This is a genomic window from Nocardioides ginsengisoli (genome assembly GCF_039537225.1).
In the GTDB taxonomy this organism is placed as follows: domain Bacteria; phylum Actinomycetota; class Actinomycetes; order Propionibacteriales; family Nocardioidaceae; genus Nocardioides; species Nocardioides ginsengisoli.
Window position 1 is genome coordinate 1 of the sequence record NZ_BAABAC010000042.1, and the last position, 113,558, is coordinate 113,558.

Genomic DNA, 113,558 nt, shown 5'->3' on the forward strand with positions numbered 1-113,558 from the left:
TCGGCGTCGCGATGGACGACGACGCCGTGCTCGGTGGCCTTGCGGACGGCGGTCCAGCGGCGCGGGATCGCCATCGGCAGGCCGGCCTGGGAGCCGTGCTCGAGGACGGTGACGTTCTTGCGGCGCTCGGCGAGGAACTCCGCGAGCTCGAGGCCGACGAGCGAGCCGCCGATGACGACGACGTCCTTGCCGATGGGCAGCACCTTGCGGGTCAGCTCGCGGATCCGCTCGGGGTCGCGGGTCAGGCCGCTCATCCGTCCGGCGGCGCCGAGCAGGCGCAGGGTCCGGCTGCCGGAGCCGCCCTCGCCGGTGATCAGACCGCGCAGGGTGTCGCCGGTGTGGACGTGGGGGAGGTCGGCGCCGGGGACGGGCGGCAGGCCGCGGTGGGCGCCGGTGGCGAGGACGACGGCGTCGGGCGCGAGCGCCGCGACCGCGTCGGCGTCGACCGCCTCGCCGAGACGTACGTCGACCCCGAGCCGCTCGACCTCGTGCTGGAGCCAGTCCAGCAGCGGACCGTTGGCGGGCGTGGTCAGCTGGGAGAACCAGGCAGAGCCGCCCAGCCGGTCGCCCTTCTCGACGAGGGTGACCCGGTGGCCGCGCTCGGCGGCCACCCGCGCGGCCTCCATGCCGCCGGGGCCGCCGCCCACGACGACGACGTGGCGCCGGGTGGCGACAATGGGGAAGGGGAGCAGCGTCTCGTTGCCGAGGGCCGGGTTCACCGCGCACACGGGTACGCCGTCCCAGAAGTTCTGCTCGACGCACACGTAGCAGTTGATGCAGGGGCGCACCGATGCCGCGCGTCCCTCGCGCAGCTTGCCGACCAGCTCGGGATCGGCCAGCAGCTGGCGTCCCATCGCCACGAAGTCCGCGCCCCCACTGGCGATCAGCTCCTCGCCGAGCGCGGGCAGCACCCGGCCCACGGCGATCACCGGGATCGACACGGCGTCCTTCACGGCACGTGCCAGGTCGGCGTAGGCGCCCACCTGGTTCGGCAGCGGGCCGTCGGTGAAGTCCCGGAACGGGTTGCGCGCCCAGCCGGTGACGTGGATGGCGTCGGCGCCGGCGGCCTCGAACAGCCGGGACGCCGTCACCGCCTCCTCGGTCGTGAGGGAGCCCTCCTCGCCGTACTCCTTGCCGGCGACGCGGACCAGGATCGCCAGGCTGTCGCCGACCTCGGCACGCACCGCCCGGATGACGTCGCATGCCAGCCGGGCGCGGTTCTCGAGCGACCCGCCCCAGGCGTCGGTACGGCGGTTGTCGGCGCGGCTCAGGAAGGTCCCGAGCACGTAGCCGTGGGCGCAGTGGATCTCGATCGCGTCGGCGCCGGCTTGCTGCACGCGCCGGGCGGCGGCGGCGAACTTCCCGACCAGCCAGGCGATGTCCTCCTCGGTGGCCTCGCGGAAGGTGGGGGTCTTGCCCTCGGAGACGGCGGTCGCCATGGCGCCCAGCTCGGTGGGGGTGTTGTCGCGCAGGGCGGACATGTCCCGCTCGCCGACGGGCAGGGAGGGCACGAAGAGCGGCCGTCCGTCGGCGGTGTCGACCTTCGACATCTTGCCGTGGTGCGTCGCCTGCACGCAGAGCTTCGCGCCGGCGGCGTGGACGGCGTCGGCGAGCGCGCGCAGCCCGGGCAGGAAGCGGTCGTCGGAGAGGCCGGGCTCCTTGCGGCTGGTGGCGCCGACCGGGTAGGCGACGGCGGCGGCCGAGGTGATGACCAGACCGGTGCCACCGGCGGCGCGGGCCGCATAGTGTGCGACGTCCTGCTCCTCGATGGCGCCCTCGTCGCACAGGTTCATGTCCATGGCGGGCATGACGACGCGGTTGGCGAGGCGCATCGGGCCGATCGTCCCGGGGCTCAGCAGATGCTCGTAGGTGGCGGTTCGCGAGGTGTGCACGCGCGCAGCCTGCCGCGGTCGGCGGCTCGGAGCGTGGTGCTCTCCCGACCACCGGAAAGGTCGCCGAGGCAGCGCCGCGGACGTGGTTTCGTGAAGGTCTTCATTAACCAAGCAAGTGCTTGCTAAAGTGCCCGAACTCGAGCAGGAGGTGGCGATGAGCACGTCGGGCGGAGTCCTCGAGCGGGCGGACCGGGGCGGGGCCGAGGAGCGCCCGCCGTCGATGGTCGAGCGGATGACCACGATCATGGTCGCCTTCCGCAGCTCGTCCTCGCGGCTCTCGCTGGAGGACGTGCAGGACGCGACCGGCCTGCCGCGCTCGACCGCGCACCGCATCCTCAACCAGCTGATCGCGCTCGACTGGGTGCGGCACACGCCGGCGGGCTATGCGCTCGGCAGCCGCGCGCTCGGCCTCGGCGGCGGCGACGTCCCGGAGATGGACCTGCGGGCCTCGGCGGCCGAGATCCTGCGCAGCCTGCACCTGGAGACCGGCCTGGTGGTCCACCTCGGCGTGCTCGAGGGCGCGGACGTGCGGATCCTGGACAAGGTCGGCGGGGCCTTCGCCGCGCGCGTCCCGACCCGGGTCGGCATCCGGCTGCCGGCGGCACGTGCCCTCGTCGGCAAGGCCCAGCTGGCGTTCCTGCCGCCCGAGGACGTCGACGCGCTCGTCGCCCTGCAGCCGCCGGACCCCGAGCGGCCGCGGATCGACCTGGCCGCCCTCCACCTCGAGCTGGTGCGGGTCCGGGCCCGGTCGGGCGTCGTCCTGGAGCGCGGGCGCAACCATCTGCGGCTGGGCTGCGTCGCGGCGCCGATCATCGGTCGCGACGGCCCGTGCGGCGGGATCTCGGTCGTCGGCGGGCCGCAGATCGACGTCGAGACGCTCGCGCCGAAGGTGGTGCGCGCGACGCGGGTGGTCGCCAACCGGCTGGCCTCCTTCCGCTGATCGGGAAGCGGTCCGACGTCGTCGCGAGGACGACGCCAGGGTGGTCCGGACCGTTCCGCGACGCAGGAGGCCCGATGACCACGCAGTACGACGAGACCTACGACGTGGTCGTGGTCGGCTCCGGCGCCGGCGCGATGGCCGCCGCCGTCACCGCGGCCCGCAACGGGCTGAGCACCGTCGTGCTGGAGAAGACCGCGCTGCTGGGCGGTACGTCGGCCTACTCCGGCGCCGCGGCCTGGCTGCCCGGCAGCGATGTCACCCGCCGCGCGGGCTCGGCCGACTCGACCGAGTCGGGCCGCACCTATCTGCGCGCACTGCTCGGTGACGCCGAGGTCGAGCGCCGGGAGGCCTTCCTCGAAGGCGCGCCGGCCGTGGTCGCCGAGCTCGAGGCCGAGCCGGCGATCGAGCTGGTGGCGCAGGCGTTCCCCGACTACTTCGACGCGCCCGGCCGGGTGCCGGGCGGCCGCTCGATCGTCCCTGTCCCGGTGCCCGCCGACGCGCTGCCGGCCGGGCTCGCGGACCTGGTGCGTCCCGTCGTCGATCGCGACCGTGCCGGTCTCGGCCACCACCCGGACCAGCCGCTCGTCGGTGGCCGGGCGCTGATCGGGCGCCTGCTGCACGCCTTCCACGACAACGGCGGCACGGTCCGCGTCGGCACCGAGATGACCGAGCTGCTCGCCGCCGACGGCCGTGTCGTCGGCGTCCTCGTCGCCACGGCCGACGGACCGCGCCGGATCGCCGCGCGCCGCGGCGTGCTCCTGGGGAGCGGCGGCTTCGAGCGCAACCAGGACCTCCGCACCAAGTACGGCGTCCCCGGCGCCGCCGCGTGGGCGATGGCCCCGGCTGCGACCAACATCGGCGAGCCGATCGCGGCCGCCGTCGCGATCGGCGCGACGACCGAGATGATGGACGAGGGCTGGTGGTGCCCGGGCCTGGTCACGCCGGACGGCCAGGCGGCCTTCACGCTCGGCTTCCGGGGCGGCGTCATCGTCGACCAGCAGGGGCGCCGGTTCGCGAACGAGTCGCTGCCCTACGACCAGATGGGCCGCAGGCTGTCCGCGGAGCCGGGACGGATCCCTTCGTGGTTCGTCTTCGACTCCCGCTCGGACGGGGTCGCGCCAGCGATCACGATGCCGGCCGCGCCCGCCGAGGAGCACCTCGCCGCCGGCACGTGGGTCCGCGCGGACACCGTCGCCGAGCTCGCCGTCGCGGCCGGGCTCCCGGCCGAGGAGCTGGAGGCAACGCTCACGCGGTTCAACGGCTTCGCCGCGTCGGGCGCTGACGAGGACTTCGGGCGCGGCGCCGACGAGTACGACCGGTTCTTCGCGGTGGGCGACGGGCCCAACCCGGCGCTGGTGCCGCTCGACCGGCCGCCGTACTACGCCGCGAGGCTGGTGCTCGCCGACCTCGGCACCAAGGGCGGGCTGCGCACCGACGTCGACGCGCGCGTGCTCGGCGCCGACGACCGACCGCTGCCCGGGCTCTATGCGACCGGCAACGCCGGCGCGTCGCTGTCGGGCGCCTGCTACCCGGGCCCGGGTGTGCCGATCGGCACCGCGATGGTCTTCGGCTGGCGTGCGGTGCAGGACATGCTGCGCTGACCCGGGAGGGTCAGACGAGCGTGTCCTCGACGTCGAGACCGAAGGCGTGGCGCCCGTACATCGTCAGCGCGCGCTCCACGTCGTTGGCGACGTGGACGCCGCCGGCGTGGGCGTCACGCCAGGCCCGCTCGATCGGGTTGCCGCGGCGCAGCGACGAGCCGCCGGCCGTCCGGAACAGCGCGTCGACGGCGGCCAGGGCCCGCTCGGTGGCGGTGACCTGGTCGCGCCGGGCCCGGAACCGCCAGTCCATGGGGATCTCCTCGCCCCGCACCGCGCTCTGGTAGACGTCGCGGACGCTGCGCTCGGTCTGCAGGATCGCGGCGTCGATGTCGGAGGCGGCACGGGCGATCGTGACGTGCGCGTGCGGGTCGTCGGCGAACCGGCCACCGCCCAGGCTGAGCCGGACCCGGTCGCGCATCGTGCCCAGGTAGCGGTCGTGAGCACCGGCGACGATGCCGATCACCGGCGCGGTGATGGCCATGGGGAAGACGGTGCCGAACGGCATCGCGTAGAGCGGGCCGGTGTTGACGGCGCGACCGGGCGCCTGCAGCTGGTGCTGCTCGTAGTTGCGCAGCGCCCGGTGCTCGGGGACGAAGGTGTCGTCGACGACGATGTCGTTGCTGCCCGAGCCGCGCAGGCCCATCGCGTCCCACACGTCGACGATCGTGTAGTCCGCCCGCGGCAGCAGCATCGTCATGAAGTCCTGCGGCCGGCCCTCGGCGTCGACCAGCAGGCCGCCCAGCGTCGCCCAGGCCGCGTGGTCGCAGCCGGACGAGAAGCTCCATCGTCCGCTCAGCCGGAAGCCGCCCTTGACCCGGGTGATCGTCCCGACGGGCGCGTACGACGACGCGACGAGCGTGTCGGGATCGGCGCCCCAGACCTCCGCCTGGGCGGCGTCCGGGTACTGCGCGACCTGCCACGGGTGGCAGCCGACGACGCCGGCGACCCAGCCCGTCGAGCCGCACGCGCCGGCGATGGCCCGCACCACCTCGTAGAACTCCAGCGGGTCGCCCTCGCGGCCGCCGTACCGGCTCGGCTGGAGCATGCGGAACACGCCCGCGCCGACCAGCTCGGCCATCGTCTCGTCGGGGATGCGCCGCGCGTCCTCGGCTGCCGGCGCCCGCTCGGCGATCCCGGGGAGGAGCTCTTCGACGGCGCTGAGGACCTCGTTGCTCACTCCGGGATGCTACTGCCGGGCGGCGCCCGGCGGAGTCGTGGCTCCCGGCCAGCAGGAGGCGCCTTCCCACGGCGGCCCGGACTCGGCCAGAGTGCGGGCATGCATGCCCAGGAACCCGTCACCGACCGCCTGGCCCGGCTCGAGGCCGTCGCGGCGATCAAGGCCCTCAAGCACCGCTACCTGCGCGCCTGCGACGCCAAGGACCCGGTCGGGTTCCGCGCCGCCTTCGTCGCCGACGGCGCGGTGCTCGACTACGGCGACCGGATCGGCCGGTTCGAGGGCGCCGACGCGCTGGTCGGGGTCTTCGAGGCGATCGCGCTGCGCCGGGTGGACGGCCGGTACGCCGTCCTCGACATGCATCACGCCCTGCACGCCGACATCGAGGTGGTCGGCGCGACCGAGGCCACCGGCCGCTGGACGCTGCGGTTCCGCCAGGTCGACCTGGTCGCGCAGGTCGAACGGGTCAGCGCCATCGAGTACGACGACGGGTATCTCGTCGAGGACGGCGAGTGGCGCATCGCCCGCTCCGCCGTCACCACGCTGTGGACGCTCGAGCAGCCGCTCGCCGAGGGCTTCGCCGTGAGCGGGTCGCTGCTGTGAGCGGCGAGCGGGTCGCCCTCGTGACCGGCGGCAGCAAGGGCGTCGGCCAGGGCATCGCGGTCGGCCTCGCCGAGGCCGGCTGGACCGTCGTCGTCTCGGGTCGCGACGAGGACCGGCTGGCCGCGACGGTCGCCCGGATCGACGCGGCCGGCGGACACGGCAGCGCCCGCACCTGTCGCCACGAGGACGACGCCGAGGTGGCCGCTCTGGTCGGGGGCGTCGCCGCCGAGCACGGTCGGCTGGACCTGCTGGTCAACAACGTCTGGGCCGGCCCGCCGATGAACCACGTGCGCCCCGATCGGTTCTGGGAGCGCCCGCTGTCCGACTGGGACAGCCTGGTCGGGCTCGGCCTGCGCGCGCACTTCGTCGCCGCCCATGCCGCCGCGCCGGTGCTCGTCGCGCAGGGGAGCGGGCTGGTCGTCAACGTCTCGTCGGTCGGCGCCCGCGCCTACCTCCACTCCACCCTGTACGGGGTGGCGAAGGCCGGCCTCGACAAGATGACCGAGGACCTGGCGCACGAGCTGAGCTCCGACGGCGTCACCGTGCTCTCGCTGTGGCCCGGCCTGGTGCGCACCGAGCAGCTGCTCGCCAGCGGCGTGGAGTCCATCGCCGGAGTGCCGGTCGCCGACGCCGAGACGCCCGAGCTGCAGGGCCGCGTGGTCGCCGCGCTGGCCGCGGATCCCGCCGTCCACGAGCGCACCGGGACGGTCGTCGTCACCGCCGAGCTCGCCGCCGAGTACGGCATCGCCGAGCCGGACGGGGGAGTGCCGGTGTCACCGCGGGTGATGTTCGGCCTGGCCTAGTGTTCGGGGCGCTGTTCCGCCAACCAGGAGGTGTCCACAACCCCGTTTTCTAGCGGGTTTCGTGCACACGTTGCCGGTTCCGGGTTGGCAGGTTCGGAGGGGCATGTTGGGATGGAGTCATGGCTCAGGCGACCGCTCCCGACACGGGCATCAGCGCGATGCTGGCATCGGTGCGTGCGGGGGTCGAGGTGCGTGAGGCGTCGCTGATCCAGGAGTGGGCGACGATCGCGGCGTGGGCCGAGGCCAACACGGTCGAGGGCGTCGAGGGCGCCGCGACCATCAGCGACGGCTACATCGACACCGGCCTCCCCATCGCCGGCGACGGTGCGCCGCTGGTCTCGGAGTTCGCGCTCATGGAGCTCGTCGCGGTCCTCGGCCGCACGCCCGACGGTGGCCGCGACTACGTCGGCCACGTCCTCGGTTGCGCCTGGCGTCTTCCGAACGTCTGGGCCGCGGTCATGGCCGGCCGGTTGGCGCCGTGGCGTGCCCAGCGGATGGCCGAGGAGACCCACTCGCTGTCCGCGGAGGCCGCGGCGTTCGTGGACCGCCAGCTCTTCAACGCCTCTGGCGTGGGTTGGGCCCAGCTGGAGCGGCTGATCGCCGAGGCGATCCTCCGGTTCGACCCCGACCGAGCCGAAGCCGAGCGCGAAGCCGCCGCCGACCAGCGCTACGTCGACATCGACCCCGGCAGCAACGGTCTCGCCTCTATCTCCGGCCTGCTGGACGCCGCAGACGCGCACGACCTCGACGACGCCATCGCTCGCCGCGCCACGCTCCTCGGCAAGCTCGGGAGCGAGGCGCCGCTCGACGTGCGCCGCTCCCAGGCCGTCGGCGAGCTGGCGCGGGCGGACCTGATGCTCGACCTCGACGGCGCACCCGCGAAGCGCGCGACTCTCAACATCCACATCACCGACACCACGCTCTCGGGCGACAACCCGGTCGCTCGATGGAACGACCGCCCCATCTCCGCCGAGCAAGTCCGCGAATGGCTCGGCTCGGCCACGTCAGTGGTCGTGCGGCCGGTCATCGACCTCGCCGAGCACATCCCGGTCACGTCGTACGAGATCCCCGACCGCCACCGCGTCAGCGTCGAGCTCCGCGACCACACCTGCCGCTTCCCCCACTGCGCCAAGAAGGCGTCCCGCTGCGACGTGGACCATGCGCAACCGCACGGCAAGGGCGGACCCACCTGCCCCTGCAACCTCGTCCCCCTCTGCAGGCGCCACCACCGGGCCAAGACCCACTCGAAGTGGCGCTACGAGGTGACGAAGCCGGGCACCTATCGGTGGACCAGCCCCCACGGCTTCACCTGGCAGGTCGACCACCGCGGCACCCACGCCCATCCACTCCGAACATGAGCCGCTGAGCAGGACATCACTTCACCCACCGCTGGACAGGGGTTGACCGGCAGCGACCGCAAAGCAACAGGCGACCGCAACCCACCACCTCGACCACTGCGGCGCGCCACCACGCCATCGATAAAAAAGAACCTGGCACCGCGCAAACGTCGCAGCCGGCTAACGCGGGCCCCGGAACCCGCCCAGGAACATCGACGCCATCAGCTCGGCGAACTCCTCGGTCGACCACGACGCCCGGTCCGGCCAGTGCATGGTGGCCCACAGGGTGTCGCGCACCGTGCGGTAGAACACGTCGCCGGGCACGTCGGCGCGGAAGTCGCCGGCCGCGATCCCGGCCTCGATCGCGGTCCGCCAGTGCCGCCGTACGGCGCGGGACTTGGTGTCGATCGCGTCGAGCAGGCCGTGCTTGCGGAGATAGGCGCGGTCGCGCTGGTAGATCCGGGTCGCGTGCGGGTAGCGGTCGATGCACTCCAAGGTGGCGCGGACCAGGCCGCGCACGGTCTGCTCGGGGGACGTCGAGGCGGCCGCGACGGCGGAGAAGGCGCGCTCGATCTGGTCCATGAAGTCGGCGAGCACCTCCCGCACGATCTCGTCCTTCGACGAGAAGTGGTGGTAGAGGCTGCCGGAGAGCACGCCCGCCGACTCGCCGATCTCGCGGACCGTGGTCGCGCCGATGCCGCGCTCGGCGAACATCGCCGCCGCGACCTCCATGATCTCGGTACGCCGTCCGGTCATCGTGCGCATGGTGCGGTTCCTCCTGGTGGGTCGCCCCGGATCATCTCGCATGCCGCGCCGGGCCGTGGGGGAGTCGTGCCCGCTCACCGGGAGTGCGGCTCGCGCGCAACGGCCCGGGACGGACATCGTGAGCGCCGTCAGGGGGCCGACTCGCGGCCTATAACCAAGCGCTTGCTCAAGACGGGGAGAAAGTCGATGGAGGAGCTCGAGTCCCGGTTCGGGGAGTTCGTCGGCGAGGTGGCCGAGCCGCCCCGCGTGGCGCGGTACGCCGTCAACGAGGCGATGATCCGCAACTGGGTCGAGGCCCACGACGACCTCAACCCCGTGTACGTCGACCCGGAGGCCGCCCGCGCCACCGGACGGGACGACATCGTCTGCCCGCCCGCGATGGTCACCACCTGGGTGATGCAGGGCTACCGCCGCTGGCGGCAGGTCCAGGCGCTGCGCGCCGAGGGCGTCCAGGAGGAGCACGCCTACTCGCGGCTGCTCGCCCTGCTCGACGAGCACGGCTTCACCTCCGTGGTGGCGACCGCGCAGGAGCAGGAGTACGTCCGCGAGCTGACGCCCGGCACCCGGGTCACCTGCCACTTCACGATCGAGGGCATCTCCCCGGTCAAGCGGACCGGCCTCGGCGACGGCTGCTTCATCACCCTGCGCAAGCGGTACGTCGACCAGGCCCACCAGCTCCTCGTCGACGAGAAGTTCGTGATCCTCCGCTTCGACCCCACCACCAAGGACGCACCCAAGGAGCCCGCGGCATGAGCGATGCCACCCCGGAGCGGCGGACCGCCGTCCCCGGCCTCACGGTCACCCAGGACAACGAGTTCTTCTTCACCGCCGCCCGCGAGGGCCGGCTGGAGATCCAGCGCTGCACCGACTGCGAGACGCTCCGGCACCCGCCCGGCCCGGCCTGCCCGTCGTGCCGCTCGTTCACGTGGGACACGGTGGTCGCCAGCGGCCGCTGCACCCTGCACAGCTGGACCGTGGTGCACCACCCCCAGGACCCTGCGTTCACCTACCCGCTCGCCGTCGGCCTGGTCGACCTCGAGGAGGGCACTCGGCTGGTCGCCGACATCAGCGGCGTCGACCACGCCGATCTGCGCCGCGGCCTCGAGCTGGAGGTCGGCTTCGCCGAGCACGCCCACGGCGAGCTGCTGCCGCAGCTGCGCCCGGTGGGAGGCGCCCGGTGAGCGTGCAGACCGTCGCCCTCGTCGTCGGCGAGGCGCTGCCCGAGCTGGCGCTGCCGCTCGACCGGACCACCATCGTCGCCACCGCGATCGCCAGCCAGGACTTCGAGGACGTGCACCACGACCCGGGCAAGGCCAACGAGCGCGGCACCCCCGACATCTTCATGTCGATCAACTCCACCAACGGCTTCCTGGACCGTTACGTCACCGACCTGTTCGGCCCGGCGACCCGGATCCGCAAGGTGGCGCTGCGCCTCGGCGTACCGAACTTCCCCGGCGACACGATGACCTTCTCCGGCGAGGTCGCCGAGGTCACCGACGCGGCCGTCACCCTGCGGGTCGCCGGCCGCAACGCCCGCGGCGCGCACGTCACCGCGACCGTCACCCTCGACAACCCCAGCGGAGGAAACCAGTGAGCAGGACGTTCTCCGGCGGCGCCGCCATCGCCGGCATCGGCGCGACCGAGTTCTCCAAGAACTCCGGCCGCAGCGAGTGGCAGCTGGCCTGCGAGGCCGTGCTCGCCGCCCTCGACGACGCGCAGATCGACGTCGAGGAGGTCGACGGCTTCGCGCTGTTCACGATGGAGACCAACCCGGAGATCGCGGTCGCCCGTGCGCTCGGCATCCCGGAGCTCACGTTCTTCAGCCGGATCCCGCACGGCGGCGGCGGTGCCTGCGCGCCCGTGCAGCAGGCCGCGCTGGCGGTGACGTCCGGCGTCGCCGACGTCGTCGTGGTCTACCGCGCGTTCAACGAGCGCTCCGGCCATCGCTTCGGCCAGGGGCCGCCGCCGTTCGCCTACAACCAGAACACCGACCAGGAGTACCGCAACTGGATCAACCCCTACGGCCTGCTCACGCCGGCCCAGCAGGAGGCCTTCCTCGCGCGGCTCTACATGGAGCGGTACGGCGCCACGAGCGCCGACTTCGGCCGGATCTCGGTGCTCTCCCGCAAGCACGCGGCGACCAACCCGAAGGCCTGGTTCTACGAGCGCCCGATCACGATCGAGGAGCACCAGGCCTCGCGGATGATCGCCGACCCGCTGCGCCTGCTCGACTGCTGTCAGGAGAGCGACGGCGGCCAGGCGCTGGTCATCGTCAGCACGGAGCGGGCCCGCGACCTGCCGCACCCGCCGGCCGTGATCACCGGCGCCGCGCAGGGCGTCGGCCCCCAGCAGATCTCGATGAGCAGCTACTACCGCGACGACATCGACGCGATGCCCGAGGTGGAGCTGGTCGCGCAGCAGCTGTGGCGCCAGGCCGGGATCGGCCCGGACGACATCGACGCCGCGATCCTGTACGACGCCTTCACGCCGATGGTGCTGCTGCAGCTGGAGGAGTACGGCTTCTGCGGTCGCGGCGAGGCCCGGCACTTCATCGCCGACGGCAACCTCGAGGTCGACGGCCGGCTGCCCGTCAACACCCACGGCGGCCAGCTCGGCGAGGGCTACATCCACGGCGTCAACGGCATCGCCGAGGGCGTGCGGCTGATCCGCGGCACGTCGGTCAACCAGCCCGCCAAGGCGCTCGACATCGTGCTGGTCACCGGCGGCTCCCCGGTCCCGCACTCCGCGCTCGTCCTGGCCGCGGACCGCTGAGCGGGGGACCACGATGACCGAGCCCCAGCGACTCGCGGGCCGCCGCGCCCTGGTGACCGGCGCCAGCCGCGGCATCGGCGCCGGTGTCGCCGAGCGACTGGCGGCCGAGGGCGCGGATGTCGTCCTCGTGGCCCGCACCGCCGAGCGCGGCGCCGCCCGCCTCGGCCGCAGCCTCGCCGAGACGGCCGAGCGGGTCGCGCCGTACGGCACCCGGGTGGCGTCGTACGTCGCCGACCTGGCCGACGAGAAGAGCCGGCCCGGCATCGTGCCGGCCGCGGAGGAGCTTCTCGGCGGCACCGTCGACATCCTGGTCAACAACGCCGCGGCCGCGATCTACCAGCCGCTGGGCGACTTCCCGCTGCGGCGCCGGCGGCTCACCTTCGAGGTCAACGTGCACGCGCCGCTCGACCTGGCGCAGGCCGTGCTCCCGGGTATGCGCGCGGCGGGGGAGGGCTGGATCGTCAATGTCTCCAGCGCGTCGGCGCGGCACTTCGGCGGCCCGCCGTTCGAGCTGGTCGCCCCCGGCACCGACCTCGCGGTGTACGCCGCCTCCAAGGCCGCGCTCAACCGGATCACCAACGGGCTCGGCGCCGAGCTGTACGGCACCGGCGTCCGGGTCAACACCGTGCAGCCGCGGGCCGCCGTCCTCAGCGAGGGCGCGTCCCGGCTGGTCGGCGACACCATCCGCCCCGACCAGGTCGAGTCGCTGGAGGAGATGGTCGAGGCGGTGCTCGCTCTGTGCGACTGCCCGGCCGACGTCACCGGCCGCACCACCGTCAGCCTCGACCTGATCCGCGACTGGGGCCTCACCGTCCACCCTCTCGAAGGAGCCTCCGCATGACCCCCGTGATCGTCGACGCCGCCCGCACGCCGTTCGGCAAGCGCGACGGCTGGCTGTCCGGCGTCCACGCCGCGGAGCTGCTCGGGCACGCGCAGCGCGGCGTCCTCGACCGCACCGGCATCGACCCCGCGCTCGTCGAGCAGGCCATCGGCGGCTGCGTGACGCCGATCGGCGAGCAGTTCGGCAATGTCACCCGGACGGCCTGGGTGCACGCCGGACTGCCCACCGCGACCGGTACGACGACCATCGACGCCCAGTGCGGCACCGCGGCCCAGGCGGTCAACCTGGTCGCCGGCCAGATCGCGATCGGCTCGCTCGAGGTCGGCCTGGCCTGCGGTGTCGAGCTGATGTCGCGGGTCCCGCTGACCTACAAGGTCGGCACCGGCCTCGGCACGCCGCGTCCGGAGAGCTGGTCGGTCGACAGCCCCGACCAGTACACCGCCGCCGACCGGATCGCCGTACGTCGGGGCTTCTCGCGCGAGGACCTCGACGCCTTCGGCCTGCGCTCCCAGCAGCGCGCCGCGGCCGCCTGGGACGCCGGCCTCCTCGACGACCAGATCATCCCGGTCGCCGGCGTGACCCGCGACCAGGGCCTGCGCGAGTCCTCGATGGAGGGACTGGCGCGTCTGCAGCCGGTCAAGGACGGCGGCCTGCACACCGCCGGCTCCTCCTCCCAGATCTCCGACGGCGCCAGCGCGGCGCTGCTGATGTCGGCCGCCAGGGCCGAGGAGCTGGGGCTGAAGCCGAAGGCGCGGCTGCTCAACCAGTGCGTGATGGGCGGTGACCTGGCGTTCATGCTCGACGCCCCGATCGAGGCCGCCGGCCGGGTGCTCGCCCGCGCCGGCATGACGATCGCCGACGTCGACGTGTTCGAGGTCAACGAGGCCTTCGCCTCGGTGCCGATGTCCTTCGCACAGGTCCACGGCGTCGAGGACGACCGGCTCAACCCCAACGGCGGCGCCATCGCCGTCGGCCACCCGGCCGGCGCCACGGGCATCCGGCTGATCGCGACCGCCCTCGCCGAGCTCGAGCGCCGCGACGCGCAGGTCGCCCTGGTCGCGATCTGCGCCTCCGCCGCCACCACCTGCCTCCTGATCGAACGGCTCTGACATGCCTCTCGCCCTCACCGACGACCACCGCGACCTGGCCGACTCCGTCGCCGCCTGGACGCGCCGCGCCGCCCCGATCGAGGCGACCCGTGCCCAGCTCGACGACCTCGCGGCGGGCAAGCGCCCCGAGGCCTGGGACGCCCTGGTCCAACAGGGGCTGCACGCCGTCCACCTCCCCGAGGAGGACGGCGGCGCCGGCGCCGGGCTGATGGAGCTGGCCGTCGTCGCCGAGCAGCTCGGCCGGGCCCTCCACCCCGGGCCCTTCCTCAGCACCGTCCTCGCCAGCGCGGTCGTCGCGGCGGCGCCGGCGGGCCCGCTTCGCAGCGCGCTGCTGGAGCGCTTCGTCGAGGGAGCCACCGGTGCCCTGTCCGACGGCGACGGCATCACCGCGACGCCGGACGACGACGGCTGGCTGCTGCACGGCAGCAGCCGTCCGGTGCTGGGCCTGCCCGGCGCCGAGCTGGTCGTGCTCCGCGCGCGAGCGGCGACTGGCGAGCCCGTGTGGTGTGCCCTGACACCCGCTGCCGGCGAGGTCGTGGGCGAGCCGGCCACGGATCTCTCCCGTTCCGCCGGCCGGCTCGTCCTCGACGGCCGGGCGGTGACCGCCGCCGAGGTGCTGCCGGCGCCCGCCGCCGAGCAGGTCGAGCTGGCCGCCGCGGCCCTGTTCGCCGCCGACGCCGCGGGCGTCGCCCGTTGGTTCGTGGACGCGGTCGTCGCGTACGTCTCGACCCGGGAGCAGTTCGGCGTCCCGGTCGGCAGCTTCCAGGCGGTGCAGCACAAGGCCGCGCTGCTGCTGGTGAAGGCCGAGATGATCGGCGCCGCCGCGTGGGACGCCGCCCGTGCCGGGGACGACGCTCCCGACCAGCAGCGGCTCGCGGCCGCGCAGGTCGGCCTCACCGCGCTGCCCGCGGCGGTCGACGTCGCGGCCGAGGCGGTGCTGCTGTTCGGCGGCATCGGCTTCACCTGGGAGCACGACGCCCACCTCTACTGGCGCCGCGCGATCAGCCTCTCCGCCGCGTTCGGCGAGGAGGCGTCGTGGGCGGCCCGCCTCGGCGCAGCGGCCCTCGACGCCGTGCGGCACTTCGGCTTCGTCGCCGACGACGCCCTTCCCGAGCTCCGGGCCGAGCTGGCGACGGTCCTCGACGCCGCCCTCGATCTCCCCGAGGACGGCGTGCCGGCCTCCGGATGGGCGCCCTCCCGGGGCGGCCGCCGCCAGGAGCACCTCGCCGAAGCGCGACTGGTCGCGCCGCACTACCCGGAGCCGTGGGGGCGCGCGGCCGGACCGCAGGAGCAGGCGGTGATCGCCCAGGAGTTCGCCCGCCGCGCGCTCGCGCAGCCGTCGACCGTGATCGGCGAGTGGGTGCTGCCCACGCTCCTGCTGCACGGAACGCCCGCCCAGCAGCAGCGGTTCGTCGACCCGACCCTGCGCGGCGAGCTGTTCTGGTGCCAGCTGTTCTCCGAGCCGGGCGCCGGCTCCGACCTCGCCGGGCTGTCCACCCGGGGCCGCAAGGTCGACGGCGGCTGGGTGCTCAACGGCCAGAAGGTCTGGAACTCGATGGCGGCGGAGGCCGACTGGGGCGTCTGCCTGGCCCGCACCGCCCCGGACGCCCCCAAGCACGCGGGGATCTCCTACTTCCTCGTCGACATGCGCAGCGAGGGCGTCGACGTGCGCCCGCTGCGCCAGGCGACCGGGCTCTCGGAGTTCAACGAGGTCTTCCTCGACGACGTCTTCGTGCCCGACGACTGCCTCGTCGCCGAGCCCGGCGCGGGCTGGCGGCTCGCGGTCACCACGCTCGCCAACGAGCGGCTCAGCATGGGCGCCCGCCTGAGCCACGGATCCAGCGACCTGGTGCGCACGGTGCTCGCCTCCGGCGCCCACGAGGCGTCGAAGGACGCCGTCGTCGAGGTGCTCGGCCGGTGCGTCGGGCGTGAGATGGCACTCGCCGCACTCAACCTGCGCTCCGTCCTCGCCCGGATCGACGGTCTCGATCTGGGCGCCGAGATCAGTGTGCAGAAGGTCTGCAACGCCCTCGCCCAGCGCGACAACTCCCGCGACCTGCTGCGGGTCCTCGGCCGCGACGCGCTGGTCGCCGTACCCCCGACCGGCAAGCACACCGCCGATCCCGTCATCGACCACCTCGGCCTGCCGGCCGTGCTCGTCGGCGGCGGAACCATCGAGATCCAGCTCAACGTGATCGCGCGCCGGGTGCTCCGGCTCCCGCGCTGACCACCCCACCACCAAGGAAGCAGCACCATGTATCCAGAGCTCTCCGACGACTCGCTGGCACTGCGCGCCGAGCTGCGCGCCTACTTCGCCGCCACCATCAGCGACGAGGACCGCGCGGCGCTGGCCGAGCAGACCGAGGGCGGGCCGGTGTTCGACCGGATCCTGCGCCAGATGGGCAGGGACGGCTGGCTCGGCCTCGGCTTCCCGGAGGAGTACGGCGGCCGCGGCGAGAACCCCGAGGCCCTCTACGTCTTCTACGACGAGGCGCTGCGTGCCGGCGCCCCGCTGTCGCTGGTCACCCTCAACACCGTCGCCCCGACGCTGATGAAGCACGGCTCGCAGGAGCAGAAGGACAACTTCTTGCCGAAGATCCTGCTCGGCGAGCTGATGTTCGCCATCGGCTACACCGAGCCCGGCGCCGGCACCGACCTCGCCAGCCTGCAGACCCGCGCGCGGATCGAGGGCGACGAGCTGGTCATCAACGGCAACAAGATCTTCACCAGCGCCGGCGTCTTCGCCGACTGGGTCTGGCTCGCGGTCCGCACCGACCCCGACGCGCCTCGCCACCAGGGCATCTCGGTCGTGCTCGTCCCGACCTCCAGCCCGGGCTTCTCGGTCACCGAGATCCACACCGTCGGCGGGATCAGCACGTCGGCCACCTACTACGAGGACGTCCGGGTTCCGCTGAGCAATGTCGTCGGCGAGCTCAACCAGGGCTGGAGGCTGATGACCAGCCAGCTCAACCACGAGCGGGTCGCGCTCGCCGCCCGCGGCGGCATCGCCAACCAGATGTACGACGAGGTGCTGGCCTGGGCGCAGGCCGAGAAGCTCGGCCCCGACAGCGCCACGACCCTGTACGACGTCCCGTGGGTGCGCAGCGCCCTCGCCGAGACCTACGCCCTGCTGAGCGCGGCCGACCTGATGAACCTGCGGCTCGTCTCCGACGTCGCCGCCAACACCCTCGGCGGCGGCGACTCGGCGGCCGCCAAGATCTTCGGCACCGAGGCGGTCGTGACCGCCTACGGCCGGCTGCAGCAGGTGCTCGGCGCCGCCGGCCTGCTCCGGCCGGGCTCGCCCGGCGCCGCGATCGAGGGCCGGGTCGAGTCGCTCGGACGCCGCGCCCAGAACAACACCTTCGGCGGCGGCACCAACGAGGTGATGCGCGAGATCGTCGCGGCCAAGACCCTCGGCATGACGCTCGGCGCCCGCCGCAAGGACAACCAGACCGAGAAGAAGGACGGGAATTGAGATGGACTTCGACCTCACCGAGGACCACGCCGAGGTCCGCGACCTCGCCGCGCAGATCCTGGGCGACCTCGCCCAGGTCGAGCGCGTCGTCGACGTCGAGCGCAACCACGGCGGCTTCGACGCGAAGCTGTGGGAGGTGCTCGCCTCCTCGGGCCTGATCGGCATCGCCGTGCCCGAGGACAAGGGTGGCGCCGGGCTCGGCATGGGCGGCCTGGTCGCCGTCCTGCAGCAGCAGGGCCGGCGGGTCGCACCGGTGCCGCTGTGGTCGGTCGTCGCGGGCGCGGCGCTGCCGCTCGCCGAGTTCGGCTCGGCCGAGCAGGTCACGCGGTGGCTCGGGCCGGTGCTCGAGGGCGAGCAGATCGTGACCGGCGCCTTCGACGCCGCTCCCGGCCAGGTCGCCCGGCTGACCGGCCTGACGACCGACGGCGGACTGCGGGTCAGCGGTGAGCTGCCGCAGGTGCCGGCCGCACCGGTCGCCACGGCGCTCGTCGTACCGGTGGCGGTCGAGGACGGCGGCCTGCGGGTCGCGGTCGTCCCTGTCGACCGGGCCGGCGTCACCGTCACCCCGGTCGCGACCACCAGCAACGAGAGCGCGGGCGCCGTCGCCTTCGAGGACGTCGTGCTCACCGACGCCGACCTGCTCCCCGCCGACGGTGCGACGGTCGTCGCCTGGACCCGGCGCCGGCTGCGGATCGCGCTCGCCGCGGTCGCGCTCGGCGTCTGCGAGGAGGACCTGCGGATCACCGCCGCCTACACCTCCGAGCGGCTGCAGTTCGGCCGGCCGCTGTCGACCAACCAGGCCGTCGCCGTCCGGGCCACCGACGCCTACCTCGACACCGAGGCGATCCGGCTGACCACGCTCAAGGCCGCGTGGCTGCTCGACCGCGGCGACGAGGACGCGGCGGAGTCGGCAAGCCTGGTCGCCAAGTGGTGGGCCTCGGTGGGCGGCCTGCGCGTCGTCCTTGCCGGGCAGCACCTGCACGGCGGCATCGGCGCCGACATCGACTACCCGATCCACCGCTATTTCCTGTGGGGCCGTCAGGTCGCCTTCTCGCTCGGCAGCGGCGACGCGATCGCCGCCGAGCTCGGCGACGTGCTGCCCACCGCCCCGCGCATCGGCGCGCCGGCCTGACCCCCGACCGACCAGGAGATCCCATGTCCCGTCCCGTCATCGTCGACGCGATCCGCACGCCGTACGGCCGCCGCGGCGGCGCGCTGTCCGACCTGCACGCCGTCGACCTGCTCGGCCGCGCCCAGCGCGGGATCCTCGAGCGCACCGGCGTCGACCCGGCCACCGTCGGCGAGGTCATCGGCGGCTGCGTCACCCAGGCGGGGGAGCAGTCCGGCAATGTCGTGCGCTTCGCGTGGCTGCATGCCGGCCTCCCCGAGGAGATCGGCTCGACCACGCTCGACGCCCAGTGCGGCTCGGCCCAGCAGGCCGTCCACCTGGTCGCGGCCCAGATCGCCGCCGGGTACGTCGACGCGGGCATCGCCTGCGGCGTCGAGGCCATGTCGCGGGTGCCCCTGCTCGCCAACCTCGGCGACGGCACCGTGGGCCGGCCGCGGCCCGACGACTGGACCGTCGACCTGCCGGCGCAGTACGAGGCGGCCGACCGGATCGCCGAGCGCCGCGGCCTGACCCGCGCCGACCTCGACGCCTTCGGCCTGCGCTCGCAGCAGCGGGCGCGGGCGGCCTGGGACGGGGGTCGGCTCGACCGGCAGGTGATCGAGGTCAAGCTGCCCGACGGCCGCGTCGTGCAGCGGGACGAGGGCCTGCGTGAGACGAGTCTCGAGGCGCTCGCCGGGCTGCGGACGATCCGCGAGGGCGGCCTGCACACCGCGGGCACCGCCTCCCAGATCTCCGACGGCGCGACCGCCGCGCTGCTGATGTCGGAGGAGCGCGCGCGGGCCGAGGGCCTGCGCCCGCGCGGGCGGATCGTGGCCCAGACCCTGCTCGGCGCCGAGCCGCAGTACCTGCTCGACGGGCCGGTGCGGGCGGGGCAGCGGCTGCTCGAGCGCACCGGCATGGCGATCGGCGACATCGACCTGTTCGAGGTCAACGAGGCCTTCGCGTCGGTGCCGCTCTCGTTCGCCCGCGTCCACGGCGTCGACGAGGACCGCCTCAACGTCAACGGCGGCGCGATCGCGCTCGGCCACCCGGTCGGCTCGACCGGCGTCCGGCTGATCGCCGCCGCGCTGGACGAGCTCGAGCGTCGCGACCAGCAGCTCGCGATGGTGGCCATCTGCGCCGGCGGCGCTCAGGTCACCGGCGCGATCATCGAGCGGGTCTGACGTGGTCGCCGAGGAGATCGCCGAGCTCGCCGCCGCCACCCGGCGGCTGATGCTGGCCGCGGCGACCACGGACGTCGAGCTCGACGAGATCCGCGCCGCCCGCGCCCGCATGGACGAGCTGACCGCGACGCTGGGCCGCCGTACGCGGGCCCGTGCGCTGCGCGCCTCCTTCGACGAGCCCGGCCGGGCCCGGGAGATCGGGCCCGAGCTGGCCTGGCCGGTCTTCCGGTTCAACCCGCAGGCGCTGCCGCTGGCCATCCGGTTCGACGGCGACGCGGCCCACGCGACCACGGTGCCGAACGCGCTCTACGAGGGACCGCCCGAGTCGGTGCACGGGGGCTACCTCGCGCACCTGATGGACTGCATGCTCGGCACCCTGGTCCAGGCGACCGGACGGCGCTCGGTCACCGGCACCCTCGACCTGCGCTACCTGGCCCGCACCCCGCTCGACGTACCGCTCGAGCTCGGCGCCCGGATCCTCGCGACCGCGGGGCGCAAGACCACGGCCGAGGCGTGGGTCGAGGTCGACGGCGCACGCACGGTCGAGGCGCGCGGACTGTTCATCGAGCTGCGGGAGGTCGCATGGGCAGCGCCGGCTACCAGCTGACCGGACTGACCGGCAAGGTCGCCGTCGTCACCGGAGCCGGGCGGATGCGCTCGATCGGCCGATCCCTGGCCGTCGAGCTCGCTCGGGCCGGCTGCGACGTCGTCGTCACCGGCACCGGACGCCGTCCCGAGGACCGTCCGGCCGACGAGACCGCCGCCGGCTGGCGCGACATCGAGTCGGTCGCCGACGAGGTCCGGGCCCTGGGACGGCGGGCGCTGCCCGTGGTCTGCGACGTCGCCGATCCCGACGACGTACGGCGGCTGCTGAGCCTCGTCCTCGCCGAGCTCGGGCGCGTCGACGTCGTCGTGAACAACGCCGCCGCGTCGCGCGGGGAGGACCGCGTCCCGCTGACCGAGCTGTCCGTCGAGGCGTTCGACCGGGTGATCGCGGTCAACCTGCGCGGCACCTTCTTGATGACCCAGGTCTTCGGCCGCCAGCTGGTCGCCCAGGGCGACGGCGGCAGCATCATCAACATTTCGTCGATCGGCGGGAAGCTCGGCGGCGCCGGCACCGGCGCCTACTCCGCCTCCAAGGCGGGCGTGCAGTCGCTGACGTCGTCGGCCGCCAAGGAGCTCGGCCGCCACGGGATCCGCGTCAACGCCCTGTGTCCCGGCGTGACCGAGACCGGCCGGATCAGTGACCGGGACCCGGAGTCGTGGCAGGCCTACGTCAGTGCCAACCTTCCGCTCGGCAGGACCGGAGAGCCGGGGGAGGTCGCGGCCGCTGCGGTGTTCCTCGCCAGCGACCAGGCGGCCTGGGTCACCGGGCAGGCGTGGAATGTCGACGGCGGGCAGCTGACCGTCCGGTGAATGGGACGGGTGCAGTGAGCCCAGGAGAAGAGGAGAAGCAGAGGATGACCACGCGTGAGGAGGCCGTCGCGCGCCTGACCGCGCCCGGCGCGCCGTACGAGATCCGGGTCGAGGACGTGCGGGGCGTCGACCTCGAGGTCTACGCCCACCGGCAGCGCTCGCTGCGCGAGCTGCTCGAGGCGTCGCGGTCGTTCGGCGACGCGGAGTATCTCGTGACCCGCGAGCGCCGGGTCAGCTTCACGCAGCACTACGACGAGGTCGCCGCGCTGGCCCGGGTGCTGCGCACCGAGTACGGCGTCGGCAAGGGCGACCGGGTGGCGCTGTGCGCGGCCAACTGCCCGGAGTGGATCGTGGGCTTTTGGGCCGCGGTCTCGCTCGGCGCGGTCGCCGTCGGCATGAACTCGATGTGGGCGCGGCCCGAGCTGGTCCACGGCATGGAGCTGACCACGCCGAAGGTGCTCATCGCCGACGCGGCCCGCGCCCGGATGGCCGAGGGCCTGGGCGTCCCGGTGCTCACCGTCGAGGAGGACCTGCCGCGGATCGCCGCCGAGCACTGCGGTGTCGCGCTGCCCGAGCCGGACGGCGAGATCGCCGAGGACGACCCGGCCGTCATCCTGTTCACCAGCGGGACCACCGGCCGGGCCAAGGGCGCGACCCACTCGCACCGCAACGTGATCGCGGCCGTGTGGTTCCACTTGCTCAACGACGCGATCGCCGCGGAGATCGGCTTCCCGCAGGTCGACCGCCGGTTCCTGCTGGTGACGCCGCTGTTCCACATCGCGGCGCTGCACAACCTCGCGGTGGTCCGGATGGTCGTGGGCGACGCGGCCGTGCTGCACCTCGGCAAGTTCGACATCGAGGAGGTGCTGCGGCTGATCGAGACCGAGCGGATCACCAACTGGGGCGCGATGCCGACCATGCTCAGCCGGATCGTCGAGCTCGGCGACCGGCTCGCCGAGTTCGACCTCTCGTCGTTGCGCAGCATCTCCGTCGGCAGCGCTCCGTCGTCGCCGGAGCTCAAGGCGGCGCTGCGGCAGGCGCTTCCGGCGGCCGGGCGGTCGCTCGGCACGACGTACGGGCTCACCGAGTCGAGCACCGCGGCGACGCTCGCGCTGGCCGCCGAGCTCGCCGCCGACCCGTCGACGGTGGGGCGCACGGTGCCGACCATGCAGGTCGAGATCCGCGACACCGCGGGTCGTCCCGTGCCCGACGGCGTCGAGGGGGAGATCTACCTGCGTGGCGCCCAGATGATGCTCGGCTACTGGGACAACCCCGAGGCGACGGCCGCGTCGACCGCGCCCCACGGCTGGTTCCGCACCGGCGACCTCGGCCACGTCGCCGACGGTCAGCTGCACATCGCCAGCCGGCGCTCCGACCTGATCCTGCGCGGGGGAGAGAACATCTACCCCGCCGAGGTGGAGGACCGGATCGTCGCCCACCCGGCCGTCCGCGAGTGCATCGTGATGGGGGTCCCCGACCCCGACTACGGCCAGGGTGTCGCCGCCGTGGTGGTCCTGCACCCGGGGGCGCAGATCTCCGAGGAGGAGCTGTGCGCCCACACCGAGGCAGGTCTCGCGCGCTACAAGGTGCCCACGCGCTGGCAGATCACTCTCGACGAGCTGCCCCGCAACGCGACCGGCAAGGTCAACCGCCGCGACGTCCGCCTGGTCTGAGGCGGATGTCCTCCGAGAGCGGCGACCGCGAGGCCCGCGGGGTGCTTCCGGGCATCCTGCTGGTCACCACGGTCACCGGAGTCGTCGGCAGTCTCGGCACGCCGCTGGTCACCGGCATCGCCCGGACCGAGGGCGTCTCCCTGGTCACCGCCCAGTGGGCGATCACCGCGACCCTCGTCACCGCGGCCGTCGTCAGCCCCGTCGTGGGGCGGCTCGGCGCCGGACGCCGCCGCCGGCCGGCGCTGCTCGGCTGCCTGGCGCTCGTCGTCATCGGCACCGCGCTCGGCGCCCTCCCGCTCGGGTTCGGTCCGCTCCTGGTCGGCCGGATCCTGCAGGGCCTTGCGTTCGCGATCGTGCCGCTCGCGTTCTCGATCGCCCGCACCGAGCTGCCCGCGGAGCGGATCCGTGGCGCGGTCGCGGCGATCTCGGTCGCCAACGTGACCGCCGCCGGGCTGGGGTTCCCGGTGACCGCCCTCGTCGCGACCCTCGCGGGCACGAAGGGCGCCTTCGGCTGGGCGTGCGCGCTGGCCGCTTCCGCACTGGTGGTCGCTGTCTTCGTCGTGCCGGACAGCGACGAGGAGGCGCCGCACGGCGTCGACTGGCTCGGCGCGGTGCTGCTCAGCAGCGCCACCACGGCGGTCCTGTTCGCCGTCACCCAGGCGAAGTCCTGGGGGACGACGAGCCCGCTGACCCTCGGCCTGCTGGCCGGCGGCGTGCTGGCCTATGTCGCCTGCGGCTGGTGGCTGCTGCGTGCCGAGCGACCGCTCGTCGACCTGCGGGTGGCGGTGCGCCCCGGTGTGCTGGTCGCCAACGTGTGCGGGCTGCTCGCCGCGCTCGGCATGTTCGTGCTGCTGTCGCTGTCGATGATCCTCGTGCAGACCACGAGCGAGCACGGCTACGGACTCGGGCGCTCCGTCGCCGTGGCCGGCCTGATGCTCACGCCGTACGCCGTCACGAGCGTCCTCGGCTCGCGGATCGCCCTGTGGTGGGGGCGGTTCGTGGCGCCCGACCTGCTGCTCGCCTGCGGCTGCCTGCTGTTCGCGGTCGCCAACCTCGCGCTCGCGCTCGGCCACGACGCGCTGTGGAAGGTGACCCTCGCGGTCGTCATCGGGGGCTTCGGCAGCGGGATGACCTTCAACTCCATGCCGTGGCTGATGGTGCGCTTCGTGCCGCCCGCGGAGACCGGGAGCGCCTTGAGCTTCAACCTGGTCCTGCGCTTCCTCGGCATGTCGACCGGCAGCGCACTGGCGCTGGCGGTGCTGGCCGCGTTCGCCGAGAGCGGGCGCCAGACGAGCGAGTCCGGCTTCACCGCCGGAGGCCTGGCGGGAGCGGCGCTCTCGCTGCTCGCCGCCGTCACGTGCCTGGTCCTGGGACGGACCCGGCACACCGAACCCGAGAGAATCGAGACGCCGACGCGTGCGTCGGCCGAGGAGAGAGTGTGATGGAGACCTTCGCGCAGATCGTGGCGAGCCGGAGCGGTGACGACAAGCCGGGCCTGCTCTTCGAGGGCCGGCGGTGGACCTGGGACGAGGTGGTCCGCGAGGGTGCCGCGCGCGCCGCCGCGCTCCGCGCCGCCGTACCGGCGCCCGAGGGACGCCAGGTCCACGTCGGTGTGCTGCTCGAGAACGTCCCCGACTACGTCTTCTGGATCGCCGCGGCGTCGCTCGCCGACGCCGTCGTGGTCGGCCTCAACGCCAGCCGCAGCGGCCCGGAGATCGCCCTGGACGCCCGTCACGCCGACGTCGACCTGGTGGTCACCGAAGGCAGGCTGCGCCACCTCGCCGCCGACCTCGCCGCCGACCTCACCGCCGACCTCGCCGCGACGCCCGCCGGCCCGCGGGTCCTCGACGTCGACGACAGCGGGTACGACGCGTGGCTGGCGCCGTACCGCGACGCACCGGTGCCCGCGGCCGCCGCACTGCCCGGCCCGGAGCGGCTGGCGATGCTCCTGTTCAGCTCCGGCTCGACCGGCGCGCCGAAGGCGGTCGTGGTCGGCCAGGGCCGGCTCGGCCGGCTCACCGAGGCCATCGTCGGCCGGGTCCGGATGCGCCGCGACTCGGTCACCTACCTGTGCATGCCGCTCTTCCACGGCAACGCCGTGATGATGAACCTGGCGCCGGCGATGGCGACCGGAGCCACCGTGACGATGACCCGCAAGTTCTCGGCGAGCGCGTTCGCCGACGACATCCACCGTCATGGCGCGACCTACGTCAACTACGTCGGCCGGGCGCTGTCGTACGTGCTCACCCGTCCCGAGGACCCGCGCGACCGCACCGGCACCCTCGAGCTGGCGTTCGGCACCGAGGCCTCCGAGGCCGACGTCGCCCGGTTCACCGAGCGGTTCGGCTGCGAGGTGATGGAGGGCTACGGCCTCAGCGAGGGCGTGTTCCGCATCAACCGGACCCCCGACACCCCGGTCGGCTCGCTCGGCCGGCCCGCCGGCGACGTCGACGTCCGCATCCTCGACGAGGCGACGGGGGAGGAGTGCCCCCGGGCCGGGTTCGACGAGCAGGGCCGGCTGGTCGACGGCGCCGCCGTCGGGCAGATGGTCGCCGTCGGCATGGCCGGCGCGTTCGAGGGCTACTACAAGAACCCGGGCGCGATGGCCGACCGGGTGCGGGGCGACGACTTCTGGTCCGGTGACCTCGCCTACCGCGACGAGGCCGGCTTCTTCTACTTCGCCGGCCGCTCCTCCGACTGGCTGCGCGTCGACAGCGAGAACTTCTCCGCGGCGCCGGTCGAGCGCGTCATCCAGCGCCTCCCGTGGGTCGCGGCCGCGCCCGTGTTCGCCGTACCGGACCCGCGCACGGGCGACAACGTCATGGTCGCCCTCGACCTCGAGCCCGGCGTCGCGTTCGACCCCGTGGCCTTCGGCGAGCACCTGGCCTCCCAGCCGGACTTCGGCGCCAAGTGGTGGCCGACGTACGTCCGCGTGATCGACCGGATGCCACTCACCGGGAGCGGCAAGATCGACAAGGCTCCGCTGCGGCGCGCGGCGTGGAACACCACCGATCCGGTGTGGGTGCGCGTGGGCCGGACGGCGCAGTTCCGGCTCCTCGACGACGCCGCCCGCGACGCCATCGAGAAGGAATTCGTCGAGCAGGGACGCCAGGCCCATCTGCCTGCCCGCTGAGTGGGAATCGCCCCGACTCGCCGGGCCGGCGTCTTCCTAGTGTGACGCCACGCACAGGCCACCGGGGGCCTGCAGGCGTCCGACAGCCCCAGTACGAGACCCACCTGGAGTGAACAGTGAAGACACGCATTTCCGTGCGCACGCGGATGGCTGCGGCCCTGTGTGCGACCGCGCTCGCCGCCACGGCCTGCGCCAGCAGCGACAACGGGGACAGCCCGTCGTCGGGCGCCAAGACGTCGCCGCAGGACCTCTACAAGGACGGGATCGTCAACCCGGAGAAGGACCCGGGATCGCCGGTCGACGGGGGCACCCTGCGGATGGCGGAGTACTCCGAGGCCGTCGTCCTCGACCCGACGAAGACCTACCCGACGGGCTCGACCGGGCTCAACGTGATGGCGTCGATCTACGACACCCTGATGCGCTACAACCCCGAGACCAAGGGCTACGACCCGCAGCTGGCCGAGTCGCTCTCGACCGACGACGACGTCACCTGGACCCTCAAGCTGCGCGACGGCGTGAAGTTCTCCGACGGCACGCCCCTCGACGCCGACGCCGTCGTGGCCAGCATCCAGCACTTCATCACCAACCGGGGCCTGCACGGCCAGATCCTGGGCGCCAACCTGAAGTCGATGGCCGCGACCGACACGTCGACCGTCACCTTCACGTTCAAGGGCGCGTGGGCTCGCTTCCCCAGCCTGCTCGCGGCCGGTCCCGGCCTGATCCTGGCCCCGGCGGCGTACGCCGACCCGGCGAACTTCAAGCCGATCGGCGCCGGCCCCTTCGTGCTCGAGAGCCAGTCGCCCGGCGAGAAGACCGTGGTGAAGGCCAACGAGAACTACTTCGCCGGCCGCCCGCACCTCGACAAGATCGAGTTCCTGCAGCTCGGCCCGGACCAGACCAAGGTCGAGTCGCTCGAGGCCGGTGAGGTCGACGCGGTCTACGTGGGCAGCGAGAAGGCCGTCAACGCCCTCGTCGACAAGGGCTACACCGGCAACATGAGCGCCGTCAGCGGCGCGCCGATCCTCAACTTCAACCACCGTCCGGGAACGGCGACCGCCGACGTCCGCGTGCGTCAGGCGATCGAGCTGGCCTTCGACGCCAACACCTTCCTCAAGCGCACCACCGACAGCGACGTGCTCGCCGACCGGGGCCTGATGGGCCCGAACTCGATCTGGAAGACCGGTGTCGCGCCGGTCAAGACCGACCCGGCGGCCGCGAAGAAGCTGGTCGCGGAGGCCAAGGCCGACGGCTTCGACGGCAAGCTCCACTACGTCGGCCTCAGCGACGCCACCTCCAAGTCGGGCGCCGTCGCGGTCAAGGCGATGCTCGACGCGGTCGGCTTCGACGTGCAGCTCGACCTGGTGTCCGCCGTGGGCGACGTCGTCAAGAAGGTCTACGTCGACGGCGACTTCGACCTGGCCCGCGCGTCCAACAGCATCCCCGACTCCGACCCGTACGCCGCTCTCGACACGGCGATGGACAGCACGTCGGGCGCCAACCCGGGCCGCTACGCCAGCCCCGAGATGGACGGCCTGCTCGCCGAGCTGCGCGCCGCCAAGGGCCCGGAGGACGGCGACGCCACCCTGGCGAAGATCGAGGAGCTCTGGAAGAAGGACGCCGTCTACCTCAACGTCGGCTTCGGCGGCTTCCTCGAGGCGTGGAACAAGAACGTGCACGGCATCAAGCCGACGACGCAGACGGCGGTGCTGTTCGACCAGGCGTGGATCGGCAAGTGAGCTGACCCGCTCGACCCTGCCTGACCCAGCCGGTGCCCCGGCCGCTCGCGCGACCGGGGCACCGGCATCTGTTCCACCCCTTCGAAGGAGCCCTTGCATGACCGACCGCGACCACCTCGTCCAGCGCCTCGCCGAGATCGCCGCCGCCATCGACGGACGCGACTGGGAGACCATCGCGGACGCGTTCACCCCGGACGCCCACGGCTACGGCCGGGACGGCGGCCCCGCCGCGATCGTCGCGCAGATGCGGGCCCACCTCGACGGCGTCGGACCGACCCAGCACCTGCTCGGCAACCACCGGGTCGAGGTCGACGGCGACCGTGCCCGCACGCTCACCTACGCGCGCGTCCACCACGTCGGCGCCGGCCCGATGGAGGGCTCGTTCTACGAGTGCATGGGGGAGTACGACGACCGCTGGGTCCGCGACGGCGACACCTGGCTGCTCGCCCGGCGCAGCTTCGAGATCCGGATCGGGCTGGGCGACTTCGCGGTGCTCCGCGGCGCCGACTGAGCTCCTACTCGTCGAACGCCGCCAGCACCGCCCGGACCGCCGGCGACTCAGCCATGGTCCGCCGGTGCAGCGCGTCGACGAGCCGGACCGGCTCCGGGTCCGCCACCGGTATGGCGACCAGGTCGTCGCCCAGCGCCGCCCGCCCCATCCGCGGCACCAGCGCCACGCCCAGCCCGGCGCGGACCAGCGCCAGGTGCGACTCGAACTCCGCCGACACGTGCGCGATCCGCGGCGGGCGGCCGGTGCCGTCGTACATGCGCGAGAGCCACTGGCGGCAGATCGTGCCCTCCGGCGTGGCGATCCAGCCGACGTCGAGCAGGTCGCGCGGCGTCACCCGGTCGCGTACGGCGAGCGGGTCGTCGCAGTGCACGATCAGGTCGGCGACGTCGCCGCGCAGCGGGGTGGCGACGACGTGGTCCGGCACGGCGAGGGGGACGCCGCCCCAGCGGTGCACGATCCCGAGCTCGACCTGACCGCTCGCGACCAGGTCGACGACGTCCCACGGCTCGCCCTCGCGCAGGGTGAGCGTGAGATCGGGGTGGGCGTCGCGCAGGTCGCGCGCGATCGGGGCGACCAGGCCGCGCATCGCGGTCGAGAACGCCGCGAGCCGGACCCGGCCGGCCACGACGCCGGCGCGCTGCTGCAGCCGGGCCTCCAGCTGCTCCAAGTCGTTGAGAACCTGCTCGCCGGCGTCGACGAGGTGCTGGCCGTGGCTGGTCAGCATCACCCCGCGGCCGACCCGCTCGAGCAGGGGGACGCCGGTCTGCCGCTCCAGGCGCTTCACCTGCTGCGAGATGGCGCTGGGGGTGAACCCGGTCGCGCCGGCGGCGGCGACCACCGACCCGTGGGTCGCGACGGCGCGTAGCCCGGCGAGGGCGTCGAGATCGATCATGCAGCAACGCTACATCCAAAGGTGCACGATCATTCGCTGGTGCTTCATGATCGTCGCGAGGACGATGGACCTGTGAGCCGTCGCGACCAGTCCCTCGCCGCCCTCGTCGCCGTGATCTGGGGCTTCAACTTCGTCGTCATCGACTGGGGGATGGGCGACGTGCCGCCGCTGCTGTTCGTCGCCGTCCGCTTCCTCGCGGTCGTCGTCCCCGCGGTCTTCCTGCTCGACCCGCCGCCCGTGCCGTGGCGGACCGTCGCCGCGGTCGGGCTGTTCATGTCGCTCGGCCAGTTCGCCTTCCTGTACGTCGCGATGGACGCCGGCATGCCGCCCGGACTGGCGGGCCTGGTGCTCCAGGCACAGGTCGTGCTCACCATCGTGATCGCCGCCGTCGCCCTGCGCGAGCGCCCGACCGGGCCACAGGTCGGGGGCGTGGTGCTCGGCGTGATCGGCCTGGTCGTCGTCGGCGTGGGCCGCGGCGGGCACGTCCCGGCGGTCGCGCTCGGGCTGTGCCTCACGGCCGCGCTGATGTGGGCGATCGGCAATGTCGTGTCGCGGGCGTCGGGGGCGACGGGCGGGCTGTCGCTGACCGTGTGGTCGGCGCTCGTCGTACCGGTGCCGCTGATCGCGCTCGAGGCGCTCCTCGACGGGCCCGGCGCGCTCGCCGAGGGGTTCGCCGCCTTCGGCTGGCAGGCCGGTGTCTCGACGCTCTACACCGCCGGGCTGGCGTCGCTGGTCGGCTACGGCATCTTCAACGGGCTGCTCTCGCGCAACCCGTCGGCGGCGGTCGTGCCGTGGATCCTGCTCGTCCCGCCGGTCGCGATCGGCTCGGCATGGGCGCTGCTCGACGAGATCCCGTCGCCGGCCGAGCTGCTCGGCGGCGCGATCCTGGTCGCCGGCGTGCTGGTCGCGCAGCGCCGGGCGCGGGCGGTGGCGCCGGAGGTCAGCGACCCGACTCGGTGTACGCCGGACCCGTCCCGGCCACGCTCGCCAGCGCGGCCCGAACCCGCCGGGCGGTGAAGTCGGCCGCCCGCTCGTCGACCTCGGCCAGCGTCAGGAACTCGGCCGTCTTGATCTCGCGGGCTTGCGGCACGACCTGCTGCACGATCGACGCCGACTGCACGCCGCCGTCGAACACCAGGCACAGCGCGTCGTCCCAGCCGCCCCACGGCGGCAGCCAGTCGGTGAGCACGAGGGCGCCGGCCTCCAGGGTGAGGCTGAGCTCCTCCTCGACCTCGCGGGCCACCGCGATCCGGGGTGACTCGCCGACCTCGACCACGCCGCCGGGCAGGTCCCAGTCGGCCTTGTAGGTGAGCTGGCACATCAGCACCCGCGGCTCGGGGCCGTCGCTGTCGCGGATCAGCATCTGGCCGATCCCACGCTTGCGGGGGAGGAACGAGTTGAGCAGCGCCCGGAAGCCGCCGGGCTCGTGCACGGGCGTGTCGTCGGCGAGCCGCGCGTAGACCACGACGTCGCCGGCCCGGTGCCGCTGGACCCCCTCGCGCCGCAGCCCCGACCAGGTCGCGATCCGCTGCGCCTCGGCGTCGTCGACCGCGACCTTGACCTCGACCCGGTCGTGGTCGAGGAGCGCGGCCGCGACCTGGCGTCGTACGACGTCGACGGCGGCCTGCCAGCCCCGCTCGGTGAGATCCGAGGTCCAGGTCAGCCGGGCGACACCGTCGTCGACGGTCGCATGACTGATCTCGGGGGGCTGGGACACGCAGGTCAGCCTAGGGGTGCGCGCAACCACAACGTGGAGAGAGGGGGCAGGACGAGGTTCGCGTACGCCGGGCTGCCGCCGGGCGCCCCGGACTCCATCGGCGCGGCCGGCAGGGCATGGACCGTGCCGAGATTGCCGACCCCGCTGCCGCCGTAGGCGACGGCATCGGTGTTGAGCAGCTCGTCCCACTCGCCGGCGACCGGCAGCCCGATCCGGTAGTCGTGGGGGACCGCGGCGAAGTTGGTGACGCACACCAGGTCGGGCGTGCCCTCGTCGCCGGAGCGCCGCACGAACGAGAAGGCGTTGTGCCCGGCGTCCTGCGCGTCGATCCACGCGAACCCGGCCGGATCGTTGTCGCGCCGCCACAGCGCCGGCTCCTCGCGGTAGCGGGCGTTGAGGTCGCGGACGAAGTCGTGGAAGCCGCGGTGGTCGGGCTTGGCCAGCAGCCACCAGTCGAGCTCGCGCGCCTCGGCCCACTCGGACTCCTGGGCGAACTCGGTGCCCATCATCACCAGCTGCTTGCCGGGATGGGCCCACATGTAGGCGAGGTACGCGCGCAGGTTGGCGAGCTGCTGCCACCGGTCGCCGGGCATCTTGCGCACCAGCGAGCCCTTGCCGTGGACGACCTCGTCGTGGCTGAGCGGCAGCACGTAGTTCTCGGAGAAGGCGTAGACGAGCGAGAACGACATCTCGCCGTGGTGGTAGGAGCGGTGCACCGGGTCGTGCTGCAGATAGCGCAGGCTGTCGTGCATCCAGCCCATGTTCCACTTGAACCCGAACCCGAGCCCGCCGCCCGACGTCGCGCCGGTGACGCCCGGCCAGGCGGTCGACTCCTCGGCGATGGTGACGATGCCGGGGACCCGCTTGTAGGCGGTCGCGTTGAGCTCCTGCAGAAACTGGACGGCCTCGAGGTGCTCGTGGCCGCCGTACTTGTTGGGGGTCCACTCGCCGTGGTTGCGGCCGTAGTCGAGGTAGAGCATCGACGCGACGCCGTCGACGCGCAGCCCGTCGACGTGGAACTCCTCGAGCCAGTAGAGCGCGTTGGCGAAGAGGAAGTTGCGGACCTCGGGGCGGCCGAAGTCGAAGATGTGCGAGCCCCACTCGGGGTGCCAGCCGCGCTGCGGGTCGGGGTGCTCGTAGAGCGGCGTGCCGTCGAAGCGGACCAGCGCCCACTCGTCGGTCGCGAAGTGGCCGGGGACCCAGTCGAGGATGACCGCGATCCCGGCCCGGTGCAGCGCGTCGACGAGGCGGCGGAAGCCGTCGGGGTCGCCGAAGCGCGCGTCCGGGGCGAAGTACGACGTCACGTGATAGCCCCACGAGCCGCCGAACGGGTGCTGCATGACGGGCATCAGCTCGACGTGCGTGAACCCGAGGTCGGCGAGATAGCCGGGCAGGTCGGCGGCCAGCTCGTCGTAGGACCAGAAGGAGCCGTCGGGATGCCGCTTCCACGACCCGAGGTGCATCTCGTAGGTCGCCATCGGCTCCTGGACCGGCTGCCGCTCGAGGCGCGCGGCGACCCACGCGTCGTCGTCCCAGACATGGGTGCTGGTGAACACGCGGGACGCCGTCTTGGGCGGCTCCTCGGCGTGGAAGGCCATCGGGTCGGCCTTGTGGCGCCACACGCCGTCGGCGCCCTCGAGGAGGTACTGGTAGGTCGCGCCCGAGCCGACGCCCGGCACGAAGGCCTCCCACAGCCCGGACCCGATCCGTCTCATCCGGTGGGCATTGCCGTCCCAGCCGTTGAAGTCGCCGGCGACGCTCACCTGGCGCGCGTTGGGGGCCCAGACGACGAAGCTGGTGCCTGGCTCCGGCTTCTCGTGGACGTGGGCGCCGAGGACGTGCCAGAGGAGCTCGTGCCGGCCTTCACCGACGAGGTGGAGGTCGATCTCCCCGAGCGTGGACTGAGGTGTGCTGCTCTCTGCGGGCGGCATCTCTCCGAGTCTAGTAGGTACGGAATGATGCGGGGGTGACAGAACGCATCGGCTGGCGGTTCACCGTCCTCGTTCCCGCGATTCTCGCCGCCTTGTCGATGATCGGACCGTTCAGCGTCGATACCCCGTTCCCGGCGTTCCCGGAGATGGGCCGGGCGTTCGACGTCGGCACCGAGCAGCTGCAGCTGGTCGTGACGGTCTACCTCGCGTCGTTCGCGCTGATGAGCGTCTTCCACGGGCCGCTCTCCGACGCCGTCGGCCGCCGTCCCGTGATGGCCGTGTCGATCGCCGTGTACGTCGTCGCGTCGATCGGTGCCGCGCTCTGCAGCAGCTTCGTCGTGCTGCTCGTCTTCCGCGCCCTCCAGGGCCTGAGCGCCGGCGGCTCGACGATCGTCAGCCGGACCGTCATCCGCGACCTCTTCGACGGCCCGCAGGCGCAGCGGCTGATGAGCCGGGTCGCCATCATCTTCGGCATCGCGCCCGCGATCGGCCCGATCATGGGCGGCCTGCTGCTCCAGGTCGGCTCGTGGCGGGGCATCTTCGTCTTCCAGGCCACCCTCGGGGTGGTCCTGATCCTGCTCGTCGTCCTGCTGCTGCCCGAGTCGCACCCCGCCGAGCGCCGGGTGCCGCTCAACGTCTCCGAGGTGCTGCGCGGCCTCGTCGACGTCGGCCGCGAGGGCGCCTTCCAGCGGCTCGGCTGGGCGATCGCGCTGCTCTTCGGCGCACAGTTCCTCTACATCGGCGGCGCGGCCGTCTTCGTCGTCGACGTCCTCGGCCAGGGCGAGCTCGACTTCTGGAAGCTGTTCGTCCCGATGATCGGCTGCATGATGATCGGCTCCTGGCTCTGCGGCCGGGCCGCCGGCCGGATCTCCGCCCGCCGCCTCGTCTCGCTGGGGTGCACCACCGCCTTCGCCGGCGGTGTCATCGGCGTCCTGGTCGCCGCCACGCCGTACGCCGCCGAGCTGCCGTGGGCCGTCGTCGGCGTCTCCCTCGTCGCGCTCGGCAACGGCATCACCTACCCGACGATGCAGCTCATGCTGCTCGACCGCTTCCCCCACCGCCGCGGCGCGGTCGTCTCGCTCGCCTCCTTCGTCGCGCTCGTGCTCAACGCGATCACCGCGGTCGCCGTCGTACCGGCGCTGGCCGGCTCGGCACTCGGCTTCGCCACGACGGCGCTAGTCAGCGTGGGCGCGGGGCAGCTGCTGTGGGCGTGGCACTGCGCGGTCGAGGACCGTGACTGCGCGGTCTCCAAGGACGCGGCGGAACTGGAGCCCACCGAGATGCTGTGATCGTGCACGCTGGACGTCCCGGCGAGCCTGCGGGTCTGCGGGGTGCGAGGTTCTCGTTACTGAGAGCGTGGGGGCGCGCCGCGGTGATCGACTTGCCAGGTGAAGGCGTGGGAGCTGCTCCAGCGGTAACGCAGAGCGGGATGAGGTTGCAGGGGCAGGTCGATCCGCCCCGGCCATGCGGTCGAGCGTGTTCGAAGCGAGCGGGCTCGGCCGGAATTGCGTCGGCGCCCTCTCGGCATTGCGGTCTGCTCGGTGCGGGTTCTCGTTACCGAGAGCGTGGGGGGCGCGCGCCGCGGTGGTCGAGCTGGCTGGCCGAGCGTCGCCGGCGGCGGGTCCTTGCCCAGTGGCGGTGCTCGTCGCGCAGGTAGGCCGTCTTCGGCGTCGGCGCGAGTCGGCGCGGGTCGGCTGCGCGGTTTGCGCGGTGCCAGGTTTTCGTTACTGAGAGCGTGGGGGCGCGCCGCGGTGGTTGAGGTGGTCGGTTGCGGTTCGCTGTCGGCCGGCCGTTGCTGCCGGTACACCCCTGACCAGGGGTGGTTTCGTTGATGCGCTTCTTAGCGCCTCACGTTCGGAGCGGGTGGGTGCCGCGGTGGTCGACCTGCCACCGGAAGCCGTTCGGGCTGGTCCAGGCGTAGGTGCCGGGCGTCAGCACTTCGTAGCGCCACTCCGAATGGGTCTTGGCGCGGTGATGGCGGCGGCACAGCGGGACGAGGTTGCACGGGCAGGTGGGTCCGCCTCGGCCGTGGGGTCGGGCGTGGTCGATATCGCAGCGTGAGGCACGGCGGCCGCAGTGCGGGAAGCGACAGGTGTGGTCGCGTAGCTCGACTTGGACGCGATGCCGGTCGGGGATCTCGTACGAGGTGACCGGGATGTGCTCGGCGAGGTCGATGACCGGTCGCACCACGACGGTGCTGACGGTGCCGAGCCACTCGCGCACCTGCTCCGCGGAGATCGGGCGGTCGTTCCACCGGGCCACCGGGTTCTCGCCCGAAAGCGTGGTGTCGGTGATGTGGATGTTGATGGTGGCCTTGCGGCCGGGACTGCCCTCGAGGTCGAGCATCAGGTCGGCCCGGGCGAGCTCGCCGACCGCCTGGGAGCGCCGGACGTCGAGGGACGCCTCGCTGCCCAGCGCGCCCAGCAAGGTCGCCCGGCGGGCCACGGCCTCGTCGAGGTCCTGCGCGTCGGCGGCGTCCAGCACGCCGTAGACGTGGGCCAGGCCGTTGCTGTCGGGGTCGTCGATGTCGAAGTGGCGGTGGTCGGCGGCGGCTTCCCGTTCGGCTTCGGCGCGCTCGGGGTCGAACCGGAGGATCGCCTCCGCGATCAGCCGCTCGAGCTGGACCCAGCCGACGCCGGAGGCGTGGAAGAGCCCGCGGTCGACGAACGCGGCCGCCTCCGCCGACAGCGACCGCGTGGCGTCCGCAATCCGCTCCGCCCGCCACGGCGCGAGTCGTCCGGCCATGACCGCCGCCCACACGTTGGGGAGCCGCCACGCACACCCGAGCACCCGGCCGATGTAGTCGCGGCCGCCGTCGGGCGACCGGCCCAGCACGGCGACCAGCTCCATGAGCGCGAATTCCGAGACCAGCGGCGCACCGTCGCCGGCGATCGGCAGGCCGGTGTCGACGTACCCGTCGCGGATGGTGGCCGCGCCCTCCGGCGCCTCGACCAGGTTAGCCTCGGCCCACGCTGCAATGCGCGTCCACTCCCGGATCAGCGAAGCCTGGCGGCCCTCGGCCTCGGCGCGCAGCTCCTCCAGCACCGCGACGGTGCTGGATTCAGAAGCGTTCCCGAGAGCCATACGGACATTCCAACACAACCCTCCGACACAAACCCCCCGTGGCGGCAGGGCCCGAGAACCCCCATGGAACCAGGGGATTCTCGCCACCCGACGCGCTCAGTCCGCGGTCAGCCGCGCCACCCCCGCCAACGGGATCGGCAGCCAGGTCGGCCGGTTGCGCGCCTCGTAGACGCACTCGTAGACCGCCTTGTCGATGACGTACGCCGTGAGCAGGGTCCGGTCCGTGTCCGAGAGCCCCGCCTCCCCGCAGTAGGAGGCGAGGAACGCCTTACGGTTGCGCCGGGCCCACTCGTCGGCCCGCACGCTTCGCTGGTGCAGCACGTCGGGATCGTCCTCCGGCATTGCCTCGGCGACCGCGAAGGGCGCGTAGTCGAAGGAGCGGAGCATGCCGGCGACGTCGCGCCAGGGGGAGTCGGGCAGGAGGCGCTCGGCGAGGGGCTTGGCGGGCTCGCCCTCGAAGTCGACGAGCTTCCAGCCGAGCACGGTGCGCAGCGTCTGCCCCAGGTGCAGGTCGCCGTGGATCCGCTGCACCGGCACCGACTCGAGCGAGGCGAGGGCGTCGAAGCGGGCGGCGGCGCGCTCGGCGTACTGACCGAGCTCCGGCACGACGGCGACCGCCGCGGTCAGCCGGCCGCTCATGGCGTCGGCGAGCGAGGCGCCGGTGACGGTGCCGACCCCGAAGGACGCGCGCAGCTGCTCGTGGACCTCTGCCAGCGCGAGCCCCAGCCGGGCGGCCTCGGAGGCGAAGTCGCCGCCGACCTCCTCGGCGTGCAGGTCGGCCTCGGCGAAGAGGTCGCGGACGCTGGCGAGGGCGATGTCCCAGCCGTCGCTGGCGGTGCGCAGGAACTGCTGCAGCATCCCGAGGTGCAGGTCGTCGGCCTCGACCCAGCCGTAGAGCTGGGCGACATGGGTCGAGCCGGCCTCGGTGAGCACCTGGTGGGTGGTGATGTCCGGGTTCTCGCCGGGGGTGACCTTGCGGAACAGCTTGAGCACCGAGTCCTCGCCGAAGAGCACCGACGAGTTGGACTGCTCGCCGCTGAACGGCGTGCCGTGGGCGGTCAGGTCGAGGTCGTGGCCGGGCAGCCGCACGAAGCGGATCCCGCTGGCCGGCGGCGTCGCGAAGGCCTGCAGGTAGTGCGCCGTCGCCGCGCGGTCGTGGACGGCGTCGTAGGCGAAGGCGCCGTCCTCGACCGCGTCGATCGGCCAGCGGCCGACCAGCGCGTGGTCGAGGCGCTCCTGCGGCTCGTCGTAGACGGCCAGCGGCAGCTGGTAGAGCTCGCGGTCGCCGGTGCCGTCGTACGACACTTCGACCAGCAGGACGACGACCTCGGGCGCGGCGCCGAACCTGCCGAGCTCGCGGGTCCCGGTCACGCTGAACGTGCGCCCCTTGCCGCCGAACCAGCGACGTTGGGCGAGGAAGCTCTCGATCACAGCACCGGCCTCCCCGTGGTCTCCGGATCCGTCAGCCGGAACCAGTAGAAGCCGTGCCCACTGAGCGTCAGGAGATACGGGAGCTCGCCGATCCGGGGGAACGGCACGCCGCCGAGCAGCTCGACCGGCACCCGCCCCTCGTAGCGGCGCAGGTCGAGCTCGACGGGCTGCGGGAAGCGGGAGAGGTTGTTGACGCAGAGGATCACGTCGTCGCCGTTGGCGGTGTCGGGCAGCTCGCGGACGTAGGACAGCACCGTCGGGTTCGAGCCGCCCAGGTCGGAGAACGTGCCGAGGCCGAAGGCGTCGTGCTGGCGGCGGATGTGGATCATCCGGCGCGTCCAGTGCAGGAGGGACGACGGGTTCTCCAGCTGGGCCTCGACGTTGACGCTCTGGTAGCCGTAGACCGGGTCCTGGATCGCCGGCAGGTGCAGCTTGCCGGGCGTGGCCGAGGAGAACCCGGCGTTGCGGTCGGGGGTCCACTGCATCGGCGTGCGTACGCCGTCCCGGTCGCCGAGCCAGATGTTGTCGCCCATGCCGATCTCGTCGCCGTAGTAGAGCACCGGCGACCCGGGCAGCGACAGCAGCAGCGCGGTGAACAGCTCGATCTGGTTGGTGTCGTTGTCGAGCAGGGGAGCGAGCCGCCGGCGGATGCCGATATTGGCCTTCATGCGGGGGTCCTTGGCGTACTCGCCCCACATGTAGTCGCGGTCCTCGTCGGTCACCATCTCGAGCGTCAGCTCGTCGTGGTTGCGCAGGAAGATGCCCCACTGGCAGCCCGACGGGATGTCCGGCGTCTGCTCCATGATCTCCGAGATCGGGAAGCGCGACTCGCGCCGCACCGCCATGAAGATGCGCGGCATCACGGGGAAGTGGAACGCCATGTGGCACTCGTCGCCGCCCACCGCGGGGTCGCCGAAGTACTCGACGACGTCGGTCGGCCACTGGTTCGCCTCGCAGAGCAGCACCCGGCCGGGGTAGTTGTCGTCGACGAACTTGCGTACCTTGCGCAGGAACTCGTGGGTCTCCTTGAGGTTCTCGCCGTTGGTGCCCGGCCGCTCGTAGAGATACGGGACGGCGTCGAGGCGGAAGCCGTCGAGGCCCATGTCGAGCCAGAAGGCCATCGCCTCCATCATCGCGTCGTGGACCTTCGGGTTGTCGAAGTTGAGGTCCGGCTGGTGATGGAAGAAGCGGTGCCAGTAGTACTGGCCGCGGGTCTGGTCCCAGGTCCAGTTCGACGGCTCGGTGTCGACGAAGATGATCCGCGCGTCCTGGTAGAGCTCGTCGGTGTCGGACCAGACGTAGAAGTCGCCGTAGGGGCCGTCGGGGTCGGAGCGCGAGGCCTGGAACCACGGGTGGGCGTCACTCGTGTGGTTCATGACGAAGTCGATGATCACGCGGATCCCGCGCTCGTGCGCGGCGTCGAGGAAGGCGTGGAAGTCGTCGGTGGTGCCGCACTCGGGGAGGATGTCGGTGTAGTCGGCGACGTCGTAGCCGCCGTCGCGCAGCGGCGAGGTGAAGAACGGCGGCACCCACAGGCAGTCGACGCCCAGCCACTGCAGGTAGTCGAGCTTCTCGGTCAGCCCGCGGAAGTCGCCGGTGCCGTCGGCGTTGGAGTCGCGGAACGAGCGCACCAGCACCTCGTAGAAGACGGCCGTCCGGAACCACTCCGGCTCCTCGTTGAGGACGGACGTCTCGGCGATGGTCATGCGTGCCCCTTCACGGTCAGGATGTGCGCCGGCTCGGACGGTTCGAGCCGGACGTAGTTGTGCTCGCCCCACGTCCACTCCGCGCCGGTGACCTCGTCGTGGACGGTGAACGCGCTGCCCGGCTGCAGGCCGAGCGCGGCGAGGTCGAGGTGCACCATCGTCTCGCGCGGCTGGTGCGGGTCGAGGTTGAGGACGACGACGACCCGGTCGCTGCTGCCGTCCGGCAGGACGGCCGTCTTCGACCAGCAGATGACGTGGTCCTCGTCGGCCGGGTGGACCGTGAGGTTGCGCAGCAGCTGCAACGCCGGGTGGGCGCGGCGGATCGCGTTGAGCCGGGTGACGTACGCCGTCAGCCCGATCCCGTTGCCGTTGCTCTCGCCGTTGGCGGTGGCGACGGGCCAGTCGCGGACGCGGATCTGGTACTTCTCCGAGTCGAGGTACTCCTCGCTGCCGGGGCGCACCGCGACGTGCTCGCCGAGCTCGTAGCCGGCGTACATGCCCCAGGTCGGCGACGACATCGACGCGAGCACCGCACGGATCCGGAAGGCTGCCGGGCCGCCGTACTGGAGGAACTCGTGGAGGATGTCGGGCGTGTTGACGAAGAAGTTCGGCCGGATCCGGTGGGCCGACTCGGTCGACACCTCGCGCAGGTAGTCCTCGACGTCGACCTTCTCCACCCGCCACGTGAAGTACGTGTACGACTGGTGGAAGCCGATCGCGCCGAGCGTCTGCAGCATCGGCGGCTTCGTGAACGCCTCGGCGAGGAAGAGCACGTCGGGGTCGGTGCGACGGACCTCCGCGAGCAGCCACTGCCAGAACGCCACCGGCTTGGTGTGCGGGTTGTCGACGCGGAAGATCCGCACGCCGTGGGCCATCCAGTGCCGCACCACCCGCAGGATCTCGGCGGCGAGGCCCTCGGGGTCGTTGTCGAAGTTGAGCGGGTAGATGTCCTGGTACTTCTTCGGCGGGTTCTCGGCGTAGGCGATCGAGCCGTCGGCGCGGGTCGTGAACCACTCGGGGTGCTCGGAGACCCACGGGTGGTCGGGCGCGCACTGCAGCGCCAGGTCGAGCGCCACCTCGAGGTCGAGCTCGCGCGCCGCGGCGACGAAGGCGTCGAAGTCCTCCAGTGTGCCGAGGTCGGGGTGGACGGCGTCGTGACCGCCGTCCTTGCTGCCGATCGCCCAGGGGGAGCCGGTCCAGTCGGCCGGTGTCACCTCGCCCTCGGGGAGGACCGCGTTGTTGGGGCCCTTGCGGTTGACCTCGCCGATCGGGTGGATCGGCGGCAGGTAGACGACGTCGAAGCCCATCCGCGCCACCGCGGGCAGCCGCTCGGCCGCGGTCGCGAAGGTGCCGCTGACGACCTCGCCGGTCGTCGGGTCGTAGGTGGCGCCCTCGGAGCGGGGGAACAGCTCGTACCAGCTGCCGAAGAGCGCGCGGGTGCGGTCGACGTAGACGGGGAAGGGGCCCTCGACCGTGAGCAGGTCGCGCAGCGGGTACGCCGTCAGCACGGCCCGCAGCTCCGGCGACTCGAGCTGCGCGAGCCGCGCCTCGGCCGGGCGTGCCGTGTCGCTCGCGGCGGTGATCGCCGCCTTGACCGTGGCGAGATCTGCCTTGCGCAGCTTGCTCTCCGCGATCACGCGCTCGAGGAGCAGGCGACCCTCGGCGAACATCAGCTCCACGTCGATGCTCGCCCGGATCTTGATGCCCGCGTCGTGCTCCCACGTCGCGATCGGGTCGGACCAGGCGTGGATCTCGAACGACCACGGGCCTTCCGCGTCGGCGGACACCCAGGCCTCGTACCGGTCGACGGTGTGGCGGTCGCGGGGCGGGAGCGCGCGCATGCGGACCGGTGGTCGTCGTACGCCGTCGGGGGAGAGCAGCACGACCTCGGCTCCGAGGCGGTCGTGCCCCTCGCGGAACACGGTCGCGCTGACGGGGAAGGGCTCGCCGAGGCTGGCCTTCGCCGGCAGGGGTCCCTCGGTGGGGCCCGCCTCGAGAAGCGGCATGACGTCGATCACCGGGATGCGTCCGACCATGCCTACGAACCTACCGAGACATCAGATCCCATGCATCCACGGTGTCTCCGGCGGCGAGCGGAGCGCCCCCTGCCGGGAGGTCGATCAGCGCGTCGGCGCCGGCGAACCAGCCGAGGAATCCCGAGCCGGCGGGACCCCACGGCGCCACCGTGCCGGCGGCGCGATCGAGGCGGGCGCGCCGCAGCTGGCGCTTGCCGGGCAGGCCGGTGAGCGGCTCGGTGAGCGTGGCGCGGACGACGGGGCGGTCGGGCGCGGGGTGGCCGAACGCGCGGCGCAGGGCGGGGCGCACGAAGACCTCCCAGGAGGTGAGCGCGCTGACCGGGTTGCCGGGGAGGCAGATCACGGGGGTCTGCTCGATCAGGCCCGAGCCCTGCGGCATGCCGGGCTGCAGGGCGACCTTGACGAACTCCACGCCGCGCGGGCCGAGGCCGTCCTTGACGACCTCGTAGGCGCCGGCGCTGACCCCGCCGGAGGTGAGGACCAGGTCGACGTCGCCCGCGGCGAGCTCGCCGTCCAGCAGCGCGAGGAACGTCGGGACGTCGTCCTCGACCCAGAGCCTGCGGACCGCGACGCCTCCGGCCTCCTCGGCCGCGGCCGCGAGCAGCGCGCCGTTGGCGTCGCGGATCTGGCCTGAGCCGGGCGTCGGGTCGGCGGCGAGCTCGGAGCCGGTGGAGACGACGAGGACGCGCGGCCTCCTCCGGACGACGACGTCCTGGACGCCCAGTGCGGTGAGCACGCCCAGCTGCGCCGGCCCGAGCAGCGCGCCCGCCGCCAGCACCTCCTGGCCGACCGCGACATCGGACCCCGCGGGCCGCACGAAGGTCCCCGCCGCCCGGCCCTCGCGGATCTCGACCGTCTCGGTGCCGCCGTCGGTGACCTCCACCTCGACCACCGCGTCGGCGCCGTGGGGGACCGGCGCGCCGGTCATGATCCGCCGGGCCGTGCCGGGCGCGAGCTCGCCGACGGGCGCGCCGGCGGGGATGTCCTCGCCGACGGGCAGCCGCGTCGGGTCGTCGGCCGTGGCGCCGGCGACCTCGGCGGCACGCACGGCGTACCCGTCCATCGCGGAGTTGTCGAACGACGGCAGCGGCTCGGGCGCCCGCACCGGCTCGGCCAGGACGCGGTCGCGGGCCTCGGCCAGCGCGACGATCTCGGACGGCCAGCCGCCGGCGCCGTGGCGGGCGGCGAGCAGGGCGGCGACGTGCTGCTGGTGCTCGGCGACCGAGCGCAGGGCTGAGGTGCTCATCGCGCTCAGCCTAGGGGTCGGTCACCCGCGTCTCACCCGGCATTCCTGTCGTGTTCCGCCGCGAAAGGCGACCCGAATGCCGGGTGGGACAGGACGACGACGGGCGGGGCAGCCCCCATGACTCCACCCCGCCCGTCTGAAGCGCACAACGCCGGGCGGGGAGGCCGCGTTACGCGCGACTTGCGGTAGCGCTATTGGAACGTTCAAGTCCGATTCGTTACCGTCGAGCCATGCGTGCGATCCGGAGGTTCACGGTCCGCCCCGTCCTGCCCGACGCGCTCGCCTCGCTCGGCGAGCTCGCGGCCAACCTGCGCTGGTCGTGGCACCCGCCGACGCAGGCGCTGTTCGAGGAGATCGATGCCGAGCTGTGGCACGCGGTGGGTCACGACCCGCTGCGGCTGCTGGGCGAGGTCAGCGGGGCGCGGTGGGCGGAGCTCGCGGCCGACCCGGCGTACGTCGGCCGGGTGGCCGACGTACGCGCCGGGCTGGCGTCGTACCTCACCGACGACCGGTGGTACCAGCGCGCCCGCGCCGCCCAGCCGGACGCGACCTGGCCGGCGTCGATCGCCTACTTCTCGCCTGAGTTCGGCATCACCGCGGTGCTGCCGCAGTACTCCGGTGGTCTCGGCATCCTCGCCGGTGACCACCTCAAGGCGGCGAGCGACCTCGGCGTGCCGATCGTGGGCGTGGGCCTGCTCTACCGGCACGGCTACTTCAAGCAGTCGCTCTCGCACGAGGGCTGGCAGCAGGAGAGCTACCCGGTCCTCGACCCCGACGAGCTGCCGCTGTCGCTGCTGCACGACGAGGAGGGCACCCGCGCCACGATCGCGATCCGGATGCCCGACGGCCCCGACCTGCTCGCGCGGATCTGGGTGGCGTCGGTGGGCCGGGTCCCGCTGCTGCTGCTCGACACCGACATCGAGGAGAACCCCGAGCCCTACCGGCTCATCACCGACCGGCTCTACGGCGGCAACACCGAGCACCGGCTGCGCCAGGAGCTGCTCCTCGGCGTCGGCGGCGTGCGCGCGCTGCGGCTGCACGCGCGGATCACGGGCGCGCCGGAGCCCGAGGTGTTCCACACCAACGAGGGCCACGCCGGATTCCTCGGCGTGGAGCGGATCCGCGAGCTGACCGCCGGGGGAGACGTCGACTTCGCGACCGCGCTCGAGGCCGGGCGCGCGTCGACGGTGTTCACGACGCACACGCCGGTGCCGGCGGGCATCGACCGGTTCCCGCGCTCGCTCGTCGAGCAGTACCTCGGCGACCACGGCGCCACGCCCGGCGTCGCGGTCGACCAGGTGCTCGCACTCGGCGCCGAGGACTACGACGGCGGCGACCCCGGCGTCTTCAACATGGCGGTGATGGGCTTCCGGCTCGCGCAGCGCGCCAACGGCGTCTCGCAGCTGCACGGCCACGTCAGCCGCGGGATGTTCAACGGCCTGTGGCCGGCGTTCGACGAGGCGGAGGTCCCGATCACGTCGATCACCAACGGCGTCCACGCGCCCACCTGGGTCGCACCCGAGGTAGCCGCGCTCGCCGAGGCCCAGGGCGGCGACTACGACGGCGACGACGTCGAGGCGTTCTGGGCCGCCTTCGCGAAGGTCCCCGGCCCCGACGTGTGGCGCACCAAGCGCGCCCTGCGCGGCCGGCTCGTCGACGACGCCCGCCGCCGCCTGCGCAAGTCGTGGGAGCGGCGTGGCGCCGCCCCGGCCGAGCTCGGCTGGATCGACGAGGCGCTCGACCCCGACGTGCTGACGATCGGCTTCGCGCGTCGGGTGCCGTCGTACAAGAGGCTGACGCTGATGCTGCGCGACCCCGGCCGGCTCAAGGCCCTGCTGCTCCATCCCGAGCGGCCGGTCCAGCTGGTCGTCGCGGGCAAGGCCCACCCGGCCGACGACGGCGGCAAGCGGCTGATCCAGGAGCTGGTCCGCTTCGCCGACGCCGAGGACGTGCGTCACCGGATCGTCTTCCTTCCCAACTACGACATCGCGCTCGCGCAGCCGCTCTACCCGGGCTGCGACGTGTGGCTCAACAACCCGCTGCGCCCCTACGAGGCGTGCGGGACGTCGGGCATGAAGGCCGCGCTCAACGGCGGGCTCAACCTGTCGATCCTCGACGGCTGGTGGGACGAGTGGTACGAGCCGGAGTTCGGCTGGCCGATCCCGTCGGCCGACGGCCCGGTCCTCGCCGGCGACCCCGACAAGCGCGACGACCTCGAGGCCGCGGCGCTCTACGACCTGATCGAGACCGAGGTCGCGCCGCGCTTCTACGACGTCGACCACGAGGGCGTCCCCGGCCGCTGGATCGAGATGCTGCGCCACACCTGGGCCTCGCTCGGCCCCAAGGTGCTCGCCACCCGCATGGTCCGCGACTACGTCGCCCAGCTCTACGCCCCCGCCGCCCACAACGCCCGCCAGCTGGCCGCCCAGCCCGACGGCGCCCGCACCCTCGCGTCCTGGAAGGCCCGCGTCCGCGGCGCCTGGCCGGGCGTGCGCGTCGAGCACGTCGAGGCCGAGGGCATCGGCGACGTCGCCGAGGTGGGCGCCGTCCTCCACGTCCACTCCTACGTCGCCCTGGGCGAGCTGTCGCCCTCCGACGTCGCCGTCCAGATCGTCCACGGACGCGTCGACGCCGACGACGACATCGTCGACACCGAGCTCGCCCCGATGCGCCTCGTCGAGTCCTACGACGGCGGCCGGCACCGCTTCGACGGCGAGGTCCCGCTGGGCCGGTCGGGTCCGTTCGGCTACACCGTGCGGGTGCTGCCGGCGAACCCGCTCCTCGTCGCGCCGGCCGAGCTGGGGGTCGTGGCGCTGGCCTGAGCCATCCCCCTCAGGCGTCCGACTCCCGCATCACCACCACGCTCCGCGCGCCGATGGTGACCGTCTCGCCCACCCCGAGCTTGGTCGCGTCGACCAGCCCCGGATCGGTCGAGAGGACGACGTCGCCGGTGCGCACCCAGTCGTTCTCGGGCAGGTGCACCTCGACCGGGTCGGCGCCGGCGTGGAACCAGATCAGGAAGGACGCGTCGATCTGCTGCTCGCCGTGCGGGCCGGGCTCGCGCAGCGGCTTGCCGGAGACGAACATGCCGACGGTGCGCAGGGTGTGGTCCCACCAGTCCTCGTCGGTCATCTCGCGGCCGGAGGGGTGCAGCCAGGCGAGGTCCTTGGGGCCGCCGATCATGGTGGGGCGGCCCTCGAACCAGTGCCGCTGGCGCAGCGCGTGGTGCTCGCGGCGCAGGCGCAGCGCGGCGCGGGTGGTCTCGTAGACGTCGAGCCAGGCGTCGTCGACGCTCCAGTCGACCCACGAGATCTCGTTGTCCTGGCAGTAGGGGTTGTTGTTGCCGCGCTGGGTGCGGCCGCGCTCGTCGCCGGCGGTGAGCATCGGGACGCCGTTGGACAGGCAGAGCGTGGCCATCAGGTTGGCGGCCTGCCGCCGCCGCAGCGCGCGGATCTCGGGGTCGTCGGTCTCGCCCTCGACGCCGTGGTTCCAGGAGCGGTTGTTGTCGCTGCCGTCGCGGTTGTCCTCGCCGTTGGCCTCGTTGTGCTTGTGGTCGTAGGACACCAGGTCGCGGACCGTGAAGCCGTCGTGGGCGGTGACGAAGTTGACCGAGTTGTACGCCGAGCGCCCGTCGTCGGCGTACAGGTCCGAGGAGCCGGCGAGCCGGGTGGCGACGGCGTGGGTGCCGTCGGACTGGCCGCGCCAGAAGTCGCGGATCGTGTCGCGGTACTGGTCGTTCCACTCCACCCACGGCGGCGGCATGTCGCCGACGAGGTAACCGTCCATCGACACGTCCCACGGCTCCGCGATCAGCTTCACGTGCCGCAGCACCGGGTCCTGGCCGATGGCGATGAGCAGCTTGCAGGCCATGTCGACGGGGATCGCGTCCTTGCCACGGGTGCGGGTCAGCGCCGACATCAGGTCGAACCGGAAGCCGTCGACGTGCATCTCGGTCACCCAGTAGCGCAGCGAGTCGAGGATCAGCCGCAGCGCGATCGGGTTCTCCGAGTCGACGGTGTTGCCGCAGCCGGTGACGTCCCAGTAGGTGTCGTCGTAGCCGTCGGGGGAGGGGACGCGGCGGTAGAAGCCGCGGTCGTCCAGCCCCCGGAAGGAGTACGTCGGGCCCTCCGCGCCCGCCTCGGCGGTGTGGTTGTAGACCACGTCGAGGATCACCTCGATGCCGGCCGCGTGCAGCGACCGCACCATCTCCTTGAACTCGGTGACCTGGCCGCCCCGGTCGCCCGAGGCGGAGTACGACGCGTCGGGCGCGAAGTAGCTGATCGGGTTGTAGCCCCAGTAGTTGACGGTCCCGCGCTCCACCAGCGCCGGCTCGGAGAAGAACTGCTGCACGGGCAGCAGCTCGACGGCGGTGATGCCCAGGTCGCGCAGGTAGTCGGTCACGACCGGGTGGCCGAGGCCGGCGTACGTGCCGCGGATCTCCTCGGGGATCCGGTCGTGCAGCCGGGTGAACCCCTTGACGTGCAGCTCGTAGATGACCGTGTCGCGCCAGCGCCGCCGCTCGGGGACGTCGCCGCGCCAGTCGAAGGCGGGGTCGACGACGACGCTCTGGGCGTCGCCCGCGACGCCGGCGGTGGCCAGGCCGTAGGGGTCGAGCAGCAGCACCTCGGGATCGAACCGCAGCCCCTCCTCGGGCTCCCAGGGGCCTTCGACGCGGTAGCCGTAGCGGGTGCCGGGGACGATGTCGGGGACGGCGCCGTGCCAGATGCCCAGGGACTGCTCGGTCAGGGGGAGTCGGCGCTCGCCGCCCTCCTCGTCGTACAGGCACAGCCAGACGGCGGTCGCCGCGGGGGCGTCGACGGCGAAGTTCGTGGCCTCCGGAGTCCAGGTCGCCCCGAGCGGCCAGGTGCGACCGGGCCAGAGCGGAGCGCGCTCGCCGAGGGTTCGCCACAGACCGGGGGACACCCCGCCATTCTGCACACCCGTCACACCCGTGAGCGGCCCCCGCCACGCCCATCTGGCGGGTTCATGTGACCAGTGGGGCCTGTGCGCGGCAGAATGCGCGGTGGGGGCACGCGAGGGCGCGCCCCTGCGTGCGTGCCGACCCAGCGAGAGGGATCCCATGACCAGCGAGTTCGTCCGCCTGGAGGTCGCCGACGGTGTCGGCACGATTCGGCTCGACCGCCCCAAGATGAACGCGATCAGCCTGCAGGTCCAGGTCGAGCTGCGCGCCGCGGCCGCCGAGGCCACCGAGCGCGACGACGTCCGCGCGGTCGTGGTCTGGGGCGGCGAGAAGGTCTTCGCCGCCGGCAACGACGTCAAGGAGATGTCGACGATGTCGTACACCGACATGGTCGACAAGGTCGAGGCCGTGCAGGGCGCGGTCACCGCGATCGCCCGGATCCCCAAGCCGGTCGTCGCCGCGGTCAACGGCTACGCGCTGGGCGGCGGCTGCGAGCTGGCGATGGCGGCCGACGTCCGCTTCGCCGCCGAGAACGCCGTCCTCGGGCAGCCCGAGGTGCTGCTCGGCATCATCCCCGGCGCCGGCGGCACCCAGCGCCTGCCGCGGCTGGTCGGTCCGGCCAAGGCCAAGGACCTGCTCTTCACCGGTCGCTTCGTGAAGGCCGACGAGGCGCTCGCGATCGGGCTCGTCGACCGGGTGGTCCCGGCAGCCGACGTCTACGACGAGGCCGTCGCCTGGGCACGCCAGTTCGCCCACGCGGCGCCGTACGCGCTGCGGGCGATCAAGGAGTCGGTCGACCGTGGTCTCGAGGCCGACCTCGAGACCGGTCTGCAGATCGAGCGGCAGCACTTCGCCGCGGTCTTCGCGACCGAGGACAGCACCGCGGGCATGCAGTCGTTCATCGAGAACGGGCCGGGCAAGGCCACCTTCGAGGGGCGGTGACTCCATGACGGAGCGCGACGAAGACCACCGGAGCGACCAGGGCGTCGACCGCGCCGACCGGAGCAGCCAGACGGTCACGCCGCGGACCGTGACGGTCGTGTGGGTGCGCGAGAACCTGGCCCGCGCCGTCTGGATCGTCTGCATGACCCTCGCCCTGGTCCTGGCGATCGCGGCGTTCACCTATGCGCTCGAGGCCAACTCCGGCAACGGGCTGGTCAAGCTCGCCCGCGACCTGGCCAACGTCTTCGACCTCGGCGTCTTCGACCTCGACAACCCGGTCAAGGCGTTCAAGGACCCCAACGGCGCGGTCAAGACGGCGCTGTTCAACTACGGCCTGGGCGCGGTGGTCTACCTCGTCCTGGGCCGGATCCTCGAGCGGATCATCCGCCCGTGACGCACGCCACAACCTCCCGTACGGGAGATGTGGCGTAGTCCACTGAGACGCGGTTCCCGCGGTAGGTGACCGGACGGTAGCCTGCGAAGCGCTGTCCTCATCAGGACCACATCTGTTCCCTGCCCCGGCCACGGGGAGGGGCTCACGAAGCACAGGAAGGGGCCGGTCCGGCCACAACCATGACTCTCTCCAACATTGTCGTCCTTGTGAAGTACGTCCCCGACGCGACGGCCGACCGGAAGTTCGAGGGTGACAACACCGTCGACCGCGTCGGTGTCGAAGGTCTCCTCTCCGAGCTCGACGAGTACGCCGTCGAGCAGGCGCTGCAGATCAAGGAGAAGCGCGCCGACGAGGAGATCACCGTCACCGCGCTGACCGTCGGTCCGGCCGAGGCCGAGGGCGCCGTCCGCAAGGCCCTGCAGATGGGCGCCGACAAGGCCGTCCACGTGCAGGACGACGCGATCGCCGGCTCCGACGCGATCGCCACTTCCCTCGTGCTCGCCAAGGCGATCGAGAAGATCGGCGTCCCCGAGCTGGTCGTCGGCGGCCTCGCGTCGACCGACGGCGGCCTGAGCGTCGTCCCGGCGATGCTCGCCGAGCGTCTCGGCCTCCCGCAGGTCACCCTCGCCGCCGTCGTCGAGACCCAGGGCGACCAGGTCCGCATCAAGCGTGACGGCGACACCGCGACCGAGGTCGTCGGCGGCACGCTGCCGCTCGTCCTGTCGGTCACCGACCAGTCCGGCGAGGCGCGCTACCCGTCGTTCAAGGGCATCATGGCCGCGAAGAAGAAGCCGCTCGAGACGCTGACCCTCGCCGACCTCGGCGTCGACGCGTCCGAGGTCGGCCTCGACGCCGCGTGGACGAAGGTCGAGTCCGTGACGGCACGCCCGCCGCGGACCGCCGGCGAGATCGTCAAGGACGAGGACGGATCGGGCGCCAGCGCGCTGGTCGAGTTCCTCGCGTCGAAGAAGTTCATCTGAGGAGCCTGATCCATGTCTGAAGTTCTCGTTCTGGTCGACCACGTCGACGGCGCGGTCCGCAAGCCCACCTACGAGCTGCTCGCCATCGCCCAGCGCATCGGTGAGCCCTCCGCCGTCTTCATCGGCGGCGCCGACAAGGCCGCCGCGGTCGCCGAGGCCGTCAAGGGCTACGGCGCCGAGAAGGTGTACGTCGTCGACGACACGGAGATCAAGGGCTACCTGGTGGCCCCGAAGGCCGAGGTCCTGCAACAGATCGCCGAGAAGACCTCGCCCGCCGCGATCCTGATCCCGTCCTCCGCCGAGGGCAAGGAGATCGCCGGTCGTCTCGCGATCAAGCTCTCCTCCGGCCTGATCACCGACGCCGTCGACGTCCAGGTCGAGGGTGGCGACATCGTCACCACCCAGTCCGTCTTCGCCGGCAACTTCACCGTCGCCGCGAAGGTCGTCAAGGGCACCCCGATCATCGCGGTCAAGCCCAACGCGGCCGCCCCGGTCGAGGGCGCGGGCGCCGGCACGGTCGAGGAGTTCGCCGCCGCGATCTCCGACGCCGCCAAGACCGCGCAGATCGTCGCGTCCCAGCCGCGTCAGGCCACCGGCCGCCCCGAGCTCACCGAGGCCGCGATCGTGGTCTCCGGTGGTCGAGGCACCGGCGGTGACTTCACCGCGGTCGAGGCCCTCGCCGACGCGCTCGGCGCCGCGGTCGGCGCCTCGCGTGCCGCCGTCGACTCCGGCTGGAAGCCGCACACCTTCCAGGTCGGCCAGACCGGCAAGACCGTCTCGCCGCAGCTGTACGTCGCCAACGGCATCTCGGGCGCCATCCAGCACCGCGCCGGCATGCAGACCTCGAAGACCATCGTGGCCGTCAACAAGGACGAGGAGGCCCCGATCTTCGAGCTCGTCGACTTCGGTGTGGTCGGCGACCTCCACGCCGTCCTCCCGGCCGTGACCGCGGAGATCGAGAAGCGCAAGGGCTGACCGGCGTACTGCCTTCGGCTGCTGAAACGCCGCGGCGACCGGATCCGGTCGTCGCGGCGTTTCGCTATTCGAGACGAAAATTCATGGCGATTGGTCAAGAACCACAGGTCCGAGGCCCGAAATGTTGCGGTTTGGTCCCAAACCGCAACATTTCCGAACGCCGGTTCCGGTCGCTACACCCCGTCACGTCTCACTCCTCGGGCACCCCGTACCCGCTGTCGTCGACCACGCCCACCCGGTAGACCTTGAGCCTGCGGTGCGCCGGCGTCCCGCCCAGCCGGATCTTGCGCAGTGCCACGTTGTTGCTCGTGTCCGACTCGACCAGGTTGCGGTGGGGGTTGCCCTCGACGGCGATGTAGTAGACGCCGTTGGGCAGGTTGTCGACGCGGAACGCCTGCCCGGCCCGGAACTGGGCGTAGGTGTCGCCCGAGCCCGACGCCAGCACCTCGCGCAGCGAGACCGTCGAGCGGTCGCCGCATGCGGTGTGGAGGTCGGTGTTCTCGGGCTTCCAGGCCGCGCCCGGCACGGTGTAGTCGACCGCGTCGGTGTTGGCCAGGCAGAAGGACTCCTTCTTCGAGCGCACCACCTCGGTCCGGTCGGCCCGCAGCAGCGTGTAGCGGGCGAAGTCGAGGAAGTGCCAGTGCTGGTGGGTCGCGGCGTTGTGCCAGATCATCGTGCCGACCTTGCGGTAGCCGGTCTGGTTGCCGTCGCCGTCGATGAAGTACTGGTAGGCGTCCATCGTGTCGGACCTCCCGCGCCGGAACCCGTCGACGACCATCGGGCCGTCGCCCGCGTTCCACACGGTCGCCGAGAAGCGCAGCCGCTTGCCGTTGGGGGAGAGGTCCATGCCGAAGGCGGGCAGCGACCGCAGGTCCGGTACGGCGTCGCCGGGCGCGCCCTCGCGCGCCGCCGTCGGGCGGGCGGCGGGCTTGAGCGCGGGCCGGGCGTGGCCGCCCGTGGTCCGGCGTCCCTGCTCGCTCTCGCGCGGCGCCTTCTTGACCACGAGCCGGTAGGTGCGGGTCGCGTCGGCCGGCGCGATGCCCAGCGCCTGCGCGTACGCCGGCTGGATCTGCGCGGTCAGCCGGTACTTCCCGACCTTGAGCCGCAGGCCTGTCTCGTAGCTATCGATCGCCGACACCCAGCCGGCCTGGATGCCCTGCACCGACCCGAGGGTGAACGGGTGTCCCGGGCAGCCCTCCGGGTACGGCGAGCGCAGCGGCGCGTCCGGCCGGGTGCGCTGGGTGTTCCAGGCGTTGAGGCAGACGTCGAGGCTCTGCCGGCGGGCGACCGTGCCGTCGTCGCGGCGGACGGTCAGCTGGAGGAAGCCGTCGAGGCCGCCCCAGCCGGTCTGCGCGGGCAGGGTGACCGGGCCGTCGGGCGACTGCCAGACGGTGCGGATCGGGCTGTTCCAGTCCGCGCGGGTCGAGCGGACCTCGAACGCCCGGTCGGGCGCGGTGAGGTTGAGCCCGAGGTCGCCGTACACGGCGCCGCCCTCGCGGTAGACGACGACCCGCGACGGGCCGATGAGTGTGATCGGCGAGCCGGCGGTGACTGCGGCGTCCGCGACGGGCGGGGCGCCGGTCGCCGAGAGGCCGGCGACGACCAAGGCCGCCACGGATGCTCCGAGACGCAGTTTCACGATTCCTCCTGGTGCGATGGATCAGATGCAGGGCCCCCCATGCCCTCATCGACGCGCGTCCGGCCGATTCGGTTGCCGTGACTTTGAACGAAGTAAGTCGATCGGGCTACGGTGCTTTCGTGCTCGGGATCGTGAGACTCGTCGTGGGGGCGCTGCTGGCGTCCGCCCTGGTCGTCGTCGCCGGGTCCGGTACGGCGCCGCCCGCGGTCGCCGCGGACACCTGGCTGCCGCCCACCGGGCCGGTCTTCAACGACCCGACCGGCTCGAAGCCCCAGCGCACGGTGGTGATCCGCACGGTCCACGCGGCCATCCGGCACACGCCGCCGGGCGCGACGATCCGGCTGGCGACCTACAACATCGACCGGCGCGACACCGCCGACCTCCTGCTCCAGGCGCGCGCCCGCGGCGTGCGCGTCCAGATCGTCGTCAACGACAACCTGGTCAACCCGGTGATCCGCCGGCTGCAGCGCCGCCTCGGCCACAACCCGGACGCGTCGAGCTTCCTGGTGATCTGCAAGGCCGCCTGCCGCAACGGCTCGCGGACCGGCAACCTGCACATGAAGGTCTACGCCTTCAGCCAGAGCGGCGCGGCCCGCTCGGTCGTCATCAACAGCTCGAGCAATCTCGGCAACGCCGCCGCCAACGGACAGTGGAACGACGCCTACACCGTCGACGGCGACGACGCGCTCTTCGCCGCCTGGGTGGCGATCTTCGACCAGCTCAAGCGCGACCGGCCGGCATCGCCCCGCTTCCTCACCTACGAGTCGGGCACGGTCCGCGCCGACTTCCAGCGGGTGACGACGGCGCGTGCGATCGACCCGCAGCTGCGCCGGCTGCGGCAGGTGGGCTGCCGGGCGCCGCTCGGCTACGGCGACGCCCGCGGGCGCAGCGTCGTACGGGTCAACATGTACGCCTGGTACGGCGCCCGCGGCGAGGCGCTGGCCCGCGAGCTGGCGTCGATGCGCCGCGAGGGCTGCCAGATCTCGGTGATCGGCTCGGTGGTGAGCGCGCCGGTGGTGCGGATCCTGAAGGGCGTCGGGATCCCGGTCCGTGCCGCCGACTGGGACTGGGGCCAGAAGCCGGCGACGAGCGGCGAGGAGATCGTGTTCGGGTCGCGGTGCTACTCCCACCTGAAGTACGTCACCGTCGACGGGCTCTTCCGCGGCCAGGGCACCCGGGTCGTGTGGACCGGCTCGGAGAACTGGTCGGCGCCCGGCCTGAGCAGCGACGAGGTGACCTTCGAGATCCACGACGACCGCGCCGTCCGCGCCTACGACGACCGTTGGCAGCGGATGTGGCGGAGCACCCGGACGACGCACCGCACCGGTCTGAAGCCGACGTCCAGGCCCTGCGCCTGAGTCCGGGGCGACCCGCCGTCCCGCCTATCCTTGAGCCATGACTGCCGAGGTCGAGGTCCGCGAGGTCGCCCAGCGCGCACGAGTCGCCAGCCGGAGGCTGGCGCTGGCCACCCGCGCCCAGAAGGACGCCACGCTGCTCGCGATGGCCGACGCCCTGCTCGCCCGTGCCGACGAGATCCTCGCCGGCAACGCCGACGACGTCGCCCGGGCCGAGGCCGACGGCACCCCGGCCAACATCATCGACCGGCTCCGACTCACCACCGAGCGCCTCGAGGGCATGGCCCAGGGCCTGCGCGACGTCGCCGGCCTGGCCGACCCGGTCGGCGAGGTGGTCCGCGGCGGCGTCCTCGCCAACGGGCTCGAGCTGCGCCAGGTCCGGGTGCCCTTCGGCGTGATCGGGATGATCTACGAGGCCCGCCCCAATGTCACCGCCGACGCCGCCGGCATCTGCCTCAAGTCCGGCAACGCGGTGCTGCTGCGCGGCAGCTCGTCCGCGCGCTCCAGCAACGCCGCGATCGTCGCCGTGCTGCGCGACGCGGTGGCCGCGTCCGGCCTCGACGCCGACGTCGTCCAGCTGGTGCCGGGCGACACCCATGACAGCGTCAAGGCGCTGATGCGCGCCCGCGGCCTGGTCGACGTGCTCATCCCGCGCGGGGGAGCGGGGCTGATCCAGTCCGTCGTCAACGAGTCGACCGTGCCCGTCATCGAGACCGGGGTCGGCAACTGCCACGTCTACGTCGACAAGGCGGCCGACCTCGACAAGGCGCTCGCCATCGTCCTCAACGCCAAGACCCACCGCACCAGCGTCTGCAACGCCGCCGAGTCGCTGCTCGTGCACGCCGACGTCGCCGACGTCTTCCTACCGCGCGTGGTCGAGGCACTGCAGGCGGCCGACGTCGTGATCCACGGCGACGACCGCTTCGCCGGCTTCGACGGCGTGGTCGCAGCCACCGACGCCGACTGGGGCGAGGAGTACCTCTCGCTCGACATCGCGGCGCGCGTCGTACCCGACCTCGACGCGGCGCTCGAGCACGTCCGCACCTGGTCCAGCGGCCACTCCGACGCCATCGTCACCGAGGACCAGGGCGCAGCCCGGCGGTTCGTGGCCGAGGTCGACTCGGCCGCGGTGCTCGTCAACGCGTCGACCCGGTTCACCGACGGCGGCGAGTTCGGCTTCGGCGCCGAGATCGGCATCAGCACCCAGAAGCTGCACGCCCGCGGGCCGATGGGTCTGCCCGAGATGACCTCGACCAAGTACGTCGTCATCGGCGACGGCCACATTCGCTGACCGTTCACCTCCCGATGCACGGCTCCCTGGGGGAGCCGCGATAGGTTGCGCCTATGGCAGGCTCCCCCGACCGGATCTACGCTGATCCGGCCGTCGAACGGCTCTTCACCGGAGCCACGATCATCACGTTCGTCCGTACCGTCATCACGCTCGCGATCGCGGTGTGGGCGGCCTACGAGGGCAGCCTCACCCTGATCGTGGTCGGCCTGGTCACCTACTGGGTCGGCGACAGCATCGACGGCGAGTGGGCCCGCTGGCGCGACTGCGAGACCCGGATGGGCGCGGTCGTCGACATGATGTGCGACCGGCTCAGCTGCGGCGCGCTGTACGTCGGCCTGATCTGGCTGCAGCCCGGCGGCTGGATCAGCGACGAGCCGATGACGTGGATCGGGATCCCGATCGCGATCTACCTCTTCGAGTTCATGGTCATCGACATGTACCTGTCGCTGGCCTTCCTCGCCTGGCCGATCCGCAGCCCCAACTACTTCCACGTCATCGACCGCCGGATCTACCTCTGGAACTGGTCGCGGATCGGCAAGGCCGCCAACTCCGGTGCCTTCGCGGTGATCCTGCTGGCCACCGGCTGGGTGTGGCTCGGCACGGTCATCGCCGTGGGCCTGCTGGTGCTCAAGTGCGTGTCGCTGGGCTGGCTGCTCAAGCTCGGACTGCCCGTGCCGGAGCGCGCCCCCGAGAGCGAGAAGGCTGCGGCGGCATGATCCTGTGGCTGACGACGTTCGCCTTCAGCATCGCGTCCGCCCTGCTCCCGTTCCTGCCCATCGAGGTCTACATCCTCGGCGCCGGCGCGACCGAGGCCGGTGTCGCCGCCTCGATCTCGCTCGGCATCGCCGCCGGCGCGGGCGCCACCGTCGGCAAGGTCGTCTGGTACGAGCTCGCCCGCCGCGGCTCCCACTCCGCCTGGGCCCAGCGCAAGCTGGCCAAGCCCAAGGTCAAGGAGGCCTACGAGAAGTGGGTCGCCCGGATGCAGGGCCGGCCCTGGTACGCCGCCGCGATCATGTTCATCGCCGCCTCTGCCGGCATCCCGCCGCTGCTCGCCATGGCGGCCGTCGGGGGGCTGCTCCGGATGCCGATGTGGGTCTTCCTGCCGACCGTCTTCCTCGGGCGCTCGCTGCGCTTCACGCTGCTCTTCCTCGGCGTCGACTTCGCCCTCCACTGATCGAATCCGCTGAGCCGACGCGGTGGCGCGGCGCGGGGTTGGATACGATGCCGCCATGCTCAGCCAGATCAGCCAGGTCGCCGCCCTCCTCGTCCGCGCCGCGGAGGCCCACGGCGAGCCCGCCGTGAACCCGTGGTTCATCGGCGGCGGCGTGCTGGCCTTCCTCCTCTTCCTGCTGCTCGGCCTGGTGTGGTTCGGCGGCGGCCGCGACCACAGCTGAGTCGCTGGTGACCGGGTCGGACACGACGACGCCGAGCGGACGTCGTACCCGACTCGGGGTGATGGGTGGCACCTTCGACCCCATCCACCACGGCCACCTGGTCGCCGCCTCGGAGGTCCAGGGCTGGTTCGACCTCGACGAGGTCGTCTTCGTGCCCACCGGACAGCCGTGGCAGAAGGCCGAGCGGGCCGTCTCGCCGGCCGAGCACCGCTACCTGATGACGGTCATCGCCACCGCAGCCAACCCACGGTTCACGGTGAGCCGGGTCGACATCGACCGCCGCGGGCCGACGTACACGATCGACACGCTGCGCGACCTGCGCGCGGAGCGGCCGGACGCCGATCTGTACTTCATCACCGGCGCCGACGCGCTCACCGACATCTTCAGCTGGCGTGACGCGGACGAGCTCTTCGAGCTCGCCCATTTCGTCGGCTGCACCCGCCCCGGCGCGGAGATGGATCCCGCGACGCTTGCGCGAATCCCGCACGACCGGGTGACCATGGTGGAGATCCCCGCGCTGGCGATCTCGTCCACCGACTGCCGAGAGCGCCAGCGGGCGGGCCAGCCGGTCTGGTACCTCGTGCCGGACGGCGTCGTGCAGTACATCACCAAACACGGGCTCTACGCCCCGACCGACCACTGATTCCGGAGAACCATGACCGCCACCGACCACGCCGTCACCCTCGTTCGCACCGCGGCGCTGGCCGCGGCCGACAAGCTCGCGACCGACCAGCTCGCCTTCGACGTCAGCGAGCAGCTCGCGATCACCGACGCCTTCCTGCTCGCCTCCGGCGCCAACGACCGCCAGGTCCGCGCCATCGTCGAGGAGATCGAGGACAAGCTGCGCGAGATCGACGCCAAGCCGATCCGCCGCGAGGGCCACCGCGACGGCCGCTGGGTGCTGCTCGACTACGGCGACGTGGTGATCCACGTGCAGCACGCCGAGGAGCGCGAGTTCTACGCGCTCGAGCGGCTGTGGCGCGACTGCCCGGCGATCGAGCTCCCGGCCGAGATCAAGCCCCCGACCGGCGCGTGACCGGCGCCCCGCTGCGCCGGATCGTCCTGGTCCGGCACGGCCGCACCGCCTGGAACGCCGCCCTGCGGATCCAGGGACAGACGGACGTCGAGCTCGACGAGGTCGGCGTCGAGCAGGCCCGCGCCGTGGCGCCGCAGATCGCCGCGCTCGCGCCGTCGTACGTGTGGTCGAGCGACCTCGCGCGGGCCCGGGTCACCGCCGACGAGATCGCCAAGGAGGCCGGGCTCGTGCCGTCGTACGACGAGCGGCTGCGCGAGTTCCGCCTCGGCGACTACCAGGGCACCACCCACGCCGAGCTCGGCGCCCGCGACCCGGAGGCCCTCGAGCGCTTCCGTCGCGGCGACTGGGACGGCATCCCCGGGGCCGAGACCTCCGCCGAGGTCGCCGACCGCTACGCAGCCTGCCTCGCCGACCTGGCCGGCGCGCTCGCGGTGGGCGAGACCGGCGTCGCCGTCTCGCACGGTGCCGCCACCCGGACCGGGCTCGTCCGCTTCCTCGGCTGGCCGCTCGCCGTCGCCCGCGACCTGCGCGGCCTCGGCAACTGCGGCCGGGTCATGCTCGAGCAGCGGGCCACGGGGGATTGGGCGCTGGCGGCGTACAACCTCTGACGCCCCGATTTCACCTCGCGCGGATCCTTTGGCTAGTATTCACGTCGTTGCCCCGGCCCCGGCCGGAGCGGCGAGTTCGGGGGTGTGGCGCAGCTGGTAGCGCACCTGCATGGCATGCAGGGGGTCAGGGGTTCGAGTCCCCTCACCTCCACCGAATGACCGAAGCCCGATCGCAAGCGCGATCGGGCTCTCGTCATTTTCGGCTGCGGTGCGCAGACGCGGACCCGCGCCGGCGGGTCCGGTCGTGGCCGACGGCGAACGCGAGAGCCTTGCCGACCCCGATGCCCAAGAAGGCCCCGCCGAGAGCGTCGACGGGGTGGTGGGCGCCCTGGTGGACCCGGGTGACTGCGCAGACAGCCGCCGTCGCTCCGGTGAGCACCCTGAGCTCTGCCGGCAGGAAGGGCGAGGTGAGGGCGGCGAACGCGGCCGCGAGGGCAGCATGTCCGGAAGGGAACGACCCGCCCTCGACCGGGGCGTCATCGCGCAGCGTCGTCGGACGCACCTGCACCGGGCGCCGCGCCGGCTGGATCCTCTTCAACCCCACCTCGAGCGCCTTCTCCACGGGGAGCGCCAACGCGGCCTGCACCGCCAACCGGCGCCGGTGAGCAGCGAACGCGTCGACGGCCGTGAGCGGCAGCACCCACGGGGTGCCGGGCTGTTGCGCCAGCCGCAGCGGCCGGTAGTCGAGCTCGGCATGGTTGACGCGGTCGAACAGGACGCGCTCCCACGCCGGGTGGTGGTCCGGTCGGACACCCGTCAGGGCGACCACGATGAGGGCCGCGGCCGCGGTCACCGCGTCTCGCTGGCCTCGACGTGCCGGTGGGTCGCGGTCTCTGCGCACGGACATCCTGCCTCGGGAACCGGGCCTCACGCGGCGGTGGCCTCCCGGACCCACGCGGCGCCCCTGCGACGCATCGTCACGACGCCAAGGACGTCGCAGCGCTCTCGGCGAACCAGGCGGCGACCCGCTCGAGGCCCACACGCAGGGGCGTCGTGGCCGCCCAGCCGAGCCTGGCATGGGCAAGCGTCAGATCCGGACGCCGCACCCGTGCATCCTGCGCCGGCGGTGGCACCTGGTGGATCGGCGACGACGAACCGGTCACCTTGAGCACCAGGGCGGCGATCTCCGCGACCGACCGCTCGTCGTCGCTGCCGAGGTTGACCGGCCCCGCCTCCTGCGACGCGGCGAGCCGGATCAGGCCGTCGATCAGATCGTCGACCCAGCACAGCGACCGGGTCTGCATACCATCGCCGAAGACGGTCAGGGGCTCCCCGGCGAGCGCCTGGCCCACCAGCGTCGGGATGAGCCGTCCGTCGTCGGTGGCCATGCGCGGCCCGTAGGTGTTGAAGATCCGGGCGATCGCGGTGTCGGTGCCGAGCTCGGCGCGGTGCGCGGCGGTGAGGGCCTCCGCGAACCGCTTCGACTCGTCGTACATGCTGCGCGGGCCGGTCGGATCCACCCGTCCGTGATAGGTCTCGCGCTGCGGGTGCTCCTCCGGGTCGCCGTACACCTCCGACGAGGAGGCGAGCACGAAGCGCGCGCCGTTGCGGGCCGCGAGATCGAGAGCGTGCTCGGTGCCGAGCGCCCCGACCTGCAGCGTGTCCAGCGGCAGCCGCTGATAGTGGACGGGGGAGGCGAGCGAGGCGAGGTGGAAGACGACGTCGACGCCGCCGTCGACGGGGATGCCCTCACGTACGTCGGCCTCGACGAACCGGAAGCCCGGTCGCTCCCGCAGGCCGGCGACGTTCGCGGCGCTGCCCGTCACCAGCGAGTCGACGCACGTGACCCTCGCGCCGTCGGCGAGCAGCCGCTCGCACAGCCAGGAGCCCAGGAAGCCGGCACCGCCGGTCACGACGACATGAGAGGAGCGCAGGGGCGGCAGCACCCTCCGGGAGTACCCGGCCCGCCTCCCGTCAGTCGTCGCGCTCGTCGACCAGGCGCCGGTGCAGCTCCTGCGTCAGCACGTGGATCTGCCGGGTGAGCTCGGTGTTGGTCTTCAGCTCGAGCTCCTGCTCCACGAAGTCGTGGTCGGCCTTCGCGCGTTGGACGTCGGCCTGGCGGTTCTGGCCGATCATCACGAAGGTGGAGAGGAAGATCGCCTCGAGGGAGACGACCAGCGTCAGGGTCGGCCACGGACTGCGCTCCGCGACGACCATCCACACCGCGAACACCACGGCATGGATCCACACGAAGGGCATCGACCCGGCGAACGCGGTGATCGCGTCGGCCAGCCGTGCCTGTGAGCTCTCGGCACGCTGCCTGAGGTAGCGCTCGACCCCGGGATGCCGCCGTGACGTGACGTGCTGCGTCGGCGCCTTCGCCGAACCTGGCTGCTCCATGGGGCCGAACGTAGGGCCCACGGTCGTCGGTCGCACGCGGATCGTGCGCCTTCGGGTCCTTGGTCCTCCGGGCGAGGTGCTGAGCCGGCTGCCGGTCAGGGACGGCGGGCGAACCCGGCGTCGAGGTCGAGGATGGCAGCCGCCCGGAAGCAGTTGTCGACGAGCGGGGCCTGGCGCCGGTCCTCGGCGGCGATCATGGACACGACCGAGTAGGCGTCATTGTCGGTGATGGCGAGGTAGCGGATGCCGGGCTCCGCGGCGAGGCGGTGGATGACCGGCACGGCCGCGACGAGCGGCTCGCGTGCGAGCGACTGGCTCACGAAGCCCTCGAGCGGCGCCATCTCGCGGACGACGCCGGTGTCGATACGCCCACCATGTGGATCGCCGCCGGCTTCGCCGGGGTGGGCGCGCTGGTGAGGAGGGCGCCGGAGACGGCGGGCAACTGCCTGCACGAAGCGGCGTTGCTCAGGCACTGACGCGCCCTCCCCGATCATGGGACGGCCGGCCGGGAGCCCCCAGTCGGCCGTCGGCCATCTCTCCAGGCCGGGCCCCGGCGGGGGCCGCCGGCGATGTCTGCGGGGCCCACGGGCGATCCGAGTCAGCCGCGTCAGCCGAGGGTGACTCGCCGGGAAGGGCAGCAGGGTGCGTGTTGCCCGGCGTCTCCTCGTCACTTGCGCCGTGCCGGCGCCGGGGAAGGATGTCTGCGGCGGCCATGATGCCGACCGCGAGGAGCGCGATGGTCATGACGGCAGTGGCGATGAACCAGATGAGGTACTGAAGCGCGGTCATGGTGACTCTTCCTTTCGTCTCTCATTTATGCAACGCTACTCGTAGCGTATCTATTTCGAGGAGGGCGGCGACGATGGCGAGTGGCGGGCGTCCACGGCGGACCGAGGTCGACCAGCGATTGCAGGCGGCGGTGCTCGAGCTGCTGCACGCGGGCGGGCCGGACGCGGTGACGGTGGAGGCGGTAGCGGCTCGCTCGGGCGTGGCGAAGACGACGATCTATCGGCGGCACGAGAACCGCGTCGACCTGCTCAGGGCCACGGTGACCGCAGCGGTGGGGGAGCCCATGCCGCTGCTCCAGGGCAGCGTTCGCGAGAAGATCCGCGATGCCCTGCGGCAGACCTGGGGCCAGATGGCGAAGGTCCTCGGCCCGGGCGGACTGGCGGCCATGGTGGCCGAGGCCGACCCCGAGTTCGCCCGCCTGTTCCGGCAGACGCTCCAGCCCTTCGAGGACACACTGGCCGCGCGCATCGACGAGGACGCGCGCGCCGGCCTGCTGCGACCCGACACCGACGCCGAGGCCGCGGTCTCCTTGTTCGTCGGCGCCTACCTCGGCGAGCTGGTGCGCCGGGGCAGCGTCGACGACGGCTGGCTGGACCGGTGCCTGGAGATGATGTGGGCCGCGATCGCGCCGCATGAGGGGGAGTCATGAGGAGTAGACAGGGGTCATGGACACGACGTCGCCGGTCTCTTTGCTGCTGGACCTGATCGGCACCTTCGCGTTCGCATTGAACGGCGCGCTCACCGCGCTCCGGATCGCGCGACTCGACATCGTCGGGGTCGTGACGCTCGGCATGCTCACCGCGATCGGCGGTGGCATGATCCGCGACGTCCTGCTCGGCGACCTGCCTCCGGCGACGTTCGGAGACTGGCGCTACCTGGCAGTCGCGGCGGGCGGCAGCATCATCGCCTTCCTCTTCGGACGTGGGCTCGACCGAGTGGCCGCGCCGATCCTGTGGCTCGACGCCGCCGGGCTGAGCCTGTTCGCGGTCAGTGGCGCGCTCAAGAGCCTCGACTTCGGGGTCGGTCCCGCGCAGGCCGTCATCCTCGGCGCGGTCACCGGCGTGGGCGGTGGCACCTTGCGGGATGTCCTGATCCGTGAGGTCCCGGCTGTGCTGACGAGCGGCCTCTACGCCATCCCTGCGCTGATCGGGGCGCTGCTGGTCGTCACCGCCGAACGGCTCGGTTCCCCCGGGCTGCTGGCGGCCGTGGCCGCAGCGATCCTCTGCTTCACGATCCGCATGCTCGGGGTGCGGTTCGGAATCGACGCGCCAGGGCCGCCGGGCACCCGGCGCGGCGCATGATGGAGGCATGAGAGACACCTCGGCTGCCATCGTTCTCGAGCAGCTCGACTCCGTGCGTGGCTGGCAGGAGGACTTCTACCGCGACCTGCACGCGCATCCGGAGCTGTCGCACCAGGAAAGGCGCACGGCGTCGAACGTCGCGGCCCGCCTGCGCGAAGCCGGCTGTGACGTCCACGAGCGCATCGGCGGCACCGGTCTCGTCGGCGTCATCCGCAACGGTGTTGGGCCGACCGTGCTGGTGCGTGCCGACATGGATGCGCTGCCCGTGCGCGAGGAGTCCGGCGTGGCGTACGCGAGCACGCAGACGGCCGAGGACGGATCGCCCGTGATGCACGCCTGTGGCCACGACGTTCACGTGACCTGCCTGCTCGGGGCCGCGACCCTGCTTGCGACGTCCACGGACCAGTGGTCGGGCACCCTCATCGCGCTCTTCCAGCCCGCCGAGGAGGCCGCCGACGGCGCCCGCCGGATGCTGGACGACGGACTCGCGCCGCTGGTCGGCCACGTCGATGTCGCCTTGGCCCAGCACGTCCTCCCGTTCCCGGCCGGCACGGTCGCCACCCGCAGCGGACCGACGCTCTCGGCGGCCGACAGCATGCGGATCACCGTGCACGGCCGCGGCGCCCACGGTTCGATGCCGCAGGCAGCCGTCGATCCGGTCGTGCTCGCCGCCATGATCGTGATCCGGCTGCAGACGGTGGTGTCCCGCGAGGTCGCGCCCGGAGACACCGCGGTCCTGACCGTCGGCAGCATCCAGGCCGGCGCCAAGAGCAACGTCATTCCGGACCACGCCGTCCTGCAGCTCAACGTGCGCACCTACGACGAGCACGTCCGGACGGCCGTCATCGCGTCGATCGAACGCATCGTCCGCGCCGAGTGCCAGGCCTCCGGCTCGCCGAAGGACCCCGAGTTCGAGGTCTTCGACCGCTATCCCGTCACCGACAACGATGCCGAGACCACCGCACGGGTGGCATCGGCTTTCGCCGACCACTTCGGTGAGCGCGCCGGCGCGTTGGCGCAGCAGAGCGCCAGCGAGGACTTCGGCGATCTCCCGAACGAGCTGGGTGCGCCGTACACCTACTGGGGCATCGGTGGCATCGAGGCCGAAGCCTTCCGCGTCGCGCAGGAGGCCGGCCGCGTCGCCCAGGACATCCCCGTCAACCACTCGGCGACCTTCGCGCCCGTCGTGCAGCCCACCCTCGACACGGGGACCGAGGCGCTCGTCGTCGCCGCTCTCGCCTGGCTCGGGCGGGCCTGAGCGCGGGCGGCCGGTCAGTTCGCGGCGGAGGAGGTCACCTGGTCGCCCCAAGCGGCACGGGCGCCCGAGTCGCCGACCCGGTAGACCTGGACGCCGGCGGCCAGTGCCGCCACGACCGCGCCCGCGGCGAGGATCCGTACCGCACCCCGCAGCTGCTCGCGGCGCTCGGCCCAGACGAGTCCAGCGAGGAGCAGCAGCAAGGGAAGCGCGAACCAGATCAGCTGGTCGCCCAGGCGCGCGTGGGCGCCGGGGTCGCCGACGTGACGCTCCAGGGCCTCGCCGCTCGAGGTCGCGACAGGGATGAGCACGGTCGCGACGAGCGCGATGCCGACGACCAGCGGCCCGTAGCGGTGGCGCCACGCCGGACGCACCACGATCGCGATCGTGCCGAGGATCGCCAGCGGCAGCAGTACGACGACCGCGTGGACCACGAGGGGGTGGATGGGCAGACCGTTGATCAGGTCGAACATGCGTACTCCGTCCGGTGGGCGCTCGGGAGCCCTGAGCATCGCGTGGTCTGCCTCATGGCAACCACAACGGAACCTCAAATCCACATCAAGCCGCTCGGGGTCGCCGAGGCGGCAGAGGGCCGCTCAGTCGTCGACGAGACGCCGTCCGGTGATCTGCGTCGGCCGGATCCGGACATAGACGGGGCGGTAGCCGCGCGCCCAGGGCAGGGGGAGCGTCGAGCGCTGCGCCGGGAGGTCCGCGCTCTCGACGTACGACGACGTCCCGCGCACCAGGACGCTCCAGCCCGTCTGGTGGAAGTCGTCGAGACGGTCGACCTGGAACGACACCTGCGCGTCGTTGAGGTGGACGCACATCTCGCTGGCCGGCGACACCCGGAACAACACGCTCTCGCCGTCCATCCGGAAGTTCACGGGGAGCGCGACCGGCCCTTCGTCGTCGGCGTACACGATCCTGCCGACCCGGGCCAGGCCGAGCAGCTGGAGGCAGTCCGGCCGGGGGATGTCGTGCAGCGTGGCCTGCTGCAGGTCCTCGAAGGTGTCCATGTCCGTCGCCTCTCTGGGTAGCTCGATCGGCTCGATGCGATGCGGGCACCGACCGCGGTAGGGGGCTCTCCGAGCATGCGGGATCCCTCCGCTCGGTCGACAGGGCCAGAGGTCCCGAGCCGGGGGACGGACGGCCTGTGGCGGCGGTCCCTTCAACTCTGGATCCGGATCAGGACGAGGGCGAGAGCCGTGACATGGGACCTACCTGCACTGGTCTGTCATCAGCATCTCGGTGGTGAACGTCGTCATCATCGCGGCGATGATCGTGTCAGCGCTGCCGGGGCTGCGGCCGGGGCCGCAGGCTTTCAGCCCTCCTCGACGGCACTGGCGATCACGATGTCGTTGGCCGCGGCCCACTGGGCGAGGTCGCGCTTCTCGATCGCCGCCGCCATCAGGTCGGGGAACTGGTCGGGGGTGCACGCGAAGGCGGGGACGCCGACGGCGGCCAGGGCGGCCGCGTGCGTGGTGTCGTACGACGGCGCCCCGGAGTCGCTCAGGGCCAGCAGCGCGACCATCACCGCGCCCGACGACGTGATCGCGGCGGCGCGGCGCACCATCTCCTCGGCGATGCCGCCCTCGTAGAGGTCGCTGATCAGCACCAGCACGGTCTCCTCGGGCCGCTCGATCAGCGACTCGCAGTAGGCGAGGGCGCGGTTGATGTCGGTGCCGCCGCCGAGCTGGACGCCGAAGAGCACGTCGACCGGGTCCTCGATCTCGTCGGTGAGGTCGACGACCTCGGTGTCGAAGGCGACCAGCCGCGTCGACACCGCGCGCAGCGAGGCGAGGACGGCGCCGAAGACGCTGGAGTAGACGACCGACTCGGCCATCGAGCCGGACTGGTCGATGCACAGGATGATATGCCGCTGGGTCTGGCGGTTGCGGCGGGCGTGGCCGTGCAGCCGCTCGGGTACGACGGTGCCGTACTCGGGCAGATAGTGCTTGAGGTTGGCGGCGATGGTGCGCCGCCAGTCGATCTCGTGGTGCCGCGGGCGCCGCGTGCGGGCGGCCCGGTCGACGGCCCCCGAGACCGCCTGGACGGTCTGGCTGCGCAGCCGCTCCTCGAGCTGGTCGGTGACCGCCCGCACCACCGCGCGGGCGGTGGTGCGGCTGTGCTCGGGGATCACGCGGTTGAGGCCGATCAGCGTGGTCACCAGGCTGAGGTCGGGCTGGACGGCGGCCATGGTCTCGGGCTCGAGCAGCAGCTCGTGGAGACCGAGCCGGTCCATCGCGTCGGCTTGCATCACCTGCACCACCGAGGACGGGAAGTAGGTGCGGATGTCGCCGAGCCAGCGGTTCACCCCCGGGGCGGAGCGGCCCAGGCCGCCGCGGCGCGGGCCGCCCGAGCCGGCGGAGCCGTCGCCGGGCCCGTCGTACAGCTGCGCGAGCGTGCGGTCGCGGACCAGGTCGTCCGGCGAGAGGTGGACGTCGTCGGGGTCGGCCTGGTCGCCGCCGAGGACCAGGCGCCAGCGGGTCAGCCGGTCGCGGTGGTCGGGAGTGGGGGACTCGGTCATGCGCTCACCTCCAGGCCGAGGAGCGAGGCGACCCGGCGGGCGGCCTCGCGGCCGGCCACCAGGTCGAGGTCGGGTACGGCGTCGGCGTGGTCCTCGTCGAGGTTGCGCACCCGGGTCGCGACCTGGCGACGCTCGGCGGGCGCGAACCGGGCGAAGGTACGACGCAGCAGCGGCAGCAGGTCCTCGAAGACGGACTCGTCGACCCGGCCGACCCACTCGTCGACCATCGCGAGGAGGGTCGGGTCGTGCAGCAGGAGCACGGACTCGCCCTCGAGGAAGCCGTCGAGCCAGGCCGCGGCGTGGACGGGCGAGGCGCCGACGGAGAGCTGGCGACTGAGCCGCTCGGCGGCGCGCTCGGCCGGGAGGTGGCCGCCGTCGAGCAGGATCCGGTTGACCCGGCCGGCGACCGAGCCGTGGACCCGGTCGTCGGCGGCGACGCCGGCCAGCGCCTCGCGCCACCGGTCGGCGCCGACCCCGCTGAGCGCGATCCCGCGCTGGGCGCTGTCGATCGAGCCGCGCAGCGCGGCGGCCGCGTCGTCGTCGAGCCCGCTGCAGGCCGCCCGCAGCTCGACCGCCGAGCGGACCACGACGGTGCCGAGCACCTCGCCGACCCGGCTCATGTCGGCGCGCCGCACGTCGCCGTAGCGCTGGGTGCGGGCCAGCGGCTCGACCGCGTCGAGCAGCGCGCGGGTGTCGTGCTGGTGGGCCGTGGCCGCGGCGAGCGCGTCGACCACGGTGGCGAGGGCACGCGGCAGGTCGGCGACCAGCGCGGACTCGACCAGCCGGCCGAGCGTGGCCAGGTCGGTCGCCGCGGCCGCCGCCTCCTGCACCCGGGTCTCGGCGGCGCCGAGGACGGTGGTGCCGAGCAGCCCGGCCTCGATCAGCGCGACCGCGAACTCCGGCTGCCACTCGAGCTCCCAGGCCTCCTTGAAGGTGCCGGTCGTGCGGCCGGCGTCACCGGGCGTGCCCCACGGGATGCCGAGCAGGGCGAGCCGGTGCAGCAGCCGGGACCGGTCGAGCTGCCCCTCCTTGCGCAGGTCGAGGGTGATCGTCGTCGGCGTCGGGGAGGGCTTGAGCCGGAGCCGGCGCTGGGTGCGGGCCAGGTCCTCGGCGAGCGGTACGAGGGGTACGGCGTCGGGCACCTGCCCGAGCTCCTCGCCGATCACCAGCCGCCGCTGCACGAGCCCGAGCGGGACGGCCGAGCCGCCGCAGAGCACGGTCTGGCCGGCGTCCATCAGCTCGTCGAGGCCGGGAGTCGGGCGGCCCCGCACGGCGCTCAGGGCCTCCGCCATCCGCACCGCCTCGACGACCGTCGCAGGGGCCGCGTCGAGGCCGTCGTCGCGCAGCGCCCGAGCGACCCGGGTCAGCCAGCCGGGGACGATGTCGCCGGGCCGGTCCTCGGCCCAGCACGCGAACAGGTGCTGGTACCAGCCGGGCGAGGTCACCCCGGCGCCGTAGCCGCTCGCGTAGGCCAGCCGGCCCGCCGTCCACGGTGCCCAGGTGGCGGTCACCTTGACCTTCGCCAGCCCGGACAGCAGCTTGTTGTCGGCGGCCTGGGAGGGGAAGACCGCGGGCTCCAGCGCGGGCGCGTGGTAGGCGCCGCACACCAACGCGATCCGCTCGTGACCTTCCTTGATCGTGGCCCGCAGCACCTTGCGCATCGCCGCCTCGCGGCGCAGGTTGTCGTCGCTGACCGGGCCGGACGCGCGGGCCTCCGCCATCGCCTCGCGCAGCAGCGCGAACCGGGCCAGCGACGACTCCGCGCGGTGCTCGACGGCGTCCTCCCACCAGCGCTCGGGGTCGTCGTAGCCGGCCGCGGTGGCGAGCAGGGTGATCGGGTCGGTGCGCTTCTCCCGCGCCGGCTCGTCGGACGCGTCGTCCGGATCGGCCGGCGCGAGGGAGTGGGCGGCCGGCAGGTCGGCGAAGCGCACGGGTACGCCGCGCTCGACGGCCCAGGTGAGCGCGACCCACTCGGGGGAGAAGGCCGCCATCGGATAGAACGCCGCCCGCCACGGCTCCGCGGTCGCGTAGGCCAGGCCCGCCACCGGCGGCACGAGCCCGTCGCCGACATGGCGGACGAGGGAGTCGAGCTCCGGCGGCCCCTCGATCAGGACGGCGTCGGCGTCGAGCTCCTCGAGCGCGCCGGCGACCGAGCGCGCCGAGCCCGGGCCGTGGTGGCGGACGCCGAGGACCTCGACCCTGGTCCCGGCCCGGGGCGTGGCGGTCAGGTCAGCTCCCGGCAGGCGCGGTAGAGGTCGGCCCACTCGGGGCGGTCCTTCACGACGGTCTCGAGGTACTCCTGCCACACGATCGAGTCCTGCACCGGGTCCTTGACCACCGCACCGGTGATGCTGGCAGCGAGGTCGTCGGCGCGAACCACGCCGTCGCCGAAGTGGGCGGCAAGGGCGACGCCGTTGGTCATCACCGAGATCGCCTCGGCGGTGGACAGCGTGCTGGACGGCGACTTCACGGTGGTGCGCTGGTTGAGCGTCATCCCGCCGCGCAGCTCGCGGAAGATCGTCACCACCCGCTCGATCTCGGGGGTGGCGGCGAGGTCGGCGGGCAGCTCCAGACCGCGGCCGATCGAGGCGACCCGGGTGCGGACGATCTCGACCTCCTCGCCGAGGCTGTCGGGCAGCGGCAGAACGAGGGTGTTGAAGCGGCGCTTGAGCGCCGACGACAGCTCGTTGACGCCCTTGTCGCGGTTGTTGGCCGTCGCGATCACGTTGAACCCGCGCTGCGCCTGCACCTCGTCGTCGAGCTCGGGGATCGGCAGCGTCTTCTCCGAGAGGATCGAGATCAGTGCGTCCTGCACGTCGGCCGGGATCCGGGTGAGCTCCTCGACCCGGACCAGCGCGCCGGCCTCCATCGCCCGCATCACCGGGCTCGGCACCAGCGCGTCCCGCGACGGGCCCTCGGCGAGCAGGCGGGCGTAGTTCCAGCCGAACCGCAGCGACTCCTCCGGGGTGCCGGCCGTGCCCTGGACGACGAGCGTCGAGCTGCCGCTGATCGCGGCCGCGAGGTGCTCGCTGACCCACGACTTGGCGGTGCCGGGCACGCCGAGCAGCAGCAGCGCGCGGTCGGTCGCCAGGGAGGCGACGGCGATCTCCATCAGGCGGCGGGCGCCGACGTACTTCGGGCTGATCTCGGTGCCGTCGTCGAGCCGGCCGCCGAGGAGGTACGTCGTCACCGCCCACGGCGAGAGCCGCCACTGCGGCGGTCGCGGCCGGTCGTCGACGGCGGCCAGCGCGGCGAGCTCGTGGGCGTACTCGTCCTCGGCGTGCCGGCGGAGCACGCCGTCGGTCGGCCCGGTGCCGGTCGGCTCGGTGAGGGTCATCGGAAGGCCTCCGTGATCGCGGGTAGGAAGGAGAGGTACTGATCGAGGTCGGCGGGCAGCGAGCCCCACCGGCTCTCGGCGCGGGCCCAGGCGGAGACCGCGGGCCGGGCCGAGGGGTGCAGGCCGGCCGCGAGGGTCGGCAGCGAGAGAGACGCCGAGCCGGCGGCCGGGGCGGTGTGGCGCAGGATGTCGACGACGGTGGCGCTGAGCGCGGGGCTCCACGGCGCCGCGACATGGCGGACCGCCGCCGCGACGCCGGCCGCGGTCTTCGTGGCCCGCAGCATCCGCAGCGCGGTCGCGTCCTGGTCGGCGGCGGGCAGGTGGGCGAGCAGGTCGGGGCTGTCGGTCACGGCCGCCATCGCCCAGGCGACGTCGGCGCGCGCCCGGATCGCGCGCAGCACGCCCGCCCGGGCCGCCGGCTGGGTGATCAGCGGCCAGGTGTGCGCGGGGTCCTTGCCGGTCGCGTCGGTCCACACGGAGAGCGGCGCCCCGGCGCTGATCAGCTCGAGCCAGCGGTCGCGCTGCGAGCCGCCGCGCGTCGTGGTCAGCCCGTCGCGCACCCCGGCGGCGTCGGGCTCGGTCGGCAGCGCGATCTCGAGGCCGCGCCGCAGCCGGCCGGTCGTCGTCAGGAGCGGACGCAGGCGAGCGGCCATCCGGGTGGCTCGGGCCGAGGTCGGCGCCGCGTCGAGCAGCGCGAGCGCCTGGCGACGTACCTTGTCGGACCGGTCGTCGAGCGCCGCCTCGAGCAGGTCGAGGTCGTCGGCCGGCAGCGCGTCGGCGCGCGCGGTGGCGGGGAGAGCGCGCCAGTCGTCCGCGGAGAGGCGTGGGCGTACGGCGGGCGCCGGCTCGGCCGCGATCGCCCAGGCCCAGTCGGGGCGCAGCCCGGCCAGCCAGCGGCCGCGCTCGCCGATGACGGGTCGGGCGGCGGCGCGCAGGTCGGCCTGCTGGGTGACCAGGGCGAGCAGCCGCGGCAGCGTGCGGGCCGGGACCCGGACGCCGCGGTCGGCGGCGACGCCCAGCCAGTGCTCGAGCGCGAGCGGCCGCAGCCGCGCGGCCACCGGTGGCTGGTCGAGGAGCAGGCCGAGCAGCTGGACGGCGGCGGGCGGCGCAACCGGGGTGGCGTCGGCCGGCGCCGGGGCCGGGAGCTCGCTCGCGGGTCGGGCCGGGAGGTCGACGCGAAGGAGCGCACCACCGACGGCCGCGGCGTCGAGCAGCGCCGTCTCCGGCGTGCCTCCGGGCCGCTCGGCGATGTCGAGGTCGTGGGGGAGCGGCGGGGGCTCGCGGCGCTCGGTTCCGAGCAGCGCGGCCGCGGTGGTCTGCTGCCACCAGGTCGGGGCGGCGCTCACGTGTTCACCTCGGCCAGGCTCAACGGCCGCAGGCCGCGCTCCTCGAGCTCCCCGAACACGTCGGTCACCGCGCCGCCCGTCACGGCCAGCGCGTCCCACGGGTCGGGGCCGAGCACGTCGACCCCGTCGCCGGACTCGTCGACCAACCGGGCCGGGGCGCCGTCGTACGGCGGGACCAGGCGGCCGCGCACCACCGCCGGGACCCGCACCGCCCAGGGGTTGCGCTGCCACAGGCCCGTCAGCCCGGCCCGCGCGTCGGCGAGCGAGCCGCCGGTGGGCAGCGGGGCGCCGGTCGAGAGGGGCGCGGGGGAGGCGGCGAACCGGGCGCGGGTGGGCGCCGAGCCGGGGTAGCGGACCAGGGGGACGTCGACGACGCTGCCGTCGAGCTGGGGCACCGGCAGTGGCTGCGGTCCGCCGGCGAAGTCGAGCACCACGACCAGCTCGCCGGTCGCGACCGAGCGCAGCCAGGTGCGCTGCTCCTTGAGCCGTCCGGTCTCGTCGCGGTGCGCGCCGAGCACCTGCCAGGCCGCTGCCGGCTCGGGGTCGGCGAGGTCGTCGGCGCCCCACGACCAGCCGAGGTAGGTGCGCAGGTCGCCCTGCGTCTCGGGCGCCAGCTCGTCCCACCGACGCCACGCCTGCACCGCCAGCCACCATCGGCCCGCCTCGGTCAGCAGGTGCTCGGCCCAGTCCTCACGGCTTCCCACGGCGGCCGCCATGTCGCGCAGCCGCTCCGCCAGCCCCGGCACCTGTCCGTCCACGAGCCGCGCCGCCGCGGCGTCCCACCAGGTCCACGGCTGGCGGCGGGTGGTCGCCGTACCGCTGCGAGCCAGGTCGGCCAGCCACTGCGCGAAGTCCTCGAGCGCCGCCGACATCGTCGCCCGCCGCTCCTCGATCCGCCTCGCCCGGGCCTCGGGATCGACCGGCTTCCTCGCCTCCGCCGCCGCGGCCCCGGCCGCGCGCTCCGCCCGGGTCGCCGCCCAGTCGCCGGCGAACCCCGCCGGCTCCGCCGCATCGGCCACCGCGTCGTCCGAGCGCACCCACAGGAGCAGCAGCGCGAGTGCGTGCTTGCACGGGAACTTCCGGCTCGGGCAGCTGCACCGGTAGGCCCGACCGGCCAGATCGATCGACACCTGGTACGGCGTCCGCCCACTGCCCTGGCACCTGCCCCAGACGAGGGTGTCCGTGCTGCCGGTCTCCGACCACGGGCCCGGCACCGCCAGCTTGCGGGCGGCGGCCAGCGACGAGGCGTCCGGGGCGGCCTTCTCGACGGCCTGGAGGTTCCAGCGGGGCATGGTGCGCCCATCATGCTCGATCGGTCCGACAGGTCGACGCTCGCCGGCCGCCCGAGCTTCCGGCCGGCGCCGAGGGGACCCCATTCCGTAGGGCGGAACCGTCCCTCCGGGCCTGGGCGGGACCACGCGCGCACCTGCGCAGTCGGCCCAGGGTCGGTCGCAAAGTGTGTGCTGCCTGCCAACGACGGGGGCCGTCCGCTCACCCTAGATTGGCTGGAATCGGGCAGTTCTACTCCTACGGGTCACCGACTCCGCGGAGTGGCCTGCCCGCGCGGACGAGGGAGCGTCCGGCTCTGGATTGAGGGATGCAGGCGATCAGCCTGTCTTGGGGGGAGGTGCAGGCGTGATCGGGAGCGCGGTCGAGATCGAGCTGATTCGCGAGCGAGCGCGGGCGGATGCGGGGCGCATCCTCGCCGAGCACTGGGACGACGGCGTCGTGCCGGTCGACCCACGTGCGATCGAGACGGCGCTCGCCGCCCCGGCGCACGGGCGATCGACCGGCTCGCGGCGCGGTGTGTCCTTGCTGCGGTCGAGGTTCGCCTCCGCCCGCCGAGTGAGCGTCCTCGCGCGCGGCGCCGTCGTCCGCGACCTGTCGCGGCAGGTGGACGACATCTATGCCAACGAGTTCGCCGTCGCCCTGCTGCTTCCGGAGCCCGCGTTCACGAGCGCGAAGGCTGACGGGCTCGACGAGATCGGGCTCGGGAAGCGCTTCCAGGTGTCGCCGACCGTCGCTCGGTGGCGCGCCCTGCAGCTCGCGCTGCGGGGCGAGCGGGGCGCCGCGGCGTGCGCGAGCCGCGGCGCTGTCCGCTCTCCAGCTCCGGTGTGACCGTCTCCCGATCACACCGGCCGGCTCGCCCGGATCCCAGCCCTCCCGGGTCCGGCGAGCTCTGAGATGCGGCGACGGACGCTCGGCGCGATGCGTCCGTCGCCCCATCGACACTTCTCCTCACCTTGGCCGTCGACGTAGGAAGCGATCGGAATCATGGACACGGCGCTAGCAGACCTCTTCGCGGACCGCATGGCGGCTGCGGGAGCCGACGAGCTGTCCCTGCCCCACATCGTGATCACCCGCGACGTGCCGACCGGCGTGCTCACCTACAGCGGCCCCTATCCCAGCGCCCTCGAGGCGATGGCGGCGGCTGATGCCGAGCGCTGCCGGTCGACGCAGGATCCGGGCTGGGAGGTCACCTTCGACATCGCTCCGCTGTGCGAGCCCGCCGACGACGGCCATCGGCCCGACTGTGATCCTGGCCGGCCCTGTGCCGCTCAGGACGCGCCGGCGCCCCGGGTGGTGACGGCGGAGGACGGCGGCGGCTCCGCGCGACACGCCCGTCCGTGATCGACTCCGGCCGCACGCTCTCGGCCGCGGCAGACGTACCCTCATCCTACGTCTGTGGGTGACGAGGAGATGAGCGGACCGTGAGGAACGACCGGGAGGCATCGCCCGTGCGGTGGATGCGCCACCTGACGCCGTACGCGGAGGGTGTCGCGTCGGCCTGCGGCGAGGAGCTGCAGGCGGAGAGCCGGCGGGTCTTCGGCGAGGACTGGGAAGGCGTCCTGTCGTGGGCGGTCGGCTGCACGCTGGCCTGCACCGCGCGGGTCTGCGAGGAGTTCACGGGCCAGCCGCCGACGCGGGAGGCGCTGCTGGTCGTGAGGCGCGAGCCGGAGATGGCCGTGGTCCGCTGCCTGCTCTATGTCGCGACCCGCGACGAGCGGTTCCTCGGGGCCTCGGAGGACATCCGGTCGATGATCCGCCAGTACGTCCACCACCCTCTCCCCGAGGGGCTGCTGATCCAAGGCGTGCACCAGTACCACCGGATGGTCGTGTCCGAGCTGCTGCGCGGCATCGACGCCTTCCTCACCGACCCCGAGGAGAAGGGCCGGGCGATGCGCGAGGCGTCCGACACGGCCTTCCACTACTGGAACATCCTGGCCACCGAGGTGAGCGAGGCCTACGGCGAAGCCCGCCGCGAGTGGTCGCGCTCGCGCGATGCCGAGCTCGAGGCGTGGGTCAAGGGCGTCTTCCTCGGCAGTGCCGACCTCGACGTGGCCACCCAGAAGCTGGGCTACCGGCTCCGGTCGACCCATGTCGGCTTCGTCGTCTGGAGCCCGCGGATGGCGATCGACTCGGCCGCACTCGTCGAGATGACGACCAAGCTGCTGCGAACGGTCGGCGCCGCCGACACCCTGGTGATCCCCGACGGCAACGGCCGGGTGATCGCGTGGGCGGCGACGAACGGTCGGCTGTCGCTGGACGACGTCGACCAGGTGCTGCCCCCGGCCGTCAGCCTGGCCTACGGCACCCCGGTCGCCGGCGTCGCCGGGTTCCGCGCGACGTACTGGGAGGCGCAGGCCGCGATGCACGTCGCCTCCCAGGCGGGCACGGGCGCCGGGGGTGCGAGCGTCACGGCGTACGGCGACGTCGAGCTCGCCTACCTCGTGGGCCGCGACGCCCGCCTCGCGCGGGCCTTCGTCAAGCGCGAGCTCGGGCCGCTGTGTGACGCGGACGAGCGGACCACCGCCCTTCGACACACGCTCGCGCAGTACCTCGCCTGCGACGGGAGCGTCGCTCGGGCCGCGCGCGCTCTCCACGTCGCGCGCAACACGGTCGGCAACCGGATGAACCGGATCAAGGATCTCCTCGGCGCGGAGCGTCTCGCCGATCGGCGACTGGAGATCGAGTGCGCCCTGCGGGTCATGGACGTGATCGGCGTCGTCGATCCCGAGGAGGTGACCGAGCCGTCCGAGCTCCCGGTCGAGGGGCAGCTCGCGCCGACGGACGGCCGGTTCGGGGTGGCCGGGTCGTGGCCGCTGGCGGTCGCGCGGTGACGGCATCCCCGACTGGTGGTTGTCGGGCCGATGCTTGTCGGGCCGATGCCGCGGTGCGAGCATGCGAGGGTGAGCGCGCCGCGTGTTCCCCTCGACCTGCTGCGGACCTCGGCTGACGACTTCGGACGTCGGCTGCGGCTGGTCGGCCCGGACGACTGGGACCGCGCCACACCGTGCACGGACTGGGACGTCCGGGCGCTCGTCAACCACGTGGTCGGCGGCAACGTCCGCTACACACTGCTGCTGAGCGGTGCGGACACGGCCGAGGTCGAGGCGACCCGGACCGTCGACCACCTCGGCGACGACGCGGTCGGCGCCTTCGAGCGGACGGCGGCGGAGGTGCTGGCCCGCTTCGGTGAGGACGGCGTGCACCAGCGCGTCGTCCACCATGTCGCGGGGCCGCGGACGGGGGGTGAGCTGCTGTCGATGCGCATCCTCGACACCGAGGTCCACGCCTGGGACCTCGCCCGCGCGATCGGCGCCGACGAACGGCTCGACGACGACGTCGTGGCCTATCTGCTCGCCTACGCCTCGGAGGGCGAGCACGGCCCGCAGCAGCCGTCGTTCGGGCCGGCGGTCGACGACCCGCAGCGCGGCGAGCCGGATCAGGACCATCTGCTCCGGCTGCTCGGGCGCGACCCGGCGCACGCGTAGTCCTGCACGCGTAGTCCTGCACGCGTAGGCCCGCTGACGGTCGCGGTCTGCGCGGTGCCAGGTTCTTTTTATTGATGGCGTGGTGCGCGCCGCAGTGGTTGAGGTGGGTGGTTGCGGCTCGCTGTCGGCCAGCGGTTGTTGCCGGTACACCCCTGTCCAGCGGTGGTGAGGTGATGCGCTTGTGATCGGCTCATGTTCGGAGTGGGTGGGTGTGGGTGCCGCGGTGGTCGACCTGCCAGGTGAAGCCGTTGGGGCTGGTCCAGGCATAGGTGCCGGGCTTCGTCACCTCGTAGCGCCAACGTGAGTGGGTCTTGGCGCGGTGATGCCGTCGGCACAGCGGGACCAGGTTGCACGGGCAGGTCGGTCCGCCCTGGCCGTGGGGTCGCACATGATCAAGGTCGCACGAGCGGGCTTTGCGGCCGCAGTGGGGGAAGCGGCAGGTGTGGTCGCGGAGCTCGACGCTGGTGCGGTGGCGGTCGGGGATCTCGTACGACGTGACCGGGATGTGCTCGGCCAGGTCGATGACCGGTCGCACCACGACCTTGGTCGCTGATCCCAGCCATGCGCGGACCTGCTCGGCGCTGATGGGGCGGTCGTTCCACCGGGCGACGGGGTTGTCGCCGGTCAGGGTGGTGTCGGTGATGTGGATGTTGAGGGTCGCGCGCTTCGCAGGGCTGCCCTCGAGGTCGAGCATGAGGTCGGCGCGGGCGAGCTCGCCGAGGGCCTGGGAGCGGCGGACGTCGAGGGAGGCCGCGCTGCCCAGGCTCCCCAGGAGCGTTGCGCGGCGGGCGATGGCGTCGTCGAGGTCGTGGGCATCGGCGGCGTCGAGGAGGCCGGAGATGGACGCCTGGCCGTTGCTGTTGGGCTCGTCGATGTCGACGTAGCGCTGGTCGGCCGCGGCCGCGCGCTCGGCCTCGGCCCGCTCGGGGTCGAACCGGATGATCGCTTCGGCGATGAGCCGGTCGAGCTGGGCCCAGCCGACGCCGGAGGCGTTGAAGAGGTTGCGATCCACGAACGCAGCGGCGTCGGCCGAGAGCGGCCCGACCATGTCGGCCATGCGCTCGGCCCGCCACGGAGCGAGCCGGCCGGACATGACGGCGGCCCACACGTGGGGCAGCCGCCAGGCGCAGCCCAGGATCCGCCCGACGTAAGCCCTCCCGCCGTCGGGCGAGCGTCCCAGGACAGCGACCAGTTCCATCAGTGCGAACTCCGAGACCAGGGGAGCCCCGTCGCCCGCCAGGGGCAGGCCGGTGTCGATGAAGCCCTCGCGGACCGTGGCCGCGCCCTCGACGCCCTCGACCGTGTTGGCCTCAGCCCAGGCCGCGATCGTCGCCCACTCCCGGATCAGCGATGCGTCACGGACCTCGGCCTCGGCGCGCAACGACGCCAGCATCGTGCTGATGCCGGTGTTGGGAGCGGTCGCCTGAGCCATGACTCCACCCCAACAGATTGAGCCGACCTTGCCAAGGGCAAAGCGGCAACGCCTCGATCCAACCGCCAGGACGTCTCGGCCGACGTGTCACCGCGTGCGCGCGGGGTACTGCCCGGCCACAGGCGGAGGTCACGAGCAGAGGGGGCAGCGGGTGAGCAGGCATTCGATGCGCAGGGGGTCCACAGGCACGATCGGGCCGGACGGCGGGGACCCGGCGGTCGTCGACTGGATGCGGGCGCTGGAGACGGCGCCGCAGCTCGACGTACCGGTCGCGCGGGTGACCCGACTCGCGAACCGGGTGCTGCCGCCCGGCCCGCTCCGGGACGGGCTGCGGGGGCACCGGTGGCTCGGGCACGCCGTCCATCCGCTGCTCACCGATCTCCCGCTGGGCATGTGGACGTCGGCCCTCGTCCTCGATCTCGTCGGGGGGCGTGAGGCCGAAGGCGCCGCCCAGCGCCTGGTGGGCCTCGGCGTGGTGGCCGCCGTACCGACTGCGCTCACGGGGTGGGCCGAGTGGGTCGGGCTGGCGGAGCGGGACCGGCGGGTCGGGCTCGTGCACGCCGCCGCCAACGCCACCGGGATCGCCCTGTTCGCCGGATCGTGGCGGGCGCGCCGAGCCGGCGCCCGGCGTCGCGGGATCGCTCTCGCCGTGGCCGGCAGCCTGGCCGCGGCCGCGGGCGGCTACCTGGGCGCGCACCTGACCGAGGTCCGCAAGGTCGCCGGCAGCCACCCCGCCTTCGCTGCCGCCGCGGGTGACACCAGCTGAGACGTTCGCGGTTGACGTCATCGATCTCGCGCGTAATCTACGACGAAGTGCGTCTGGACAAAGGCGCACGTGTAGGGACCAGCAGGCATGGGGACTGCTGCCGCGCGGCGTTCGCGCCGCCGGCCCGGCTCACGGGAGTGCGCCCCATGAACCAGCAGATCCGGCCCGCGAGGGTCACCATCGTCGACCACCACGTCCTCTTCGCCGAGTCGGTCGCGCTCACGCTCGAGGCCGACGGCTACGTGGTGAAGCGGCTCGACATGACGACGCCGCCCGCCACTCTCGCGTCGGTGCTCGCCGTCACGCTGCGCACGGTGCCCCGCATCGTGCTCCTCGACCTCGACCTCGGGCGGGTCGGCGACGGCACGCGTCTGGTCGCGCCGTTGACCGCGGCCGGGGCGTCCGTCATCGGGCTCACCGCCACCGTCGACCTCGCGGACTGGGGCGAGTGCCTGCACCGCGGCGCCAAGGCGGTCGTGTCGAAGGGAAGCGCCCTGGGCGAGGTGATGACCACGCTGCGCGACGTCCGCGACGGGCGACCGGTCGTCCTCCCGGAGGAGCGTCGGCGACTCATCGAGCTCGCGATGGGCGAGCGCAAGAACGACCGGGAGATCCACGCCCGGATCGAGAGCCTCACCCGGCGCGAGAAGGAGACCCTCGGTGCGCTGATGGGCGGGGCCCAGGTCTGCGACATCGCCACGGCCCGGTTCGTCTCGTCCGCGACGGTCCGCACCCAGGTGAAGTCGATCCTGGCCAAGCTGCGCGTGGACTCGCAGCTCGCCGCGGTCGGCGCCGCCTACCGGGTCGGGTGGCGCCCGCCCGCGACGGAGACGTCGCCAAGGTCGCTCAGGCCTGGCGTCGGCCGAGCTCCTGGCGGAACAGGCGCAGGACGTTCCCGCCGATGACGGCCGCCACGTCGTCCTCGGACCATCCCCGGCCGAGCAGCGCGTCGGTGACGAGCGGAAGCCCCGACGGCCCTTCGAGGCCCGGGACGTAGCCGCGCGGCGGGATGCCCTCGACCGTCAGCTCGGCGCAGCAGGGTGGCGTCGTGTCGGTCAGGATCTCGTCGAGGAAGTCCGGGCCCAGCCCCACGCGGTCGACACCCATGATCCCGGCGATGCGCTCGATGTGGTCGATCAAGCGGTCGAGCGAGAAATCAGTGGGGTGGAGGAACGAGCCGAGGAAGTTGACGCACACCACGCCGCCGGTGGCCGCGATGCCCTTGAGCTGCTCGTCGGTGAGGTTGCGGTGGTGGTCGCGCAGCGACCGCGCCGACGAGTGCGTCGCCATGACGGGCCGCGTCGCCAGCTCCAGGACGTGCTCGACACCGGCGGCGCCGAGGTGGCTGACGTCGAAGAGCATCCCGAGGCGCTCCATCTCGCTCACCGCTCGTACGCCGGCGCGGGTGAGGCGACTGCCGGTCGCGTCCTCGCCGCTGCCGTCGGCGAGGGCGGTCCGGCCGAAGTGGGCCAGGGAGGCGATGCGGATGCCGAGGCGGTGCATGGTCTCGAGCAGCTCGACGTCCTCGCCGATGCCGGGCGCGCTCTCCAGCGCCAGGACGAGCGCGATCGTCCCCCTTGCGATCGCGGCGTCGATGTCCTCGCCGGTCTCGCAGAGCGTGACCTCGTCGGCGTTGCCGGCCGCGATCCGGTGTCCGGCCTCGATCATCCGCAAGGTCTGGCGCAGCGCCCCCTCGGGACGGTACGGATCCTCGATGAAGACGGGAAGCACCTGGAGGTCGACGCCTCCCGTCCTCAGCTGAGGGATCCAGGACTCGCGGAAGTATCCGCTCCACGTCTCCGGCGCCCGGGCCACGACGCCGCAGAGCAGGTCGTTGTGGGTGTCGGCGACGACCGAGCGTCGGTGGAGTTCGTGCATCAGTGGCTTCCGTTCCGGCCTGCGGCGTCGAGGGCGAGCGTGGTCAGGGGGTGGTGGCAGGCGACCCCGGGCGAGCCGACCAGTGCGGGTACGACGCTGCAGGCGTCGTCGGCATGCGGACATCGCGACCGGTAGGCGCAGCCGTCGCCGGCGGGCGCGGCCGGAGGCGCCGGAGCGACCTTGGGCAGCGGAGCCCACAGCCTGGGAGTCGAGGACACCAGCGTCCGGGTGTAGGGGTGCCGTGGCGCCCGGAGGATCTCCTCGGTCGGACCCGCCTCGACCTGATGTCCGTTGAAGAGAACCACCGTGTGTCGCGTCAGGCGCTGGGCCAGGGCGATGTTGTGGGTGATGAGCATCAGCTGGATCTGCTGCGTCGTCGCGACCCGCTCGAGCAGCGCGACGATGCGTGCCTGCACGGTGACGTCGAGCGCGCTCGTCGGCTCGTCGAGGACGAGCAGGTCGGGCGATGCCGCCAGGGCGCGGGCGATGGCGACGCGCTGGCGCTGGCCGCCGGACAGCTCGTGAGGTCGGCGCCGCACCAGATCGGGGCGCAGGTCGACCTCGTCGAGGAGCTCCTCGATGCGGGCCGGCCGGTCGCGGCGCGCGGTGCCCGCCATGCGCAGCGCCTCGCCGAGCGTGGCGCCGATCGTACGGCGGGGGTCGAGCGCCTCCTGACCGTCCTGGAAGACCGGTTGGATCCGGCGCCGCCAGGTCCGGGCCGCGCTGCCGCGGAGGCGTCCGATGTCGGCACCGTCGACCTCGATGCGACCCTCGCGGGGCTGGAGCAGGCCGAGGACGGCGCGGGCCAGCGAGGTCTTGCCGGAGCCGCTCTCGCCGACGATCGCGACGGATCCCTCGCCCCGCTCGAGCACCAGACTGAAGTCGTGCAGTGCGACATGGTGGCCGTAGGCCAAGGTGATGTCGCGGACGGCCAGGATCGGCTCAGACATGGCCAACGCCTCCTGCGGGAAGGGTGGGGACGGCATCGAGCAGGGCGCGCGTGTACTCGTGGGTCGGATCGCCGAGGACCGCCCGGGTCGGTCCTGTCTCGACGACCTCGCCGTCGCGCATGACGATCACGTGGTCGGCGATCATCGACACCATGGCGAGGTCGTGCGCGACGACGAGCCACGCCGTACGGCGCTCCTCGGCGAGGCGGCGGATGAGGGTCAGTACCTCGAGCTGAACCGTCGCGTCGAGCGCGCTCGTCGGCTCGTCCGCCGCGATCAGCTGGGCGCCGAGACAGACCGCGAGAGCGATCGCGAAGCGCTGCGCCTGCCCGCCCGAGACCTCGTGGGCATAGCGATCGAGGATCTGCTCGTCCAGCCGCACGGCGGTCATCGCGTCGCTGATCCGACCCGCCGCCTCGGCCTTGCCGACGCCGTGGCGCCGCAGGGCGCGGTGGATCAGCCGGCCGAGCCGCATGGTGGGGTTCAGCGACGCCTGCGGACTCTGCATGACCAGCGCCATCTCGGAGCCGCGCAACGATCGGAGGGTCCGTTCGCTCGCGCCGACGACCTCGGTCCCGAGCACGCTCACGGAGCCGCTCACGTCGGCCGACGTCTCGGCGAGCAGGCCCAGGATCGCCGTCAGCGCGGTCGACTTCCCGGAGCCGCTCTCGCCGACGATCGCGACCACCTCACCGCGGGCGACGGAGAGGTCGGGCAGGCTCGAGACCCGCCGGCCGCCGTACTGGATGCTGAGGCCGGTCACCTGGAGGACCGGCGAGGCCGCGTTCATCGGGCCACCTTCCGTGGGTCGAGGGCCTGGCGGAGGCCTTCGCCGAGCATGTTGAAGGAGAAGGCGGTGAGCAGGATCGCCAGGCCGGGGAAGGTCACGATCCACCACTCGGTCGTGAAGCTCGACTGTCCCTGCTGCACCATGAGCCCCCATTCGCTGGTCGGCTCGACGGCGCCGAGGCCCAGATAGGAGAGCGCGGCCGCGGTGAGGATGACGCCGCCCGCGTCCAGGGACAGCTGGACGATGACCGGCGTCAGGGAGTTGGGCAGGACGTGCTCCGCGACGATGCGCCAGCGGGGGAGGCCCAGGCAGCGGGCCGAGTCGATGTAGGCGCGGTGCCGGATCGTCGAGGCCGCGGAGCAGGCGAGCCGCGCGTACCACGGCCACCAGGTCGCGGCGATCGCGATGATCGCGGTGCCCACACCCGGCCGCAGGATGACGGCCAGTGCCAGCGACAGCAGGAGCGCGGGGAAGGCCAGGAACACGTCGGTGACGCGCATGATGACGTCGCTGACCCAGCCGCCCGAGTAGCCGGCGACGCAGCCCAGCAGGACGCCGACGGTCGACGACAGGACGAGCACGGCGGCCGCGATGAACAGCGACGTCCGGGCGCCGTACATGACGCGGGTGAGGATGTCCCGGCCGACCGCGTCGGTTCCCATCCAGTGGGCTCCGGACGGGCCGAGCAGTGATGCGGCCGGATGGGTCGCCGTCGTCCCGTCGGCCGGGTACGGCGCGACGAGCGGCGCGAGCAGAGCCGCTGCGACGACGATCAGCAGCGCGACGGCGGCCAGCAGCGTCGGCAGATCCTGGCCGGCCAGCCGGCGCAGGCGCCGGCGTGCCGGGATGGGCAGGGTCGTGCTCATGACTTCCTCGTCCGCGGGTCGATGGCGATCTGGGTCAGGTCGACGGCGAGGTTCGCCGTGACGTACACGAGCGCGATGACGAGGGTCACGCCGGCGATGGCCGGAGTGTCGACCGACCGGATCGCGTCCGCGGTGTAGGTGCCGATGCCCGGCCAGTTGAAGATCGCCTCGACGAGAACGCTGTTGACGAGGGTGTACGCGAAGATCAGGGCGAGCAGGGTGAGCACCGGGCTGATGGCGGGCCGCAGCGAGAACCTGAGCAGGATCTCGAGCGGCCGGAATCCGAGGGCCCGCTCCATGCGGACATGGTCCTGCTGGCTCTCCTCGATCAGCGCGGCCCGCGTCATCTGCGCGACGACGCCGGTCGGGTAGGCCGCGACGACGAGCGCCGGCAGCACCAGGTGGTGCAGCGTGCTGAGCAGGATCGGCCAGTTGCCGGTGATCAGGGCGTCGAATGCGGTGATATTGGTGTAGACGGTCAGCGGCGAGGTCGAGTCGAGTACGCGGTCGTACTCTCCCGCGACGGGGAACCAGCCGAGCTTGGTCGACAGCAGCAGCTGCACCGCGAGAGCCAGCCAGAACACGGGGACGGACACGAGCAGCATCGACCCGGTCCGCACCGCGAGATCGGTACGACGCCGCGCGAACCGAGCCGCGATCACGCCCAGCGGCAGTCCGATCAGCACGGCGAGCACCATCGCCGATCCGACCAGCTCGAGCGACGCCGGGAGGGCCCGCCCGAGGTCGGAGACGACGGGCTGGCGGGTGTGCAGACTCGTCCCGAGGTCGCCGCGCGCCAGGCCGGACACGTAGTGCCACAGCTGCAGGGGGAGCGGGTCGTCGAGACCGAGGCGCTCACGGGCGGCGGCGAGCTGCTCCGGTGTCGCCCGGGCACCGGCGGCGGTCACGGCCTCGTCGCCGGGAAGCTGGCGCGCGATGACGAACGTCAGGCAGACGACGCCGGCGACGACGACGGCGGCATGGGCGAGACGTCGCAGCAGGACCCGCCCCAGGCCCGGGGATCGGCGCCGCGTCCGCCGTACGGCGACCGGGTGTGCGGTTGCGGTGGTCATGGCTGGTCACTTCGTCCTGAGGTCGTGGACGAACACCACGTTGGGATACGCCGGGTTGTCGACGTATCCGGTGAAGTCGGCGCTATAGGCGCGCTGGTACTTGATGAGGTACAGCGGCGTGACCGCGGCGTCGTCGACGACGATCCGGCGCTGCAGGTCGAGGTAGGAACGAGCGGCCTGGGCGGGTGCGATCGCCGTCTCCTTCGGCAGGCTCGCGACACTGGCGTCGACCGAGGCGTCCTCGAGGTAGGCGAGGTTGAAGTAGGGATCCTTCGCGCTCTTGAACAGGTTCGCGAACCACGAGAGCGGGTCGGCGTAGTCGGGATACCAGTACATGACGAAGATGTCCTGCCGCTGGCTCGGGTCGGCGCTCTTGCCACGGGTCCACTGCGCGTCCCACTGCATCGGCCGCGCGTCGAGCTGCACGCCCGCCGCCTTCAGGGCGGATCCGAGCAGCGTGACGTACAGCCCCTGGTCCTTGTCGCCCTGGGCGTAGGTGAGCGAGAGCCGCAGCGGGTGGCCCGCGTCGTAGCCCGCGTCGGCGAGCAGCTTCTTGGCCACCGTGGCGTCGGGCTTGACGCTCGCGTCGCCTTCGCCGATCAGGCCGGGCGGGATCAGGCCGTCCGCTGGAGCGGCGGCGCCGTGCAGTGCGCTGATGATGGCCTTCGTGTCGGTCAGCATCTGGATCGCGCGGCGCACCCGGATGTCGGCCATCGGGCCGGACGCGGTGTTGTAGAGCGCGAGCAGGTTCTGGAACGAGCTGGTCTCGCTGGTGCCGACGCCCTTGGTCGTCGTGGCCTGCTCGAAGATCTGCGGGGTGAGGCGGTCGACGAAGGAGACGTCGTCGCGCTGGAGGAGCTGCCACGCGGTCGTGACCTCCGGCGTGACGCGGAACTCGACCGCTCGGTACTGCTGGTCGGTCCAGCCGCCCCAGTAGTCGTCGTACGCCTTGAGCCGGAGCTCGGTCTCGGCGCCGGCGGTCCACGTGTCGACGGTGTAGGGCCCGGTTCCGGCGTCCTTGGCCTTCTTGAACCATGCCGCGAGGTCGCCCGTGCCGGCAGCCTGCGTGTCGTAGACGTAGGCGCCGTAGCCGGACGAGGCGACCAGATCGAGCGCGACCGGGTAGGCGAGGTCGAACACGACGGTGGTCGGGTCGGGCGTCTCGATCGAGGACACGGGATCCCAGATGTACGCCGCGCCGCCGGCGAGCTTCTTGGTGCGCTCAATCGACTCCTTCACGGCGGTCGAGTCGAGCTTGCGCCCGGTGTGGAAGGTGACGTCGTCGCGGAGGGTGAAGGTCCACCTCCGGCCGTCGGCCGACTTCGTCCACGAGGTCGCGAGGAGCGGCTCGACCTTCTTGGCGGCGGCGTCGTACCGGGTGAGCGACTCGTAGAGGTTCGCCATGGCGATGCTCTCGTTCGAGTACGAGACCGCGGGGTCCCACTCGGTCACGACATTGAGGTGGAAGGCGTAGGTGAAGGTGCTGCCGGCACTGCTCGGGGCACGCGTCGTGCCGGCGCATGCGGTCAGGGCGAGCGTCGTGGCCAGGACTCCGGCGAGGAGGGTCCACATGCGCTTCATGAGAGCTCCAGGGTGAGGGAAGGAAGAGGGGCGGGGAGGAGGGCGCTCAGAGCCGGGCCAGCGGTCCGGCCGCCTTGACCGAGAGGCGGACGGACGGCTTGGGCAGATAGGACAGGGGGACCTCGACGATCTCGACGATCTCAACCCCGTCGGGCATCGCGCCCGCGTGGACCGCGCGCTGGCGCGCGACGTCGCAGGCCTCGTCGACCGCTCGGCGACGGCCTTCGCCGGTGGGGACGATGGTCTCCCACCAGCCGCTGGCCAGCGCGATCGCGGCGCCGACGGCGTTGGCGACCTGGCCGTGGTCGGGGCGGACGACCCGCGCGGCGCCGTCCAGGTCGTCGGGCACGAGGAAGGCGCCGCCGCCGACGGCGACGAGGTACTTGTCGTGGCGCCCGAGCGCGACGGAGTCGATCGCGTCGGCGAGGCAGCGGTCGGACTCACGGAGTGCGGCCGAGAAGAGCTCGCCGTGCTTGCGGGAGCTCAGCCGGTGCCCGGCGATCTCGGTCCGTCCCGCTGCGACGGCGGCGTCGGTGAGCGTCGGCGTGTCTCCGCCGAAGACCAGGCCCCGCTCGCGGATGCGGTAGCCGACGGACTGCGGGCCGACGACGGGGGATTCGGGCGTTCCCGACAGGATCGTTCCGCCGCCGATGGCCACGGCCAGGACGTCGGGCATCCGGAAGTTGGTGCTGACGCCGCCGATATTGGCGGCGAGCGCGGACTCGCGGGGGAAGCCGTTGCGCAGGACGCCGAAGTCGCTCGACGTGCCGCCCACGTCGACGACGATCGCATCGTCCAGGCCCGAGAGGTACGCCGCGCCGCGGATCGAGTTCGCCGGGCCGGAGCCGATGGTCAGCACGGGATAGCGCTCGGCGTGGTCGACCGCCATCAGTGTGCCGTCGTTCTGGGCGAAGTAGCAGGTGACGTCGAGGCCGTGGTCGGCGAGCGCCTGGCCGAGCGAGCGGGTGACGTCGCCCGCGACGGCGTACAGGGAGGCGTTGAGGACAGCGGCGTTCTCGCGCTCGATGAGCCCGAGACTGCCGAGCTCGTGGCTCATCGTCACCGGGACGTGCGAGCCGAGGACCTTCGCGGCGATCTCGGCGGTCTCGAGCTCCTGGTCGCGGAAGGCCGGGCTGAACATGCCGGTCACCGCGACCGCGTCGATCTCGCCCGCGACCGACTCGAGGAAGGCGGCGACGGCGTCCCGGTCGAAGGGTGCGAGGGGATGGCCGTCGACGAGGTACCCACCCCGGACCACGGTGGCAGCCGGGCAGGCGGCCGCTCGCAGGTCGGCGGGCCAGCCGGTCAGCGGCGGCACGGAGGTCGTCGCCGGCGCGCCGATCCGGACGGCGGCGACGCGACCGAGGCCGCGACGCTCGAGGATCGCGTTCGTCGCGTGGGTCGTGCCGAGCATGACGCGGCGGACGTGGGACGCCTGGTCGCCGAGCTCGGCCAACACCGCTGAGATCGCCGCGTGGATACCGGAGGAGACGTCGGTCGTCGTGGGCGCCTTGGTCCAGGCGCGGATGCGGTCGTGGGAGTCGAGTACGACGGCGTCGGTGTTGGTCCCACCGACGTCGATTCCGATCCGAAAGTCGTCAGACAACGGGAGTTCCAATCTTCTCGACGGGGGTGTAGTCGATGGCGTAGCCGAAGGCGCGGGGGCCGGCGATGCTCAGGCCGCGCTCGGAGCGCCACAGCGGGTGGCAGGGCCACGCGAGGGCGGTCACGCGCTGCCCGTAGCGCAGCGACTCGGTGGAGATGGCGAGGGCACTTTGGGTGTCGATGATGGAGATCAGGTCCGGCACGCTGGCCAGCACCTCGCCGTCCTCGAACACCACGAGGTTCTCGTTCTGGATCTCGACGCGGATCAGGCGCCCGGTCCCGCCGAGTTCCTCGATCACGACCGATCCCCGGACGAAGCCGCCGCCGGTCTCGCGCTCGATGTCGACGATCTTGCCGGTGATGAGGGCGCGTGCGTCGAGCCGTGCCTGCAGGGCCTCCAGCGGGTCGGCGGCCCCCACGGTCGCCCGGCCGAGGTCGACCGCGAGGCTGATGCTCCCCTCGATGACAGCGCCCGCGGCCTGCTCGGCGGTGATCACGTAGTCGGCCATCAGCGCCGACGCGCCGCCGGCGACGCAGGCGGCACGGGCGATGCGCTCGGACCACTCGCCGTCGAGCGGCTGGATGGTGGTGACATTGCCGACGAGGTCGGCGACGATCACGACGTTGACCGGCAGACCCGCGACGTTCATCGACACCATCTGCACCTCGGGGAAGGCGCGCCCCATGCCGTCGGCGTCGACGATCGGCAGGCCGAGCAGGGAGGCCCACAGGACGGGCTCGACGCCGTTCGAGCCGCCGATCTCCGAGGACATGATCGCCGACAGCGGGCGGCCCATGAAGCGCTCGGCCTCGGCGCGCAGCCGCACCGCCTCGCCCTCACCGGGCAGCATCTCCACACCGACGGTGGGAGCGCCGATGCCGGAGAGTGGTGCGATGAGGCCGTCGGCGGGAAGGTCGGACAGCTGGACGACGGGGACCGGGCCGCGCGTGCGGATGGCGTGCGCCGCCGCGATGAGAGGCGCTCCGACGTCGCCGCCGCCGCCGGTGCCGAGCACGGCACAGCCTCGGCCGAGGGCGTCGAGCGTCTCCAGGTCGATCTGTTGGACACGTTGCATGGCACTGATTCTGGAAGTGAGTCACCTCACGATCAATGTGGTCACCCGACAGAGAACGGGTCGCTCTTGTCGTGGCACGACAGTGAGCGGCAGAATCGCGGCCGTGACGACGCCCCAGGACCTGGTCGACGCCCGCCACCTCGACATCGGCTGGGTCGCCGGGACGGCGCCGGGCCGCCCGGTGACGGGGGTGCGCGCGGCCGAGCGGCTGGCCGACGTCGCCGACCAGAAGAGCGGACGCGTCGTCGTCCTCACGGCGGGGGCGACCGAGCACGCGTCGCCGTACGAGCTCGACGTCGCGACCAGGCTCGCGGCCACCCAGGAATGCGCGGCGCTGCTGTTCGTCGGCGACGGCGACGTGCCGTCCACCTGTCGCCGGATGGCGGAGCGCACCGGGCTCGTGCTGCTGGCCACCCCGGCCACGACCGACATCGCGCGCCTGATCATCCGCCTGGATCGCCTGGTCACGACCACCGCGGCCGTCGTCCTGGAGCGTCTCGCCGCTGCCCATGCGGCGGTCGCCGACGACGCGGCGTCCGCCGACGAGCTGCTGGCCCGCGCGCAGGATGCGCTGGGTGTGCCGGTCGAGCTCGAGGCGCGCGGTGACGAGGCCACCGAGCGGCGGACGGCGGGATCGGTGGTCATCGGCGACCAGGTGATCGGGGTCGTCCGCGTTCCCTCGGACGAGGCGGCGCAGCTGGCGCTTCCGACGATCGCCGCGGCCGTCGCCCGGGCGAAGCAGCGCGAGCTGACCCGCCTGTTCGCCGAGACCCAGACCCGCGCCGAGCTGGTGGCGCAGGTGGCCTTCGCCGAGTCCAGTCATCTGCCGAGCCTCGTCGAGCAGGCCCGGCGCGTCGGCTTCCGCGTCGACGGCCATCACTGCGCGGCCTGGCTGGACTTCGGCGAGCTCGACGCCGCGGACGCCGACGGGCTCGCGCAGCGCCGCCGGCTGGTCGACCGGGTCGAGCTGGCCGGACTGCACCGGTTCAGCAATGTCGCCGGCTCCTGGCACCTTGCGGCCGTGACCGGCCACCTGCTCGTCGTGGGCAGCACAGCGTCGCGACTCGATCGGCTCGTCGCCGAGCTGCGGGCGGGCGTCGAGCACCTGGTCGCCGAGGTGACCCCCGACGCGGGCGGTGCCGTCTACGTCGGGATCGGCGGTCCGTGGGAGGGCGTCGACGGGCTGCGGTCGGCGGTCACCGAGGCGCGCGTCGCGTCCCGCATCGCCCGGGACAAGCGGCGGTCCGGCAGGCCGGTGATGTTCGACGGCACCGGCATCCGTCGCGTCCTCGCCGAGCTCGCGGCCTCGACCACCAGCCGCAAGGTGCTCGACGAGGTGCTCGCCCCGCTCGACGCCCTCGGCCCGGACCGCGCGTCCCAGGGGGTGGAGACCCTGCTGGCCTATCTCGACGCGCAGCGCTCGCCGACGAAGGCCGCCGCCACGCTGCACCTGCATCCCAATGCGGTCACCTACCGCATCCGCAGGCTGGTGCCGCTGCTCGACCTCGACCTCGACAACCCCGACGACCGGTTCGCGCTGCACCTGGCCTGTCGGGTCCGGGTCGCCGGCTAGCGGTGACGCCAGAGACCGCCACCCAGAATTCTGGGAACGGGACACCGCCCTCGCCTCTGGGATCTCCGGTTCCCCGCCCGCTTGGGATGTTCGCCGCCCACCACCGGCCACGAGCATCGACGCATGACGCTCACGACCGACACATCCGCCACGACCGCCGGACCGGCGCCCGACCCGGCGTCCGACCGGACGGTCAGCATCGCCGTCGCCTGTGTGGCGACGGTGATGCTGATGCTCGACATCAGCGTGGTCAACACCGCGCTCAACGACATCGCGGACGGCCTCGAGGTGGGGCTCTCGGGGTTGCAGTGGGTGATCGACGCCTACACGCTGCCGCTCGCGGCCGTCGTCCTGTCGGCGGGGGCGATCGCCGACCGGTTCGGGCGCAAGCGCGTGTTCGTGGGTGGGATGGGGCTGTTCACGGTGGCGTCGGGGGCGTGCGCGGTGGCGCCGGGGATCGGGGCGCTCGTGGGGGCGCGGGCGGTGCAGGGCGTCGGGGCGGCGGTGCTGTTCGCGACGGCGCTCGCGCTGATCTCCGAGGTGACGCCGACCGCGGCGGAGCGCGCCAAGGCCCTCGGGGTGTACGGCGCCTGCATCGGCGCGGCGTTCGCGGTGGGGCCCTTCGTCGGCGGGGTGCTGACGGACGGCGTCGGGTGGCGGGCGATCTTCTGGATCAACGTGCCGATCGGGCTGGTGACGCTGGCGCTCGCCCGGCGGATCCGGGAGAGCCGCGACCCGCGGGCGCGGCGGCTCGACGTACCGGGCCAGACCGCGTTGGTGATCGGGCTCTTCCTGCTGGTGTTCGCGCTGCTGCGGGGCAACGAGCTGGGCTGGGGAAGCGCGCCGGTGGCGGGCTGCCTGGCGGGCGCCGCGGCAGCGGGCATCGCGCTGGTCGTGATCGAGCGGCGGTCGGCCGCCCCGATGGTCCCGCCGGCCTACTTCCGCCGTCCCGGCTTCGCGGCGCCGCAGGTCCTGGTCTTCGGCATCTCGGCGTCCTTCTTCGCCGGATTCCTCTACCTCACGCTCTTTCTGCAGAATGTCGTCGGCCTCAGCCCGTTGCAGACCGGCCTCGCCTATCTCCCCGGTACGGCGTTGATGTTCGTCGTCTCCGGCCTGACCGCCGGCCTGATGACCCGCATCGCGCCCGGCACCCTGGCCGTCGTCGGCCTCCTCCTCATCGCGGTGGGCCTGTCGACCTTCGCGCTGACGATCCACGCCGACTCCGGCTGGACGTCGATCCTGCCGGGCTTCCTCGTCGCCAGCGTCGGCACCGGCCTGTTCAACCCGGCAGGCAGCGCGCTCGCGCTCGCGGCCCTGCCGCCCGAGCAGAGCGGGCTCGCGGCCGGCGCCAACGACACCTTCCGGCAGACCGGACTGGCGTTGGGCGTCGCCTGGCTCGGGACGTTCGTGCCCGCGTCCGGTCCGTTCGGCACCGACCCGGGGGCGTTCGTCGACGGGTTGCACCACGCCGTCCTGGCGGCCGCCGTCCTCGCGGTGGTGGCCGCGCTGGTCGGCGGGGTGCTGCAGCGTCAGGCCTTGCGGGCCACGTAGAAGTAGTTGAAGGGGTCGGTCCGGATCTCGTCGACCCGGACGTCGACGAAGCCGGCCTCCTCGAGCATCCGCACCGCCGTCTGCCGGCCCCACACGGTGCCGAGGCCGGCGCCGCCCTGGGCGAGGGACACCGTCATGCAGTGCATCAGGCTCAGCGTGTACAGGTACGTCGCCCAGGGCAGCGTCAGGTTGTCCTCGACCCGCGACTGGGCCTTGATGTCGACCATCAGGAAGATGCCGCCCGGGCGCAGCGCCGCGGCGATCCCGGCGAGCACCCGGTCGGGGAAGGCCTGGTCGTGGATCGCGTCGAACGCGGTCACGACGTCGTACGCCGCCGTCTCGCCCAGCTCGGCGACGTCGCGGACCTCGAAGCGCGCATTGCCCAGCCCCCACGCGGTCGCCTCCGCGCGGGCCGCCTCGATCGCGTCCTCGCCGAGGTCGTAGCCGACGAACCGGCTCTCGGGATAGGCCCGCGCCAGCAGGTTGATCGCGTGCCCCGACCCGCAGCCGACGTCGGCCAGGCTGGCGCCCGCGGTGAGCCGCTCGTGCAGCCCGGGCACCGTCGGCACGACGACGTCGAGCAGGCCCGCGTCGTGGGTGGCGGCGGCGTCCTCGGCCATCATCGCGTGGAAGCGCGGGTAGTGGTCGTAGCCGAGTCCGCCGCCGTCGCGGAACCGGTCCTGCAGGTCGGGCGCGACGCCGGCGAGCATGGTCAGCATCTTGAGGCTGCGGGCCAGGTTGACCGGTCCGTCGGCGGGCGTGAGGCAGGCCGCGCGCTCGGGCGGCAGCGCGTAGTGGCCGCTCTCCGGGTCGTACGTCGCCACGTCGCCCGCGACGATCCCGTCCAGCCACTCGCGCAGGTAGCGCTCGTCGACCCCGGCCGCCGCGGCGAGCGTCGCCGGGTCGGCCGGCCCCTTGCGCGCGAGGACGTCGAGCAGCCCGAGCTCGTCGCCGATGCCGAGCAGCAGGCCGAGGGCGGAGTCGTTCATGACGCCGACCATCCGCTTCTGGAACGCCTTCGCCGCGTCCTTGTCGACCGTCGCCATCGTGATGTCCTCCTCGGGCTGCTGGGGACACCACGATAGGTGCGGCCCACTCCGTCAGGCGTCGGGCACATCCACACCAGGTGGTCGGTGGGGGCGGGCATGGGGAACCTAGGGAGGGCTCCTCACCACACCGCGAGGGGGACGACGCGCCGCGACGCCTCCTCGGTGTCGAGGACATGTCCGACCCGCTTGACCGCACGCAGGTGCACGATCCGGTCGTGCACCTCGAGCCCGGGGACCTGGCCGAGCACGGTGCGCTCGACGCGGTTGATGTCGGCTGCGGTGCTGAGCCACAGCGTGGCGAGCAGGTTCTGCGGGCCGGCCACCGCGGCGGCCAGGCGGCAGCGCGGCATCGCCCCGAGGACGCCGCCGGCGGCGTCGAGCCGGTCGCCCGGCACCCGCATCAGGAAGGTGACCTGGACGGCGGGCCCGACGATCGGCTGGGCGACCTCGCAGCGCAGCTCGATGACGTCGGCGCGGATCATCCGGGTGATCCGCCGCCGCGCGGTCGGCGCGCTGATGCCGGTGGCGGCGCCGAGTGCGGCCCAGCCGGCCCGTCCGTCACGGGTCAGCTCCGCGATGAGGGCCCGGTCGACGTCGTCGACGGCGAACGGTGAGGCCCAGGTGTCGGGGCCGCGGTGGAGGTGGCGCAGCTGGTCGGGGTCGAGGGTCCCGAGCCGCCACTGCGTCCCGGCGCGGTAGACCCGGGTGATCAGCAGCGAGTCGATGTCGCGGACGCCCGGCAGGCGGGGGAGCCGTTCGTCGAGGTAGCCGCGCAGGGTCGTCAGGTCCGGCACCAGCACGTCGAGCAGGAACTGGTGGCTGCCCATCGTCGCGGCCACGGTCGCGGCCTCCGGCTCCTCGGCCAGCGCCTCGGTGAGGGCGGCGCGGTCCTCGGCCGCGCACCCCACCCGGACGAACGCCGAGCTCGCCACCTGCTCGTAGCGGTGGCCGGCGGTGAGCGCGATCCAGGCCAGGCCGCGGGCCCGGATGCCCTCCCAGTGCCGGGCCAGGGTCGCCGGCTGGACGCCGAGCGCGGCCGCCATCCGGCTCCACTCGGCGCGCGGGTCGACCTGGAGCGCGTTGAGCAGGGCGAGGTCCAGCTCGCTAAAGGCGTTCGATTCCATCGCTATCTGAGGCTGTGGTGATCGATTCCATCGATCTCGGGATGACCTGTGAGCGCGATCATACGTTCCTGCCATGACCCCGACCTCCACCCCGCGCCGAGCGCGGGCCCTGGCCGCCGCCACCGCGACGCTCGCCGCCCTCACCGTCCTCGCCGCGGGCTGCGACGCGGTCAGCGCGCCGAAGAACGCCTCGCCGGACAGCACGGGCACGGCGTCCGGGGAGCTGCCCGCCGACGTCCGTGCTCGCGGCTACCTCACCGTCGCGACCGACCCGACGTACCCGCCCTTCGAGACGCTGTCGGACGACCAGAAGACGATCGTCGGGCTCGACCCCGACCTGCTCGCGGCGATCGGCAAGCAGCTCGGCGTCGAGATCCGGTTCGAGCGCGCCGGCTTCGACAGCCTGATCCCGGGGCTGCGGGCCGGTCGCTACGACCTCGCCGTCTCCGGCATGACCGACACCGTCGAGCGGCAGCGCGAGGTCACCTTCGTCGACTACTTCGACGCCGGTGGCGCGCTCGTCGTCCCGGCGGGCGACCCGGTCACCACCGACCAGCTGCCCGACGCCCTCTGCGGCCACCGGGTCGGCGTCCAGACCGGCACGATCACGGTCGGCTTCAGCGAGAAGGCCAGCAAGGCGTGCCAGGCGGCGGGCCACGAGGCGATCGACCTGCAGATGTTCCCGTCGGTGCCGGGGTCGGTGCTGGCGATGGGCTCGGGCCGGATCGACTACGTCTGGACCGACAGCGTCGCGGCGGCCACCCAGGTGAAGAACGGCAAGGGCCGGTTCACCTCGATCGACGACGGCACCGAGCCGGCTCCGACGGGCATGGCGTTCCCGAAGGAGTCCGCCGACCTCGCCCGGGCGGTGCAGGGCGCGCTGCAGAAGCTCGTCGACGACGGCACCTATCGCGCGATCCTCGACCGCTACGGCCTCGGTCAGGGCGCGGTCACGAAGGTGGAGGTCGACGGTGCAGGTCACTGAGACCCGGGCGCCGGTGACGGCGCCGATCCGCGCGGTCCCGGTACGACGTCCCGGCCGCTGGATCTCCGGGGCGATCCTCGTCCTGGCGCTGGTCTGGCTGGCGCGGGCGCTCGCCACCAACCCCCGTCTGGAGTGGTCGGTCGTCGGCGACAACCTGACCGCCGGACCGATCCTGCGCGGCCTGGTCACCACGCTCGAGCTCACCGTCGTGGCGATGGCGATCGGGCTGGTGCTCGGCGTCCTGCTCGCGATCATGCGGCTCTCGGACAACCCGGTCGCGCGCGGCTTCGCATGGGCCTACGTCGGGCTGTTCCGCGGCACGCCGCTGCTGGTGCAGGTGATCCTCTGGTACAACCTCTCGGCGATCTTCCCGAACCTCACGATCGGGATCCCCGGCGGGCCCGACCTGGCGGTCGTCGACGTCAACCTGCTGATCACGCCGTACGCCGCGGCGATCCTCGGCCTCGGCCTCAACGAGGCGGCGTACCTCGCCGAGATCGTGCGCTCCGGCATCTCCTCGATCTCGCCCGGCCAGCGTCAGGCGGCCGCCGCGCTCGGACTCAGCCGGCGCCAGACCATGCGCAAGATCGTCCTGCCGCAGGCGATGCGGGTGATCGTGCCGCCGACCGGCAACGAGACGATCACGATGCTCAAGATGACCTCGATCGTGTCGGTCATCGCGATGCACGAGCTGCTCTACTCCGCGCAGGCGATCTACAGCCAGACCTACCAGACGATCCCGCTGCTGATCGTCGTCAGCGTCTGGTACCTCGTCGTCACCACGCTGCTCACCGTCCTGCAGTCCGCGCTCGAGCGCCGGTTCTCCCGCGGGCACACGCCCGCCGGCCGGCTGTCGCTGCGCAGCCGCCTCGCCTTCCGGCCCAAGGAGTCCCGATGACCACGATCCCGATGGTGCGCGCGAACGACGTCCACAAGTCGTACGGCGTGGTGCCCGTCCTGCGGGGCGTCTCGCTCGAGGTGCGGCCCGGCGAGGTGACCTGCCTGATCGGGCCGTCCGGCTCCGGCAAGTCGACCTTCCTGCGCTGCCTCAACCACCTGGAGCAGATCGACGCCGGCCGGATCGAGGTCGGGGGCCGACTCATGGGCTACCGCGAGAGCGGCGGCCGGCTGCACGAGCTGCGCGAGCGCGAGGTGCTGCGCCAGCGGGCCGGCATCGGCATGGTGTTCCAGCACTTCGACCTGTTCCCGCACCTGACCGTGCTCGAGAACCTCACGCTCGCGCCGACCGTCGTCGGCGGGGTGAGCCGCGAGGACGCCGTACTGCGCGGCAAGCGGCTGCTCGAGCGGGTCGGCCTGCTGCAGCGCGGCAACGCCTATCCGTCGCAGCTGTCCGGCGGGCAGCAGCAGCGGGTGGCGATCGCCCGCGCGCTGGCGATGGAGCCGTCGCTGATGCTGTTCGACGAGCCCACCTCCGCGCTGGACCCGGAGCTGGTCGGCGAGGTGCTCGACGTGATGCGGAGCCTGGCCGACAGCGGGATGACCATGGTCGTGGTGACCCACGAGATGGGCTTCGCCCGCGAGGTCGCCGACACCGTCGTCTTCATGGACGGCGGCGTGGTCGTCGAGTCCGGACCACCGGCGCAGGTCCTCGGCGACCCGCAGCACCCGCGGACGCGCGCCTTCCTCGCGCAGGTCCGGTGAGGCCGATGACGACGACCGGGACCTCCGTCCGCGGCCGGATCCACGAGGCCCTCGCGCGGTCGGCCGACGCGGTCGTCGAGCTCAGCCACAGCCTGCATGCCGAGCCCGAGCTGGGGTTCGCCGAGCACCGCTCCTGCGCCAAGATCGCCGCGGTGCTCGCCGCCGGCGGCTACGCCGTCGAGACCGGCATCGCCGGGCTCGACACCGCCTTCCTCGCCACGATCGGGGCGGGTGACCTGGTGGTCGCGCTGTGCGTCGAGTACGACGCGCTGCCCGGCATCGGCCATGCCTGCGGTCACAACGTCAACGGCGCCGCTTCTGTCGCGGCGGCGCTGGCGCTGGCGCCGGTGGCCGAGGAGCTGGGCGTCGTCGTCCGGGTCGTCGGGACGCCGGGCGAGGAGACCCTCGGCGGCAAGATCCCGCTGCTCGAGGCCGGCGTCTTCGACGGCGTCGACGCGGCGCTCATGGTGCACGCCGGCGCGGACGACGAGGTGGGGCTGTCGTCGTACGCGATGTGCCAGTGGGAGGTCCGCTACAACGGTGCGCCCTCGCACGCCGCCGCCGCGCCGTGGGACGGCGTCAACGCGGCCGACGCGGTCGCGCTGGCGTACCAGGCTGTGGGCCTGCTGCGCCAGCAGCTCCGGCCCGACCAGGTGGTGTCCTTCGTGATCGATGCCGGCGGGACCGCGCCGAACATCATTCCGGCCGAGGCGCTGGCCCGGATCGAGCTGCGCGCGGCGACGAGCGACGAGCTGGCCGGCCTCCAGCAGCGGGTCCGGCGCTGCCTCGACGCCGGCGCGGTGGCCACCGGCGCCGAGCTGAGCGTGGCGCCGTACGGCAACGACTTCGCCGACCTGCGCCAGGATCCGGAGCTGACCGAGCTCTACGCCTCCGTCATCGCCTCGCTCGGCCGCGACCCGGTCGACGGCGCGGGCGCGCCGCGGGCCTCGACCGACATGGGAAACGTCTCGCACCGCGTGCCGGCGATCCAGCCGATGATCGGCTACGACACGGCCGGCGCCGCGCACCACACCGCCGCCTTCGCCGCCCACGGGACGTCGGCCTCCGCCGACCGGGCGGTGCTCGACGGCGGCCTGGCGATGGCGCTCGTCGTACTGGAGCTGGCGGCTCGGCGAGGTGCCGCCGGCTGACGGGAATGCCCGGCGGGCGTCGGCGGTTGCAGACGTCAGCTGGTTCGACTCATGCCCCCGGGCCTCACCCTTCGCCGCTGCGAGCGGCCACCCGCCGAGAGGCGGCTGACGGGCCAGTGAGCAGCACCGCACAGCCACCCGCCGGGTAAGCCCCGGTCAGGGTGGCTGTGCGCGTTGTGCGTGTCCGGTCCGAGCTCGTGCCCGGTCAGTACACCTAGAGCCCCTCCGCCTTCATCAGGGCGTACGGGTCGACCGGGACCACGCGTCCCTCCACCGATGCGGCCCGCACCGGCGCCAGGTTGACCGGCCCCCAGCCGCCCGGGCGGTGCGTGAAGAGGAAGTCGGTCCAGCGCAGGTAGGCGTTGGTCATCGCCGGGTCGCGGAACTCGCCGACGACCTCGTCGCTCGCCAGCGGCACGGCACTCCAGTTGGCGCTGCCGTTGTAGACGACCCGGGCGTCGGTCCGTCCCTGGTAGACGCCGCTGATGGCCAGCGACTTCAGATGCAGGTAGATGTCGTAGACGCCGTTGCGGTCGCGGTCATAGGCCAGCTGCAGCTTGGCCACGTGGCCGGCGCCGAGGATCTTGTAGACGTCATTGCCCATCAGCGCGTAGACGACGCGGATGTCGCAGCCGGCCTTCCGCAGCCGGACCAGCTTGCGGGCGAGCGTCTTGCCGCGCTCGCCGTGGATGGCGGTCTGCATGATGCGGATCTGGGTGTGCCCGCCGGCCCCGGTCCCACCGGTGGCGCCGGTGCAGCGGATCTGGTTGAGCCGGGCCAGGTCGGGATCGCCGACCGCGCTCGGGATCGCGCCTCGATAGGGGTAGAAGGCGACGCCCTGGGTCGGGCTGAAGCGGGCGGCCCGGTAGCCGCGGGCGCCCTGGCTGCGGTCGAGGGACATCTCGTTGAAGATGCCCTGGAAGGTGTCGTAGATGGTCTTGTTGCCGACCCAGGTGTAGAGGTCGTTCCACTGGTCCTCCGCGGCCACGTCGGTGGCGTTGTTGGAGCCGAACATCGTGACGTAGGCCCGGTCGGTGACCCGGCTGAACAGGAAGAACTTCGAGTGCGGGATGCCGCGGGCGCCGCGACACGAGCCCGCACACCGCTTCAGCCAGCTCTGCACCGGCCGGTTCTCGCGCCCCTTGAGCACCTTCGCCACCGCGGCGGCATCGGGGTTGGGGTGCTCGCGCGACCAGTTGCTCCGGTCCATGATCACCTGGACGGCGACGCCGCGGCGGTGCGCGCGGATGATGGCCCGCGCCCACGAGCGGCCTCGCACGTTCCACGCGGCCATCTGGACGACGTCGCCGCGGCGGGTGCTGTCGATGCTGCGCAGCACGTGCCGGCGGATCGTCGACGGACTGCGGCCGCCGCGCCCGTAGGGCTCGTTGAACAACAGGCCCGGCGCCGGTCGATAGCTCAGCGGCACGTTGGCACGTGCGACCACCTCCCGCGCGCGGGGCGCGGCGTCGGCTCCCGGGGCTCCTCCTGACATCAGCAGGGACGACACGACCATCACGGTCGTCACCACGCCGATCCCGACTCGCTGCACCCGCTGCACCCGCTGCATTCGCACTCCCTCTCCCCGTGTCCTTCGGTCCAGGCACTCCTCGGCCCACCGGCTAGACACCGGACGACGGTCTTCATGACGCGAATCGCGCGAGATTCTGCGGAAAAGGCCGACGCGGGACGAGTTTCGGGTTCTCGCGTAAGAACGGCCCGGGCGGGCTGTCACTTCTATCGACGACCCCCCAAGCAGAGGACCTCGATGTACGACCCACCCGACGGCGCCCTGCGCGCCGCGTTGATCCGATGCTGCCGCCTCGGCATGTGCTGGGCGGTCGGTGTGCTCCTGCTCTGCTCCGCGCCCGTGCTCGGCGGTCCCGGCGGCCAGTCCCACCAGCAGGGGCTCGCCACCCCGCTCGCGCCCGGCCTGCGCACGATGGCCGCGGGCGTTCCCGCCCCGCCGATCGTCGTCTACCGCGAGGACTTCGAGAACGGCATGGGCACGACGTCCACCGGCGCCAAGTCGCTGACGGCCAACACCCTGGGCGCCCCGCAGTACGCCGGAGCGAGCGGCATGACCTACACCGCCGACACCAACTGGCGCGAGGGCCAGCGCTGCAGCGGCGTCGTGCTCGCCTACGCCAACGGACTCAACGCCGACGACGGCGGCGGCCCCGACTGGGCGACGACCGGTCGCGTGGTCGGCGGCCAGACGATGGCCAACAAGTGCAGCCCGGTCGCCGGCGTCCAGTCCTACAACGGCATCCGCACGCTGGCCCGCGCCATGGGGCAGGTCGTCGGCGGGGGTGACAACGACCACATCGTGTCGACCTACACCGAGTGCACGCAGACCAGCGTCGGCAACACCTCGACCTGCGACACGCTGCCGACCGGGCAGACGACGTCGCGGATGTTCGAGACGCAGCAGCAGATCGCGGTCACGCCCAACCACTTCTACACCTTCGCGGTCGACGCGGTGGCCGGCAACTGCTCGGGCACCGGCACGGTCGCCCAGGGAAGCGACCCGCAGTACCAGTTCCAGCTCCTCAACGGCGCGACGCGCACCAACGTCGGCTCGCCGATGAACCCGTGCCGTGACGCCTCGCGTGTGGCGTTCACGGTGAACCGGCCGCGCGCGGTCGGCGCCACCACGACGATGAGCGGCTACGTCAGCCGGCTGCGCGCCGACACCGCCTTCATCTACTCCGGCAGCTCGCTCGGCGTCGCGATGTACGACCAGATCGGCCTCACCAACGGCAACGACGGCGGCTTCGACAACGTCGAGGTCCGCGACGTCACCCCGGCCGTCGACAAGTCGTTCAGCCCGGCGCTCCTCGAGCCGGGGCAGACGTCGACGCTGACGCTCACCATCACCAACACCTCCGACCTGCTGGCCAAGACCGACTGGGGCTTCGTCGACACCCTGCCCGCCGGTCTGACCCTGACCGGCTCGACCTTCGGCGGCACCTGCACGCAGCTCGCCGGCGCGACCATGACGAGGACCGGCGCCGCCGGCGGCAACACGATCACGGTGACCGGGGGAGACCTCGCGCTCAACCAGACGTCGTGCACGATCACCGTCGGCGTCACTTCGGCGGTCGAAGGCAGCTACACGAACAGCCCGACGTCCAACATGACCCTCACCGGGCTGGTGCCCGGCGCTCCGGGCACGGTCGAGTTCCGCTGGCCGCGGATCACCCTCGTCAAGGCGCTCGGCTCCGCCCGGGTCCGCACCGCCGACCAGTTCACGGTCGCGATCCGCACCGGATCCGGCACCGGCACCGTCGTCAGCGATCCGAGCGCGGCGACGACCACCGGCAGCGGGTCGACGGTCACCGCCGGCACCGGCACGACCGGCGCCTACGTCGGCCGTTCGGGGACGACCTACTACCTCACCGAGTCCGGCGCGGGCGTCACCGACCTGAGCCGCTACGACGCGACGCTCACCTGCGTCGATGCCACGGGTGCCACGTCCGGCCTGCCCAACGGCGCCGCCTACACCGGCAGCAACTCCGTCGTCCCGGCGACCGGCGCCAAGATCACCTGCACGATCACCAACACGGCGAAGCCGCCGACGCTCAGGCTGACCAAGACCCTCGGCAACGCCCGCGCCGCCGACACCGACGAGTTCACCGTCGGCATCCGCACCGGCTCGGCCACCGGCACCGTCGTCAGCAGTACGACGAACGCCACGACCTCCGGCTCCGGCGCCACCGTCGACCCCGGCACCGGCACGACCGGTGTCTACACCGCGACCGCTGGGACGACCTACTACCTGACCGAGCGGGCGGCCGGCACCACCGATCTCACCAGCTACGGCAAGAAGATCACCTGCACCGACGCGAGCGGCCTGCAGTCCGGGCTGCCCACGGGCGCGACGTTCACCGACGCGCTGACGATCACGCCGGTCGCCGGCGCCCAGATCGCCTGCGTGCTGACCAACACGGTGACCCGGCAGGACGTCTACCTGCTCAAGCAGGCGCAGCAGCCCAACGGCGCCTGGTCACCCATCAACGGGTCGGCATGGGAGCTGCACGCCGACAATGCGGGTGCGATGGGGCCGGTGCTCGCCTCACCCGGCGTGGTCGCGGTGTCCGGTCAGACGGGACAGTTCAAGATCGCCGGCCTGACGCCCGGCAGCTACTGGGTGCTCGAGACCAAGGCGCCGGACGGCACCTCGCTGCTCGCGCAGCCGGTGCGGTTCACCGTCGCCTCCGACGGATCGGTCACCCTCGGCTCGGGCTCCGGCACCGACGTCGTCACCCTCGCCACCGCGACCGGCGGCGCGCCCGAGCTCGTCGTCCGCAACTTCCGTGCCGCCGTGCTTCCTGCGGCCGGCGGTACCGGGACCGGCGCTCTGGTCGCGGGCGGACTCGCCGTCCTTGCGCTCGCCGTCCTCCTCGGCCTCGCCCTCGGGAGCCGTGAGGCCAGGCGTCCGGAGGTGCCCGTGCGCCCGTAGCCCCGCCCGTCCCGACCGCGTCATCCCTGCATCGTCGAAGGAGAAATCGACACATGTCCCACCAGTTCCGCGGACGCCTCACGGCGCTCCTCACCGCCCTCGCCGTGGCCGTGCTGACGCTGCTCGGCGTGGCCTCCAGCGCCTCGGCTGCCAACCCGCTGCCCGACCCGACGAAGACCGGCTCGCTGACCATCCACAAGTTCGCCACCCCGGACAGCCCGACCGGACTGCCCCACAACGGCACCCAGGTCGACACCACCGGCCTGACGCCGGTCCCGGGCGCGACCTTCAGCATCAAGAAGGTCAACACGATCGACCTGACCACCAACCAGGGCTGGTCCGACGCCAACGCCCTGAGCAAGAAGTTCGACCCGGCCAACGCCGAGAGCTCGATCACCGGCGCCGGCTACACCCTCGCCGCGGCCAACGGATCGCCGGTCACCACCGACGCCAACGGCGTGGCCTCGCTGTCGAGCCTCCCGCTCGGCCTCTACCTGGTGCAGGAGACGGCCTGGCCGGCCGGCGCCACGCCGTCCGCACCCTTCCTGGTCTCGATCCCGCTGACCGACCCGGTCAACCACGACGGCTGGCTGTACGACGTCCACGTCTACCCGAAGAACGCCACCACCAACGTCACCAAGACCGTGCAGGACGCCAACGCGGTCAAGCTGGGCGACACCGTCACCTGGACGATCACCGGTGACATCCCCAACGTCGACACCATCGACGGCTACAAGATCGTCGACAAGCTCGACACCAAGCTCGACTACTCCAGCGCCCAGGCCACCCTGTCCGACGGCACCGCGATCACCCAGGGCACCGACTACACGGTGACCTTCGACGCCGCGACCCACACCCTGACCGTCGAGTTCACCGCGTCCGGTCGTGCCATCCTGGCCGCCCACAACACCGCGCAGGTCAAGGTCGCCGTCGCCACCAAGGTCAACGCGGTCGGCGAGATCACCAACACCGCGCTGCTCTACCCCAACCAGGCCAGCTACAACGTGCAGCCCGGTCAGCCCGGAGGCCCGGTCGTGACCCCGCCGGTGACGACCAAGTGGGGCTCGATCACGGTCCTCAAGACCGACGACAAGGGCGCCGCGCTCGCCGGTGCGTCCTTCAGCGTCTACGCCAGCCAGGCCGACGCCGAGGCCGGCACCAACCCGATCAGCCTGGGCGGCGCCACCACGTTCACCGTCGCCGCCGACGGCACCGTGACGATCTCGGGTCTGCGCTACTCCGACTACGCCAACGGCGCGACGGTCGCCCCCGGCGACCCGGGCTACCAGAGCTACTGGCTGGTCGAGACCAAGGCGCCGACCGGCTACGAGCTGCTCGCCGACCCGATCAAGTTCGACGTCACCGCGGCGACCAGCGCCGTCGGCGTCGACCTCACCGTCAAGAACGTGCCGTCCAACGCGGGCTTCCAGCTGCCGTTCACCGGTGGCTCGGGCCGCACGGTCGTCTACGTGATCGGCATCCTGCTGATCCTCGCCGCGGGCGCGGTGGTGGTCAGCCGCCGGCGCGCCGAGCACTGACCCACTCGATCGGGGTGGGGTACGTCGTCCGTCGTACCCCACCCCGATTCCGTCACCAGGACCCCCATGGCGCTCTCCTCGTTCCTCCGACCCCGTCGGACCCTTCTCTCGTGGCCCGTCTCGCGGATCCTGGTCGCCGTCCTCGCGCTCGCCGGCCTCGGCACGCTGCTCTACCCGAGCGCCGCGTCCTGGCTCTCCGACCGCGCGCAGGCCGGCCAGGTCGACGCCTATGTGCACGCCATCGAGTCGCTCAGCCCGGGCGAGACCAGGGCCGCGCTGCGCAAGGCGCACCGGTTCAACCAGACGGTGCCGGAGGGAGCGCCGCACGACCCGTATGCGACCGGGCCCGAGGGGGAGCAGACGGCGACCGGCAGCGAGGCGCGGCGCTACTTCCACACGCTCGACCTCGGGCCGGAGGGGATGATGGGCGTGCTCAGCTTCCCGGCCATCCACGTGCAGCTGCCGATCTTTCACGGCACCGCACCCGCCACCCTCGACCGCGGCCTCGGCCACCTCTTCGGCTCGGCGCTGCCGGTCGGCGGCCCGGGCACCCACAGCGTCATCACCGGCCACTCCGGGCTGATCCACGCCACCTTGTTCACCCATCTGGACCAGGCGAGGCGGGGAGAGCGGTTCACCATCACCGTGCTCGACCAGGTGCTCACCTACCAGGTCGACCGGATCAGCCGCGTCCTGCCGACCGAGCTCGACCATCTCAAGGCCGTCCCCGGCAAGGACTTCGTCACCCTCGTCACCTGCACCCCGACCGGCGTCAACACCCACCGCCTGCTGGTCCGCGGACACCGCATCCCCACGCCCGGCCAGGCCCCGGCCTCGAGCGTGATCACCGGCGCCCGGCCGGACCTCTTCCCCTGGTGGATCCTGTGGGCGGCCCTCGGCTTCCTCGCGACGGTCGTCGGGACGACGCCGCTGGCACGCAAGCCCGTGCGCCGGGTGGCGCACGAGCTGGCGGCCTGAGGCCGGCTCAGCGCAGGACGGGGAACCGCCGGACCCACGCCGTCTGCGACCACCGGTGCCCGAGGCCCCAGGTCGCGCCGGCGCCGGTGAGGCCGAGGACCAGCATGCTGATCGCGCCGAGCACGTGGTCGTCGAGGACCGGGTTGGTGGCGGGCGGGAGGACGACCGACCACATCAGGACGTACATCACGAAGCCGGCGACGGTGCCGATCCGCATGCCGATGCCGAAGGTGAGGGCGATGCCGATGCCGAGCAGGCCGAGCATGAAGGCCCAGTCCGCGAAGGCGGTGCCGGCGAGTCCGTTCCAGAAGGCCCGGAAGGGGCCGTCGGCGGCGAAGCCGAGGAAGCCCTTCGTGGGGCTGCCGCCGTGGATCCACGCGGCCGGGCCGAAGCGGTCGGTGGTGCCGTCCTGGCCGACGCCGGTGCTGTAGCCGAGGGCGAGCAGCTTGTCGAAGAACGCCCACAGGAAGATCAGTCCGAAGCCGATCCGCAGCGCCGCCAGTGCGCGGCTCGCGGCGGTGTCGACGACGGCGGCCTCCTCGTCGTGCTCGATGAGGTGGTGGAGATGGGCGGTGATGGTGGCCATGGTGGTCGCCTCCTCTGGTCGGATGACTCGAGTCCATCAGTCCGCGGGGGACGGCGGTCAGGGGCTGAGGTCGCGACCGCGAGGGCCGAAGGTCCCGACGCCTCAGGCAGGGTGGGCGCGGTGGAACGCCTCGACCGCGGTCGGCAGCGTCGGGAAGATCAGGTCGGCGCCGACCCGCTCGACGAAGCCGGAGGGCTCGAGCGCGGCCCGGAGGTCGTACTTCAGCCGCGCGATCCCGAACACGATCCCGTCGTCGACGAGATGCGAGCGGACCGACTCCAGTGCGGCGAGCGCGGTGAAGTCGATGTCGGAGATCGCCTCCGCGTTGAGGACGAACCACGCCACCGGGCCGCCCGCGGCGGCGGTTGAGGCCGCGGCGAGCGCGCGGGTGCGGAAGTCCTCGGCGTTGGCGAAGTAGAGCGGTGAGTCGTAGCGATAGACGACCAGCCCCGGGACGACGCTCGCGCCCGGGTAGTCGGCCGTGTCGTGCATGCCGGCGAGCCCGGGCACGAAGCCCAGGACGGCGTCGTGCGGGCGCGCGACACGGCGCAGCAGGTCGAGGATCGACAGACCGATCGCGACGAGCACCGCGTCCAGGACGCCGATCGCGACCACGGCGCCCGCGGTCACGACGGCGATCGCGAACTCCGAGCGCCGGAACGCCCACAGCCGCCGGAACTCGCCGACCTCGATCAGCCGGAGCGCGGCGTAGACGACGACGGCGCCGAGCGCGGCCGACGGGAACGACTCCAGGACCGGCCGCAGCGTGAGCAGCGCGATCGCGGTGGCGGCGACGGTGAACCACCCGGCGAGCCGGGTCCGGGCGCCGACCGCGGCGCCGATCGCCGTCCGGCTGCCGCTGCTGCTCACCGGGAACCCGTGCAGGAGCGCCGACCCGAGGTTGGCGGCACCCAGGCCGAGCAGCTCGCGGTGCGGGTCGACGCGGTGGTCGCCGCGGTCGGCGAAGGCGCGGGCGGTGAGGACGTTGTCGGTGAAGCCCACGAACGCGATCCCGAGCGCCGGCAGCAGCGCGGCCTGGAACAGGTCGGCGTCGACGTGGGGGAGTCCCGGCACCGGCAGCCCCGCGGGGATGTGGCCGACCAGGCCGACCCCGTGCTCGGTCAGGCCGAGGACCGCACACACCGCCGTCGCGCCCAGCATCCCGGCGAGCGCGACCGGCGCGTGCGGCCAGCGCCACGACGCGAGCAGCATCGCGACGAGAGTGACCAGGCCGAGGACGAGCGTCACCGGGTGCGCCTCGCCGACGTGGCGCACGGCGTACAGGGCACGCTGCAGGGTGTCGTCCTGCGGCAGCGCGAAGCCGCCGAGGTTGCCCAGCTGCGACACGATCATGGTCAGCGCGATGCCCGCCATGTAGCCGACGAGCACCGACCGCGACAGCAGCTCGGCCACCACGCTCAGCCGGGTCATCCAGCCGGCCAGGCAGATCAGCGCGACCATGATCGCGAGCGTCGTCGCGAAGGTCGACGGTGCCGCGTGGGCGGCGGCGACCGCCCCGATCGCGGTGGCGGTCATCAGCGCCGTCGTCGACTCCGGGCCGACCGACAGCACCGGTGACGACCCGACGAGTGCATAGAGGGCGAGTGCGCCGAGCGAGGCCCAGAGCCCGGTCTCGGGCGGGAGGCCGGCGAGCTCGGCGTACGCCATGACCTGGGGGACCAGGTAGGCCGTCACGGTCACGCCCGCCAGCAGGTCGGAGCGCCACCAGGTCAGCACGGGGGCAAGCGTAGGGCCGGTGGTCGCCGGGGTGTGCGGTCTCACCCGGCAGAACTGTCGTCCTCAGCCCGATTTCGGAGCCGAAACGCCGGGTGGGACGACGGTCGCAGCGCGTCCGGCGCGGCCGCCCTAGGCTCACCCGCGTGACCACCGCACGCGCCACCGGAGGCGTCTCCTTCTGGTGGGCCGACCTCGGCCTGCCCACCCCCGACGACCAGCTCCCGGGTGACGCCGAGGCCGACGTCGTCATCGTCGGCGCCGGCTACACCGGGCTGTGGACGGCGTACTACCTCGCCGAACTGCTGCCCGACGCCGACATCCGGGTGGTCGAGCAGCGCTTCGCCGGCTACGGCGCGTCGGGCCGCAACGGCGGATGGCTGTCGGCGTCGGTGACGGGTGGGCTCGACAACTATGCGCGGACGCACCCCCGCGCCGACGTGGCGCGCTTCCAGGTCGCGATGAACGACGCGGTCGACGAGGTCGTCCGCGTGACCCAGCGGCACGGCATCGACGCCGACATCAGCAAGGGCGGCACGCTGCTGGTGGCGCGCAACGCGGCCCAGGAGGGGCGGGCGCGGGCGTTCGCGGCGATGGGGGAGCGCTGGCCCGAGATCGGGGTGCGGCTGCTGAGCCGGGCCGAGTCCGACCAGCGGGTCCGGGTGGCGCAGGCACGAGCGGCCGTCTGGGAGCCGCACTGCGCCCGCATCCACCCCGCCAAGCTCGCCCGCGGGCTTGCGGCGACCGTGCGCGAGCGCGGGGTCCGCATCCACGAGGGGACGACGGTCCGCACCATCGCGCCCGGGCGCGTCGAGACCGACCGCGGCACGCTCCGCGCCCGCCACGTGCTCCGCGCGACCGAGGGCTTCACGGCGGGCCTCGCCGGCGAGCGCCGTACGTGGGTGCCGATGAACTCCTCGATGATCGTCACCGACCCGCTCCCCGACACGGTCTGGGCCGAGATCGGCTGGGGCAGTGACGACACGCTCGAGGACTTCGCGCACGTCTACTCCTACGCGCAGCGCACCGCCGACGGCCGGATCGCGATCGGTGGTCGCGGCAACCCCTACCGGTTCGGCTCGCGCACCGACCTCGACGGAGGCATCCCCGACCGCACCGTCGAGCACCTGTGGGAGGTGCTGACCGGCTGGTTCCCGATGATCCGCGACGTGCCGGTCGCCCACGCGTGGAGCGGCGTGCTCGGCGTCCCGCGCAACTGGCGCGCCACCCTCGGGTACGACGCCGCGACGGGCCAGGGCTGGGCCGGCGGGTACGTCGGCACGGGCGTCACCGCCGCCAACCTGGCCGGCCGCACGCTCGCCGACCTGGTCGCCGGCGAGCGCACCGACCGGACCACGCTGCCGTGGGTCGACCAGCGCGCCCGCCGCTGGGAGCCGGAGCCGATGCGCTGGCTCGGCATCCACGGGCTCTACCGGGCCTACGGGCTGGCCGACCGGATCGAGGCGCGGGGCGCGCGTCGTACCTCGCGGATCGCGGTGGTCGCCAACCGGATCAGCGGTCGCGACTGATCAGGCCGGGAGCCGGACCGCGAAGGTCGGCGGCATCAGCTCGGCGGTCGGGCGGCGCCGGTGGTCGCGGTCGGTGAAGGAGTGCCGGTAGGTGTCGAAGTGCTCCTGCGCCCGGCGCCGCATCGCGTCGGCGTCGACGCCCGGAACCCGGCCGTCCTCGACCACGGTCCGTCCGTCCACGACCACCCGTACGACGGGCGCGTGGTTGAGGACGATGGTGCGCACCGGGTCCTCGATGGGGCCGGTGCGGAGGTCGGAGAGGTCCATCACGACGAGGTCGGCCTGGGCGCCGACGGCCAGCCGGCCGAGGTCGTCCCGGCCGAGGGCGGCGGCGCCGCCGAGCGTGGCCGCGCGGTAGAGGTCGGTCAGCGAGCCGGCGTCCTGCCGGCGCTCGACCGCCTTGGTGAGCATCGAGCCGAGGTCGAGGGCGCGCAGCACGTCCGGCGGGAAGGTGTCGGTGCCGATGCCCATCCGCACGCCCGCCGCCAGGTAGCGGTCGAACGACTCCAGCACCATCCCGTAGCGCCCGGACGGCAGCGGGCAGTAGGCCACCGTGGTGCCGGTGTCCGCGAGCCGGCGGACGTCCGTACCCACCGTGTCCGAGGAGATCTCCGAGTGCCCGTCGACCGCCCATGCGTGCGGGACGATCGTGCGCGGCCCGAGGATCCCGAACCGGTCGAGCACCTCGATCGGCCGGGTGCCGTACGTCGCGCGGAGGAGGCTGACCTCCTCGTGCGACTGCGCCGCATGCAGCCGGACCGGGCAGCCGAGCCGCGCGGCGGCCGCGGCGGTCGCGGTCAGCGAGGCCGCGGTCTGGGTCTCCACCCGCGCCGGCGCGAGCAGGCCCCGGATCCGCCCGCCGTGCGCGCCGTCGTACTGCTCGACGAAGCGCTCGGCCGCCTTCAGGCCGGCCTCCTCCTCGGCGGCGTCCCAGTGGATCGAGCCGCGGCCGGCGTCGTCGACGACGGGCACGCCGGAGCGATAGCTAGGCCCGAGGTAGAGCCGATTGCCGAGCCGGCCGGCCGTCGCGACGAGGTCGGCGAACTCCTCCTCGGTCTCCGCCCACCGGCGGTAGGTCTCGGCCGCGATCGGCAAAGCGGTGGTGACGCCGTTGAGGAGCAGCTGCACGAGCGCGTACTCCCGGCCGAAGGCGAGCTCGGACCGGGAGAACAGCTCCGCCCTTCTGCCGACGTACCCGGTCGACCAGTCCTGGCCGGCGAGCAGCTCGGCGGGCTGGAAGCTGTCGAAGATCGCGTGGTCGACGTCGGCCAGCGCGTTGAGGTCGACGAAGCCCGGTCCGACCACGGCCTCGCCGCAGTCGGTACGTCGGTCGACCCGTCCGTCGAACGGGCCGCCGACGTGGATGATCCGGTCGTCCTCCCAGACCACCTCGCCGTCGGGGATCAGGCAGTGGTCGCCGTCGGCGTACCCGATGACATGGCGGGCCCGCAGGCTCGATCTCATGCGCCGGCCAGGTCGCGCGACCGGGTCGGCACCCAGCCCGGCCGAGGCACCGCGTCGATCAGCCGGCGCGTGTAGTCCTCCGCCGGCGCGGTCAGCAGGTGCCGCGTGGCGCCGGCCTCGACCACCTTGCCCCGCCGCATCACGATGGTCCGCTCGCAGAGCTGGTTGACCACGGCGAGGTCGTGGGAGATGAAGAGGTAGGCGATCTCCCGGCTCTCGCGGATGTCGCTGAGCAGGTTGAGGATCTGGGCCTGGATGGAGACGTCGAGCGCCGCCACCGCCTCGTCGAGCACGAGCACGGACGGCTCCGCGGCGAGCGCGCGGGCGATCGCCACCCGCTGCCGCTGGCCGCCCGAGAGCTGGCGCGGGAAGAGCTCCGCGTGCCGGGGGAGCAGGCCGACCTGCTCGAGCAGCTCCGACGTACGGCGGCGCAGCTCGTCGCGGCCGACCGGGAACTGCAGCCGGATCGCGGTCTCGATCGCGCTGCCGATCCGCTGCGCCCGGTCGAGGGAGAGGAACGGGTCCTGGAAGACCAGTTGCACCTCCCGTGCCCGGCGCCGCCGCTCGGCGGTGCTCGGCCGGCCCGAGCGCTCGCGCCCGCAGACCTCGATCGTCCCGGACGTGGGCCGTTCGAGTCCCATCAGCATCCGGGCGACGGTCGTCTTCCCCGACCCGGACTCGCCGACGATCGCCAGTGCCTCGCCCGAGGCCAGCTCGAAGCCGACGCCGTCGACGGCCGCGACCGTGGCCGCGCCGCGGTGGCCCGGGAACTCCTTGCGCAGGTTCTCGACCCGCACCACCTGCTCAGACATCGGCACTCCTGACGGTCGGCTCGCTCGGCAGCGCGCCGACCAGCTCCTCGTTGCGGTGGCACGCCACCGCGCCCTCGGTACGGCGTACGGTGGCCGGCGCCTCGATCCGGCAGCGGTCCTCGACCATCGGGCAGCGCCCGGCGAACGAGCATCCGGCGCCGGTCTCGAAGGCGGCGACCGGTCGGCCCGGGATGACCGGCAGCCGGCGGACGGCGGCCTCGATGCTCGGCCGGGAGCCCAACAGGCCGGACGTGTACGGGTGGAGCGGCCGGTCGGGCAGGGTGCGCGACGACTGGCACTCGACGATCTGGCCGGCGTACATGACGGCGGTGCGGTCGCAGGTCGCGGCGGCGAGCTCGAGGTCGTGGGTGATGAAGAGCATCGCCATGCCGCGCTCGCGGCGCAGGTCGCCGAGGATCGCCATCACTTCAGACTGGGTGGTGACGTCGAGGGCGGTGGTCGGCTCGTCGGCGAGGATCAGGTCCGGCTCGATGGCGATCGCGGCGGCGATCATCACCCGCTGCAGCAGGCCGCCCGAGAGCTCGTGAGGGTACTGGCGCAGTCGGCGCTCGCCGTCCGCGATCCCGACGTCGGCGAGCAGGCCGACCGCCTTGCGCGCGGCGGCGGCCCGGTCCATCCCGAGGTGCTTGCGCAGCGCCTCGGTGAGGAAGTCGCCGACCCGGTGGACCGGGTTGATGTGGGCCCGGGGGTCCTGGAAGATCATCGCGACCTTGCGCGAGCGCAGCGCGGTGAGGCTGCGCCTGCTCGCACCGAGCACCGGCTCGCCGTCGACCTCGATCCGGCCGGTGACGTCGGCGCCCCGGGGGAAGAGGCCGAGCACGGTCCGGGCGGTGATCGACTTGCCGGAGCCGGACTCGCCGACCAGGCCGAGCGCCTCGCCCCGCCCGATGTCGAGGGTCACCCCGTCGACGATGGTGCGCATCCCGTCGCGGGAGCGGACGCGGACCCGCAGGTCCTCGATCGTCAGCATGCTCATGCTCGCTCCTCCGCCTGCTTCGAGAGTCGGTCGCCCAGGACGATCACCGAGGCCACGAGAAGACCCAGGCACAGACCGGCGCTGACGGCCTCTCCGACGTGACCGCGCAGGGCACTGTCCAGCCCGGCGCGCATGGTGAGGCCCCAGTCGGCCGCGGGCGGCTGCACGCCGAGCCCGAGGAACGACAGCGCGGACAGGTCGATCAGCGCGAACCCGAGTGAGCTCACCGCCTGCGCGATGATGAGCGGCCGCAGGTTCGGCAGCAGGTGCCGCAGGCAGATCGCGACACCGCTGCGGCCCTGGAGCCAGGCCGCGTCGACATAGTCCATGCGCACCTCGCGGAGCGTGGCGCCGCGCACGACCCGGGCGACGTACGGCGTGTAGCCGAGCGTCAGGCCCAGGACGACGCCCGTGGGACCCGGCCCCATCACGCTCACCGCGGCGAGCGCGAAGATGATGCCGGGGACGGCGAACAGGATGTCGAGCACCCGCGACACGAAGGCGTCGACCACCCCGCCGACCCAGGCGCTGACCAGCGCGACGGCCGTGCCGACGACGGTCGAGAGCGCGATGATCGCCACGGAGGCGAGGATCGCCACGCGGGCGCCGTACATGAGGCGGGAGAGGAGGTCGCGACCGAGCGCGTCGGTGCCCATCAGGTGGGCGCCGGACGGAGATGCGTACGCCTCCAGCGGCGCCGGGAAGTTGGGATCGGCCGGCGCCAGGAGGGGCGCGGCGACTGCGACGACGGCGACCAGCACGAGGAAGCCGACGGCCAGCAGGCCGGGCACCCCCAGCAGGCCTGCGGCGGAGCGCAGCCGCGTCCGCGGGCGCAGGCGCCCGGTGGCGGCGGTGGCGGCGGTGGCGGGGTTGGTGGTGAGGGCGGACATGGTCACCTTCCCGTTCCGGCAGTGAGCGAGATCCGCGGGTCGACCATCGTGTAGACGATGTCGACGAGCGTGTTGACGAGGACGAAGGCCACGACCAGCACGAGGATCACCGCCTGGACGACGACGAAGTCGCTGCGCAGGATCGCCTGCACGAGCAGCGACCCGATGCCGTCGAGGGCGAACACGCTCTCGACGACGACCGCGCCCGCGATCAGGGTGGCGATGGTCAGGCCGAGCACCGTCGTGATCGGGATCAGCGAGTTGCGCACGACGTGGTGGCGCATCACGTAGCCGCCCTGGAGGCCGCGGCTGCGCGCGGTCTCCACGTGCTCGGCCTGCTGCTGCGTCTGCACCGCGGCCCGGGTGATCCGGGCCAGGTACGCCGACGAGGCCAGGCTCAGCGCGACCGCGGGCAGGGTCAGGTGGCGCAACCGGTCGAGCAGTCCGTGCCCGCCGCCGAACGCCGGGAACCAGCCCAGCTGGACGGCGAACACCCAGATCAGCACCACGCCGCTGACGAACGCGGGGACGGCGAGGAAGCCGGTGGTGAGCGCGGTGAGCGCCGCGTCCAGCCGACCGGGGCGGCTGCCGGCCAGCACGCCCAGGCCCACGCCGACGATCGTGATGATGATGCCGGCGTACCCGACGAGCAGCAGCGTGGTGGTGACCCGGGTCGACAGCAGGTCGGTCACGCTCTGCTTGTAGGCGATGCTGCGGCCCAGGTCGCCGTGCAGGACGTCGCCCAGCCAGGCGCCGTACCGGACGAGGAAGGGGTCGTCGAGGTGGTACTGCTCCGTGACCAGCGCGACCTGCTCCGGCGTCGCGCTCCGGTTGCCGAGCAGGAACGACAGCGGGCTGCCGGGCGCGAGCTCCATCAGGCTGAACACCAGGAACGACGACACCAGGGTGACGACGACCAGCGTGGCCGCACGTCTGAGGAGGAAGAGGAGGAGCGTCACGGCCGTCAGCCCTTCTTGCCGATGGCGGCGGCCCACGGGTAGTAGAGGTAGTTCGAGGACGCCGTCGCCCCGGTGATCCGGTTGCTCTGCGCCAGGATCACCGGCAGGAACTCCAGCGGCATCCACGCCACGTCGCCGATGACCTTCGCCTGCAGCTCGTCGACGATCTTCGCGCGGGCGGCGGGGTCGGTCTCCGTGCGCGCCTGGACCACCTGGTCGCTGACGTCGTCGTACTCGCTGAAGTTGGAGTAGTCGCCCTTGGTGAACATCGTGTAGGAGTCGACCGGGTCGGCCACCCCGTAGTAGGTGCTGAGGAAGGCGTCGACGCCGGCGCGGGCCTTCGGGTCGACGTACAGGTTGCCGTACTGCTCGACCGGGACGCTGCGGATCTTGATGTCGAGTCCGATCGACTGGCCGGCGGCCTGGATCAGGTTCGCGGTCTGCTCGTGGACGGCCGAGCTGCCCTGGACGGCGAGCGTGATCGGGTCCTTCGGCGAGCCGGCGTCCTTGACCAGCTTCTGCGCCTCCGCGAAGTCGGCGTCCGCCGACGGCAGGGCGTCGTACGCCGACTTGAAGGTGTCGGGCTCGTAGGTCCAGGTGGCCGGCGGGGCCAGCGACTTGGCCGGGATCGCGGCGCCCTGGAAGGTCGCGGCCGCGAGCGCCTTGCGGTCGAGCGCGAGCGACAGCGCCCGGCGGATCCGCGGGTCGGCGTACGGGCCGGTCTTGGCGGCGCCGATGAGCGTCCAGTAGATCAGCGAGTCGCCCATGGTGACGCTCGCCTTGTTGCTGGAGCGGAGCTTCTCCAGGCCGGCCGGGGGCAGGTAGAAGAACTGGCCGTCGAGCTCGCCGCTGCTCAGGGCGAGGACGCTCGTCGACTCGTCGGCGACGAAGGTGAGCTCGAGGCCGGACGACACGGCCTTCAGCTTCGGGTCCCAGTAGCGGTCGTTGCGGGTCAGCTGGACCGACTGGCCGGGGTCCCACCTGCTGAAGGCGAACGGGCCGGTGCACATCGGCAGGTGGTTCGGCGTCCCGAAGTCCTGGCCGGCCTTCTGCGTCGACGACTTCTCGACCACGATGCCCGGCGCGCTGGCGAGCGACTGCTGGAGCAGCGCGTCCGGCTCCTTCATCTTGACGGTGACGGTGAGGGGGCCGGTGGCGGTGATCGACGCGACG

General features: G+C 72.8%; 100 protein-coding genes and 1 tRNA gene (1 of these 101 running past the window's edge). 57 read left to right on the forward strand and 44 right to left on the reverse strand.

The window, feature by feature from the left end:
* Positions 1–1,892 (reverse strand): oxidoreductase (locus tag AB4880_RS21910; RefSeq protein WP_367921343.1); only part of this gene is annotated, 1,892 nt, incomplete at its 3' end.
* A gap of 154 nt (positions 1,893–2,046) precedes the next feature.
* Between AB4880_RS21910 and AB4880_RS21915 the strand changes: the two genes are divergently transcribed.
* Both AB4880_RS21915 and AB4880_RS21920 read left to right on the forward strand, forming a co-directional pair.
* Entirely contained in the window at positions 2,047–2,832 is a 786-nt protein-coding gene (locus AB4880_RS21915; RefSeq protein WP_367921344.1) for an IclR family transcriptional regulator, read from the forward strand.
* Between the two features lie 74 nt (positions 2,833–2,906).
* On the forward strand, positions 2,907–4,433 hold the full coding sequence (locus AB4880_RS21920; RefSeq protein WP_367921345.1) for an FAD-dependent oxidoreductase: 1,527 nt from the start codon (positions 2,907–2,909) through the stop codon (positions 4,431–4,433).
* Positions 4,434–4,443: 10 nt separating this feature from the next.
* Here the strand turns inward: AB4880_RS21920 and hsaA are convergent, their stop codons facing one another.
* On the reverse strand, positions 4,444–5,610 hold the full coding sequence (hsaA, locus tag AB4880_RS21925) for a 3-hydroxy-9,10-secoandrosta-1,3,5(10)-triene-9,17-dione monooxygenase oxygenase subunit (protein ID WP_367921346.1): 1,167 nt from the start codon (positions 5,608–5,610) through the stop codon (positions 4,444–4,446).
* Positions 5,611–5,709: 99 nt separating this feature from the next.
* Between hsaA and AB4880_RS21930 the strand changes: the two genes are divergently transcribed.
* The 3 genes from AB4880_RS21930 (at position 5,710) to AB4880_RS21940 (ending at position 8,371) form a co-directional block, all read left to right on the forward strand.
* Positions 5,710–6,210 carry a nuclear transport factor 2 family protein gene (locus AB4880_RS21930; protein ID WP_367921347.1) on the forward strand — a complete coding sequence of 167 codons (501 nt, stop codon included), beginning with the start codon at positions 5,710–5,712 and terminating at the stop codon, positions 6,208–6,210.
* On the forward strand, positions 6,207–7,013 hold the full coding sequence (locus AB4880_RS21935; RefSeq protein WP_367921348.1) for an SDR family NAD(P)-dependent oxidoreductase: 807 nt from the start codon (positions 6,207–6,209) through the stop codon (positions 7,011–7,013). The genes AB4880_RS21930 and AB4880_RS21935 overlap by 4 nt, the downstream gene beginning before the upstream one ends.
* Positions 7,014–7,132: 119 nt before the next feature.
* Positions 7,133–8,371: an HNH endonuclease signature motif containing protein gene (locus AB4880_RS21940; RefSeq protein WP_367921349.1), complete on the forward strand. Its 1,239-nt coding sequence runs from the start codon at positions 7,133–7,135 to the stop codon at positions 8,369–8,371.
* 159 nt (positions 8,372–8,530) lie between these two features.
* Here AB4880_RS21940 and AB4880_RS21945 read toward each other — a convergent pair whose 3' ends face one another.
* The gene (locus AB4880_RS21945) at positions 8,531–9,115 is read right to left on the reverse strand and encodes a TetR/AcrR family transcriptional regulator (RefSeq protein WP_367921350.1); all 585 of its coding nucleotides are present in this window, start codon (positions 9,113–9,115) and stop codon (positions 8,531–8,533) included.
* Positions 9,116–9,301: 186 nt separating this feature from the next.
* Here AB4880_RS21945 and AB4880_RS21950 point away from each other — a divergent pair, with 186 nt between their 5' ends.
* From AB4880_RS21950 to AB4880_RS22030, 17 genes are all read left to right on the forward strand, one after another.
* Positions 9,302–9,868: an FAS1-like dehydratase domain-containing protein gene (locus tag AB4880_RS21950; RefSeq protein WP_367921351.1), complete on the forward strand. Its 567-nt coding sequence runs from the start codon at positions 9,302–9,304 to the stop codon at positions 9,866–9,868.
* Positions 9,865–10,296: a Zn-ribbon domain-containing OB-fold protein gene (locus AB4880_RS21955; protein ID WP_367921352.1), complete on the forward strand. Its 432-nt coding sequence runs from the start codon at positions 9,865–9,867 to the stop codon at positions 10,294–10,296. The genes AB4880_RS21950 and AB4880_RS21955 overlap by 4 nt, the downstream gene beginning before the upstream one ends.
* Positions 10,293–10,709, forward strand: coding sequence for a hotdog family protein (locus AB4880_RS21960; RefSeq protein WP_367921353.1), 417 nt, complete (start codon positions 10,293–10,295; stop codon positions 10,707–10,709). Before AB4880_RS21955 ends, AB4880_RS21960 begins: the two co-directional genes overlap by 4 nt.
* The gene (locus tag AB4880_RS21965) at positions 10,706–11,887 is read left to right on the forward strand and encodes a lipid-transfer protein (RefSeq protein WP_367921354.1); all 1,182 of its coding nucleotides are present in this window, start codon (positions 10,706–10,708) and stop codon (positions 11,885–11,887) included. Before AB4880_RS21960 ends, AB4880_RS21965 begins: the two co-directional genes overlap by 4 nt.
* Positions 11,888–11,900: 13 nt before the next feature.
* Entirely contained in the window at positions 11,901–12,728 is an 828-nt protein-coding gene (locus tag AB4880_RS21970) for an SDR family NAD(P)-dependent oxidoreductase (protein WP_367921355.1), read from the forward strand.
* The gene (locus AB4880_RS21975) at positions 12,725–13,837 is read left to right on the forward strand and encodes a steroid 3-ketoacyl-CoA thiolase (RefSeq protein WP_367921356.1); all 1,113 of its coding nucleotides are present in this window, start codon (positions 12,725–12,727) and stop codon (positions 13,835–13,837) included. Before AB4880_RS21970 ends, AB4880_RS21975 begins: the two co-directional genes overlap by 4 nt.
* 1 nt (position 13,838) lies before the next feature.
* A complete protein-coding gene (locus AB4880_RS21980) occupies positions 13,839–16,064 on the forward strand; it encodes an acyl-CoA dehydrogenase family protein (RefSeq protein WP_367921357.1) in 2,226 nt (741 codons plus the stop codon).
* A 27-nt stretch (positions 16,065–16,091) separates the two neighbouring features.
* Positions 16,092–17,312, forward strand: coding sequence for an acyl-CoA dehydrogenase family protein (locus AB4880_RS21985; protein ID WP_367921358.1), 1,221 nt, complete (start codon positions 16,092–16,094; stop codon positions 17,310–17,312).
* Between the two features lies 1 nt (position 17,313).
* Positions 17,314–18,444, forward strand: coding sequence for an acyl-CoA dehydrogenase family protein (locus AB4880_RS21990; protein ID WP_367921359.1), 1,131 nt, complete (start codon positions 17,314–17,316; stop codon positions 18,442–18,444).
* A gap of 23 nt (positions 18,445–18,467) precedes the next feature.
* Entirely contained in the window at positions 18,468–19,604 is a 1,137-nt protein-coding gene (locus AB4880_RS21995; protein ID WP_367921360.1) for a steroid 3-ketoacyl-CoA thiolase, read from the forward strand.
* 1 nt (position 19,605) lies between these two features.
* Entirely contained in the window at positions 19,606–20,211 is a 606-nt protein-coding gene (locus AB4880_RS22000; RefSeq protein ID WP_367921361.1) for a PaaI family thioesterase, read from the forward strand.
* Positions 20,187–21,020 (forward strand): SDR family NAD(P)-dependent oxidoreductase, encoded by an 834-nt coding sequence (locus AB4880_RS22005; RefSeq protein ID WP_367921362.1) that lies wholly within the window; start codon positions 20,187–20,189, stop codon positions 21,018–21,020. Before AB4880_RS22000 ends, AB4880_RS22005 begins: the two co-directional genes overlap by 25 nt.
* 44 nt (positions 21,021–21,064) lie before the next feature.
* Positions 21,065–22,693 (forward strand): steroid-24-oyl-CoA synthetase, encoded by a 1,629-nt coding sequence (gene casG / locus AB4880_RS22010; RefSeq protein WP_367921363.1) that lies wholly within the window; start codon positions 21,065–21,067, stop codon positions 22,691–22,693.
* Between the two features lie 5 nt (positions 22,694–22,698).
* Positions 22,699–24,135, forward strand: coding sequence for an MFS transporter (locus AB4880_RS22015; RefSeq protein WP_367921364.1), 1,437 nt, complete (start codon positions 22,699–22,701; stop codon positions 24,133–24,135).
* Positions 24,135–25,826 (forward strand): AMP-binding protein, encoded by a 1,692-nt coding sequence (locus tag AB4880_RS22020; RefSeq protein ID WP_367921365.1) that lies wholly within the window; start codon positions 24,135–24,137, stop codon positions 25,824–25,826. The genes AB4880_RS22015 and AB4880_RS22020 overlap by 1 nt, the downstream gene beginning before the upstream one ends.
* Positions 25,827–25,972: 146 nt before the next feature.
* Positions 25,973–27,562 (forward strand): ABC transporter substrate-binding protein, encoded by a 1,590-nt coding sequence (locus AB4880_RS22025; RefSeq protein ID WP_367921366.1) that lies wholly within the window; start codon positions 25,973–25,975, stop codon positions 27,560–27,562.
* 97 nt (positions 27,563–27,659) lie between these two features.
* Positions 27,660–28,073 carry a nuclear transport factor 2 family protein gene (locus tag AB4880_RS22030; RefSeq protein WP_367921367.1) on the forward strand — a complete coding sequence of 138 codons (414 nt, stop codon included), beginning with the start codon at positions 27,660–27,662 and terminating at the stop codon, positions 28,071–28,073.
* Between the two features lie 4 nt (positions 28,074–28,077).
* Here AB4880_RS22030 and AB4880_RS22035 read toward each other — a convergent pair whose 3' ends face one another.
* Positions 28,078–28,965, reverse strand: coding sequence for a LysR family transcriptional regulator (locus AB4880_RS22035; RefSeq protein ID WP_367921368.1), 888 nt, complete (start codon positions 28,963–28,965; stop codon positions 28,078–28,080).
* 72 nt (positions 28,966–29,037) lie between these two features.
* Between AB4880_RS22035 and AB4880_RS22040 the strand changes: the two genes are divergently transcribed.
* A complete protein-coding gene (locus AB4880_RS22040; protein ID WP_367921369.1) occupies positions 29,038–29,982 on the forward strand; it encodes an EamA family transporter in 945 nt (314 codons plus the stop codon).
* Here the strand turns inward: AB4880_RS22040 and AB4880_RS22045 are convergent.
* Together AB4880_RS22045 and glgB are read right to left on the reverse strand one after the other, a co-directional pair.
* Entirely contained in the window at positions 29,906–30,682 is a 777-nt protein-coding gene (locus AB4880_RS22045; RefSeq protein ID WP_367921370.1) for an NUDIX domain-containing protein, read from the reverse strand. The genes AB4880_RS22040 and AB4880_RS22045 overlap by 77 nt on opposite strands.
* A gap of 5 nt (positions 30,683–30,687) precedes the next feature.
* Positions 30,688–32,613, reverse strand: coding sequence for a 1,4-alpha-glucan branching protein GlgB (gene glgB, locus AB4880_RS22050; RefSeq protein ID WP_367921371.1), 1,926 nt, complete (start codon positions 32,611–32,613; stop codon positions 30,688–30,690).
* A gap of 35 nt (positions 32,614–32,648) precedes the next feature.
* On the opposite strand from glgB, the gene AB4880_RS22055 reads away from it, so the two are divergent.
* Positions 32,649–33,902 carry a multidrug effflux MFS transporter gene (locus tag AB4880_RS22055; protein ID WP_367921372.1) on the forward strand — a complete coding sequence of 418 codons (1,254 nt, stop codon included), beginning with the start codon at positions 32,649–32,651 and terminating at the stop codon, positions 33,900–33,902.
* Between the two features lie 559 nt (positions 33,903–34,461).
* Here AB4880_RS22055 and AB4880_RS22060 read toward each other — a convergent pair.
* From AB4880_RS22060 to AB4880_RS22080, 5 genes are all read right to left on the reverse strand, one after another.
* Positions 34,462–35,697, reverse strand: coding sequence for an HNH endonuclease signature motif containing protein (locus AB4880_RS22060; RefSeq protein ID WP_367921373.1), 1,236 nt, complete (start codon positions 35,695–35,697; stop codon positions 34,462–34,464).
* Between the two features lie 96 nt (positions 35,698–35,793).
* Complete coding sequence (locus AB4880_RS22065; protein WP_367921374.1) at positions 35,794–37,128, reverse strand: maltokinase N-terminal cap-like domain-containing protein; 1,335 nt, start codon at positions 37,126–37,128, stop codon at positions 35,794–35,796.
* Positions 37,125–38,834 carry a maltose alpha-D-glucosyltransferase gene (gene treS / locus AB4880_RS22070; RefSeq protein WP_367921375.1) on the reverse strand — a complete coding sequence of 570 codons (1,710 nt, stop codon included), beginning with the start codon at positions 38,832–38,834 and terminating at the stop codon, positions 37,125–37,127. The genes AB4880_RS22065 and treS overlap by 4 nt, the downstream gene beginning before the upstream one ends.
* Complete coding sequence (locus tag AB4880_RS22075; RefSeq protein WP_367921376.1) at positions 38,831–40,870, reverse strand: maltotransferase domain-containing protein; 2,040 nt, start codon at positions 40,868–40,870, stop codon at positions 38,831–38,833. Before AB4880_RS22075 ends, treS begins: the two co-directional genes overlap by 4 nt.
* Before the next feature lie 10 nt (positions 40,871–40,880).
* Positions 40,881–42,116: a molybdopterin molybdotransferase MoeA gene (locus AB4880_RS22080; RefSeq protein ID WP_367921377.1), complete on the reverse strand. Its 1,236-nt coding sequence runs from the start codon at positions 42,114–42,116 to the stop codon at positions 40,881–40,883.
* A 230-nt stretch (positions 42,117–42,346) separates the two neighbouring features.
* On the opposite strand from AB4880_RS22080, the gene glgP reads away from it, so the two are divergent.
* On the forward strand, positions 42,347–44,938 hold the full coding sequence (glgP, locus tag AB4880_RS22085) for an alpha-glucan family phosphorylase (protein WP_367921378.1): 2,592 nt from the start codon (positions 42,347–42,349) through the stop codon (positions 44,936–44,938).
* Positions 44,939–44,948: 10 nt separating this feature from the next.
* Here the strand turns inward: glgP and glgX are convergent, their stop codons facing one another.
* Positions 44,949–47,039: a glycogen debranching protein GlgX gene (glgX, locus tag AB4880_RS22090; RefSeq protein WP_367921379.1), complete on the reverse strand. Its 2,091-nt coding sequence runs from the start codon at positions 47,037–47,039 to the stop codon at positions 44,949–44,951.
* A gap of 157 nt (positions 47,040–47,196) precedes the next feature.
* On the opposite strand from glgX, the gene AB4880_RS22095 reads away from it, so the two are divergent.
* The 4 genes from AB4880_RS22095 (at position 47,197) to AB4880_RS22110 (ending at position 50,328) form a co-directional block, all read left to right on the forward strand.
* Complete coding sequence (locus AB4880_RS22095) at positions 47,197–47,979, forward strand: enoyl-CoA hydratase/isomerase family protein (protein WP_367921380.1); 783 nt, start codon at positions 47,197–47,199, stop codon at positions 47,977–47,979.
* Positions 47,980–47,983: 4 nt separating this feature from the next.
* Entirely contained in the window at positions 47,984–48,373 is a 390-nt protein-coding gene (locus tag AB4880_RS22100; protein WP_367921381.1) for a hypothetical protein, read from the forward strand.
* A 179-nt stretch (positions 48,374–48,552) separates the two neighbouring features.
* On the forward strand, positions 48,553–49,353 hold the full coding sequence (locus tag AB4880_RS22105) for an electron transfer flavoprotein subunit beta/FixA family protein (RefSeq protein ID WP_367921382.1): 801 nt from the start codon (positions 48,553–48,555) through the stop codon (positions 49,351–49,353).
* Positions 49,354–49,365: 12 nt separating this feature from the next.
* The gene (locus AB4880_RS22110; RefSeq protein WP_367921383.1) at positions 49,366–50,328 is read left to right on the forward strand and encodes an electron transfer flavoprotein subunit alpha/FixB family protein; all 963 of its coding nucleotides are present in this window, start codon (positions 49,366–49,368) and stop codon (positions 50,326–50,328) included.
* Positions 50,329–50,518: 190 nt separating this feature from the next.
* Here the strand turns inward: AB4880_RS22110 and AB4880_RS22115 are convergent, their stop codons facing one another.
* Positions 50,519–51,967 carry a lysyl oxidase family protein gene (locus AB4880_RS22115; RefSeq protein ID WP_367921384.1) on the reverse strand — a complete coding sequence of 483 codons (1,449 nt, stop codon included), beginning with the start codon at positions 51,965–51,967 and terminating at the stop codon, positions 50,519–50,521.
* A gap of 119 nt (positions 51,968–52,086) precedes the next feature.
* On the opposite strand from AB4880_RS22115, the gene AB4880_RS22120 reads away from it, so the two are divergent.
* The 9 genes from AB4880_RS22120 to AB4880_RS22160 all read left to right on the forward strand — a co-directional run bounded on the left by AB4880_RS22120 (position 52,087) and on the right by AB4880_RS22160 (position 57,802).
* On the forward strand, positions 52,087–53,325 hold the full coding sequence (locus AB4880_RS22120) for a phospholipase D-like domain-containing protein (protein ID WP_367921385.1): 1,239 nt from the start codon (positions 52,087–52,089) through the stop codon (positions 53,323–53,325).
* A 37-nt stretch (positions 53,326–53,362) separates the two neighbouring features.
* Positions 53,363–54,613, forward strand: coding sequence for a glutamate-5-semialdehyde dehydrogenase (locus AB4880_RS22125; protein WP_367921386.1), 1,251 nt, complete (start codon positions 53,363–53,365; stop codon positions 54,611–54,613).
* A gap of 53 nt (positions 54,614–54,666) precedes the next feature.
* Positions 54,667–55,329: a CDP-alcohol phosphatidyltransferase family protein gene (locus AB4880_RS22130; RefSeq protein ID WP_367921387.1), complete on the forward strand. Its 663-nt coding sequence runs from the start codon at positions 54,667–54,669 to the stop codon at positions 55,327–55,329.
* Positions 55,326–55,787, forward strand: coding sequence for a VTT domain-containing protein (locus AB4880_RS22135; RefSeq protein ID WP_367921388.1), 462 nt, complete (start codon positions 55,326–55,328; stop codon positions 55,785–55,787). The genes AB4880_RS22130 and AB4880_RS22135 overlap by 4 nt, the downstream gene beginning before the upstream one ends.
* Positions 55,788–55,842: 55 nt before the next feature.
* Positions 55,843–56,007: a hypothetical protein gene (locus AB4880_RS22140; RefSeq protein ID WP_367921389.1), complete on the forward strand. Its 165-nt coding sequence runs from the start codon at positions 55,843–55,845 to the stop codon at positions 56,005–56,007.
* A 7-nt stretch (positions 56,008–56,014) separates the two neighbouring features.
* Entirely contained in the window at positions 56,015–56,650 is a 636-nt protein-coding gene (gene nadD, locus AB4880_RS22145; RefSeq protein WP_367921390.1) for a nicotinate-nucleotide adenylyltransferase, read from the forward strand.
* A gap of 12 nt (positions 56,651–56,662) precedes the next feature.
* Positions 56,663–57,043 carry a ribosome silencing factor gene (rsfS, locus tag AB4880_RS22150; RefSeq protein ID WP_367921391.1) on the forward strand — a complete coding sequence of 127 codons (381 nt, stop codon included), beginning with the start codon at positions 56,663–56,665 and terminating at the stop codon, positions 57,041–57,043.
* Positions 57,040–57,651, forward strand: coding sequence for a histidine phosphatase family protein (locus tag AB4880_RS22155; protein WP_367921392.1), 612 nt, complete (start codon positions 57,040–57,042; stop codon positions 57,649–57,651). Before rsfS ends, AB4880_RS22155 begins: the two co-directional genes overlap by 4 nt.
* Before the next feature lie 78 nt (positions 57,652–57,729).
* Positions 57,730–57,802 (forward strand) — tRNA-Ala (locus AB4880_RS22160).
* A 42-nt stretch (positions 57,803–57,844) separates the two neighbouring features.
* On the opposite strand, the gene AB4880_RS22165 is transcribed toward AB4880_RS22160, so the two are convergent.
* The 4 genes from AB4880_RS22165 to AB4880_RS22180 all read right to left on the reverse strand — a co-directional run bounded on the left by AB4880_RS22165 (position 57,845) and on the right by AB4880_RS22180 (position 60,332).
* Positions 57,845–58,444 (reverse strand): phosphatase PAP2 family protein, encoded by a 600-nt coding sequence (locus tag AB4880_RS22165; protein ID WP_367921393.1) that lies wholly within the window; start codon positions 58,442–58,444, stop codon positions 57,845–57,847.
* Between the two features lie 124 nt (positions 58,445–58,568).
* Entirely contained in the window at positions 58,569–59,504 is a 936-nt protein-coding gene (locus AB4880_RS22170) for an NAD-dependent epimerase/dehydratase family protein (protein ID WP_367921394.1), read from the reverse strand.
* Positions 59,505–59,565: 61 nt separating this feature from the next.
* Entirely contained in the window at positions 59,566–59,991 is a 426-nt protein-coding gene (locus tag AB4880_RS22175; protein WP_367921395.1) for a DUF1003 domain-containing protein, read from the reverse strand.
* Positions 59,992–60,086: 95 nt separating this feature from the next.
* Positions 60,087–60,332, reverse strand: a complete 246-nt coding sequence (locus tag AB4880_RS22180; protein ID WP_367921396.1) for a hypothetical protein — start codon at positions 60,330–60,332, stop codon at positions 60,087–60,089.
* A 578-nt stretch (positions 60,333–60,910) separates the two neighbouring features.
* Here AB4880_RS22180 and AB4880_RS22185 point away from each other — a divergent pair.
* Genes AB4880_RS22185 through AB4880_RS22195 form a run of 3 tightly spaced genes read left to right on the forward strand, consistent with a single transcriptional unit; the run spans position 60,911 to position 63,339 of the window.
* Positions 60,911–61,429 (forward strand): TetR/AcrR family transcriptional regulator, encoded by a 519-nt coding sequence (locus AB4880_RS22185; RefSeq protein WP_367921397.1) that lies wholly within the window; start codon positions 60,911–60,913, stop codon positions 61,427–61,429.
* Positions 61,430–61,445: 16 nt separating this feature from the next.
* The gene (locus AB4880_RS22190) at positions 61,446–62,081 is read left to right on the forward strand and encodes a trimeric intracellular cation channel family protein (protein WP_367921398.1); all 636 of its coding nucleotides are present in this window, start codon (positions 61,446–61,448) and stop codon (positions 62,079–62,081) included.
* Positions 62,082–62,088: 7 nt separating this feature from the next.
* The gene (locus AB4880_RS22195; RefSeq protein ID WP_367921399.1) at positions 62,089–63,339 is read left to right on the forward strand and encodes an amidohydrolase; all 1,251 of its coding nucleotides are present in this window, start codon (positions 62,089–62,091) and stop codon (positions 63,337–63,339) included.
* A gap of 14 nt (positions 63,340–63,353) precedes the next feature.
* Here the strand turns inward: AB4880_RS22195 and AB4880_RS22200 are convergent, their stop codons facing one another.
* The 7 genes from AB4880_RS22200 to AB4880_RS22230 all read right to left on the reverse strand — a co-directional run bounded on the left by AB4880_RS22200 (position 63,354) and on the right by AB4880_RS22230 (position 71,838).
* Positions 63,354–63,809 carry a DUF2231 domain-containing protein gene (locus tag AB4880_RS22200; RefSeq protein ID WP_367921400.1) on the reverse strand — a complete coding sequence of 152 codons (456 nt, stop codon included), beginning with the start codon at positions 63,807–63,809 and terminating at the stop codon, positions 63,354–63,356.
* Between the two features lie 123 nt (positions 63,810–63,932).
* Complete coding sequence (locus AB4880_RS22205; protein WP_367921401.1) at positions 63,933–64,352, reverse strand: pyridoxamine 5'-phosphate oxidase family protein; 420 nt, start codon at positions 64,350–64,352, stop codon at positions 63,933–63,935.
* A 305-nt stretch (positions 64,353–64,657) separates the two neighbouring features.
* The gene (locus AB4880_RS22210) at positions 64,658–65,863 is read right to left on the reverse strand and encodes a VWA domain-containing protein (protein WP_367921402.1); all 1,206 of its coding nucleotides are present in this window, start codon (positions 65,861–65,863) and stop codon (positions 64,658–64,660) included.
* Entirely contained in the window at positions 65,860–68,127 is a 2,268-nt protein-coding gene (locus AB4880_RS22215; RefSeq protein WP_367921403.1) for a DUF5682 family protein, read from the reverse strand. The genes AB4880_RS22210 and AB4880_RS22215 overlap by 4 nt, the downstream gene beginning before the upstream one ends.
* Entirely contained in the window at positions 68,088–69,200 is a 1,113-nt protein-coding gene (locus AB4880_RS22220) for an ATP-binding protein (RefSeq protein WP_367921404.1), read from the reverse strand. The genes AB4880_RS22215 and AB4880_RS22220 overlap by 40 nt, the downstream gene beginning before the upstream one ends.
* Positions 69,197–70,546: a DUF5691 domain-containing protein gene (locus AB4880_RS22225; RefSeq protein WP_367921405.1), complete on the reverse strand. Its 1,350-nt coding sequence runs from the start codon at positions 70,544–70,546 to the stop codon at positions 69,197–69,199. The genes AB4880_RS22220 and AB4880_RS22225 overlap by 4 nt, the downstream gene beginning before the upstream one ends.
* Positions 70,543–71,838: an SWIM zinc finger family protein gene (locus AB4880_RS22230; protein ID WP_367921406.1), complete on the reverse strand. Its 1,296-nt coding sequence runs from the start codon at positions 71,836–71,838 to the stop codon at positions 70,543–70,545. Before AB4880_RS22230 ends, AB4880_RS22225 begins: the two co-directional genes overlap by 4 nt.
* 343 nt (positions 71,839–72,181) lie before the next feature.
* Between AB4880_RS22230 and AB4880_RS22235 the strand changes: the two genes are divergently transcribed.
* From AB4880_RS22235 to AB4880_RS22250, 4 genes are all read left to right on the forward strand, one after another.
* Complete coding sequence (locus AB4880_RS22235; RefSeq protein ID WP_367921407.1) at positions 72,182–72,664, forward strand: ImmA/IrrE family metallo-endopeptidase; 483 nt, start codon at positions 72,182–72,184, stop codon at positions 72,662–72,664.
* Between the two features lie 192 nt (positions 72,665–72,856).
* Positions 72,857–73,177 (forward strand): hypothetical protein, encoded by a 321-nt coding sequence (locus tag AB4880_RS22240; protein ID WP_367921408.1) that lies wholly within the window; start codon positions 72,857–72,859, stop codon positions 73,175–73,177.
* Positions 73,178–73,257: 80 nt separating this feature from the next.
* Entirely contained in the window at positions 73,258–74,667 is a 1,410-nt protein-coding gene (locus tag AB4880_RS22245; protein WP_367921409.1) for a PucR family transcriptional regulator, read from the forward strand.
* Between the two features lie 69 nt (positions 74,668–74,736).
* Positions 74,737–75,321 carry a TIGR03086 family metal-binding protein gene (locus tag AB4880_RS22250; protein WP_367921410.1) on the forward strand — a complete coding sequence of 195 codons (585 nt, stop codon included), beginning with the start codon at positions 74,737–74,739 and terminating at the stop codon, positions 75,319–75,321.
* 190 nt (positions 75,322–75,511) lie between these two features.
* On the opposite strand, the gene AB4880_RS22255 is transcribed toward AB4880_RS22250, so the two are convergent.
* Positions 75,512–76,753, reverse strand: a complete 1,242-nt coding sequence (locus tag AB4880_RS22255) for an HNH endonuclease signature motif containing protein (protein WP_367921411.1) — start codon at positions 76,751–76,753, stop codon at positions 75,512–75,514.
* A 151-nt stretch (positions 76,754–76,904) separates the two neighbouring features.
* Between AB4880_RS22255 and AB4880_RS22260 the strand changes: the two genes are divergently transcribed.
* The gene (locus AB4880_RS22260; protein WP_367921412.1) at positions 76,905–77,519 is read left to right on the forward strand and encodes a DUF2231 domain-containing protein; all 615 of its coding nucleotides are present in this window, start codon (positions 76,905–76,907) and stop codon (positions 77,517–77,519) included.
* A gap of 146 nt (positions 77,520–77,665) precedes the next feature.
* Positions 77,666–78,424 carry a LuxR C-terminal-related transcriptional regulator gene (locus AB4880_RS22265; protein WP_367921413.1) on the forward strand — a complete coding sequence of 253 codons (759 nt, stop codon included), beginning with the start codon at positions 77,666–77,668 and terminating at the stop codon, positions 78,422–78,424.
* Here AB4880_RS22265 and AB4880_RS22270 read toward each other — a convergent pair.
* The 8 genes from AB4880_RS22270 to AB4880_RS22305 are packed head-to-tail and all read right to left on the reverse strand — an operon-like array spanning position 78,366 to position 87,338.
* Positions 78,366–79,397: a dipeptidase gene (locus AB4880_RS22270; RefSeq protein WP_367921414.1), complete on the reverse strand. Its 1,032-nt coding sequence runs from the start codon at positions 79,395–79,397 to the stop codon at positions 78,366–78,368. The two genes, AB4880_RS22265 and AB4880_RS22270, sit on opposite strands and share 59 nt — an antisense overlap.
* Entirely contained in the window at positions 79,397–80,347 is a 951-nt protein-coding gene (locus tag AB4880_RS22275; protein ID WP_367921415.1) for an ABC transporter ATP-binding protein, read from the reverse strand. Before AB4880_RS22275 ends, AB4880_RS22270 begins: the two co-directional genes overlap by 1 nt.
* Complete coding sequence (locus AB4880_RS22280) at positions 80,340–81,137, reverse strand: ABC transporter ATP-binding protein (protein ID WP_367921416.1); 798 nt, start codon at positions 81,135–81,137, stop codon at positions 80,340–80,342. Before AB4880_RS22280 ends, AB4880_RS22275 begins: the two co-directional genes overlap by 8 nt.
* A complete protein-coding gene (locus AB4880_RS22285; protein ID WP_367921417.1) occupies positions 81,134–82,003 on the reverse strand; it encodes an ABC transporter permease in 870 nt (289 codons plus the stop codon). The genes AB4880_RS22280 and AB4880_RS22285 overlap by 4 nt, the downstream gene beginning before the upstream one ends.
* A complete protein-coding gene (locus AB4880_RS22290) occupies positions 82,000–83,076 on the reverse strand; it encodes an ABC transporter permease (protein ID WP_367921418.1) in 1,077 nt (358 codons plus the stop codon). Before AB4880_RS22290 ends, AB4880_RS22285 begins: the two co-directional genes overlap by 4 nt.
* 6 nt (positions 83,077–83,082) lie before the next feature.
* Positions 83,083–84,657 carry an ABC transporter substrate-binding protein gene (locus AB4880_RS22295; protein WP_367921419.1) on the reverse strand — a complete coding sequence of 525 codons (1,575 nt, stop codon included), beginning with the start codon at positions 84,655–84,657 and terminating at the stop codon, positions 83,083–83,085.
* 46 nt (positions 84,658–84,703) lie between these two features.
* On the reverse strand, positions 84,704–86,263 hold the full coding sequence (locus AB4880_RS22300) for a hydantoinase/oxoprolinase N-terminal domain-containing protein (protein WP_367921420.1): 1,560 nt from the start codon (positions 86,261–86,263) through the stop codon (positions 84,704–84,706).
* Entirely contained in the window at positions 86,256–87,338 is a 1,083-nt protein-coding gene (locus AB4880_RS22305) for an S-methyl thiohydantoin desulfurase family protein (RefSeq protein WP_367921421.1), read from the reverse strand. Before AB4880_RS22305 ends, AB4880_RS22300 begins: the two co-directional genes overlap by 8 nt.
* A gap of 103 nt (positions 87,339–87,441) precedes the next feature.
* On the opposite strand from AB4880_RS22305, the gene AB4880_RS22310 reads away from it, so the two are divergent.
* Together AB4880_RS22310 and AB4880_RS22315 are read left to right on the forward strand one after the other, a co-directional pair.
* Complete coding sequence (locus tag AB4880_RS22310) at positions 87,442–88,911, forward strand: PucR family transcriptional regulator (RefSeq protein ID WP_367921422.1); 1,470 nt, start codon at positions 87,442–87,444, stop codon at positions 88,909–88,911.
* Positions 88,912–89,034: 123 nt separating this feature from the next.
* Positions 89,035–90,462 carry an MFS transporter gene (locus AB4880_RS22315; RefSeq protein ID WP_367921423.1) on the forward strand — a complete coding sequence of 476 codons (1,428 nt, stop codon included), beginning with the start codon at positions 89,035–89,037 and terminating at the stop codon, positions 90,460–90,462.
* On the opposite strand, the gene AB4880_RS22320 is transcribed toward AB4880_RS22315, so the two are convergent.
* Positions 90,441–91,508 carry a class I SAM-dependent methyltransferase gene (locus AB4880_RS22320; protein WP_367921424.1) on the reverse strand — a complete coding sequence of 356 codons (1,068 nt, stop codon included), beginning with the start codon at positions 91,506–91,508 and terminating at the stop codon, positions 90,441–90,443. The two genes, AB4880_RS22315 and AB4880_RS22320, sit on opposite strands and share 22 nt — an antisense overlap.
* Before the next feature lie 122 nt (positions 91,509–91,630).
* Positions 91,631–92,635 (reverse strand): AsnC family transcriptional regulator, encoded by a 1,005-nt coding sequence (locus tag AB4880_RS22325; protein WP_367921425.1) that lies wholly within the window; start codon positions 92,633–92,635, stop codon positions 91,631–91,633.
* Between the two features lie 73 nt (positions 92,636–92,708).
* Here AB4880_RS22325 and AB4880_RS22330 point away from each other — a divergent pair, with 73 nt between their 5' ends.
* Genes AB4880_RS22330 through AB4880_RS22345 form a run of 4 tightly spaced genes read left to right on the forward strand, consistent with a single transcriptional unit; the run spans position 92,709 to position 96,433 of the window.
* Positions 92,709–93,620: an ABC transporter substrate-binding protein gene (locus AB4880_RS22330; RefSeq protein WP_367921426.1), complete on the forward strand. Its 912-nt coding sequence runs from the start codon at positions 92,709–92,711 to the stop codon at positions 93,618–93,620.
* A complete protein-coding gene (locus tag AB4880_RS22335; RefSeq protein WP_367921427.1) occupies positions 93,607–94,518 on the forward strand; it encodes an amino acid ABC transporter permease in 912 nt (303 codons plus the stop codon). Before AB4880_RS22330 ends, AB4880_RS22335 begins: the two co-directional genes overlap by 14 nt.
* A complete protein-coding gene (locus AB4880_RS22340; protein WP_367921428.1) occupies positions 94,515–95,282 on the forward strand; it encodes an amino acid ABC transporter ATP-binding protein in 768 nt (255 codons plus the stop codon). The genes AB4880_RS22335 and AB4880_RS22340 overlap by 4 nt, the downstream gene beginning before the upstream one ends.
* Positions 95,283–95,287: 5 nt before the next feature.
* Positions 95,288–96,433, forward strand: a complete 1,146-nt coding sequence (locus tag AB4880_RS22345; protein ID WP_367921429.1) for an amidohydrolase — start codon at positions 95,288–95,290, stop codon at positions 96,431–96,433.
* Positions 96,434–96,647: 214 nt separating this feature from the next.
* On the opposite strand, the gene AB4880_RS22350 is transcribed toward AB4880_RS22345, so the two are convergent.
* Positions 96,648–98,003 carry a phospholipase D-like domain-containing protein gene (locus tag AB4880_RS22350; protein WP_367921430.1) on the reverse strand — a complete coding sequence of 452 codons (1,356 nt, stop codon included), beginning with the start codon at positions 98,001–98,003 and terminating at the stop codon, positions 96,648–96,650.
* Between the two features lie 198 nt (positions 98,004–98,201).
* Between AB4880_RS22350 and AB4880_RS22355 the strand changes: the two genes are divergently transcribed.
* The 3 genes from AB4880_RS22355 to AB4880_RS22365 all read left to right on the forward strand — a co-directional run bounded on the left by AB4880_RS22355 (position 98,202) and on the right by AB4880_RS22365 (position 103,414).
* Positions 98,202–100,898: a DUF7933 domain-containing protein gene (locus AB4880_RS22355; protein ID WP_367921431.1), complete on the forward strand. Its 2,697-nt coding sequence runs from the start codon at positions 98,202–98,204 to the stop codon at positions 100,896–100,898.
* 53 nt (positions 100,899–100,951) lie between these two features.
* Positions 100,952–102,436, forward strand: coding sequence for a SpaH/EbpB family LPXTG-anchored major pilin (locus AB4880_RS22360; protein ID WP_367921432.1), 1,485 nt, complete (start codon positions 100,952–100,954; stop codon positions 102,434–102,436).
* 66 nt (positions 102,437–102,502) lie between these two features.
* On the forward strand, positions 102,503–103,414 hold the full coding sequence (locus tag AB4880_RS22365; protein ID WP_367921433.1) for a class C sortase: 912 nt from the start codon (positions 102,503–102,505) through the stop codon (positions 103,412–103,414).
* Between the two features lie 7 nt (positions 103,415–103,421).
* Here the strand turns inward: AB4880_RS22365 and AB4880_RS22370 are convergent, their stop codons facing one another.
* Together AB4880_RS22370 and AB4880_RS22375 are read right to left on the reverse strand one after the other, a co-directional pair.
* Complete coding sequence (locus tag AB4880_RS22370) at positions 103,422–104,000, reverse strand: hypothetical protein (protein ID WP_367921434.1); 579 nt, start codon at positions 103,998–104,000, stop codon at positions 103,422–103,424.
* Between the two features lie 102 nt (positions 104,001–104,102).
* Positions 104,103–105,737: a SulP family inorganic anion transporter gene (locus AB4880_RS22375; RefSeq protein WP_367921435.1), complete on the reverse strand. Its 1,635-nt coding sequence runs from the start codon at positions 105,735–105,737 to the stop codon at positions 104,103–104,105.
* Between the two features lie 143 nt (positions 105,738–105,880).
* On the opposite strand from AB4880_RS22375, the gene AB4880_RS22380 reads away from it, so the two are divergent.
* Entirely contained in the window at positions 105,881–107,263 is a 1,383-nt protein-coding gene (locus AB4880_RS22380) for an NAD(P)/FAD-dependent oxidoreductase (protein ID WP_367921436.1), read from the forward strand.
* Here the strand turns inward: AB4880_RS22380 and AB4880_RS22385 are convergent, their stop codons facing one another.
* The 6 genes in view from AB4880_RS22385 to AB4880_RS22410 are tightly spaced (at most 5 nt apart) and all read right to left on the reverse strand, a layout consistent with a single transcriptional unit that may run on beyond the window.
* Positions 107,264–108,727: a chlorohydrolase family protein gene (locus AB4880_RS22385; RefSeq protein WP_367921437.1), complete on the reverse strand. Its 1,464-nt coding sequence runs from the start codon at positions 108,725–108,727 to the stop codon at positions 107,264–107,266.
* Entirely contained in the window at positions 108,724–109,539 is an 816-nt protein-coding gene (locus tag AB4880_RS22390; RefSeq protein ID WP_367921438.1) for an ABC transporter ATP-binding protein, read from the reverse strand. The genes AB4880_RS22385 and AB4880_RS22390 overlap by 4 nt, the downstream gene beginning before the upstream one ends.
* The gene (locus AB4880_RS22395; RefSeq protein ID WP_367921439.1) at positions 109,532–110,536 is read right to left on the reverse strand and encodes an ABC transporter ATP-binding protein; all 1,005 of its coding nucleotides are present in this window, start codon (positions 110,534–110,536) and stop codon (positions 109,532–109,534) included. Before AB4880_RS22395 ends, AB4880_RS22390 begins: the two co-directional genes overlap by 8 nt.
* On the reverse strand, positions 110,533–111,426 hold the full coding sequence (locus AB4880_RS22400; RefSeq protein ID WP_367921440.1) for an ABC transporter permease: 894 nt from the start codon (positions 111,424–111,426) through the stop codon (positions 110,533–110,535). Before AB4880_RS22400 ends, AB4880_RS22395 begins: the two co-directional genes overlap by 4 nt.
* Positions 111,427–111,428: 2 nt before the next feature.
* The gene (locus AB4880_RS22405) at positions 111,429–112,385 is read right to left on the reverse strand and encodes an ABC transporter permease (RefSeq protein WP_367921441.1); all 957 of its coding nucleotides are present in this window, start codon (positions 112,383–112,385) and stop codon (positions 111,429–111,431) included.
* Between the two features lie 5 nt (positions 112,386–112,390).
* Positions 112,391–113,558, reverse strand: partial view of an ABC transporter substrate-binding protein gene (locus tag AB4880_RS22410; protein ID WP_367921442.1) — the 3' portion only. The gene runs 464 nt beyond the window's last position; 1,168 of the gene's 1,632 nt are visible here — the last part of the coding sequence; its start codon lies off the right edge, out of view; its stop codon occupies positions 112,391–112,393.

What these genes read in the sequence shown, in the direction of transcription:
- AB4880_RS22205 (WP_367921401.1), bottom strand. Translation starts at nt 64,352, where the DNA reads ATGGACACCTTCGAGGACCTGCAGCAGGCCACGCTGCACGACATCCCC.
- AB4880_RS22110 (WP_367921383.1), top strand. Translation starts at nt 49,366, where the DNA reads ATGTCTGAAGTTCTCGTTCTGGTCGACCACGTCGACGGCGCGGTCCGC.
- glgP (WP_367921378.1), top strand. Translation starts at nt 42,347, where the DNA reads ATGCGTGCGATCCGGAGGTTCACGGTCCGCCCCGTCCTGCCCGACGCG.
- AB4880_RS22020 (WP_367921365.1), top strand. Translation starts at nt 24,135, where the DNA reads ATGGAGACCTTCGCGCAGATCGTGGCGAGCCGGAGCGGTGACGACAAG.
- AB4880_RS22060 (WP_367921373.1), bottom strand. Translation starts at nt 35,697, where the DNA reads ATGGCTCTCGGGAACGCTTCTGAATCCAGCACCGTCGCGGTGCTGGAG.
- AB4880_RS22190 (WP_367921398.1), top strand. Translation starts at nt 61,446, where the DNA reads ATGGACACGACGTCGCCGGTCTCTTTGCTGCTGGACCTGATCGGCACC.
- AB4880_RS22095 (WP_367921380.1), top strand. Translation starts at nt 47,197, where the DNA reads ATGACCAGCGAGTTCGTCCGCCTGGAGGTCGCCGACGGTGTCGGCACG.
- AB4880_RS22270 (WP_367921414.1), bottom strand. Translation starts at nt 79,397, where the DNA reads ATGCACGAACTCCACCGACGCTCGGTCGTCGCCGACACCCACAACGAC.
- AB4880_RS22365 (WP_367921433.1), top strand. Translation starts at nt 102,503, where the DNA reads ATGGCGCTCTCCTCGTTCCTCCGACCCCGTCGGACCCTTCTCTCGTGG.
- casG (WP_367921363.1), top strand. Translation starts at nt 21,065, where the DNA reads ATGACCACGCGTGAGGAGGCCGTCGCGCGCCTGACCGCGCCCGGCGCG.
- AB4880_RS21995 (WP_367921360.1), top strand. Translation starts at nt 18,468, where the DNA reads ATGTCCCGTCCCGTCATCGTCGACGCGATCCGCACGCCGTACGGCCGC.
- AB4880_RS21920 (WP_367921345.1), top strand. Translation starts at nt 2,907, where the DNA reads ATGACCACGCAGTACGACGAGACCTACGACGTGGTCGTGGTCGGCTCC.
- AB4880_RS22330 (WP_367921426.1), top strand. Translation starts at nt 92,709, where the DNA reads ATGACCCCGACCTCCACCCCGCGCCGAGCGCGGGCCCTGGCCGCCGCC.
- AB4880_RS22360 (WP_367921432.1), top strand. Translation starts at nt 100,952, where the DNA reads ATGTCCCACCAGTTCCGCGGACGCCTCACGGCGCTCCTCACCGCCCTC.
- AB4880_RS22125 (WP_367921386.1), top strand. Translation starts at nt 53,363, where the DNA reads ATGACTGCCGAGGTCGAGGTCCGCGAGGTCGCCCAGCGCGCACGAGTC.
- AB4880_RS22390 (WP_367921438.1), bottom strand. Translation starts at nt 109,539, where the DNA reads ATGTCTGAGCAGGTGGTGCGGGTCGAGAACCTGCGCAAGGAGTTCCCG.
- AB4880_RS21945 (WP_367921350.1), bottom strand. Translation starts at nt 9,115, where the DNA reads ATGCGCACGATGACCGGACGGCGTACCGAGATCATGGAGGTCGCGGCG.
- AB4880_RS22175 (WP_367921395.1), bottom strand. Translation starts at nt 59,991, where the DNA reads ATGGAGCAGCCAGGTTCGGCGAAGGCGCCGACGCAGCACGTCACGTCA.
- AB4880_RS22180 (WP_367921396.1), bottom strand. Translation starts at nt 60,332, where the DNA reads ATGGCGCCGCTCGAGGGCTTCGTGAGCCAGTCGCTCGCACGCGAGCCG.
- AB4880_RS22015 (WP_367921364.1), top strand. Translation starts at nt 22,699, where the DNA reads ATGTCCTCCGAGAGCGGCGACCGCGAGGCCCGCGGGGTGCTTCCGGGC.
- AB4880_RS22285 (WP_367921417.1), bottom strand. Translation starts at nt 82,003, where the DNA reads ATGAGCACGACCCTGCCCATCCCGGCACGCCGGCGCCTGCGCCGGCTG.
- treS (WP_367921375.1), bottom strand. Translation starts at nt 38,834, where the DNA reads ATGACCATCGCCGAGACGTCCGTCCTCAACGAGGAGCCGGAGTGGTTC.
- AB4880_RS22030 (WP_367921367.1), top strand. Translation starts at nt 27,660, where the DNA reads ATGACCGACCGCGACCACCTCGTCCAGCGCCTCGCCGAGATCGCCGCC.
- AB4880_RS22100 (WP_367921381.1), top strand. Translation starts at nt 47,984, where the DNA reads ATGACGGAGCGCGACGAAGACCACCGGAGCGACCAGGGCGTCGACCGC.
- AB4880_RS22295 (WP_367921419.1), bottom strand. Translation starts at nt 84,657, where the DNA reads ATGAAGCGCATGTGGACCCTCCTCGCCGGAGTCCTGGCCACGACGCTC.
- AB4880_RS21975 (WP_367921356.1), top strand. Translation starts at nt 12,725, where the DNA reads ATGACCCCCGTGATCGTCGACGCCGCCCGCACGCCGTTCGGCAAGCGC.
- AB4880_RS22355 (WP_367921431.1), top strand. Translation starts at nt 98,202, where the DNA reads ATGTACGACCCACCCGACGGCGCCCTGCGCGCCGCGTTGATCCGATGC.
- AB4880_RS22275 (WP_367921415.1), bottom strand. Translation starts at nt 80,347, where the DNA reads ATGTCTGAGCCGATCCTGGCCGTCCGCGACATCACCTTGGCCTACGGC.
- AB4880_RS21985 (WP_367921358.1), top strand. Translation starts at nt 16,092, where the DNA reads ATGTATCCAGAGCTCTCCGACGACTCGCTGGCACTGCGCGCCGAGCTG.
- AB4880_RS22075 (WP_367921376.1), bottom strand. Translation starts at nt 40,870, where the DNA reads ATGGTCGGACGCATCCCGGTGATCGACGTCATGCCGCTTCTCGAGGCG.
- AB4880_RS22195 (WP_367921399.1), top strand. Translation starts at nt 62,089, where the DNA reads ATGAGAGACACCTCGGCTGCCATCGTTCTCGAGCAGCTCGACTCCGTG.
- AB4880_RS22350 (WP_367921430.1), bottom strand. Translation starts at nt 98,003, where the DNA reads ATGCAGCGGGTGCAGCGGGTGCAGCGAGTCGGGATCGGCGTGGTGACG.
- AB4880_RS21970 (WP_367921355.1), top strand. Translation starts at nt 11,901, where the DNA reads ATGACCGAGCCCCAGCGACTCGCGGGCCGCCGCGCCCTGGTGACCGGC.
- AB4880_RS22210 (WP_367921402.1), bottom strand. Translation starts at nt 65,863, where the DNA reads ATGACCGAGTCCCCCACTCCCGACCACCGCGACCGGCTGACCCGCTGG.
- AB4880_RS21950 (WP_367921351.1), top strand. Translation starts at nt 9,302, where the DNA reads ATGGAGGAGCTCGAGTCCCGGTTCGGGGAGTTCGTCGGCGAGGTGGCC.
- AB4880_RS22230 (WP_367921406.1), bottom strand. Translation starts at nt 71,838, where the DNA reads ATGCCCCGCTGGAACCTCCAGGCCGTCGAGAAGGCCGCCCCGGACGCC.
- AB4880_RS22025 (WP_367921366.1), top strand. Translation starts at nt 25,973, where the DNA reads ATGGCTGCGGCCCTGTGTGCGACCGCGCTCGCCGCCACGGCCTGCGCC.
- AB4880_RS22340 (WP_367921428.1), top strand. Translation starts at nt 94,515, where the DNA reads ATGACCACGATCCCGATGGTGCGCGCGAACGACGTCCACAAGTCGTAC.
- AB4880_RS22400 (WP_367921440.1), bottom strand. Translation starts at nt 111,426, where the DNA reads ATGTCCGCCCTCACCACCAACCCCGCCACCGCCGCCACCGCCGCCACC.
- AB4880_RS22315 (WP_367921423.1), top strand. Translation starts at nt 89,035, where the DNA reads ATGACGCTCACGACCGACACATCCGCCACGACCGCCGGACCGGCGCCC.
- AB4880_RS22140 (WP_367921389.1), top strand. Translation starts at nt 55,843, where the DNA reads ATGCTCAGCCAGATCAGCCAGGTCGCCGCCCTCCTCGTCCGCGCCGCG.
- AB4880_RS22345 (WP_367921429.1), top strand. Translation starts at nt 95,288, where the DNA reads ATGACGACGACCGGGACCTCCGTCCGCGGCCGGATCCACGAGGCCCTC.
- AB4880_RS22305 (WP_367921421.1), bottom strand. Translation starts at nt 87,338, where the DNA reads ATGCAACGTGTCCAACAGATCGACCTGGAGACGCTCGACGCCCTCGGC.
- rsfS (WP_367921391.1), top strand. Translation starts at nt 56,663, where the DNA reads ATGACCGCCACCGACCACGCCGTCACCCTCGTTCGCACCGCGGCGCTG.
- AB4880_RS22265 (WP_367921413.1), top strand. Translation starts at nt 77,666, where the DNA reads ATGAACCAGCAGATCCGGCCCGCGAGGGTCACCATCGTCGACCACCAC.
- AB4880_RS21930 (WP_367921347.1), top strand. Translation starts at nt 5,710, where the DNA reads ATGCATGCCCAGGAACCCGTCACCGACCGCCTGGCCCGGCTCGAGGCC.
- AB4880_RS22280 (WP_367921416.1), bottom strand. Translation starts at nt 81,137, where the DNA reads ATGAACGCGGCCTCGCCGGTCCTCCAGGTGACCGGCCTCAGCATCCAG.
- AB4880_RS22135 (WP_367921388.1), top strand. Translation starts at nt 55,326, where the DNA reads ATGATCCTGTGGCTGACGACGTTCGCCTTCAGCATCGCGTCCGCCCTG.
- AB4880_RS22320 (WP_367921424.1), bottom strand. Translation starts at nt 91,508, where the DNA reads ATGGCGACGGTCGACAAGGACGCGGCGAAGGCGTTCCAGAAGCGGATG.
- AB4880_RS22370 (WP_367921434.1), bottom strand. Translation starts at nt 104,000, where the DNA reads ATGGCCACCATCACCGCCCATCTCCACCACCTCATCGAGCACGACGAG.
- AB4880_RS21990 (WP_367921359.1), top strand. Translation starts at nt 17,314, where the DNA reads ATGGACTTCGACCTCACCGAGGACCACGCCGAGGTCCGCGACCTCGCC.
- AB4880_RS22005 (WP_367921362.1), top strand. Translation starts at nt 20,187, where the DNA reads ATGGGCAGCGCCGGCTACCAGCTGACCGGACTGACCGGCAAGGTCGCC.
- AB4880_RS21940 (WP_367921349.1), top strand. Translation starts at nt 7,133, where the DNA reads ATGGCTCAGGCGACCGCTCCCGACACGGGCATCAGCGCGATGCTGGCA.
- AB4880_RS22385 (WP_367921437.1), bottom strand. Translation starts at nt 108,727, where the DNA reads ATGAGATCGAGCCTGCGGGCCCGCCATGTCATCGGGTACGCCGACGGC.
- AB4880_RS22240 (WP_367921408.1), top strand. Translation starts at nt 72,857, where the DNA reads ATGGCGGCTGCGGGAGCCGACGAGCTGTCCCTGCCCCACATCGTGATC.
- AB4880_RS22035 (WP_367921368.1), bottom strand. Translation starts at nt 28,965, where the DNA reads ATGATCGATCTCGACGCCCTCGCCGGGCTACGCGCCGTCGCGACCCAC.
- AB4880_RS22220 (WP_367921404.1), bottom strand. Translation starts at nt 69,200, where the DNA reads ATGACCCTCACCGAGCCGACCGGCACCGGGCCGACCGACGGCGTGCTC.
- AB4880_RS22105 (WP_367921382.1), top strand. Translation starts at nt 48,553, where the DNA reads ATGACTCTCTCCAACATTGTCGTCCTTGTGAAGTACGTCCCCGACGCG.
- AB4880_RS21955 (WP_367921352.1), top strand. Translation starts at nt 9,865, where the DNA reads ATGAGCGATGCCACCCCGGAGCGGCGGACCGCCGTCCCCGGCCTCACG.
- AB4880_RS22395 (WP_367921439.1), bottom strand. Translation starts at nt 110,536, where the DNA reads ATGAGCATGCTGACGATCGAGGACCTGCGGGTCCGCGTCCGCTCCCGC.
- glgB (WP_367921371.1), bottom strand. Translation starts at nt 32,613, where the DNA reads ATGCCGCCCGCAGAGAGCAGCACACCTCAGTCCACGCTCGGGGAGATC.
- AB4880_RS22200 (WP_367921400.1), bottom strand. Translation starts at nt 63,809, where the DNA reads ATGTTCGACCTGATCAACGGTCTGCCCATCCACCCCCTCGTGGTCCAC.
- AB4880_RS21980 (WP_367921357.1), top strand. Translation starts at nt 13,839, where the DNA reads ATGCCTCTCGCCCTCACCGACGACCACCGCGACCTGGCCGACTCCGTC.
- AB4880_RS22080 (WP_367921377.1), bottom strand. Translation starts at nt 42,116, where the DNA reads ATGAGCACCTCAGCCCTGCGCTCGGTCGCCGAGCACCAGCAGCACGTC.
- AB4880_RS22325 (WP_367921425.1), bottom strand. Translation starts at nt 92,635, where the DNA reads ATGGAATCGAACGCCTTTAGCGAGCTGGACCTCGCCCTGCTCAACGCG.
- AB4880_RS22290 (WP_367921418.1), bottom strand. Translation starts at nt 83,076, where the DNA reads ATGACCACCGCAACCGCACACCCGGTCGCCGTACGGCGGACGCGGCGC.
- AB4880_RS22255 (WP_367921411.1), bottom strand. Translation starts at nt 76,753, where the DNA reads ATGGCTCAGGCGACCGCTCCCAACACCGGCATCAGCACGATGCTGGCG.
- AB4880_RS22130 (WP_367921387.1), top strand. Translation starts at nt 54,667, where the DNA reads ATGGCAGGCTCCCCCGACCGGATCTACGCTGATCCGGCCGTCGAACGG.
- AB4880_RS21915 (WP_367921344.1), top strand. Translation starts at nt 2,047, where the DNA reads ATGAGCACGTCGGGCGGAGTCCTCGAGCGGGCGGACCGGGGCGGGGCC.